Origin of the sequence: Nocardioides sp. CPCC 206347 (assembly GCF_048654605.1) — a bacterium.
In the GTDB taxonomy this organism is placed as follows: domain Bacteria; phylum Actinomycetota; class Actinomycetes; order Propionibacteriales; family Nocardioidaceae; genus Nocardioides.
The window spans coordinates 1-113,590 of sequence record NZ_JBMCYZ010000004.1; the positions used below are offsets into that span (position 1 = coordinate 1).

Annotated in this window: 107 protein-coding genes, 2 tRNA genes and 1 other RNA gene (1 of these 110 cut by a window edge); 43 read left to right on the plus strand and 67 right to left on the minus strand. The window is 71.1% G+C overall.

From position 1 onward, the window contains the following. Positions 1-347: 347 nt before the first annotated feature. On the plus strand, positions 348-1,244 hold the full coding sequence (locus ACOACQ_RS14270; RefSeq protein ID WP_420288578.1) for a hypothetical protein: 897 nt from the start codon (positions 348-350) through the stop codon (positions 1,242-1,244). 66 nt (positions 1,245-1,310) lie between these two features. Here the strand turns inward: ACOACQ_RS14270 and ACOACQ_RS14275 are convergent, their stop codons facing one another. The 9 genes from ACOACQ_RS14275 to ACOACQ_RS14315 form a co-directional block, all read right to left on the minus strand. Continuing rightward, the gene (locus ACOACQ_RS14275; RefSeq protein ID WP_378606844.1) at positions 1,311-2,354 is read right to left on the minus strand and encodes an aspartate-semialdehyde dehydrogenase; all 1,044 of its coding nucleotides are present in this window, start codon (positions 2,352-2,354) and stop codon (positions 1,311-1,313) included. 2 nt (positions 2,355-2,356) lie between these two features. Beyond that, entirely contained in the window at positions 2,357-3,634 is a 1,278-nt protein-coding gene (locus ACOACQ_RS14280) for an aspartate kinase (RefSeq protein ID WP_200954656.1), read from the minus strand. A 159-nt stretch (positions 3,635-3,793) separates the two neighbouring features. Continuing rightward, entirely contained in the window at positions 3,794-4,438 is a 645-nt protein-coding gene (locus tag ACOACQ_RS14285; protein WP_378606840.1) for a DUF5063 domain-containing protein, read from the minus strand. Further along, positions 4,435-5,031 carry a recombination mediator RecR gene (gene recR / locus ACOACQ_RS14290; RefSeq protein WP_378606837.1) on the minus strand — a complete coding sequence of 199 codons (597 nt, stop codon included), beginning with the start codon at positions 5,029-5,031 and terminating at the stop codon, positions 4,435-4,437. The genes ACOACQ_RS14285 and recR overlap by 4 nt, the downstream gene beginning before the upstream one ends. Positions 5,032-5,044: 13 nt before the next feature. Further along, on the minus strand, positions 5,045-5,449 hold the full coding sequence (locus ACOACQ_RS14295) for a YbaB/EbfC family nucleoid-associated protein (protein ID WP_378606834.1): 405 nt from the start codon (positions 5,447-5,449) through the stop codon (positions 5,045-5,047). A gap of 57 nt (positions 5,450-5,506) precedes the next feature. After that, complete coding sequence (locus ACOACQ_RS14300; RefSeq protein WP_420288580.1) at positions 5,507-7,606, minus strand: DNA polymerase III subunit gamma and tau; 2,100 nt, start codon at positions 7,604-7,606, stop codon at positions 5,507-5,509. Positions 7,607-7,671: 65 nt separating this feature from the next. After that, positions 7,672-8,211 (minus strand): YaeQ family protein, encoded by a 540-nt coding sequence (locus ACOACQ_RS14305; RefSeq protein ID WP_378606828.1) that lies wholly within the window; start codon positions 8,209-8,211, stop codon positions 7,672-7,674. A gap of 37 nt (positions 8,212-8,248) precedes the next feature. Next, positions 8,249-8,339, minus strand: an RNA gene (gene ffs / locus ACOACQ_RS14310) — signal recognition particle sRNA small type. 37 nt (positions 8,340-8,376) lie between these two features. Further along, the gene (locus tag ACOACQ_RS14315) at positions 8,377-10,629 is read right to left on the minus strand and encodes an RICIN domain-containing protein (protein ID WP_420288581.1); all 2,253 of its coding nucleotides are present in this window, start codon (positions 10,627-10,629) and stop codon (positions 8,377-8,379) included. 121 nt (positions 10,630-10,750) lie between these two features. Between ACOACQ_RS14315 and ACOACQ_RS14320 the strand changes: the two genes are divergently transcribed. Both ACOACQ_RS14320 and ACOACQ_RS14325 read left to right on the plus strand, forming a co-directional pair. Further along, a tRNA-Ser gene (locus ACOACQ_RS14320) sits at positions 10,751-10,838 on the plus strand. Between the two features lie 86 nt (positions 10,839-10,924). Next, positions 10,925-11,656, plus strand: coding sequence for a hypothetical protein (locus ACOACQ_RS14325; RefSeq protein ID WP_420288582.1), 732 nt, complete (start codon positions 10,925-10,927; stop codon positions 11,654-11,656). Here the strand turns inward: ACOACQ_RS14325 and ACOACQ_RS14330 are convergent. The 6 genes from ACOACQ_RS14330 to ACOACQ_RS14355 form a co-directional block, all read right to left on the minus strand. After that, complete coding sequence (locus tag ACOACQ_RS14330) at positions 11,639-12,898, minus strand: S8 family serine peptidase (protein WP_420288583.1); 1,260 nt, start codon at positions 12,896-12,898, stop codon at positions 11,639-11,641. The two genes, ACOACQ_RS14325 and ACOACQ_RS14330, sit on opposite strands and share 18 nt — an antisense overlap. Then, positions 12,895-14,337 carry a type VII secretion protein EccB gene (locus ACOACQ_RS14335; RefSeq protein WP_378606808.1) on the minus strand — a complete coding sequence of 481 codons (1,443 nt, stop codon included), beginning with the start codon at positions 14,335-14,337 and terminating at the stop codon, positions 12,895-12,897. The genes ACOACQ_RS14330 and ACOACQ_RS14335 overlap by 4 nt, the downstream gene beginning before the upstream one ends. Beyond that, entirely contained in the window at positions 14,337-15,719 is a 1,383-nt protein-coding gene (gene eccD, locus ACOACQ_RS14340) for a type VII secretion integral membrane protein EccD (RefSeq protein WP_378606802.1), read from the minus strand. The genes ACOACQ_RS14335 and eccD overlap by 1 nt, the downstream gene beginning before the upstream one ends. Before the next feature lie 92 nt (positions 15,720-15,811). Further along, positions 15,812-16,108 (minus strand): WXG100 family type VII secretion target, encoded by a 297-nt coding sequence (locus ACOACQ_RS14345; protein ID WP_378606799.1) that lies wholly within the window; start codon positions 16,106-16,108, stop codon positions 15,812-15,814. A gap of 28 nt (positions 16,109-16,136) precedes the next feature. Further along, positions 16,137-16,454, minus strand: a complete 318-nt coding sequence (locus ACOACQ_RS14350; RefSeq protein WP_378606796.1) for a WXG100 family type VII secretion target — start codon at positions 16,452-16,454, stop codon at positions 16,137-16,139. A gap of 141 nt (positions 16,455-16,595) precedes the next feature. After that, complete coding sequence (locus ACOACQ_RS14355; protein WP_420288584.1) at positions 16,596-18,020, minus strand: hypothetical protein; 1,425 nt, start codon at positions 18,018-18,020, stop codon at positions 16,596-16,598. Positions 18,021-18,160: 140 nt separating this feature from the next. On the opposite strand from ACOACQ_RS14355, the gene eccCa reads away from it, so the two are divergent. Beyond that, entirely contained in the window at positions 18,161-22,267 is a 4,107-nt protein-coding gene (eccCa, locus tag ACOACQ_RS14360) for a type VII secretion protein EccCa (RefSeq protein ID WP_420288585.1), read from the plus strand. Here the strand turns inward: eccCa and ACOACQ_RS14365 are convergent, their stop codons facing one another. The 4 genes from ACOACQ_RS14365 to rpmB form a co-directional block, all read right to left on the minus strand. Further along, positions 22,268-23,479: a YibE/F family protein gene (locus tag ACOACQ_RS14365; RefSeq protein ID WP_420288586.1), complete on the minus strand. Its 1,212-nt coding sequence runs from the start codon at positions 23,477-23,479 to the stop codon at positions 22,268-22,270. It lies immediately after the preceding gene. Positions 23,480-23,556: 77 nt separating this feature from the next. Beyond that, complete coding sequence (rpsN, locus tag ACOACQ_RS14370) at positions 23,557-23,862, minus strand: 30S ribosomal protein S14 (RefSeq protein ID WP_420288587.1); 306 nt, start codon at positions 23,860-23,862, stop codon at positions 23,557-23,559. Continuing rightward, positions 23,862-24,032 carry a 50S ribosomal protein L33 gene (rpmG, locus tag ACOACQ_RS14375; RefSeq protein WP_056715493.1) on the minus strand — a complete coding sequence of 57 codons (171 nt, stop codon included), beginning with the start codon at positions 24,030-24,032 and terminating at the stop codon, positions 23,862-23,864. Before rpmG ends, rpsN begins: the two co-directional genes overlap by 1 nt. Before the next feature lies 1 nt (position 24,033). Next, positions 24,034-24,267: a 50S ribosomal protein L28 gene (gene rpmB / locus ACOACQ_RS14380; protein ID WP_378606778.1), complete on the minus strand. Its 234-nt coding sequence runs from the start codon at positions 24,265-24,267 to the stop codon at positions 24,034-24,036. 68 nt (positions 24,268-24,335) lie between these two features. On the opposite strand from rpmB, the gene ACOACQ_RS14385 reads away from it, so the two are divergent. From ACOACQ_RS14385 to ACOACQ_RS14405, 5 genes are all read left to right on the plus strand, one after another. Then, positions 24,336-24,617 (plus strand): type B 50S ribosomal protein L31, encoded by a 282-nt coding sequence (locus ACOACQ_RS14385; RefSeq protein WP_420288588.1) that lies wholly within the window; start codon positions 24,336-24,338, stop codon positions 24,615-24,617. Next, positions 24,614-25,687 carry a GTP-binding protein gene (locus tag ACOACQ_RS14390; protein WP_378606772.1) on the plus strand — a complete coding sequence of 358 codons (1,074 nt, stop codon included), beginning with the start codon at positions 24,614-24,616 and terminating at the stop codon, positions 25,685-25,687. Before ACOACQ_RS14385 ends, ACOACQ_RS14390 begins: the two co-directional genes overlap by 4 nt. Beyond that, positions 25,687-25,884 (plus strand): 50S ribosomal protein L32, encoded by a 198-nt coding sequence (gene rpmF, locus ACOACQ_RS14395; protein ID WP_378606769.1) that lies wholly within the window; start codon positions 25,687-25,689, stop codon positions 25,882-25,884. Before ACOACQ_RS14390 ends, rpmF begins: the two co-directional genes overlap by 1 nt. Continuing rightward, positions 25,881-26,003 carry a type B 50S ribosomal protein L36 gene (gene ykgO, locus ACOACQ_RS14400; protein WP_182378950.1) on the plus strand — a complete coding sequence of 41 codons (123 nt, stop codon included), beginning with the start codon at positions 25,881-25,883 and terminating at the stop codon, positions 26,001-26,003. The genes rpmF and ykgO overlap by 4 nt, the downstream gene beginning before the upstream one ends. A gap of 63 nt (positions 26,004-26,066) precedes the next feature. Continuing rightward, the gene (locus tag ACOACQ_RS14405) at positions 26,067-27,584 is read left to right on the plus strand and encodes an FAD-dependent oxidoreductase (protein WP_378606766.1); all 1,518 of its coding nucleotides are present in this window, start codon (positions 26,067-26,069) and stop codon (positions 27,582-27,584) included. A 4-nt stretch (positions 27,585-27,588) separates the two neighbouring features. Here ACOACQ_RS14405 and ACOACQ_RS14410 read toward each other — a convergent pair whose 3' ends face one another. Continuing rightward, positions 27,589-28,068, minus strand: coding sequence for a MarR family winged helix-turn-helix transcriptional regulator (locus tag ACOACQ_RS14410; protein WP_378606763.1), 480 nt, complete (start codon positions 28,066-28,068; stop codon positions 27,589-27,591). A 165-nt stretch (positions 28,069-28,233) separates the two neighbouring features. Here ACOACQ_RS14410 and ACOACQ_RS14415 point away from each other — a divergent pair, with 165 nt between their 5' ends. The 5 genes from ACOACQ_RS14415 (at position 28,234) to ACOACQ_RS14435 (ending at position 32,594) form a co-directional block, all read left to right on the plus strand. Then, positions 28,234-29,673, plus strand: coding sequence for a glyceraldehyde-3-phosphate dehydrogenase (locus ACOACQ_RS14415; RefSeq protein WP_420288589.1), 1,440 nt, complete (start codon positions 28,234-28,236; stop codon positions 29,671-29,673). Positions 29,674-29,784: 111 nt separating this feature from the next. Continuing rightward, positions 29,785-30,483 (plus strand): hypothetical protein, encoded by a 699-nt coding sequence (locus ACOACQ_RS14420; RefSeq protein ID WP_378606757.1) that lies wholly within the window; start codon positions 29,785-29,787, stop codon positions 30,481-30,483. Between the two features lie 343 nt (positions 30,484-30,826). Beyond that, positions 30,827-31,369 carry a C40 family peptidase gene (locus ACOACQ_RS14425; protein ID WP_420288590.1) on the plus strand — a complete coding sequence of 181 codons (543 nt, stop codon included), beginning with the start codon at positions 30,827-30,829 and terminating at the stop codon, positions 31,367-31,369. A 95-nt stretch (positions 31,370-31,464) separates the two neighbouring features. Then, positions 31,465-32,307, plus strand: coding sequence for a hypothetical protein (locus ACOACQ_RS14430; protein WP_420288591.1), 843 nt, complete (start codon positions 31,465-31,467; stop codon positions 32,305-32,307). Next, positions 32,304-32,594, plus strand: coding sequence for a DUF4031 domain-containing protein (locus ACOACQ_RS14435; RefSeq protein ID WP_378606748.1), 291 nt, complete (start codon positions 32,304-32,306; stop codon positions 32,592-32,594). The genes ACOACQ_RS14430 and ACOACQ_RS14435 overlap by 4 nt, the downstream gene beginning before the upstream one ends. On the opposite strand, the gene ACOACQ_RS14440 is transcribed toward ACOACQ_RS14435, so the two are convergent. Continuing rightward, the gene (locus ACOACQ_RS14440; protein WP_420288592.1) at positions 32,591-33,406 is read right to left on the minus strand and encodes a crotonase/enoyl-CoA hydratase family protein; all 816 of its coding nucleotides are present in this window, start codon (positions 33,404-33,406) and stop codon (positions 32,591-32,593) included. The two genes, ACOACQ_RS14435 and ACOACQ_RS14440, sit on opposite strands and share 4 nt — an antisense overlap. After that, entirely contained in the window at positions 33,406-34,461 is a 1,056-nt protein-coding gene (locus ACOACQ_RS14445; RefSeq protein WP_420288593.1) for an LLM class F420-dependent oxidoreductase, read from the minus strand. The genes ACOACQ_RS14440 and ACOACQ_RS14445 overlap by 1 nt, the downstream gene beginning before the upstream one ends. Positions 34,462-34,547: 86 nt before the next feature. Here ACOACQ_RS14445 and ACOACQ_RS14450 point away from each other — a divergent pair, with 86 nt between their 5' ends. Next, positions 34,548-37,388: an FAD-binding and (Fe-S)-binding domain-containing protein gene (locus ACOACQ_RS14450; protein WP_420288594.1), complete on the plus strand. Its 2,841-nt coding sequence runs from the start codon at positions 34,548-34,550 to the stop codon at positions 37,386-37,388. A gap of 14 nt (positions 37,389-37,402) precedes the next feature. Here the strand turns inward: ACOACQ_RS14450 and ACOACQ_RS14455 are convergent, their stop codons facing one another. Beyond that, positions 37,403-38,548 carry an FG-GAP repeat domain-containing protein gene (locus ACOACQ_RS14455; protein ID WP_420288595.1) on the minus strand — a complete coding sequence of 382 codons (1,146 nt, stop codon included), beginning with the start codon at positions 38,546-38,548 and terminating at the stop codon, positions 37,403-37,405. Between the two features lie 153 nt (positions 38,549-38,701). On the opposite strand from ACOACQ_RS14455, the gene ACOACQ_RS14460 reads away from it, so the two are divergent. Then, positions 38,702-39,385 (plus strand): GTP cyclohydrolase II, encoded by a 684-nt coding sequence (locus tag ACOACQ_RS14460; RefSeq protein WP_378606727.1) that lies wholly within the window; start codon positions 38,702-38,704, stop codon positions 39,383-39,385. A gap of 4 nt (positions 39,386-39,389) precedes the next feature. Beyond that, complete coding sequence (locus ACOACQ_RS14465; protein WP_378606724.1) at positions 39,390-39,860, plus strand: MarR family winged helix-turn-helix transcriptional regulator; 471 nt, start codon at positions 39,390-39,392, stop codon at positions 39,858-39,860. A gap of 29 nt (positions 39,861-39,889) precedes the next feature. On the opposite strand, the gene ACOACQ_RS14470 is transcribed toward ACOACQ_RS14465, so the two are convergent. Both ACOACQ_RS14470 and ACOACQ_RS14475 read right to left on the minus strand, forming a co-directional pair. After that, positions 39,890-40,534, minus strand: a complete 645-nt coding sequence (locus tag ACOACQ_RS14470; RefSeq protein WP_420288596.1) for a response regulator transcription factor — start codon at positions 40,532-40,534, stop codon at positions 39,890-39,892. Continuing rightward, positions 40,522-42,522, minus strand: a complete 2,001-nt coding sequence (locus ACOACQ_RS14475) for a sensor histidine kinase (RefSeq protein WP_420288597.1) — start codon at positions 42,520-42,522, stop codon at positions 40,522-40,524. Before ACOACQ_RS14475 ends, ACOACQ_RS14470 begins: the two co-directional genes overlap by 13 nt. A gap of 132 nt (positions 42,523-42,654) precedes the next feature. Here ACOACQ_RS14475 and ACOACQ_RS14480 point away from each other — a divergent pair, with 132 nt between their 5' ends. The 3 genes from ACOACQ_RS14480 to ACOACQ_RS14490 are packed head-to-tail and all read left to right on the plus strand — an operon-like array spanning position 42,655 to position 44,596. Continuing rightward, entirely contained in the window at positions 42,655-43,308 is a 654-nt protein-coding gene (locus ACOACQ_RS14480; protein ID WP_378606716.1) for a hypothetical protein, read from the plus strand. Then, entirely contained in the window at positions 43,305-43,793 is a 489-nt protein-coding gene (locus tag ACOACQ_RS14485; RefSeq protein WP_420288598.1) for a hypothetical protein, read from the plus strand. Before ACOACQ_RS14480 ends, ACOACQ_RS14485 begins: the two co-directional genes overlap by 4 nt. Next, positions 43,790-44,596, plus strand: coding sequence for a hypothetical protein (locus ACOACQ_RS14490; protein WP_420288599.1), 807 nt, complete (start codon positions 43,790-43,792; stop codon positions 44,594-44,596). The genes ACOACQ_RS14485 and ACOACQ_RS14490 overlap by 4 nt, the downstream gene beginning before the upstream one ends. Positions 44,597-44,626: 30 nt before the next feature. Here ACOACQ_RS14490 and ACOACQ_RS14495 read toward each other — a convergent pair whose 3' ends face one another. The 3 genes from ACOACQ_RS14495 to ACOACQ_RS14505 all read right to left on the minus strand — a co-directional run bounded on the left by ACOACQ_RS14495 (position 44,627) and on the right by ACOACQ_RS14505 (position 46,786). Next, on the minus strand, positions 44,627-45,286 hold the full coding sequence (locus ACOACQ_RS14495; RefSeq protein WP_420288600.1) for a hypothetical protein: 660 nt from the start codon (positions 45,284-45,286) through the stop codon (positions 44,627-44,629). Between the two features lie 109 nt (positions 45,287-45,395). Continuing rightward, a complete protein-coding gene (locus ACOACQ_RS14500) occupies positions 45,396-46,025 on the minus strand; it encodes a CoA transferase subunit B (protein WP_420288601.1) in 630 nt (209 codons plus the stop codon). Beyond that, positions 46,022-46,786, minus strand: coding sequence for a CoA transferase subunit A (locus tag ACOACQ_RS14505; protein WP_378606698.1), 765 nt, complete (start codon positions 46,784-46,786; stop codon positions 46,022-46,024). The genes ACOACQ_RS14500 and ACOACQ_RS14505 overlap by 4 nt, the downstream gene beginning before the upstream one ends. A gap of 102 nt (positions 46,787-46,888) precedes the next feature. Between ACOACQ_RS14505 and ACOACQ_RS14510 the strand changes: the two genes are divergently transcribed. The 5 genes from ACOACQ_RS14510 to ACOACQ_RS14530 all read left to right on the plus strand — a co-directional run bounded on the left by ACOACQ_RS14510 (position 46,889) and on the right by ACOACQ_RS14530 (position 50,832). Beyond that, positions 46,889-47,698: an IclR family transcriptional regulator gene (locus ACOACQ_RS14510; protein ID WP_378606695.1), complete on the plus strand. Its 810-nt coding sequence runs from the start codon at positions 46,889-46,891 to the stop codon at positions 47,696-47,698. A gap of 52 nt (positions 47,699-47,750) precedes the next feature. Next, positions 47,751-48,164, plus strand: a complete 414-nt coding sequence (locus ACOACQ_RS14515; RefSeq protein WP_420288602.1) for a hypothetical protein — start codon at positions 47,751-47,753, stop codon at positions 48,162-48,164. Beyond that, positions 48,109-49,554: a hypothetical protein gene (locus ACOACQ_RS14520; protein ID WP_420288603.1), complete on the plus strand. Its 1,446-nt coding sequence runs from the start codon at positions 48,109-48,111 to the stop codon at positions 49,552-49,554. Before ACOACQ_RS14515 ends, ACOACQ_RS14520 begins: the two co-directional genes overlap by 56 nt. Further along, entirely contained in the window at positions 49,554-50,549 is a 996-nt protein-coding gene (locus tag ACOACQ_RS14525; protein WP_378606689.1) for a hypothetical protein, read from the plus strand. Before ACOACQ_RS14520 ends, ACOACQ_RS14525 begins: the two co-directional genes overlap by 1 nt. A gap of 148 nt (positions 50,550-50,697) precedes the next feature. Beyond that, on the plus strand, positions 50,698-50,832 hold the full coding sequence (locus tag ACOACQ_RS14530) for a hypothetical protein (RefSeq protein WP_378606686.1): 135 nt from the start codon (positions 50,698-50,700) through the stop codon (positions 50,830-50,832). Between the two features lie 24 nt (positions 50,833-50,856). Here the strand turns inward: ACOACQ_RS14530 and ACOACQ_RS14535 are convergent, their stop codons facing one another. The 4 genes from ACOACQ_RS14535 to ACOACQ_RS14550 are packed head-to-tail and all read right to left on the minus strand — an operon-like array spanning position 50,857 to position 55,235. Continuing rightward, positions 50,857-51,306, minus strand: a complete 450-nt coding sequence (locus ACOACQ_RS14535) for a YbjN domain-containing protein (protein ID WP_378606683.1) — start codon at positions 51,304-51,306, stop codon at positions 50,857-50,859. Then, complete coding sequence (locus ACOACQ_RS14540) at positions 51,306-52,889, minus strand: tetratricopeptide repeat protein (protein ID WP_378606680.1); 1,584 nt, start codon at positions 52,887-52,889, stop codon at positions 51,306-51,308. The genes ACOACQ_RS14535 and ACOACQ_RS14540 overlap by 1 nt, the downstream gene beginning before the upstream one ends. Further along, positions 52,882-53,574, minus strand: a complete 693-nt coding sequence (locus ACOACQ_RS14545) for a hypothetical protein (protein WP_378606677.1) — start codon at positions 53,572-53,574, stop codon at positions 52,882-52,884. The genes ACOACQ_RS14540 and ACOACQ_RS14545 overlap by 8 nt, the downstream gene beginning before the upstream one ends. Further along, on the minus strand, positions 53,571-55,235 hold the full coding sequence (locus ACOACQ_RS14550; RefSeq protein WP_378606674.1) for a peptidoglycan-binding domain-containing protein: 1,665 nt from the start codon (positions 55,233-55,235) through the stop codon (positions 53,571-53,573). The genes ACOACQ_RS14545 and ACOACQ_RS14550 overlap by 4 nt, the downstream gene beginning before the upstream one ends. An 86-nt stretch (positions 55,236-55,321) precedes the next feature. Between ACOACQ_RS14550 and ACOACQ_RS14555 the strand changes: the two genes are divergently transcribed. The 7 genes from ACOACQ_RS14555 to ACOACQ_RS14585 all read left to right on the plus strand — a co-directional run bounded on the left by ACOACQ_RS14555 (position 55,322) and on the right by ACOACQ_RS14585 (position 61,090). Beyond that, positions 55,322-56,185: an SDR family NAD(P)-dependent oxidoreductase gene (locus ACOACQ_RS14555; RefSeq protein WP_378606671.1), complete on the plus strand. Its 864-nt coding sequence runs from the start codon at positions 55,322-55,324 to the stop codon at positions 56,183-56,185. Between the two features lie 10 nt (positions 56,186-56,195). Further along, positions 56,196-56,732: a gamma carbonic anhydrase family protein gene (locus ACOACQ_RS14560; protein WP_378606668.1), complete on the plus strand. Its 537-nt coding sequence runs from the start codon at positions 56,196-56,198 to the stop codon at positions 56,730-56,732. Positions 56,733-56,746: 14 nt separating this feature from the next. Next, positions 56,747-57,571 (plus strand): arylamine N-acetyltransferase family protein, encoded by an 825-nt coding sequence (locus ACOACQ_RS14565; RefSeq protein WP_378606665.1) that lies wholly within the window; start codon positions 56,747-56,749, stop codon positions 57,569-57,571. Between the two features lie 145 nt (positions 57,572-57,716). Next, the gene (locus tag ACOACQ_RS14570; RefSeq protein WP_378606662.1) at positions 57,717-57,851 is read left to right on the plus strand and encodes a hypothetical protein; all 135 of its coding nucleotides are present in this window, start codon (positions 57,717-57,719) and stop codon (positions 57,849-57,851) included. A gap of 57 nt (positions 57,852-57,908) precedes the next feature. After that, entirely contained in the window at positions 57,909-58,979 is a 1,071-nt protein-coding gene (locus ACOACQ_RS14575) for an enoyl-CoA hydratase/isomerase family protein (protein WP_378606659.1), read from the plus strand. A 22-nt stretch (positions 58,980-59,001) separates the two neighbouring features. Beyond that, positions 59,002-59,856, plus strand: a complete 855-nt coding sequence (locus tag ACOACQ_RS14580) for an alpha/beta hydrolase (RefSeq protein ID WP_420288604.1) — start codon at positions 59,002-59,004, stop codon at positions 59,854-59,856. Positions 59,857-59,890: 34 nt separating this feature from the next. Further along, complete coding sequence (locus ACOACQ_RS14585; protein ID WP_378606653.1) at positions 59,891-61,090, plus strand: MFS transporter; 1,200 nt, start codon at positions 59,891-59,893, stop codon at positions 61,088-61,090. A gap of 25 nt (positions 61,091-61,115) precedes the next feature. On the opposite strand, the gene ACOACQ_RS14590 is transcribed toward ACOACQ_RS14585, so the two are convergent. The 9 genes from ACOACQ_RS14590 to ACOACQ_RS14630 form a co-directional block, all read right to left on the minus strand. Then, positions 61,116-61,188 (minus strand) — tRNA-Thr (locus tag ACOACQ_RS14590). A gap of 78 nt (positions 61,189-61,266) precedes the next feature. Next, on the minus strand, positions 61,267-61,761 hold the full coding sequence (locus ACOACQ_RS14595; protein ID WP_378606650.1) for a hypothetical protein: 495 nt from the start codon (positions 61,759-61,761) through the stop codon (positions 61,267-61,269). Positions 61,762-61,770: 9 nt separating this feature from the next. After that, a complete protein-coding gene (locus ACOACQ_RS14600; protein ID WP_378606647.1) occupies positions 61,771-63,327 on the minus strand; it encodes an alpha/beta hydrolase in 1,557 nt (518 codons plus the stop codon). Positions 63,328-63,352: 25 nt separating this feature from the next. Continuing rightward, positions 63,353-64,504, minus strand: a complete 1,152-nt coding sequence (locus tag ACOACQ_RS14605; RefSeq protein ID WP_378606644.1) for a DNA polymerase III subunit delta' — start codon at positions 64,502-64,504, stop codon at positions 63,353-63,355. Beyond that, entirely contained in the window at positions 64,501-65,160 is a 660-nt protein-coding gene (gene tmk, locus ACOACQ_RS14610) for a dTMP kinase (protein ID WP_378606641.1), read from the minus strand. Before tmk ends, ACOACQ_RS14605 begins: the two co-directional genes overlap by 4 nt. A gap of 34 nt (positions 65,161-65,194) precedes the next feature. Continuing rightward, positions 65,195-65,539, minus strand: coding sequence for a hypothetical protein (locus ACOACQ_RS14615; RefSeq protein WP_378606638.1), 345 nt, complete (start codon positions 65,537-65,539; stop codon positions 65,195-65,197). Between the two features lie 10 nt (positions 65,540-65,549). Beyond that, entirely contained in the window at positions 65,550-68,279 is a 2,730-nt protein-coding gene (gene topA / locus ACOACQ_RS14620; RefSeq protein WP_378606635.1) for a type I DNA topoisomerase, read from the minus strand. 109 nt (positions 68,280-68,388) lie between these two features. Next, positions 68,389-69,531, minus strand: coding sequence for a DUF2510 domain-containing protein (locus ACOACQ_RS14625; RefSeq protein ID WP_420288605.1), 1,143 nt, complete (start codon positions 69,529-69,531; stop codon positions 68,389-68,391). Positions 69,532-69,563: 32 nt separating this feature from the next. Further along, entirely contained in the window at positions 69,564-71,069 is a 1,506-nt protein-coding gene (locus ACOACQ_RS14630) for a DUF7059 domain-containing protein (RefSeq protein WP_420288606.1), read from the minus strand. Between the two features lie 130 nt (positions 71,070-71,199). Between ACOACQ_RS14630 and ACOACQ_RS14635 the strand changes: the two genes are divergently transcribed. Further along, positions 71,200-71,889 carry a CatB-related O-acetyltransferase gene (locus ACOACQ_RS14635; protein ID WP_420288607.1) on the plus strand — a complete coding sequence of 230 codons (690 nt, stop codon included), beginning with the start codon at positions 71,200-71,202 and terminating at the stop codon, positions 71,887-71,889. 73 nt (positions 71,890-71,962) lie between these two features. On the opposite strand, the gene ACOACQ_RS14640 is transcribed toward ACOACQ_RS14635, so the two are convergent. Both ACOACQ_RS14640 and ACOACQ_RS14645 read right to left on the minus strand, forming a co-directional pair. Then, positions 71,963-74,317, minus strand: a complete 2,355-nt coding sequence (locus ACOACQ_RS14640) for a sodium-translocating pyrophosphatase (RefSeq protein ID WP_378606623.1) — start codon at positions 74,315-74,317, stop codon at positions 71,963-71,965. Positions 74,318-74,533: 216 nt separating this feature from the next. Continuing rightward, positions 74,534-74,866 carry an STAS domain-containing protein gene (locus ACOACQ_RS14645; RefSeq protein WP_056715253.1) on the minus strand — a complete coding sequence of 111 codons (333 nt, stop codon included), beginning with the start codon at positions 74,864-74,866 and terminating at the stop codon, positions 74,534-74,536. A 137-nt stretch (positions 74,867-75,003) separates the two neighbouring features. Between ACOACQ_RS14645 and ACOACQ_RS14650 the strand changes: the two genes are divergently transcribed. Continuing rightward, complete coding sequence (locus tag ACOACQ_RS14650) at positions 75,004-77,376, plus strand: DEAD/DEAH box helicase (protein WP_420281373.1); 2,373 nt, start codon at positions 75,004-75,006, stop codon at positions 77,374-77,376. A gap of 10 nt (positions 77,377-77,386) precedes the next feature. Then, on the plus strand, positions 77,387-77,716 hold the full coding sequence (locus tag ACOACQ_RS14655) for a hypothetical protein (protein WP_420288608.1): 330 nt from the start codon (positions 77,387-77,389) through the stop codon (positions 77,714-77,716). A gap of 12 nt (positions 77,717-77,728) precedes the next feature. Here the strand turns inward: ACOACQ_RS14655 and ACOACQ_RS14660 are convergent, their stop codons facing one another. From ACOACQ_RS14660 to ssd, 7 genes are all read right to left on the minus strand, one after another. After that, positions 77,729-78,094 (minus strand): Rv3654c family TadE-like protein, encoded by a 366-nt coding sequence (locus tag ACOACQ_RS14660; RefSeq protein ID WP_420288609.1) that lies wholly within the window; start codon positions 78,092-78,094, stop codon positions 77,729-77,731. Further along, complete coding sequence (locus tag ACOACQ_RS14665; RefSeq protein ID WP_378606613.1) at positions 78,091-78,471, minus strand: TadE family type IV pilus minor pilin; 381 nt, start codon at positions 78,469-78,471, stop codon at positions 78,091-78,093. The genes ACOACQ_RS14660 and ACOACQ_RS14665 overlap by 4 nt, the downstream gene beginning before the upstream one ends. Continuing rightward, entirely contained in the window at positions 78,468-78,638 is a 171-nt protein-coding gene (locus ACOACQ_RS14670) for a DUF4244 domain-containing protein (protein WP_378606610.1), read from the minus strand. The genes ACOACQ_RS14665 and ACOACQ_RS14670 overlap by 4 nt, the downstream gene beginning before the upstream one ends. Positions 78,639-78,798: 160 nt before the next feature. Continuing rightward, positions 78,799-79,431: a type II secretion system F family protein gene (locus ACOACQ_RS14675; RefSeq protein WP_378606607.1), complete on the minus strand. Its 633-nt coding sequence runs from the start codon at positions 79,429-79,431 to the stop codon at positions 78,799-78,801. A gap of 101 nt (positions 79,432-79,532) precedes the next feature. After that, positions 79,533-80,315: a type II secretion system F family protein gene (locus ACOACQ_RS14680; RefSeq protein WP_420288610.1), complete on the minus strand. Its 783-nt coding sequence runs from the start codon at positions 80,313-80,315 to the stop codon at positions 79,533-79,535. Continuing rightward, complete coding sequence (locus ACOACQ_RS14685) at positions 80,312-81,484, minus strand: TadA family conjugal transfer-associated ATPase (RefSeq protein WP_420288611.1); 1,173 nt, start codon at positions 81,482-81,484, stop codon at positions 80,312-80,314. The genes ACOACQ_RS14680 and ACOACQ_RS14685 overlap by 4 nt, the downstream gene beginning before the upstream one ends. Further along, positions 81,481-82,590: a septum site-determining protein Ssd gene (gene ssd / locus ACOACQ_RS14690; RefSeq protein ID WP_420288612.1), complete on the minus strand. Its 1,110-nt coding sequence runs from the start codon at positions 82,588-82,590 to the stop codon at positions 81,481-81,483. The genes ACOACQ_RS14685 and ssd overlap by 4 nt, the downstream gene beginning before the upstream one ends. Before the next feature lie 130 nt (positions 82,591-82,720). Here ssd and ACOACQ_RS14695 point away from each other — a divergent pair, with 130 nt between their 5' ends. Next, a complete protein-coding gene (locus tag ACOACQ_RS14695) occupies positions 82,721-83,530 on the plus strand; it encodes an HAD family hydrolase (protein WP_378606592.1) in 810 nt (269 codons plus the stop codon). 350 nt (positions 83,531-83,880) lie between these two features. Here the strand turns inward: ACOACQ_RS14695 and ACOACQ_RS14700 are convergent, their stop codons facing one another. Further along, the gene (locus ACOACQ_RS14700; RefSeq protein ID WP_420288613.1) at positions 83,881-84,609 is read right to left on the minus strand and encodes an oxidoreductase; all 729 of its coding nucleotides are present in this window, start codon (positions 84,607-84,609) and stop codon (positions 83,881-83,883) included. A gap of 118 nt (positions 84,610-84,727) precedes the next feature. Here ACOACQ_RS14700 and ACOACQ_RS14705 point away from each other — a divergent pair, with 118 nt between their 5' ends. The 6 genes from ACOACQ_RS14705 to ACOACQ_RS14730 all read left to right on the plus strand — a co-directional run bounded on the left by ACOACQ_RS14705 (position 84,728) and on the right by ACOACQ_RS14730 (position 90,666). Further along, a complete protein-coding gene (locus ACOACQ_RS14705; RefSeq protein WP_378606586.1) occupies positions 84,728-85,627 on the plus strand; it encodes a class I SAM-dependent methyltransferase in 900 nt (299 codons plus the stop codon). A gap of 13 nt (positions 85,628-85,640) precedes the next feature. Further along, positions 85,641-86,819 (plus strand): hypothetical protein, encoded by a 1,179-nt coding sequence (locus tag ACOACQ_RS14710; protein WP_420288614.1) that lies wholly within the window; start codon positions 85,641-85,643, stop codon positions 86,817-86,819. 85 nt (positions 86,820-86,904) lie between these two features. Further along, on the plus strand, positions 86,905-88,035 hold the full coding sequence (locus ACOACQ_RS14715) for a sensor histidine kinase (protein ID WP_378606580.1): 1,131 nt from the start codon (positions 86,905-86,907) through the stop codon (positions 88,033-88,035). Continuing rightward, positions 88,032-88,760 (plus strand): LytR/AlgR family response regulator transcription factor, encoded by a 729-nt coding sequence (locus ACOACQ_RS14720; protein WP_420288615.1) that lies wholly within the window; start codon positions 88,032-88,034, stop codon positions 88,758-88,760. The genes ACOACQ_RS14715 and ACOACQ_RS14720 overlap by 4 nt, the downstream gene beginning before the upstream one ends. 2 nt (positions 88,761-88,762) lie before the next feature. Beyond that, on the plus strand, positions 88,763-89,161 hold the full coding sequence (locus ACOACQ_RS14725; protein ID WP_420288616.1) for a hypothetical protein: 399 nt from the start codon (positions 88,763-88,765) through the stop codon (positions 89,159-89,161). Positions 89,162-89,163: 2 nt separating this feature from the next. Continuing rightward, positions 89,164-90,666: a cation acetate symporter gene (locus tag ACOACQ_RS14730; RefSeq protein WP_420288617.1), complete on the plus strand. Its 1,503-nt coding sequence runs from the start codon at positions 89,164-89,166 to the stop codon at positions 90,664-90,666. A gap of 2 nt (positions 90,667-90,668) precedes the next feature. Here the strand turns inward: ACOACQ_RS14730 and ACOACQ_RS14735 are convergent, their stop codons facing one another. Together ACOACQ_RS14735 and ACOACQ_RS14740 are read right to left on the minus strand one after the other, a co-directional pair. Next, positions 90,669-91,490: an aldo/keto reductase gene (locus ACOACQ_RS14735; protein WP_378606571.1), complete on the minus strand. Its 822-nt coding sequence runs from the start codon at positions 91,488-91,490 to the stop codon at positions 90,669-90,671. Between the two features lie 47 nt (positions 91,491-91,537). Further along, positions 91,538-92,731, minus strand: a complete 1,194-nt coding sequence (locus ACOACQ_RS14740) for an MFS transporter (RefSeq protein ID WP_378606568.1) — start codon at positions 92,729-92,731, stop codon at positions 91,538-91,540. A gap of 140 nt (positions 92,732-92,871) precedes the next feature. On the opposite strand from ACOACQ_RS14740, the gene ACOACQ_RS14745 reads away from it, so the two are divergent. Further along, complete coding sequence (locus ACOACQ_RS14745; protein WP_378606565.1) at positions 92,872-93,318, plus strand: MarR family winged helix-turn-helix transcriptional regulator; 447 nt, start codon at positions 92,872-92,874, stop codon at positions 93,316-93,318. 26 nt (positions 93,319-93,344) lie between these two features. On the opposite strand, the gene ACOACQ_RS14750 is transcribed toward ACOACQ_RS14745, so the two are convergent. From ACOACQ_RS14750 to ACOACQ_RS14815, 14 genes are all read right to left on the minus strand, one after another. After that, positions 93,345-94,016 carry a sirohydrochlorin chelatase gene (locus tag ACOACQ_RS14750; protein ID WP_420288618.1) on the minus strand — a complete coding sequence of 224 codons (672 nt, stop codon included), beginning with the start codon at positions 94,014-94,016 and terminating at the stop codon, positions 93,345-93,347. 86 nt (positions 94,017-94,102) lie between these two features. Further along, entirely contained in the window at positions 94,103-95,215 is a 1,113-nt protein-coding gene (locus tag ACOACQ_RS14755; protein ID WP_420288619.1) for a uroporphyrinogen-III synthase, read from the minus strand. Continuing rightward, positions 95,212-95,610 carry a nitrite reductase small subunit NirD gene (nirD, locus tag ACOACQ_RS14760; protein WP_378606554.1) on the minus strand — a complete coding sequence of 133 codons (399 nt, stop codon included), beginning with the start codon at positions 95,608-95,610 and terminating at the stop codon, positions 95,212-95,214. The genes ACOACQ_RS14755 and nirD overlap by 4 nt, the downstream gene beginning before the upstream one ends. Further along, positions 95,610-98,186 (minus strand): nitrite reductase large subunit NirB, encoded by a 2,577-nt coding sequence (gene nirB, locus ACOACQ_RS14765; protein ID WP_420288620.1) that lies wholly within the window; start codon positions 98,184-98,186, stop codon positions 95,610-95,612. Before nirB ends, nirD begins: the two co-directional genes overlap by 1 nt. Position 98,187: 1 nt before the next feature. Next, positions 98,188-99,732, minus strand: coding sequence for an FAD-dependent oxidoreductase (locus ACOACQ_RS14770; RefSeq protein WP_378606548.1), 1,545 nt, complete (start codon positions 99,730-99,732; stop codon positions 98,188-98,190). Positions 99,733-99,865: 133 nt separating this feature from the next. Then, positions 99,866-101,944 (minus strand): molybdopterin oxidoreductase family protein, encoded by a 2,079-nt coding sequence (locus ACOACQ_RS14775; protein ID WP_378606545.1) that lies wholly within the window; start codon positions 101,942-101,944, stop codon positions 99,866-99,868. A gap of 100 nt (positions 101,945-102,044) precedes the next feature. Further along, positions 102,045-103,628 (minus strand): MFS transporter, encoded by a 1,584-nt coding sequence (locus ACOACQ_RS14780; RefSeq protein WP_378606542.1) that lies wholly within the window; start codon positions 103,626-103,628, stop codon positions 102,045-102,047. A 144-nt stretch (positions 103,629-103,772) separates the two neighbouring features. Continuing rightward, entirely contained in the window at positions 103,773-104,321 is a 549-nt protein-coding gene (locus tag ACOACQ_RS14785) for a GNAT family N-acetyltransferase (protein WP_378606539.1), read from the minus strand. Continuing rightward, on the minus strand, positions 104,318-106,450 hold the full coding sequence (locus tag ACOACQ_RS14790) for a penicillin acylase family protein (RefSeq protein ID WP_420288621.1): 2,133 nt from the start codon (positions 106,448-106,450) through the stop codon (positions 104,318-104,320). The genes ACOACQ_RS14785 and ACOACQ_RS14790 overlap by 4 nt, the downstream gene beginning before the upstream one ends. Then, entirely contained in the window at positions 106,447-108,798 is a 2,352-nt protein-coding gene (locus tag ACOACQ_RS14795; protein WP_420288622.1) for a GNAT family N-acetyltransferase, read from the minus strand. The genes ACOACQ_RS14790 and ACOACQ_RS14795 overlap by 4 nt, the downstream gene beginning before the upstream one ends. Then, positions 108,795-110,096, minus strand: a complete 1,302-nt coding sequence (locus ACOACQ_RS14800; protein WP_420288623.1) for a lysine N(6)-hydroxylase/L-ornithine N(5)-oxygenase family protein — start codon at positions 110,094-110,096, stop codon at positions 108,795-108,797. Before ACOACQ_RS14800 ends, ACOACQ_RS14795 begins: the two co-directional genes overlap by 4 nt. Continuing rightward, the gene (locus tag ACOACQ_RS14805) at positions 110,096-111,565 is read right to left on the minus strand and encodes a pyridoxal phosphate-dependent decarboxylase family protein (RefSeq protein WP_420288624.1); all 1,470 of its coding nucleotides are present in this window, start codon (positions 111,563-111,565) and stop codon (positions 110,096-110,098) included. The genes ACOACQ_RS14800 and ACOACQ_RS14805 overlap by 1 nt, the downstream gene beginning before the upstream one ends. 90 nt (positions 111,566-111,655) lie before the next feature. Beyond that, the gene (locus tag ACOACQ_RS14810; protein ID WP_420288625.1) at positions 111,656-113,116 is read right to left on the minus strand and encodes an alkaline phosphatase PhoX; all 1,461 of its coding nucleotides are present in this window, start codon (positions 113,114-113,116) and stop codon (positions 111,656-111,658) included. Between the two features lie 96 nt (positions 113,117-113,212). Next, positions 113,213-113,590: the 3' portion of a hypothetical protein gene (locus ACOACQ_RS14815; protein ID WP_420288626.1), read on the minus strand. It continues 1,326 nt past the right edge of the window; 378 of the gene's 1,704 nt are visible here — the last part of the coding sequence; its start codon lies beyond the right edge, outside the window; it ends in the stop codon at positions 113,213-113,215.

The window sequence follows — 113,590 nt, forward strand, 5'->3', positions numbered from 1 at the left end:
CGGGCTTTCGACACCGGTGCAGCGTGGTGCGCGGATCTTTCCTATGTCTTGAGAGATCCCTTTCCTATGTCCTGAGCCAGAACACTGTCAGCCCGACCATGTGATGTCTCAGGACATCGGCAGAGCCCGGACCCACGGAAGTGGGTTCGGGCTCCTTGCTTTTCGTGGGTCCGGGCCGCCGTCGCTCCGGGCCGCCGCGCGCCGTGGCCGGGTCCGAAGTCCCACTTCCCTGCGCTGGCCACGCATCAGGTGCGTGCCCAGCGCAGGTAAAAGGGGCTTCTCGGCACGTGGGACCGCCTGCGGGGGGTTGTCCCCTCCCGCCGGACCTTCGTGACAGACTGCACGCCATGTCAGACGAGCAGGACAAGCTGAAGCTCAGCTTGGAGCCGCCCAAGCTGTTCGGGCGCAAGAAGAAGCCGGCCGAGAAGTCCGGCGCGCCCGCAGAGCCCAGCACGGCGTCTGCAGCTCGTCCGACGTCCCCGACGACCGAGGTCTCCGTGGCCGAGGAAGCCGTCGTCGAGGAACCCGTGCTCGAGGAGCCCACCGCGGTCCTGGAGGCAGTGGAGCCGGAGCCCGAACCGGAACCCGAACCCGAACCGGAACCCGAACCCGAACCCGAACCCGAGCCCGAGCCCGAACCCGAGCCCGAACCCGAGCCCGAACCCGAGCCGGCCCCGAAGCCGGCCCCGAAGCCGGTCGCCGTGAAGCCGGCCCCGAAGCCGGCCGTCAAGCCCGTCGAACCCAAGCCCGTCGAACCCAAGCCCGTCGAGCCCAAGCCGGTCGAGGTCGAGCCGGAACCGGTGGCGGCGACCAAGGCAGCCACCGAGGACGCCGAGATCGCCGACCTCGCCCAGGGGCCGCTCCTGACGCTCTACCGCGCTGCGGCCCTCACCGGGTTCGCCGTGGGCGCGGCCATGGTCGCGCTGACCTGGTTGTCGCTGCGTGGCTGTGAAGCCGTCCGGGGCACGTCCTCGTGCGGTGGCGGCCCGGGCTTCCTGCTGCTGATCGCCACGTTCGCGCTCTGTGTGCTGCTGGGCAGCGCCCTGCTGAAGGTCTTCCTCATCCCCGACCCCGGCAGCAGCAGCTTCCTCGCGGTCGGGCTGGTGGCCGTGGTGGCCCTGCTGTTCCTGATCGACCTGCTCGACAGCTGGTCGATGCTGATCATCATTCCGGTGCTGAGCATCGGCGGCTATCTCGCCTCGGTCTGGGTCACCAAGACGTTCGTCGAACCAACGGACGCCTGAGTCCCGACCACCGACAACAACGACCCGGCTCGATGAGCCGGGTCGCTGTGGTTGTCGAGCAGGTGACTACCGCGAGGCGGCGATCAGCTCCGCGATCTGCACGGTGTTCAGGGCAGCGCCCTTGCGGAGGTTGTCGTTGGAGACGAACAGCGCCAGGCCACGGTTGTCGTCGACGCCCGGGTCCTGACGGATCCGGCCGACGTACGACGGGTCCTTGCCGGCTGCGGCGAGCGGGTTCGGGATGTCGGTGAGCTCCACGCCGGCGGCACCGGTGAGCAGCTCGGTCGCCCGGGCAGCCGTCAGCGGCCGCTCGAACTCGGCGTTGATCGCGAGCGAGTGGCCCGTGAAGACGGGGACCCGCACGCACAGGCCCGAGACCCGCAGGTCGGGGAGCCCGAGGATCTTGCGGGACTCGTTGCGGAGCTTCTGCTCCTCGTCGGTCTCGTTGAGGCCGTCGTCGACGATGCTGCCGGCCAGCGGGACCACGTTGTACGCGATCGTGCGCTGGTAGACGCCCGGCTCGGGGAACGCGACTGCCTCGCCGTCGTACGCGAGCTCACGGGCCTTGTCGCCCGCCGCCTCGACGCGGGTGGCGAGCTCCTCGACGCCGGCGATGCCGGAGCCGGAGACGGCCTGGTACGTCGACGCGATCAGCCGGACGAGACCGGCCTCGTCGTGCAGCGGCTTGAGGACGGGCATCGCGGCCATGGTGGTGCAGTTCGGGTTCGCGATGATGCCGCGACCGGCGGCGATCACCCCGGCAGCGGCCTCGGGGTTCACCTCCGAGACCACGAGCGGGATCGACGGGTCCTTGCGGAAGGCCGAGGAGTTGTCGACCACGATCACGCCGGCGTCGACGAACCGCGGCACCAGCGCGCGGGACGCGGTGGCGCCAGCGGAGAAGAGCGCGATGTCCAGACCGGTCGGGTCGGCCGTCTCGGCGTCCTCGACCACGATCTCGCGGTCGCCGTGGGCCAGCACCTTGCCCGCGGAGCGAGCCGAGGAGAAGAACCGGATCGTGTCGGCGGGGAAGTTCCGCTCGAGGAGGATCTGGCGCATGGCGACGCCCACCTGGCCGGTGGCGCCGACGACTCCGATGTTCACGCCCATGATCAGCGTCCTGTTCCGCCGTACACGACGGCCTCGATCTCGTCCGAGCCCAGCTCGAAGGTGGCGTGTGCTGCGTTGACCGCGTCCTCGACCTGCGTCTCGGCGACGACGACGGAGACGCGGATCTCGGAGGTGGAGATCATCTCGATGTTGACTCCGGCCTCGGAGAGGGCCTCGAAGAAGCGTGCGGAGATGCCCGGGGACGAGCTCATGCCGGCGCCCACGATGGAGACCTTGCCGACGCTGTCGTCGTACTGCAGGCTCTCGAAGCCGACGGCCTCCTGGATGCGGGACAGCGCGGTCATCGCGGTCTGGCCCTCGCCGCTGGGCAGCGTGAAGGAGATGTCCGTGCGGCCCGTCGCGGCGGCCGAGACGTTCTGGACGATCATGTCGATGTTGATCTGCGCGTCGGCGACGGCGCGGAACAGGGCCGCGGCCTCGCCCGGCTTGTCCGGCACGCCGACCACGGTGATCTTGGCCTGGCTGCGGTCGTGGGCGACACCGGTGATGATGGCGGCTTCCATGGATTCCTCCTGGACTACATCCTCGGCCTTGACGACCCAGGTGCCCTCCTTCTCGGAGAAGGACGAGCGGACGTGAATGGGCATGTCGTAGCGGCGGGCGTACTCGACGCAGCGCAGGTGCAGGATCTTGGCGCCCTGCGCGGCCATCTCGAGCGTCTCCTCGTAGGAGATGCGCGGCACCTTGCGGGCGCGCGGCTCGATCCGGGGGTCGGCGGTGAAGATGCCGTCGACATCGGAGTAGATCTCGCACACGTCGGCCTTGAGGGCCACGGCGAGGGCGACGGCGGTCGTGTCCGAGCCGCCACGGCCGAGCGTGGTGATGTCCTTGGTGGTCTGCGAGACGCCCTGGAAGCCGGCGACGATGGCGATCGCGCCCTCGTCGATGGCGGCCTGGATCCGACCCGGCGTGACGTCGATGATCTTCGCGCGGCCGTGCTCGGCGTCGGTGATCACGCCCGCCTGCGAGCCGGTGAAGGACCGCGCCTCGTGGCCGACGCTCTGGATCGCCATCGCCAGCACGGCCATCGAGATCCGCTCACCAGCGGTGAGCAGCATGTCGAGCTCACGGGCCGGCGGCAGCGGGGAGACCTCGTTGGCGAGGTCGATCAGCTCGTCCGTCGTGTCCCCCATCGCCGAGACCACGACGACGACCTGGTGGCCGGCCTTCTTGGTGTTGACGATGCGCTGCGCGACGCGCTTGATGCCGGCGGCATCGGCGACCGACGAGCCGCCGTACTTCTGCACGACAATGCCCACGGGGGCTCACTCCTGGCTGTACGGGGAAGGGGACCTGGCCCCGGCCGCGATTCGGCCAGCGGGGCCGAGCCCGATTCTACCGAGGTGCGCGACAGGTTTTGACCGGCGTCCAGCGCGGTCGCCGTACGCCTGTCGTGGCGACGGGGCGAGGACCGAGGTTCAGTCGCCCAGCACCGCGGCCGCCACCTGGACCAGCTCGAGCTCCTGGGTGCGGTCGAGGTCGACGTCGAGACGGTCATGGGCGACCACGGACAGCAGCGCCTTCATGGACGCGCCGGCGAGGGCTCCCCACGCCGAGACGTAGGAGAACTGCCACCACCAGAGGGCTTCCTCGACGTCGCCGGCGTCGTAGTGGCGCACGCCCACCTCGAGGTCCGCCGCGATGCTCGTCAGGTCGTCGGAGAGCAGGCCCTCGATCATCTCGGGCTGGTAGGGGTCGAAGACGTAGCTGTAGGTGTCGAGGTCTCCGAGCAGCTCCGCCAGCTGGAGCCGGAGCTCGTCAAGGTCGGGATCGGGGCCGTCATCGGGCTGGAACTCGTCGCGCGGGGCGAAGTCCCGGTGCACGCCCAGCCGGGCGCCGGTGAGCGCGATCTGGCTGATCTGGAGCAGCAGCAGGGACACGGCCTGCCCGCCCGTGGCCTCGGCCGCGACCACGCGCAGCCCGTCGAGGAAGGACCGGACCGAGGCCGCGATGTCGTCGGCGAGACGCACCGTCTCCGTCTCGACGGCGATCAGCGCCTCGAGCGCCGCCAGTCCGGGAAGCTTCTCGGTCGTCACCTCGGTGACGTTGGTGTTGTCGCTCATGTTGCTGTCTGCCTTCCCACGAATGCCCGACCCAGGGTGACCTCATCGGCGTACTCCAGGTCTCCTCCCACCGGAAGTCCACTCGCCAAACGTGTCACGCGCAACCCCAACGGGCCGAGCATTCTCGTGAGGTACGTCGCGGTGGCCTCGCCCTCCAGGTTCGGATCGGTCGCCAGGATCACCTCGGTGACCGATTCGTCGGCCAGCCGGGTGAGCAGCTCCCTGATGTGCAGCTGCTCCGGACCGATGCCGTCGATCGGCGAGATCGCGCCCCCCAGGACGTGGTAGCGGCCGCGGAACTCGCGCGTGCGCTCGATCGCGACGACGTCCTTGTACTCCTCGACGACGCACAGGATCGTGGGGTCACGGCGTACGTCGCGGCAGATCCGGCACTGGTCGTCCTCGGCCACGTTGAAGCAGATGCTGCAGAACTTCACCTTCGCCTTGACCTCGATCAGCACCTCCGCGAGGCGGCGTACGTCGGCCGGGTCGGCCTGCAGCAGGTGGAACGCGATCCGCTGGGCGCTCTTCGGACCGACCCCGGGCAACCGCCCGAGCTCGTCGATCAGGTCCTGGACAACGCCTTCGTACAACGTCCGGGTCCGCTCAGAATCCGAGCTGGCCCGGCGTACCGGGCTGGCCCGCGCCGGGCAGTCCGCCCGCGAGCGGGCCGAGGGTGTCGCTGGCCAGCTCGTCGACCTTGGTCCGGGCATCGCGGAACGCGGCGACGATCAGGTCGCCGAGGTCGGCCAGCGCTGCGGCGTCGGTGCCGTCGAGGGCTTCGGGGGTGATGTTCACGGCGGTCAGCTCGCCGACGCCCGACACGGTGACCGTGACGACGCCACCGGCGACCGAACCCTCGACGCTGGTGTCCGCCAGGCGCTCCTGGGCGGACTGGAGGTCTTCCTGCATCTGCTGGGCCTGCTGGAGCAGCGCACCGAGGTCCAGGCCTCCGAGGGCGCCGGCGAGGTCGCCACCACCGGGGAGGGCGTCGAACGGGTTCTGGCTCATGGTCATCTCATCTCTGACGGGACCGGAGGGTCCAGGGGTGGGCGGTGCAGCGCGGGGTCAACCGCGCGGGATCTCTTCGATGACGCGGGCGCCGAGCTCGCGGGCGAGCAGCTCGGCACTGGACTCCTCGTCGACCTCGGCGTCGTCGAACGCGACCGCAGCGTCGGGATCCTGCTTCGGCGCCTCCGCCTCGGCCTGGATGTCGGCCATCCGGGGACGCCGGGAGACCGGCTCCTCGGCGGGGGCCGGGTCACCCTCGACGGCCCACGGCGGGGCGTCCCTGACGGGCTCGTCGTTGGCCGGTGCGGCCGTCGACGGCGGGGCCGGGGCTGCCGCCGGGGCAGCGGCCGGGGCGGGTGCCTGGGGCGCGGCGGGGGCGGGCGGGGTGTGCGCGGTCGGGTCGGCGGCCGGGTCGATGATCGCCTCGATCCGCACGTTGGCGCCGATCTCGTCGATCACCGCCTGCTGCACGATCTCGGCGTGCCCGCCGGACTCGAACGACTTGCGCGGTCCGTCGGACTGGAAGCCGAGGCTGAGCACGGCGTTGTTGAAGCCGACCACCTGGGAGTTCTGGGTCAGGTGGATCCAGGTGACCCGCTTGACGCCCTTGACCCGGTCGATCACCGACGGCCACAGCCGCCGGATGTCGACGAGCGTGAGCGCACCACCCGCAGGCGCGGCGGCCGGCTCGGCCGGGGCGGCCGGCTCGGGGACGAACGCGACCGGCTCCGGAGCAGCGGGCGCAACCGGCTCCCGCACGGGCTCCGGCTCCCGCTCGGGCTCGGGTACGACGACGGCGACCGGCGTGGGCTCGGGAGCCGCTTCGACGGGGGTCTCGACGGGCGCCGGCGCGACGGGACGCTGGGGCGCGGCGGGCTCCTCCGCCCGCTCGGGCGCGGCGCGCTCGGCACGGGACGGAGCCGGGCGATCCTGCGCAGGCGCAGCCGCGGGGGCCGCGGCCGGAGCAGACTCGGCGGACGTCGTACCGCTGATGGCGGCGCGGCGCTCGAGCCGGTCCAGGCGGGCCAGGACGCCCTCGGTGCTGTGGTCCGCCGCGGGCAGCAGGATCCGTGCGCAGATCAGCTCGAGCAGCAGGCGGGGAGCGGTCGCCCCCCGCATGTCGGTGAGGCCGGTCGCGACCAGGTCCGCGGCCCGGGTGAGCTCGCCCCGACCGAACGAGGTGGCCTGGGCGACCAGGCGGTCGGCCTGGTCACCGGACACGTCGATCAGTCCTGAGGCCGCGGCGTCGGGCACGGCGGAGATGATCACGAGGTCGCGCAGCCGGCGCAACAGGTCCTCGGTGAAGCGGCGCGGGTCCTGCCCGGTCTCGATGACCTTGTCGACCACGCCGAAGACGGCGGCTCCGTCGCCGGCTGCGAACGACGACACCACGTCGTCGAGCAGCGTGTCGGGCGTGTAGCCGAGCAGGCCGGCGGCGAGCTCGTAGGTCACGCCCGCGGGGCCGGCACCGCCGAGGAGCTGGTCGAGCACCGAGAGCGTGTCGCGCGCCGAGCCGGCGCCAGCGCGGACCACCAGCGGCAGGGCGGCCGGCTGGATCGTGACGCCCTCCCGCTCACAGAGCTCGGAGAGGTACGACGACAGCAACCGCGGCGGGATCAGCCGGAACGGGTAGTGGTGGGTCCGCGAGCGGATGGTCGGGATGACCTTCTCCGGCTCGGTCGTGGCGAAGATGAAGCGCAGGTGGGGCGGGGGCTCCTCGACCAGCTTGAGCAGGGCGTTGAAGCCCTGCGTGGTCACCATGTGGGCCTCGTCGATGATGTAGACCTTGTAGCGGCTGCGCACGGGTGCGAAGAACGCCTTCTCGCGCAGGTCGCGGGCGTCGTCCACACCGCCGTGGGACGCGGCGTCGATCTCGATCACGTCGATGGAGCCCGGGCCGTTGCGCGCCAGGTCGCGACAGCTGTCGCACTCACCGCACGGGTCGGCGATCGGGGCCCGCTCACAGTTGAGCGCGCGCGCCAGGATCCGGGCGCTCGTGGTCTTGCCACAACCTCGCGGACCGGAGAACAGGTAGGCGTGGTTGACCCGGTTCGCCGCAAGGGCCGCACGCAGCGGTTCGGTCACGTGCTCCTGCCCGATCACCTCGGCGAAGGTCTCGGGCCGGTAGCGGCGGTAGAGCGCGAGCGGGGAGTCCACGTGTGAACACTAACCAGCCGGGCCGACAGCACCACAGGGCCCGGCCCAAGGCGACCGGGGAGCGGTCACTCGATCCGGTTCTCGTGGACCGTCGACTGCAGCGTCGTCTGGTTCAGGTCGAGGTACAGCTGGCTCTCCGTGAGGGACAGCGTGAGCACGTTGCGGCGTTCGATCGCAGCGACCGCGGAGTCGATGAAGCCGGGGTCGAAGCTGCGCACGACGAGGTCCTGGGCGCGGTGGATGCGCTTGCCCGACCACGTGGCCATGAGCCGGGCGGGGTCCCGATGCGTGTAGACCGCCACCCGGTCCGCCAGCTTGCTGCCGTGGTGCAGGCGCTCGGCGTCGGGTGCGCCCACCTCGATCCACACGGTGACCTGGCCGGTGGGGTCGCGGACGAGGACGGCCGGCTCCTGGGTCGAGGAGATGCCCTCGCTGAACGCGATGCCTTCCTCGTACTCCATGCAGTAGGCCAGCAGCCGCGTGAGCATGTACGCGTCGGTCTCGGAGGGGTGCCGCGCCACCCGCAGGGTGAAGTCCTCGTAGACGCCACGGTCCATGTCGGCCCACTGCACCGTGAAGGTGTGCATCATCGAGCCGGTCGCCATGTCGATCGACACTAGTGGCGCAGGCCCCGGAGGACGCAAAGGCCCCCCGTGCACCTGACAGAGCTCACTTACCCTTGCTGCCTTCCGGCCCTGGGGGAGTTGGGTGAGGTGCCACCGCACGGGGGGTTGGCAGCACTTTAGTCGACCACCGGGTGCCGGCCGCAATCAGGTGGCGATACGCCAGCGCACTCCGGAACCGAGGGTGCAGCTCTGCATCGTCAGTCCCGTGCCGACCTCACGGTGGGCGACGCCGAGGCACAGGCCGCCGCGGACCAGCCGTAGCGAGACCCCTCCGGCGGGGTTGGCCAGCACGCGCCACCGCTGGTTGTCCTGCGCCCCGCAGCCCCAGGTGCCGACCTGGCCACCCAGGTCGGAGCCGTAGGCGTCGAAGCAGCGACCGGTGAGGACGTTGCGCAGCTGGTAGGTCCCGTCGGCGTTGCGGGCCAGCCGCACGCGGGTGGCCGCCCCACCGGGCTCCCGCACCTGGAGGGCCGAGTCCCCGACCGTGCCCGCGGGGACACCGGCAGGCCGTCCCGACACGAGCTGGACCAGGGTGCGTTCCCCCGCGCTCGGCGCGAGCGTCGTCCAGGCGGACACCGCGGGCGCCCGGAACGACCAGCTCATCGCGAGCGTGAGCCCGCACGCGCGATGGGACAGCACGGCGCCGGAGAGGATGCTCCCGCTCGCGGGCAGCACGCAGGTGCCGTAGGTCTTGCTGACGATCGCCTTGCCGGTGACCGGGTGCTCGACGATCCGGAACCGCTGGGCCGACACGGCCCGGCACTTCTCGAAGACGACCTGGCCCCGCGAACGAGCCGCCAGACAACCACCGCCCGCTCGCTGGATCGCGTAGGTCGTGGACTTCCGCACCGTGAACGCGGTGAGGGACCCGGACGAACCGCGCTGCACCACCCGGTTCCGGGTGTCCGCGCCGATGACCAGCCGGGACTGCGTGTTGAGGATCGTGTAGCGCGAGGCCGGCGTGACCGCGACATTGCGCCAACCGCTCACCGGGCCCGCAGCCGGGGCGGGATCGACACGGAACAGCACCACGCCCGTCGCCGTACGGCCGGTGGAGTCCCGCACGATGTAGCGGACGAAGTCCGTCGTACGGCTCGCCACCCGCGGCGGGAGGTAGGTCACGACGTCGCCCGACCTGGACAGCCGTCCACCCAGGTGGCTGCGGGAGGCGACACCGGACAGGGCGAGAGCGTTGCCGTTCGCGTCGTGGTCGTTGGCGGTGGGCCGGAACCGGTACGCCGTCCCGCTGGTCTGGTGGACCACCAGGTCCAGGGCGGCGTACGGCGGCAGGGGCACCGTCTGGGCCGGGACGACCTCGAACGGTGACACGGCGCGGGCCAGTCGGTCGTTGCGAAGGCGCAGGATCGCACTGAGCTCGGTCCCGTCGAAGCGGTGGAACTGGTTGCCCGAGTTGATGGTCGCGCCCTCGGGGCCGTTCGTGTGGTTGTCGTGGGCTCCCCAGACGTGGCCGAGCTCGTGCCGCGTCACCACCCAGGGCGTGCCGGTGCCGCCGTTCGCGCTGACGCCGTTGGCGCTGGCGATGGTCCACACGTAGGCGACACCGCCGCCCCCGGATCCGCCGTGCCACAGGGCAACGGCGTCGACACCGGAGTCGGCCTGCGCCGTACGCCACTCCTCACGGACGTCGCCGAGCGGCGATTCGTAGCCGGCGTAGGGCTCGACGGCCGCCGCCGCGCGGATGATCACGCGCCCCGTCGCCGGACGGAGCCGTGCGTCTGTCTCGTAGGCGGCCTGCAGGACCACGGTGTTGAGCTCGACGGCGTCGAGGGCACGGGCCACCGACCCGTTGATCGTGGCCGCGTCGCTGAACCAGCGGTTCGCCAGGTCGTACCCGACGCTCCAGCGGTAGGTCTTCGCCCCGACCTGACCCGGGACGACCGAGACGTTGCGGGACGTGTCGGTGGCCGACGGCCAGGCGTACGTCGTCGGCTGGGACAGCCCGCGGGTGCCGACGACCGTGGAGCCGACGAAGTGCCAGGTGCCACCTCGGTCGAAGATGACCAGGCCCTCGACCTTCCCGTCGGAGCGGAGCACCGCCGCAGCGCTCGCCCCGGGCACGCCGTCCACGGTGCCGAGGTAGGAACGTTCGGCCGGAGCGGCCTCGGCGACCAGCGCACCGCTCGGCTGCTGGACCAGGACCTCGAACCCGGGTGCGCGGGTGCTGACCCGGGTCAGCCGGACCTTCAGGCTGCGCCCGTCCCGGGTGACCGTGCGCTCCAGCACCGACGGTGGTGCCGACGCCGCCACGGCCGATCCGGCCGATCCAGTGGAGCCGGCGGACGCCGACGCACCTGCCGGTGCTCCCGCGGGCAGGGCCAGCAGGCCTGCCAGCACGACCACGAACACTCCCAGCGCACAGCGCTGCCGATTCCCCATTGCGAGACCCTCCCCAGGACGACGCTCCGCGCATCAGTGTGCTGCACCCCCGCATCGATGTCGAGGCGCTGAGGCGTGGACGATTTCATGCCGCCGCCGGGCGGCGGGTAGCCTCCTCCGCGGAGGTATCGCCTAGTGGCCTATGGCGCTCGCTTGGAAAGCGAGTTGGGTTAACGCCCTCCGGGGTTCGAATCCCCGTACCTCCGCCACAGGACGGCGCCGACGCCCAGTCGGCGCCGTTCGTCATTGCTTGCGCGGAATCCGGGACGCGAAGCCCTAACGTTGGTGAGTGAACATGTTGCGTCCCGCACGAATCCTGGCCTGGTGCGCTGTCGTGCTCATCCTCGGACACGTCGCCGGGCTGATCGCCCGCGAGGGGTTCGACGTCTACGAGACCAAGTACGGACTGATCCGGCAGTTCGACCTGAACGCCGAGGGCAACCTCGCCGCGTGGTTCTCCTCGTTCCTGCTGATCTGCTCGGCCGCACTGTGCCTGCTGGTGGCCCAGGTGCGCCGTCTCCGGCAGGAGGCCATCGCGGGCCGCTGGGCGATCCTGTCGGCGTTCCTGCTCGTGATGGCGATCGACGAGACCGCCCAGCTCCACGACATGGCCAGCCGCCCGCTCCGCAACGGCCTCGGCCTGGACTTCGGGGTCCTCTACTTCGCCTGGCTGATCCCCGCCCTGCTCATCGTCGGCGGCGCGGCGTTCTACTTCGCACCGGTGGTGCGCAACCTGTCCGACGCGATCCGGCCGCAGCTCATCGTCGCGGTGGTCGTCTACCTCGCGGGAGCCGTCGGCTTCGAGATGGTCGGTGGCAGCGTCGTCGACGAGGGTCGCCAGTCGCTGACGTACCTCGCCGTGATGACGCTCGAGGAGAGCCTCGAGATCCTGGGCGGGTTCCTGTTCCTCACCGCCCTGCTGAACCAGGTGCGCGAGCTGCGCCCGGCCCTGGTCCTGCGCTGGACGGGCGAGCTGCCCGAACTCACCCTCGCCGAGGACCGCGCGGCCTCACCGACGGAGTTCTGAGCCGCCACCCGTACGACGGCGGGCGAGCACCGGGCGCAGCACCAGCAGGATCACCAGCGCACCACCGCCACCGAGCCCCCACCAGACCGCGTTGTCACGGGCGTCGGCCAGCAGGTCGGCGCGCTCCCGGGGCACCTTGGCCCGCGGTACGACGTCCGCCTCGTGGCCTTCGGCGCCCATCCCGTTGACGTCGCGGAGGATCGCCTCCACCGGTTGTACGACGCCGTACCCGGTCAACGGGCTCGCGCCGTCGCTGTTGCCGCTGGCCGTGCCCTCGAGGCGTGCCTCGAGCTGCCGCGCCGTGTCGCCACGGTGGACCGACCAGACGACGGCCGCGACGCCCGCGACCTGGGCAGCCGCCCAGTGGGTGGACACCGTGGTGACCACGCACCACGCGCCGTTGAGCCCCTTGGAGACGGAGCCGGTACCGGGTGCGGCGAGGTCGATGCCCGAGTTGCGGAGCACACCATCAGTCGGCGTCGACACACCCACGGAGACGACACCGTCGCCGCCGGCCGGCCAGACGTCCGCGATCGCGTCCTCACCCGGCGAGGCCTTGTCGTTGGCGTAGGAGTCGAGGAAGGAGTCGTCGTTGGCCGGCCGGTCGCCCGCGGCGGCGATCACGAGGACGCCGGACGCGACCAGCGCGGCCACGGCCTTCTCCAGGGAGTCGGTGTGCAGCACCTCCATCGGGATCACCACGATGGTCGGGCCCTTGAGGGCCCCGCTGCGCCGCCGGGCGGTGACATCCCTGAGGTGCCGTTCGAGGGCGTCCGACATCGGGACCAGGAGCCCGTCCTGGTCCTCACCGCGCGGCACGTTGTAGAACGGCTCGTCGACCAGGCGGGCGCCGGGGGCGATGCCGACGGGCACCGCCGGCTTCGGCTGGTTCGGCCCGGCGATGATCCCGCCCACGACCAGCCCGTGGGGGCTCTTCACCGGCGACGGGCCGCGCTCGTCCAGGCCCGAGATGCCGCTGTCCACGACGACGACGGTCACCCCCTCACCGGGGCGCTTCCCTGCCCGGCGCGCCTGGGACCAGGCCTGCGGGACCTGGAGGGCCTCCATCGCGGTGTTCTCGCCGGTGACGGGACGCTCCACGTCGTCGTCGGGCGACACGGAGCCACACTCCGGACCCTCCGCGGCGGCGGCCCGTTGCGCCACCGAGGCCCCGGGAACCAGCAGGATCGGCACGCACGAGATCGCCGCCAGCGAAGCGATCAGCGGTCGTCGTACGGTCACGAACACGTGTTCTTGTCCTCGTCGGCCTTCGACGGCGAGTTCGTCGTCGGCGGGCACAGGGCGGCGAGGACCGACAGGTCGGCGCCGGGCTGGAACAGCTTGTTCCACGAGTCCGGGACGACGACCGCGGGCACGTTCTTGTAGCCGAGGCGCTCCACCTCGAGGCCGCCGGCGACCGAGTTGGTCCGCCCGCGGTCGTCGATGAGGAAGATGGTCCCGCCGCGGGAGGTCGTCCACTCCGCCGAGCGGACCAGGGCGCCGCGGCCGGACATCACGTTGACCTCGCGCTCCCCCTTGGCCACGCCCTCGAGCATGGCCGAGCCCGACGGCACGGTCGCGAGCAGTGCGCGGGGCGGCTCGCCCTCCTCGGTGACGAGCTGGGCGCAGATCTGGTCGTCGGCACCGGCCGAGCCACCCAGCATGGCTTCGGGCCAGGCAGCGGCGCCGTACGGATCGGCACTCTCGTCGATGTCGAAGTCGGCACCTGCCGAGCGCTTGAGCTCGATCGGCTTCCGGCCGGCACCCGGGAGGGTCGTGTTGCGCAGCACGGCCGCGGCGAAGTCGGACAGGATGACGAAGCCGGTCCTGGTCGCCGCGAGGGTCCGGCCGGAGTCGAAGTAGTAGTCACCGACGCGTGCACCCTTGGTGTAGCCCGGGAGGTCCACGGGGTTCCCCAGGCCGGCGATGCCGAGGCCCGTCGCGTCCAGGGGCCCGCCGACCGGGAACAGGGAGAGCCACTCGTCGGGCACGGTGATCACGTCGGTGGGCGAGACGCCGACCGCGATGTAGAGGCCGTCGTTGTCGGCCGGCAGCGCATAGCTGTAGGCGCGACGCAACGGACCCGAACCGGCCTCCGCGATGAGGTAGGGCCTGCCGCTGCCGGCGCCCTTCACCACGAATCCGTCGCCCGGCGTCAACGAGACGCCGGGGCGGTCCGTCACCTCGGTCTTGATGCCGCGATCACTGGCCGTGCAGGAGGTCCAGCCGCTGTTGATCAGCTGACCTGCGGCAGGCACCGTGGCGGGCGCATCGAGGATCCCGATCGGCGAACCCTTGTCCTGCTTGTCGAGCTCGTCCTCCGGCACACTCTTGGTCTTCACCTCGGCACCCAGGATGAGCTGGGCGGAGGTGACGTTGATGATCTGCCGCAGCCGCGGCTGACCGGGCACGGCGTCCTCCTCGAGGATGACGTAGAGCGCACCGTGGTCGTCGGTCACCAGTCCGGGGGTGTCCCAGTTGGCCGGCGGACGGTCGGTGAGCGCGCCCGCCACGGCCGCGCCCGCGATGAGCAGTACGGCGAGCGCGACGCCGCCGACGATCATCCGGCCCGGTCGCGCCGGCTCGACCTCACGCCCGCCGGGCGCCCCCGACACGAACGCGGTGACGAGCCGCCGACGGCTGAAGGAGTACGCCTCGACAAGGTCCTTCTTGGTGGCCATCAGATCGCCTGGCGGACCTGGGTGAAGAGCCCGACGGCCACGACCAGCAGGGGCAGCAGGGTCAGCAGGGCGACCGACTCGAGGACGTCGCCGAGCCGGCCCCGTCGTACGGACGGAACCGAGGGCGACAGGGTCGCCGTCAGCAGGACCGCACCCAGCACCGCCAGCAGGACCGACAGCGTGGGTCGCCAGTCGTCATGCATCGAGAGCACTGCGAGGGCGGTCACGGCGAGACCGGCGATGCCGGTCCCGAGCCCGAGCAGCACCTCGCTGCCGGTGCGGTACTGCCGCGTCCGCAGCATCACGATGAGGCAGGCGTCGACGGCGAGCAGCGTGCCGCTCACGCCGAGGCTGACCGCCAACGGGGCGACCAGGACGAGCAGCACGCCGACCGTGCCGGAGATGGCGAGCAGGATCTCGTGGGCGATCCGGGCGTCCGCCGCGACCCGGGCGTGCTCGATGTCCTCGGGGTCGGCGGTGATGTCGGAGGGGGCGAAGAGCTGGTCGACCCGGGTGGAGGTCGCGCCGAGGGCGAGCCACGGGAAGACGCTGCCGGCCAGCACCACGAGGGCCAGCACCGTCGTGAGCAGGGGTGCGGGCTCGAAGCCGTCACCGTCGGCCGAGCGGAGGTACAGGCCGACGACCAGCGCGAGCACCCCGATGACGATCGGCGGGAACACCAGGGTCCGCCCGGCGCCCAGTCCGATGACGCAGACCAGTCCGGCCACCAGCGCACCCGCCCCGGCGAAGGCCAGCGGTTCGGCGAACAGGTCGGCGCCCATCGGCGCGAACATCACGCCCGCGGCAGCCGCATAGGCAGCACCGAGCCACGAGACACCGACCGCGGCCTCCGGCTCGTGCTGGGCGCGGGACAGCACGATCCCGCCGGCACACAGGGCGAGGGCGACCAGGGCGGTCGCGGCACCCGCGAGGTCCGAGCCGCGCTGGATGAGCAGCGCCACCAGGCCGAGGAAGAGGAAGAGGCCCGCCGCCGCCAGCGCCGTACGACGCCCGGAGGCGGGCCGCCAGGGCTGGAGATCGTGCTCGACGACATCGGTCATCGCCTCGACCACGTCGTCGTAGACCCGCGGGGGCGGGTCGTCGACACCGGCGGAGACGGTGAGCAGGCCGCCGTCCTCGATGCCCTGCAGGATCAGTCCGGTGTCGGGGGCGAGGCGACGACCGTCGGCCGTGCCGACGCGGTAGCCACCGTGGACCGTCGCGGGATCGAGCAGCCCGACACTGCGGGCCAGCTCCGGGAGCAGCTCCGCGACCGGAATCGCTCCGGGGAGCACGAGATCCACACGCCGTGTGCCCGAAGTGACCGTCACCCGGACCAGCCCGGAGGCCACTGCCCCCGAAACCCGACCTGCCTGTGTCATCTGCTCAACCCTTCCCGAGACCGTGGTCCCATCCTGACATCAGCGAAAGGGACCGACGCGTGTGCGTCGGCCCCTCGCTGAGGTGTGGCTGGTCAGAACTCGAAACGACCGGCGCCGCGCTTGTCGGCAGCCATGTACTCGGCGTTCGACTGGTAGACCGTCTTGTGGCTCTCGTCGAGCAGGTCACGCATCTCCTGCATCGCCCAGTCCCAGGCAGCCTTCGCGGTGCGGTAGGCCTCCTGCTGGTTGCCGGACCACGTGGCGACATCGTTGGCGATGTCCTTCTCGAGGTTGTTGAGGGACTCGTCCATGCGCTGAACGGTCGTGTACATGTTCTGGGCGGCGGTGTCGAGCTCGCCGTGGTTGACGCGAAGGCCGTCGAGGCTCATATCAAATCTCCTTGGGTTCTCGTCCGGCTCAGAGGTTGCCGAGCTTGTTGATGAGGTTGTTCATGCCACTGCCGGCCTGCTGGTCGACGGCGACGTTGTCCTTCTCGGTCTCGGTCAGCGACGCGTGGAACTTGTCCAGCGCGGTCGTGACGACCTTGTGCTTCTCGGTCCATGCCTGGTGAAGGACCATGAACGCACGACCGCCGTCGCCCTCCCACTTGCCCTTCAACGCGCTGATCTGGCCGTCCAGGGTGTTGGAGTGCTTGCCGAACTCATCCTTGGCCTGGATGACTCGATCGGCGATCCGCTTGAGTGCGCCTTCTGCCTGTCCGAACTCGACAGTCATGTCTGTTCTCCCTTGGTCTCTGGTTGCGGCCGGATCATGTGACTGGCCACTGGTTGCGGTTTACCTCTTTGAACTGGCTCCCGAGTGCTTTCAAAGAGCCGACGCGATGGGTGGTACCCCTGCCACGGACAGGGCTAAACATCAACCGGTGACTTCCCACAGATGACGGAAGAAGCCGACGGCCACCACGAGGGCTCCGAAAGCGAACGAACCGCACACGGCTTCGGCGACCTCGGCACGTCGTGACCACCAGGCCGAACGCCAGCCCCGACCGACCAGAACCCCCACCAGGACAAGGATTGCGGCCAGGGCGATGGCCGCCATCGCGAGGAATCCGGGCAGGCTGGAACCGTCCGACGGCTTGCCCGGACCCATCACTCCGAGCACGACGAGCGCGACCAGACTGACCGAGATGACACCGGAAAGTCGCAGCAACCTGCGCGCCAGGACATGGCGATAGCTGCGTGCCGCGAGCAGCAGGGTGCCCCCACCGAAGCCGACCAGGCACCGCGCACCGATCCGGTCCAGCGGCAGGTCGGCCGTCCAGAGCACCATCGGGGCCGACACCACGACGACGACGAGGATCGCGACAGCAGCGGCACTGACCGTCCGTGCGCCGCGGGCAGCGACCACACTGACGGCCTGCTCGGGCACCACGATCCGGCCGCGGCGTCCCGTCGGCCGCTCGCGTGCGGACCACGCGGTCACGGCGAGGCGCTCGAGGTCGAGCAGGTACTGGTCGGGTACGTCGATGGCCACCTCGGGGACGAAACGGGCGCCGAGCACGGCCAGCAGGAACAGCACCGCCCAGACGACCTGCGGGGCCACGTTGGTCAACGCTCCGACACCGGCCAGCGCGAACCACGCGGCGCCCACCACCATCTGGATCCGCAACCCGACCTCGGCGCTGCTGTCCGGATCCGCGAGCGCTCGACCGACCCCGGCCGTCACGGCGGCGGCCAGGGCGGCGGCGCCGAAGACCGTCGGGAGCCGTTCGTCGAGGGGATCCCACGCGGCGGCGAAGGCAGCCGCGGCGGCGAAGGCCGGCGCGGCCAGCACCCTCTGCGTGGCCAGTGCACCCAACGGGAGGCAACCGACGAACGCAGCCAGCAGGAGTACGGCGATCGCCGGCCACCGGTCGTCGGGGTCGAGCCGGGTGGCGGACCACGCGGCAGCGACCGCCACCGCGACGGCGACCGTCAGCCAGGTGCTCGACGCCGGCCCCGGGACCAGGCCGTTCGACCGGGACTCACCCGATCCGGCACGTCGCGGCGGCGCCGGGCGGGACGACGGATCGACCGCGACCAGCACCGATCCGGCGACCAGCCCCGCGGCACCGACCTCGGTCGCCATCTGGAGCGGTTCGCCGGTGCGGCTCACCAACGGCAACGGCACCGGCAGTCCGGTCTCGGCGGCGTACGCCACGGCCACGTCGGCGAGCGTCGCGTCCGTCGGCACCGTGAGGTCGAGGACACCGAGGGGTCCGTGGACCGTCACGGCGGTCACTGTTCCGGCCGCAGGTGGCCGGGACGGCGTACCCGACATCGCGCCTCCCGAGAATTCCATCGTCGTCACCGCGGTTCACGGCCCCGTCCGCAGGGTAGTCGTACGTTTCGTGCTTCCACAGACCTCTCTCTACCCACTGACGCCGCCACCTATCATCAGGGCCGTCGCATGATCGGGCGTCGACGACAGGGGAGCACCGAATGACCGTGACACCGGGTACGGCCCAGGGCCGGAGGGTGCGCACGGCTGCGCCTGGCAGCCTGACGCAGCGAGCGGGACGCAGCGAGCGCCCCGAGCTGCCCAGCGGACAGCTGCAGATCCAGCCGCCGCCGCAGATCCAGCCGAGTGAGGGCGCCGCCGGAGTCGCGATGAACGCGATCCCGATGCTGGGCAGCCTCGGGTCGATCGTCCTGGTCGCCGGCCTCGGCACGGGAAGCGGACAGAACCCCGCGCTGCGCTACATCGCCGGCGGCATGTTCCTGTTCGCGACCCTCGGCTTCATCATCGTGCAGATCGACCGGCAGCGTAAGCAGCGCCAGCAGCAGGTGACGGGCTCGCGCACCGAGTACCTCCGCTACCTCGCCACCGTGCGTGGCGTCGCCCGCGACGCGGCGGACCAGCAGCGCCGGGCGCTGACCTGGATCCACCCCGACCCCTCCGCCCTGCCGGCGCTCGCCGAGGACCGGTCCCGGGTGTGGGAGCGGTCCTCGGCCGACCCCGCGTTCCTGCAGGTGCGCTACGGCATCTGCGCGCAACCCCTGGCGCTCGAGCTCGTGCCCCCGGAGGGCGCACCGATCGACGACGTCGACCCGGCGTCGGCATCCGCGCTGCACCGCCTGCTCGTGGTCCACCGGCTGCAGCCCGACCTGCCCGCGTCGATCGACCTGCGCGCGTTCGACCGGATCGAGATCTGCGGCGCCGAGGAGGAGGCACGTTCGCTCGCGCGGACGCTGCTCTGCTCGGCGACCACCTTCCAGTCACCGGAGAACCTGCAGGTCGCCGTCCTCGCGACCGAGGCGACGCTGGCCAACTGGGACTGGGTCAAGTGGCTCCCCCACGCCCACAGCCAGCACCAGACCGACGCCGTCGGTCCGGCGCGGATGGTCACCACGTCGCTGACCGACCTGACCGCGATGCTCCCGCCGGACCTCACCGAGCGACCCCGGTTCGGTGCGGACGAGCGGCCCGCGACGCCGCACATCCTGCTGATCACCGATGGCGCCGAGCTGCCGCCCGGCAACCACGTCATCCCCGCCGACGGCCTGCACGGCGTCACCGTCCTCGACCTGCCGGCCCGGTGGGGCGAGCTCGACAGCGCGACCGCGTTGCGCCTGGAGATCGAGGAGACGCCGGCCCGCCCGCGCACCGCCGGTGGCCGGCTCACGCCGGATGCGGGTACGACGACGGTGCCCCTGGTCGCCGTACGCCTCCGGACGGAACCGGTGCGCGCCAAGGGCGACCAGTGCAGCCTGGCGACCGCCGAGGCGCTGGCCCGACGCCTGACGCCGCTGTTCACCCCGAGCGCCGGCTCCTCGGTCGGCGACGACGCGGTCGACATCTCGGCGCCGACCGACTTCATGGACCTGCTCGGCCTGGGCGACGTCCGCAACTTCGACCCGGACGCCGCCTGGCGCTCGCGACCGGCGCGCGACCGGTTGCGAGTGCCGATCGGTGTCGGCGACGGCGCGGCCCCCGTGCACCTCGACATCAAGGAGTCCGCCCAGCAGGGAATGGGCCCGCACGGCCTGGTGATCGGTGCGACCGGTTCGGGCAAGTCGGAGTTCCTGCGCACGCTCGTGCTCGGCCTGGCGATGACCCACTCCCCCGAGCAGCTCAACATGGTGCTGGTCGACTTCAAGGGTGGTGCCACGTTCGCGGGCATGTCCGAGATGCCGCACGTCTCGGCCGTGATCACGAACCTCTCGCAGGAACTGACCCTCGTCGACCGCATGCAGGACGCGCTGTCCGGCGAGATGGTGCGGCGCCAGGAACTGCTGCGCGAGGCCGGCAACTTCGCCTCGATCCGCGACTACGAGAAGGCCCGGCTGTCCGGCGATCCCTCCGGTGCCGGACTGCCGCCGCTGCCGTCTCTGTTCGTCGTGGTCGACGAGTTCTCCGAGATGCTGTCGGCCAAGCCGGAGTTCATCGACCTCTTCGTCGCCATCGGCCGCCTCGGCCGCTCGCTCGGCCTGCACCTGCTGCTCGCGTCGCAGCGCCTCGAGGAAGGCCGGCTGCGCGGCCTGGAGTCGCACCTGTCCTACCGGATCGGCCTGCGCACCTTCAGCGCCCAGGAGTCGCGCGCGGTCCTCGGCGTGCCGGACGCCTACGAGCTCCCGGCGGTGCCCGGCCTCGGTTACCTGAAGCCCGACCCGACCGCGCTGACGCGCTTCAAGTCGGCGTACGTCTCCGGTCCGCCGGAAGCAGGACGGCGCCGGGTCACCCGCGACAGCGGTGGCAAGGTGCGCGGCATCCTGCCGTTCACGATCTCCGAGGTGCAGGCGTTCGACCTGCCCGAGACCGACAACGAGGCGGACGTCGTACCGACCGCCGACCGGACCGACAGCAGCATCACGCTGCTCGACGTCGCCGTGCAGCGGATGGAGGGACGCGGACCGGCGGCCCATCAGGTCTGGCTCCCCCCGCTCGACGAGCCGGACACCCTCGACCAGCTGATGGCCGACCTCGCTCCGCACCCGGAGCTCGGCCTGGTGTCGATGCGCTGGCGCAACGCCGGCAACCTGACCATCCCGCTCGGCACCGTCGACCGGCCGCGCGAACAGCGTCGCGACACCCTGACCGTCAGCCTCAGCGGAGCGGCCGGACACGTGGCCGTCGTCGGTGGGCCGCGCAGCGGCAAGAGCACGCTGCTGCGGACGATCGTGACCAGCCTCGCGCTGACCACGACGCCGCTCGAGTCGCAGTTCTACGTCCTGGACTTCGGCGGCGGCACGTTCTCGCCCCTCGCCGCACTGCCCCACGTGGCCGGCGTCGGCAGCCGCTCGGAACCCGAGGTGGTGCGCCGGATCCTCGCCGAGGTCAAGGGCATCGTGGACCGCCGTGAGAAGTACTTCCGCAGCCAGGGCATCGACTCGATCGAGACCTACCGCAGCCGGCGGGCGACGGGTCGTGCCGACGACGGGTACGGCGACGTCTTCCTGGTCATCGACGGGTGGGGCACGTTGCGCTCGGAGTTCGACGACCTCGAGCTGGAGATCCAGCAGCTGGCCGGGCGCGGCCTCACCTTCGGCCTGCACGTCGTGACGTCCTCGACCCGCTGGCCGGACTTCCGCGCAGCCATGCGCGACGTCCTCGGCACCCGCCTCGAGCTGCGCCTCGGTGATCCCATCGACTCCGAGATCGACCGCAAGGTGGCCGCCCTCGTGCCGCTCAGCCGACCAGGTCGCGGCCTGGTGCCCGGCAAGCTGCACTTCCTGTCCGCGCTGCCGCGGATCGACGGCGACCCGTCGGCCAGCACCTTGGGCGACGGGGTCGACGCGTTGATCTCCGCGGTCGCCAAGAACTGGCGCGGACCGACGGGACCCAAGCTCCGGCTGCTGCCCGACCGGATCAGCCTCGACGAGGTCAGGGCGCTCACCACGACGCCGCCCGCCCGGCAGCTGTTGCTCGCCATCAACGAGAAGGAGCTGGCCCCGGTCGGACTCGACGTCGACGCCGAGCCGCACCTGTTGCTCTTCGGCGACGGCAAGTCCGGCAAGTCCAACCTGCTCCGGACGTACTGCCAGGAGATCATGCGCACGCGCACGCCTGCCGAGGCGCAGATCGTCGTCGTGGACTACCGGCGATCGCTGCTCGGCGAGGTCCCCGAGGACTACCTGCTGAACTACCTGACCTCGGCGACCCAGGCGCAACCGGCACTGAACGACCTGGCGACGTACCTCCAGAACCGGATCCCCGGGCCGGACGTCACTCCCGAGCAGCTGCGCAACCGCTCGTGGTGGTCGGGCGCCGAGGTGTTCGTGGTGGTCGACGACTACGACCTGGTCGCGACCCAGCAGAGCTCACCGGTCGCCCTGCTCCAGCCGCTGCTGGCCCAGGCGCGCGACGTCGGCCTGCACGTGGCCATCGCCCGCCGCTCCGGTGGCGCGTCCCGAGCGCTCTACGAACCGGTGATCCAGTCCCTGCGCGACCTCGCGATGCCCGGCATCCTGCTCGCGGGCAACCGCGACGAGGGCGTGCTCCTCGGCAACGTGCGACCCGGTCCGGCCCAGCCCGGTCGTGGCCGCCTGATCACCCGCGACCGCGGCACCGAGACGGTCCAGCTCGCCTGGACCGATCCCAGCGTCTGATCAGTCGGCCGCAGGTGCGGCAACGAGCGCGGCCAGGCCGGTCGTGATCGGTACGGCGAGCACGAGGCCGACCGAGGTGACCAGGGTCCGGATGACCTCCTCGGCGAGCTGTTCGGTCGAGAGCAGGTCGATCAGCGGTCGGTCGTAGACCCGCAGCAGCATCAGCAGGATCAGCGCCGTGCCGACGTACGCGAACACGATCGTGTAGATCGTGGAGGCGATGTGGTCCCGGCCGATCCGCATGGCACTGGCGAAGACCTCGGCCCGCGACGCGTGGGGCGAGACGGAACGCAGCTCCCACACGGCCGAGGCCTGCGTGATCGTCACGTCGTTGAGGACACCGAGGCCGGCAATCACCAGGGCACAGCCCAGCAGGGCCTGGAAGTCGAGGGCGCCGAAGGTGGCGAGGATGGCACCGCTCTCGTCACTGATGCCGGTCAGGTGGGCGTCGCCGATGGCGATCACGCCGATACCAGCGGTCAGCACGATGCCGACGAGGGTCCCGGCGAGCGCCGTGCTCGTGCGCAGCGAGAAGCCGTGGGTCGTGTAGAGGACGACGAACATGATCGCCGCGGCACTGGTCAGGGCGACACCGACGCCGGGTGAGCCGTCGAGCAGCGCGGGCAGCATCCACCACCACACGACGAGCCCGCCGAACGCGAGCCCGAGGATCGCGAAGACCCCGCGCCAGCGGGCGATCGTGACGACCACGACCACGAAGAACAGCGTGAGCCAGATCAGGGTGCCGTTGCGTTCGGTGGCGAAGTAGGAGTACGACGCCTCCTCGCCGTTCTCGGCCTCCGGGGTCGGCGTGCGCATCAGCTCGACGTGGTCGCCCACGCTGATGCCCGACTCGAGGACGCTCGGCTGCACGTCGATCCGGACCGGCTGGTCCTCACCGTCGACCTCCACCTCGAGCGTGCTGCACCCGGAGCCATCGGGGAACCCCTGCCCGGGGCAGCGCTCCGCGATCGAAACCACCTCTGCGGAGGGGAAGGTCACCCCCGGCGCGGCGAACTCGGCCGCTTCCCCGCCGTTCTCCGCGGCCCGCTCGGACGTGTCACCCGGCGGCCACCACGCGACCAGGGCGATGATCGTGGCGAGCAGGGCGATCCCGAGCCCGGCCAGCAGCACGGTGCGTGCCGTCGTACCGACGCGGACGTGGTCGGCGTCGCTGTCGCTGGTCGCGCGATGGCTGTGTCCGGCACCCACGGGCGCTCCTCCTGCTCGAGACGTCATGCGAACTGGTCGCCGGAGCGACCAGTTCGCACGACGTTAGCCGGAACGGTTCACCAGCTCGACTTCGTGACGCCGGGCAGCTCGCCGCGGTGCGCCATCTCACGGAACCGGATCCTGGACAGGCCGGCCTTGCGCAGGTGTCCACGCGGACGACCGTCCACCTGGTCGCGGTTGCGCAGGCGCACCGGCGAGGCGTCGCGCGGCAGCCGGGCCAGGGCGCGCACCGCCTCCTCGAGCTCGCGCGACCCGGGCGCGGCCCGCCGTACCTGCTCCTTGAGCCCGGCCCGGCGGGCGGCGTACTTCTCGACGACGGCCCGTCGCCGCTGGTCGGCGACGATCTTGCTCTGCTTGGCCATCAGCGCTCCTCACGGAAGTCGACGTGGCGTCGTACGACGGGGTCGTACTTGCGGATCGTCATCCGATCCGGGTCGTTGCGGCGGTTCTTGCGGGTCACGTAGGTGTAGCCCGTGCCCGCGGTGGAGCGGAGCTTCACGATCGGTCGCACGTCAGATCCCTTCTTGGCCATCTCAGAGCTCCCCTCGGGCCCGCAGGCCTGCGACGACCGTCTCGATCCCGCGCTGGTCGATCGTCTTGATGCCGCGGGCGCTGACCCGCAGCGTCAGGTGGTGCCCGAGCGAGGGCACCCAGTAGCGCTTGCGCTGGATGTTGACGTCGAAGCGCCGGCGGGTACGGCGGTGCGAGTGGGAGACGTTGTTGCCGAACGCCGGTCGGGCGCCGGTCACCTGGCACACCTGGGACATCGCTGTTCCTCCTTCGTGGGATGTGGCATGATTGAGAACGATTCTCATTCTAACCATGGAGGCAAGACATGAAGCAGGGCATCCACCCGGACTACGGACCGGTGGCCTTCCGCGACCGCGCGACCGGTGACGTCGTCCTGACCCGGTCCACGCTGGCCGGCCGGACCGACGGCGAGGTCATCGAGCTGGACGGACGCAGCCACCCGCTGGTCGACGTCGACGTGAGCGTCCACAGCCACCCGTTCTGGACCGGCCAGGGGCGGGTGCTCGACACCGAGGGCAGGGTCGAGGCCTTCGAGCGCCGCTACGGCCGCACCGACCGCACCAACCGCGGAGCGCAGCGGTCATGAGGGTGCCCGTCGTCCTGATCGCCGGCGTCGACCCCGACGCCATGGCGTCGACCATGGTGGGACTGCAGTTCGACCTGCCCGGTGCGGTCGCCGTACGCCACGCCATCGACGTCGAGCGCGGCCTGCTGACCCGCACCGTCAGCGACCTGTCCGGCGTCGTCGAGACCCACGAGACGCTGCTCGAGCACGCCTGCGTCAGCTGCGCGATCCGCGAGGACATCGTGCCGACGCTCGAGCGGCTGGCGCGCGACGGCCGCTGGCAGAGCATCGTGGCCCATCTCCCCGTCGGCGCCGAGGCGGCGCACCTGTGCTCGGTGCTGACCTGGGACACCCGGCTGGCGCGCTTCCTGCGGATCTCCGCGGTCGTCACGGCCGTGGGATCACAGGACCCGGTGCGGGACCTGCTGGGCGACGACCTGCTCGCCGATCGCGGTCAGCACTGCTCGCACGACGACCGTCGAGGCGTCGGAGAGGTGCTCGCCGCCATGGTGGAGTACGCCGACGTGGTCACCTTCGACGACGCCGGGGAGCCCCTGGACCCGGTGGCCCGGGGGCTGGTCACCGCACTCGCGCGACCCGACGCCGCCGTCATCGAAGGGGGTCACGGACTCGACGGCGCCACCCTCACCGGGCGGCTCCACCAGCACACGCGCACCGATGCATGGACATCTCCCACCCGCACCGACGCCCTGCCCGACCTCCGCGCCGAGGGCGTCTGGCGGCTCGACCTCCAGTCGCTGCAGGCCTTCCACCCCGAACGGCTCCTGGAGTCGCTCGAGCTGCTCGGCGCCGGTGCGCACCGCTCCCGCGGTTGCTTCTGGCTGCCGACCCGGCCCGGCAGGGCCCTCACGTGGGACGGCGCCGGCGGCCAGGTCAGCATCGGCGACCACGCCGGCTGGGCGCTGCGGCACCCCTTCACGCGGCTCGTGATCACCGGCGTGGGCGCGGCTCCCGCATCCTTGCGCGCGTCCTTCGACGACCTGTTGGTGCGGCCGGGCGAGAGCGGCACGTGGTCCGTGAGCGAGGACGGCTTCGAGCCGTGGCTCGGCCCGATCCGCGAGGTGGCGTGATGGCAGTCCCGAAGCGTCGTACCTCGCGGAGCAACACCCGGCACCGGCGTTCGCAATGGAAGGCGACCGCTCCCGACCTCGTGCCGGTCACGATCGAGGGCGTCCTGCACCGCGTCCCGCGCCGCCTCGTGGGCGCCGTCATGGACGGCCTCGTCGACCCGCGCACCGGCCGACCCACCAGAAGGGGGACCCGATGAAGGTCCGCAACTCGCTCCGCTCGCTCAAGGCCAAGCCCGGCGCGCAGGTGGTACGCCGCCGCGGCCGGACCTACGTGATCAACAAGCAGAACCCGCGGTTCAAGGGCCGACAGGGCTGAGCCCGGCTCGTCACGCCCGGCCGAGGGGCCCCGTGGCGACCTAGAACACGTTATCGTTTCGCCATGAGCCTGCAGCAGGAGTACGACGTCGTGGTGGTCGGTTCGGGCGGCGGTGCCCTGACGGGTGCCGCGCTCGCAGCCAAGGCCGGACTGAGCACCCTGGTGCTGGAGCGGACACCGCTCATCGGCGGGACGTCGGCGTACTCGGGCGGCGCCTGCTGGCTGCCCGGAACCGACGTGCAGCAGCGGGCCGGCCTCCCCGACTCGACCGAGGGCGCGCGCACCTACCTCGCCGCGGTCCTCAAGGAGGCGGACCAGGAGCGGGTCGAGGCGCTGCTCACCCAGGCGCCGAAGCTGGTCGCCGAGCTCGAGGCCGACGACCTGATGGACTTCGAGTGGATCCCGTTCTCGGAGTACTACGACGCTCCCGGCCGGGTCCCGATGGGCCGCTCCATCCAGCCCACCACCATCAAGCGGGCCGACCTCGATCCCGCCGTCGGCGAGCTGCTGCGCCCGCCGGTCGAACGCGACCGGGTCGGCGGCAGCGGCCGCTCCACGCTCTCCGGCGGCCAGGCGCTGATCGGCCGCCTCGCGGCGATCGTGCTGCGCGACGGAGGCACCATCGCGACCGGCCACCACGTCATCGGCTTCCGGCGCGACGACACCGGTCGCGCGACCACGGTCGTCACCGAGGGCCCGGACGGCCCGGTGGAGTTCACCGCACGGCGCGGCGTCCTGATCGCCGCGGGCGGCTTCGAGGGCAGCGCCGAACGACGCGCCGCGCACGGCACACCCGGTCGCGCGGAGTGGACGATGGCGCCGCAGGGCACCAACACGGGCGAGGTCATCGACGCCGCCGCAGCCATCGGCGGCGCCACCGACTGGTCGGGCGAGGGCTGGTTCTGCCCCGGCCTGTTGCAGCCCGACGGCAGCGGCGCATTCACGCTCGGCTTCCGCGGCGGCCTGATGGTCGACCAGTCCGCGCAGCGGTACGGCAACGAGTGCCTGCCCTACGACCAGTTCGGCAGGGTCATGGCCGGCTCCGACGACCGCACCCCGTCGTGGTTCGTCTTCGACTCCCGCGAGGGTGGCGCCCTGCCCGCGATCGCGATCCCGGAGGGCGACCGTGCCGAGCACCTCGCCGCCGGCACCTGGGTGCAGGCCGACTCGATCGAGGAGCTCGCCATCGCCGCAGGCCTCGACCCCACCGTCCTCACACAGACCGTCGAGCGCTTCAACGGCTTCACCACGACCGGCGTCGACGAGGACTTCGGTCGTGGCCAGGACGAGTACGACACCTTCTTCGCGAGCGCCGGCAGCCCCAACAAGGCGCTCGTCCCGCTCGACCAGGCGCCGTACTTCGCCGCGAAGTTCGTGCTCTCCGACCTCGGCACCAAGGGCGGCCTCGTCACCGACGCCTCGGCACGCGTGCTCGACACCGAGGGCGCACCGATTCCCGGCCTGTACGCCGCCAGCAACTCGACGGCCTCGGTCTTCGGCTCGGCCTACCCCGGCCCGGGCGCGCCGCTCGGCGCGGCGATGGCCTTCGCCTCGCTCGCCGTCGAGGACATGCTGCGCTGATCGTTCAGGGGGTGGCGAGGCGGTCGAGCACCGTGGTGGCGTACCTGGTGAGCGCTGCCACCTGCTCGCGGTCCATGCCGTCGAAGAACAGCTCCCGCACCAGTTCCACGTGACCGGGGGCGGCCCCGGCGATCGCCGCCATGCCCTCCTCGGTCAGGTCCACGAAGGCTCCTCGACGGTCGTCGGCGCAGTGTCGTCGTACGACGAGGCCGCGGGCCTCCATCCGGGTGATCTGCTTGGAGACCCGGCTCTTCTCCCACTGGAGGCGTTCGCCGAGCTCGAACATCCGGAGCGAGCAGTCGTCGACGCCGTCGTCGCTGCGCTGGTCGGTCAGCGCCACGAGGATCTCGTAGTCGGCGATGGAGAGGCCGCTGGCGGCCTGCAGCTCACGGTTGAGCCGCGCACTGAGCTGGGAGTTGAGGTCCACCCAGGCCCGCCACGCCTGCTGCTCCTCGGCGTCGAGCCAGCGCGTCGTCGTACTCATCCTTCGATGGTAGCCACGAATGTTGACACATCCACGACTTTCGGCGCGCGGAAATGCGGGTGGGATTGGTCACCTTCGCCGTCCCAGCGGGCGGCTCGATTACCCCCGGCCCCCGTTGCGCGGCCTACGATCGAGCGATTTTGTTGATGGACCGAAGGGGAAGCCGTGAGCGTCACCGAGGACAAGTTCGACCGCTGGAAGCACCACGAGGAGCTCGCCGAGGCGGCGATCCCGATCATCGGCAAGCTGCAGCGCGAGAAGGACGTCACGATCCTTCTGCACAGCCGCTCGCTGGTGAACAAGTCGGCGGTCAGCATTCTCAAGACCCACCGCTTCGCCCGGATGATCGAGGGCGAGGAGCTGTCGATCTCCGAGACGTTCCCGTTCCTCGAGGCCATCGCCGCGCTCGACCTCGGTGCCGCGAAGATCGACCTCGCGCTCCTGCTCGGCAGCTACAAGGCGTCCGACACCAACCTGAGCCCGGCCGAGTTCACTGCCCTGGCCCTGTCCGACGCGACCGGCGACAACAAGACCACTGCTCCTGGCCCGCAGGACATCGTGCTCTACGGCTTCGGCCGGATCGGCCGCCTGGTCGCCCGCCTGCTCGTCGAGAAGTCCGGCTCCGGCAACGGCCTGCGCCTGCGCGCCATCGTCGTCCGCAAGGGTGGCGAGGGTGACCTCGCCAAGCGCGCCTCGCTGCTGCGCCGCGACTCGGTGCACGGCCAGTTCAACGGCACGATCACCGTCGATGAGGAGAACGACCTCATCATCGCCAACGGCAACGTCATCAAGGTCATCTACAGCAACGACCCCACGACGATCGACTACACCGACCACGGCATCAACGACGCGATCCTGATCGACAACACGGGCAAGTGGCGCGACCGCGCCGGCCTGTCGAACCACCTGCGCCCCGGGATCGCGAAGGTGCTGCTGACCGCGCCCGGCAAGGGCGACGTCCCGAACATCGTGCACGGCGTCAACCACCTCGAGACCGACCTCGACGAGAAGATCCTCTCCTGCGCGTCGTGCACGACGAACGCGATCGTTCCCCCGCTCAAGGCGATGGAGGACGAGTTCGGCATCAGCCGCGGCCACGTGGAGACGGTGCACTCGTTCACCAACGACCAGAACCTGCTGGACAACTACCACCCGGCCGACCGCCGCGGTCGCTCCGCGCCGCTCAACCTGGTGATCACCGAGACCGGCGCCGCGTCGGCCGTCGCGAAGGTGCTGCCGGACCTGGACGCCAAGATCACCGGCAACTCGATCCGGGTCCCCACGCCCGACGTGTCGATCGCGATCCTCTCGCTGCAGCTGAAGCGCGAGACCACCCGCGAAGAGGTGCTCGAGCACCTGCGCAAGACGTCCCTCACCGGGCCGCTGAGCCGCCAGCTCGACTACACGACCGCCAGCGACGCGGTGTCCACCGACTTCATCGGCTCGCGCGCCTCCTCGGTGATCGACGGCAACGCCGCCATCGTCGACGGCGACTCGGCGATCCTCTACGTCTGGTACGACAACGAGTTCGGCTACTCCTGCCAGGTGCTGCGCACCGTGCAGTACGTGTCGGGCGTCGAGTACCCGACGCTTCCCCGCGCCTGATCTTCCCGAGCGCCCGTGTGCGCCGGTACTGGGCAGCCCTTGCGGCGCGCCCGGGACCGGCGCACACTGCAATTGAGGGGACCAATCGGGGGTTCCCGAAGGGGCGCAACCATGACCGACACCAGCGTCGACATCCTCGCCGACACCATCACCCAGACCCACGACGTGCTCGCCGAGCGACTCGCCCGGGCGGTCGCCTGCAGGCCCACCCGCGAGCGGCCACGCGACCGGCTCGCCGCCACCGATCCCTTCCTCGCGAGCGCCAGCCGCCACGTCTCCGCAGCCAACGCCGTGCTGGCACCGTGCGCGCGGCGCCACCTCGCCGAGGGGCGCCACCGCGCCCAGGAGTTCGCCCACGAGAGCCGGCGCCTGGAGGTCGCGCTGGCCCAGGTCAAGGCCAAGCTCTACGGCTCCACCTTCGTCGTACGACGTCCGTGGTCGTCGATCTGGGAGGAGGTCGAGGACGCGCTCGGTCAGTTCCGGGCGCTCGAGGAGCAGCTGGCCGACGACCTGATCGCGACCGAGGCCGGGCCCGACACCGACGACCTCGCCGAACGCCTCTACCGGGCCGAGCAGCGGGTGCCGACCCGGCCCCACCCCTACCTGCCCCACCTGGGCCTGCGCGGCCGGATGGCGCGGCGGGTCGCGGTCCGGGTGGACCGCTTCTGGGACACGGCCGAGGGGCGGATGGTCCCGGAACCGGTGCGGCCGCACCGCTCGCGCGATGGCCGGATGACGCAGTTCCTGCTAGCCGATCCGCACGCGACGACAGCCCCCGCTAACAGCGGCAAGCGGCACCGCGCCGACTGATCCTGGCCGCGATCGAGCGCCGGGTTACGCTCAATTACGGGTGACGGTCACCACGTGGCAATCGTGACCGGCGCCACTGCGCTAACTATTGCAAGCATGCGAAATTTGGTGGGTCAGACCTCCCCGACCTGGGGAGGCCGCCCACGCCGCGCTGAGGCCCGCGACGACGTGGAGCGACATCGCACAACGATGAAGTAGTCGCGGGCACGGGAGAACCAATCAACACCGCCGGACCGCCCCACGGGGCGAACCGGCTCGGGGCGAAGGAACACCAGTTCCTGGACATCAGCAGTCCAAGCCCGACAGGTCACCTTTCGCAAGCGTCGCTGTTGGAGACACTCCGATGTCCACCACCCTTTCGCGCGCTGGCGCACGCCTGCTCGTCGTTCCGCTCGCCACCTCGCTCCTCGTCTTCGCGCCCGGCGATTCCGCGCGCGCCGAGGATGCCGTCGCTCCGGCCCCCGTGGTCAGCACGGCCACCGCGACCGAGCCCAGGACGGCTCCGGTCGTCGTGGTCAAGAAGGTCAAGAAGAAGAAGCTCTCCGTCGGCCGACGCGCCCTGAAGGTCGCCAAGACCCGCGCCGGCAGGCCCTACGTGTACGGCGCCAACGGCCCGAACGCGTTCGACTGCTCCGGCCTGGTGCAGTGGTCCTTCCGCAAGGTCGGCAAGAAGCTCCCCCGTACGTCGGGCGCCCAGGCCGGTGCGACGCGCCGCGTCAAGCACCCCCGTCGCGGCGACCTCGTGTTCTTCTCCAGCGGCGGCCACGTCTACCACGTCGGCATCTACGCCGGGAACCACACGGTGTGGCACGCCTCGCGTCCCGGCGCCCCGGTGAAGAGGGAACGCATCTGGACGAGCTCGGTCTTCTACGGCCGCGTGCGCTGATCCAGCACCACCCGCAGCAACCACGGAACCGTCGGTGCCCCGTATGGGGAGGCACCGGCGGTTCCGTGGGTTCCACGGTCGATTACGGTCCTCCCATGGAGCAGCGCGACCGGCGGCGACTTCTCGCCGGCACCGTTCTCGTGGCGCTGCTCGCCACCGGATGCGGTGCCACGGATCGCGGCGGCGCGGCACCGACCGGGCCCCAGACCACGGCGCCCACCCTGCCGACGGTGACGCCCACGGTGCCGCCCACGGAGCCGACCGTCACGGAGCCGACCGCACCGACCCCGCCGGTCGATGACCCGCTGACGCAGAAGGCCTCGAACCGCAAGCGCTACCACCGGCTCGACGGCCAGTCCTACCGCTTCGAGAACTCCCGGCGCGGGCTGGACTACGCCGCAGCGCACGGCTACCTGTGGATCGACATCGACACGAACTACTGCCTGGACGACACCCGCACCCGCCAGGTCCCGATCGCGACGCACTGGCGCAAGCTCGACACCGAGGGCTTCGACCCGGGCGGTCGCTATCCGCCCGACACCCGGTGGTCCGACCTCACCCTGAGCCAGGTGCGCGAGCTCCGCTCGGCCGACGACCCGCCGTACCGGCTCGTCACGATGGTGGACATGGTCAGGTACGCCGCCCGGGTCGGGCTCGAGGGCATCGAGTGGGAGGTCAAGGCCGGCCGCGGCTTCGAGAAGGTCGAGACCTACCGCGAGGTGTTGCGGGTGGCCCGCGAGCTGGGGATCACGATCGAGGTCAAGACGCTCTACGCACTCGGCGGCGCGAAGGCGTCACTGCGCCGGCTGCGTGCCGCCAAGCAGGCAGGCGCCACCACGATGCTGATCGTCACCCGCAAGCAACCGCGGATCCTTCTGAACCCCGCACACGAGACCTTCATCGACTACGTCCGTGGCAAGTGGGGACGGGCCGGATGATCTACATCGACGACATGCAGCGGCCGGCCCGCGTCGGCCCGGTCGAGGGCGTCTGGTCCCACCTGTTCTCGGACCTGCCCGGCGAGGCCGGCACCGCCGAGCTGCTCGCCTTCGCCGAACGGCTCGGGATCGATGCCCGCTGGATCCAGAAGGCGGGTACGGCGACCGAGCACTTCGACGTCCGCGAACCGACCCGGCAGAGGGCGCTCGCGCTCGGTGCGACGCCGATCCGGTACGGCCGGGCCGTCGCCGCGATCACCATCGCCAAGCGGGACGCCGGCGCCTAGCGTCCGGTGTACTCCGGCGGTCGCTTCTCGATGAACGAGGTGACGGCCTCGTCGAGGTCGTGGCTCAGCAGGAACGCAGCGTTCCAGGCGGCGGTGTAGCGCAGGCCCGCCTCGACCCGCGGGCCACGTTCCACGTCGAGGACGTCCTTGATGCCCCGGACGACGAGCGGCGAGTTCGCGGCGATCCGACGGGCAAGATCGGCCGCCGCGGCGAGGGCGCTGTCGGCATCGGGATGCACGTGGTTGACCAGGCCGATCGCCGCAGCGCGCTCGGCATCGATGTCGTCCCCGGTCAGGGCCAGTTCCCGCAGGTGGCCGTCACCGATCATGCCGACCAGGCGCTGCAGGCTGCCGAGGTCGGCCACGATGCCGACCTTCGCCTCGCGCACGCTGAACTTCGCGTCGGCCGAGGCGATCCTGACGTCGCAGGCGACCGCGAGGTCGACGCCGCCGCCGATGCACCACCCGGTGACGGCAGCGACCGTGGCCTTGCGGGTCTTCGCCACCACGTCGAGCGCGGCCTGCCAGCGCCGGATCATCGCGTGCAGGTCCTGGCGCCCACCCGAGTCAGTGGCCGCCTTGTTCTGCGCGAAGGCCTGCACGGCCTCCATCAGGTCCAGGCCGAAGGAGAAGTGGCCGCCGGAGCCGGCGAACACGATCACCCGGACGTCGTCGTTGCCGTCCAGCGCGGTCACGGTCTCGGCCAGCTCGACGAAGAACTGGGCATCCATGACGGCCTTGCCCCTCGGGCCGGCCAGCGTCACGGTCGCGACCGGGCCGTCGTACGCGACCGTGAAGCGGGGCTCGCTCATCAAGCACGCACCCCGGCCGCGAGCTCGGACAACCGGCTCAGCTGGCTGACCCGCTCCTCGGCGGTGTCGGCGAGCGAGTTGAGCAGCAGCGTGCGGATGCCGGCGGCGTCGAACTCGGCGAGCTGGCGGCGAATCGAGTCCTCGTCACCCATCAGCGTCACGGCCTCGACCAGCTCCTCCGGTACGACGGCCGCGGCCTCGGCCTTCTTGCCCGACAGGTAGAGGTCCTGGATGTCCTTCGCCTCCGCCTCGTAGCCGTAGCGGCAGGCGAGCTGGTTGTAGAAGTTCTTGTCCCGCGCACCCATGCCGCCGATGTAGAGCGCCAGCTGGTTGCGGACCGTCTGGACGGCCTCGGGCGAGGGCTCGCCGATGAAGTAGTGGACCTGCAGCTGGATGTCGAGCTCGCCGAGCGCGGGGTCGCGCTTGCTGAAGCCCTCCTCGAGCGACTCGCCCCAGGCCTGCTGCGCCTTGGCCGGGTGGAAGAACAGCGGCTGCCAGCCGTTGGCCAGCTCGGCGACGAGTGCGACGTTCTTCGGGCCGAGGGCGGCGACGGAGATCGGGATGTTCGACCGCACCGGGTGGTTGATGATCTTGAGCGGCTTGCCGAGGCCGGAGCCACCGTGCTCCTTGGTGAGCGGCACCGTGTAGTGCTTGCCCTCGAACTGCACGGGCTGGCGCTGCCACACCTGGCGGCAGATCTCGATCACCTCGCGCGTACGACCCAGCGGGGCGTCGTACTTCACGCCGTGGAAGCCCTCGATGACCTGCGGGCCACTGGCGCCGAGGCCGAGCGTGAACCGGCCGTTCGACACGAAGTCCAGGCCGGCGGCGGTCATCGCGGTCAGTGACGGGGTGCGCGTGTAGATCTGGAAGATGCCCGACATCAGCTCGAGCCGCTCGGTCTTGGCGGCGATGTAGCCGAGCTGGCTGACCGAGTCGAAGGAGTACGCCTCCGCGACGGCGACCAGGTCGAGTCCATTGCGCTCGTACTCCTGGAGCAGCTCCACGGTCTCGGCGAACCCGCCTGAGTAGTCGATGATCATGCCGAGGCGCATGGGTGTTCCTCCGTAAGTCGGGTTCTGCAAGTCCGGTAGGGAGCGTAGCGGTCGGGTGTCGGGACCCGACCCGATAGATTCAGGTCGTGTCCGGAGTCGCCCAGCAGATCATCCAGCACGGGGCCCCCGACGTCACCGACGATGCGGCCGTCCTCGCGGCCTACTCCTCCGATGCCTCGCTCTACCGCGTGCTGCCCGCCGCCGTGGTGTTCCCGCACACCGCCGAGGACGTGCGCGCCACGCTGGCCGCCGCGCGCGAGCTGGGCCTGCCGGTCACCTGCCGGGGCGCCGGGACGTCGGTCGCGGGCAACGCGATCGGCCGCGGCGTCGTCATCGACTTCAGCCGCCACATGAACCAGGTCATCTCGATCGACCCCGTCGCGGAGACCGCCGTCGTGCAGCCCGGCGTGATCCAGGCCGACCTGCAGAAGGCAGCGGCCCCGCACGGGCTGCGGTTCGGGCCCGACCCGTCGACGAGCTCGCGCTGCACCATCGGCGGGATGATCGGCAACGACGCGTGTGGTGCGCGGTCGCTGGCCTACGGCCGTACGTCGCACAACGTGGTCGGCGTGACGGCCCTGCTGGCGGACGGCTCGGACCTGGTCACGGGCTATGCGGCATCCGGTGCTCCCGAATCCACGGGATCGGTGCTCGAGGACCTGCGGGCCGTCATCGCCGGCGACCTCGCCACCGCCCGCACCGAGTTCGGCACGTTCGGCCGCCACGTCTCCGGCATCGCGCTCCAGCACCTGGTCCCGGAGCGCGGCTTCGACGTGACCCGGGCGCTTGTCGGGTCCGAGGGCACCCTGGCCGTGATCACCGAGGCCACCGTGCGCCTCGTGCGCACCCCCGCCGCGCGCTCCCTCGTGGTGCTCGGCTTCGCCGACTTCCCGACCGCCGGCTTCGCGACCCCGGCGGTGCTGGAGTTCAAGCCCTCCGCCTGCGAAGGCCTCGACCGGCGGATCGTCGACGTCATCGTCGAGCGCCGCGGCCCGGACGCCGTGCCCCCGCTGCCCGCCGGTGATGCGTGGATGTTCGTCGAGATCTCCGGTTCCGACCCTGCCGAGGTACGACGCCAGGCGGGCCTGCTGGCCGCGGCCGGACTCGGGCTCTCCGCACTCGTGGTGGAGGACTCCGCCGAGATCGAGCGCCTGTGGCAGATCCGGGCAGATGGCGCGGGCCTCGCCGGCCGCGCGCCCTCCGGGCTCCCGGCGTGGGCCGGCTGGGAGGACACCGCCGTCCCGCCGGAGCACCTCGGCACCTACCTGACCGGTTTCGAGACGCTCCTCGAGCGCCACGGACTGACGGCGATGCCGTTCGGCCACTTCGGCGAGGGCTGCATCCACGTCCGGATGGACTTCCCGTTCGGCGACCCCGACGGCCCGGAGCGCTATCGCGCCTTCATCAGCGAAGCCGCCGACCTGGTCACGTCGCTGGGTGGCTCGCTGTCCGGCGAGCACGGTGACGGGCGGGCCCGCAGCGAGTGGCTCGACAGGATGTACTCACCGGCCGCGCTGGGCCTGATGTCCGCCGTGAAGCACGTCTTCGACCCCACGTCGCTGCTCAACCCCGGCATCCTCGTCGACCCGGTCTCCAGCACCGCGGACCTCCGCTACTCGGCCTCCTCGCGCCTGACGAAGGGCCTCGCACTGGCCTATGCCAGCGACGGCGGCGACTTCGGCCAGGCCGTGCACCGCTGCACGGGCGTCGGCAAGTGTCGCGCCGACAACTCCGGCTCGGGCGGCGTGATGTGCCCGTCGTACCAGGCGACGAAGGAGGAGATCCACTCCACCCGTGGCCGCGCCCGCCTGCTGCAGGAGATCGTCAACGGCGAGAGCGGGATCTCCTGGTCCTCGCCGGCCGTGCACGAAGCACTGGACCTGTGCCTGTCGTGCAAGGGCTGCGCGTCGGACTGCCCCACCGGCACGGACATGGCCAGCTACAAGGCCGAGGTGCTGCACCAGACCTACAAGCGCAAGCTGCGCCCGCGCACGCACTACTCCGTCGGCTGGCTCCCGCGCTGGGCGAAGGCCGGCTCGGCCACGCCGCGCCTGGCCAACACGATGATGAGCTGGAAGGCGGTGCGCATCCCGGCGTTGAAGGCCGCCGGGGTGGACACGCGGCGGCAGATGCCGGCGTTCGCCCGGCACACGTTCCGGAAGACCTTCCGCCGTACCTTCGGGGATTCCGCGGTGTCGACGTCCGGAGGCAAGCCGGTCGTCGTGTTCGTCGACTCCTTCACCAACCACTTCGCCCCGCAGGTCGCCGACGCGACCGTGGCCGTGCTGCGCGCGGCTGGTTTCGATCCGCGCATCACCCGGCACCAGGAGTGCTGCGGCCTGCCGTGGATCAGCACCGGCCAGCTCGACGGCGCCGCGAAGCGACTGCGCTCGATGGTCGACGCGCTGGCTTCGGATGCGCTCTCCGGTGTCCCGATCGTCGGCATCGAGCCGTCCTGCACCGCGGTGCTGCGGCACGAGCTCACCGAGCTTGTCCCGGGCGACGACGCCGCCGCGGTGTCCCGGGCAACCGTGACCCTGGCCGAGATCCTCGCCACCGAGCCGACCTGGACGCCGCCCGACCTGAGCGGGGTGTCCGTGGTCGCGCAGCCGCACTGCCACCACCACGCGATCATGGGTTGGTCGACCGACAAGTCCCTGCTGGAGCGGGCCGGTGCCACCGTCGAGGCGGTCGCCGGTTGCTGCGGCATGGCCGGCAATTTCGGTGTCGAGAAGGGCCACTACGAGGTGTCGGTCGCCATCGCGGAGGCCAACCTGCTGCCCGCCGTACGACGCTCTGTCGATGCCGCGCGCGAGCGGGTCGTGCTCGCGGACGGCTTCTCGTGCCGCACCCAGCTGGACGAGCTGGCACCCGAGGCGGCCCCGATCCACCTGGCCGAGCTGCTGGCCGGGCGAATCAGGGCCTGACCCCGCAGGACCGCTCAGGGAGTGGTGTTCGGCAGGACGGTGATCGACCCGGGGCTGACGACCGCGATGTCGGTGTCGCCGTCCTCGTCGTAGTCGGCCAGCACCGGGTTCTGCGGGAACGCAGCCGTGCTGAAGGTGCCGATCTTCCTCATGCCAGGGGTGCCGTTCCCGGCGAGCACGGTGAGGGTGCCGGACGCAGGGTTGGCCAGCGAGGAGACCACGAGGTCCTGGCGGCCGTCGCCGTCGAAGTCCGCGACGGCAGCGCTGGTCGGTCCGGGACCGCCGAACTGGAACGACGCCGGGACGAAGGACCGGAACTTCCCGGAGCCGTCGGTGAGCCCGGTGGAGAGCGAGAAGCTGAAGGAGCCGACGACGGCACCGTCGTCGTACCCGTCGCCGTCGAGGTCGATGGCCGCGACGTCCTCGGGGATGAAGGAGGTGCCGTACAGCGCGCCGGTCTGCCGGAAGGAACCGTTGCCGTTGCCGGTGAGCGCGAACAGGGTGCTCGAGCCGCCGTCGATCGCGAACAGGTCCGGCGTGCTGCCGGGGTCGAGGTGCGCGACGGCGATCGCGGACAGGACGAACGCGCCGGACACCGTGGTCCTCGGTCCGACCGTGAAGGTGCCTGACCCGTTGTTGACCAGGGTCTGGATCGCCGTGAACGTCGGCGCCACGACGTCGAGGTCACTGTCGCCGTCGAGGTCGACGACCAGGGGCTGGACCTGGCCGCCCAGGGCGAGCGGGGCGCGGCCGATCTCGGTGAAGCCACCCGAGCCGTTGCCCTTCAGGATGCGGGCCTCGGACACCGTCATCGCCACCAGGTCGACGACGCCATCGCCCGTGACGTCCCCGAGGTCGAGACCCTGCGTCTGGGTCGTGCCCGCCACCTTCGTCGCGGCGTCGAACGTGCCGTCGCCGTTGCCGAGGGAGACCCGGATGTCGCCGAAGGTGAAGTCGCCGATGCTCACGAGGTCCGCGTGACCGTCGCCGTCGACGTCAGCCGTGGCGACCGGCCGGGGCGCCGGGCCCGGGCCGAGCGAGTTGTCGAGCGCGCTGGTGACCGGCGCGCCGAACCATCCGGCAGCCAGGGCCGGACTGGCCGCAGTGATCATGACGCCGGCGGTGAGGGACGCACCAAGTGAAAGGGAAACTTTTCTCATGTGGGCGACGGTAGTGACGGGTCACGAAGCCCGACTAGGTGCCTTTTCGGATCAAGTTCGAGATCTCTTCGCCGCAGCAGGAATATTTGAAGTCTCAAGTGTCTTGGGTCCCATACCGCAACGCTTGAGACTTCAAATACCTAGGAGCGCCGAATGGCTGCCGAACTCCTGCACCTCAGCACCACCCCCACGCTGCCCGCCGCCACGGTCCGGACCCAGGTGACGGTGCCCCTGCGCTTCCCCGACGGCTACGCGACGACCGCTGCCGTCAGCACCTTCGCCGGCCTGGTCGACGGGAAGGAGCACCTGCTGCTGGGCCTCGGCGACTGGCAGGGCGCCCTGCGCCGCGCGGCGCTCGGCGGGCCCGCTCCCCTGGTCCGCCCGCACAGCGAGTGCCTGACGGGCGACGTGTTCGGCTCCGAGCGGTGCGACTGCGGCCCGCAGCTGCGGGAGTCGGTCGAGCGGATCACCGACGCGGGCGGGTTCCTGCTGTACCTGCGCCAGGAGGGTCGCGGCATCGGCCTCTACGCCAAGCTGGACGCCTACGCGCTGCAGGACTCCGGCCTCGACACCTACGAGGCGAACACCGCGCTGGGCCGCGACGAGGACGAGCGCGACTACACCGCCGCCGCCCAGATGCTCGTCGCGGTCGGGGCCGACCGGATCCGGCTGCTGAGCAACAACCCCGACAAGGCCGCCCAGCTCGAGGACCTGGGGATCTCCGTCGCCGAGCGGGTCGCGACCGGCGTTCACCTGACCGACGCCAACGCGCGCTACCTCACGGCGAAGCGGGACCACACCGCACACACCCTGGCGCTGCCAGAACTCCTAGGCTGAGGGCGTGCCCGCCGACGACGTACCCGAGCAGCCCTGGCTCACGGACGCGCAGATGGCGGCGTGGCTGCCCCTGCTCCGCACGCTGCTCCAGCTGCCCCACGAGCTGGACAAGCAGCTGAGGGAGACCGCCGGGATCAACCACGCCCACTACGGCATCCTCGCGTTCCTGTCGGCCCAGGACGACGGCACGCTCTCGATGAGCGACCTCGCCGGAGTGTCGGGCACCAGCCCCTCGCGGCTGTCCCATGCCGTGGCGAGCCTCGAGCAGCGCGGCTGGGTCGTCCGCAGCCAGTGCACCGACGACAAGCGCAAGCAGTTCGCCGCGCTGACCCCGGCCGGCCGCACCCTGCTGGAGCAGGTCGCTCCCGACCATGTCGCCACCGTGCGCCGCCTGGTGTTCGACCACCTCAGCGATGCTGACGTGGAGTCGTTGCGCAGGATCACCACGAAGATCGTGGGCGCGATCAACGACTGACGAGGGCAGGTGCGCCCTGGCTCCGGTGCTCAGCTCCGCAGCCACGCCAGGACCGCCAGCACCCGACGGTGCTCCTCGGTCGACGGATGGAGGTCGAGCTTCGTCATGATCCGCGCAATGTGGCTCTCGACGGTACGCAGGTCGATCACGAGCGCAGAAGCGATCGCCCCGTTCGACTTCCCCTGTGCCATCAGCTCGAGCACCGCGCGCTCGCGATCGCTGAGCTGGGCGAGCTGGTCGTACACCTTCTGCCCGCCCATGAGGTGGGAGACGACGGCCGGGTCGAGCACGGTGCCGCCCGCGACAAGGGTCCCGATCGCGTCGCGGAGCACGCCGACATCGACGACGCGATCCTTGAGGAGGTACCCGAACCGCTCGGGATGCGCTCGCGCAAGGTCGACGACGTACCGGCTCTCCAGCGACTGGGAGAGCAGCAGGATGGACAGGTCAGGATGCCGTCGTCGCAGCTCCACCGCCGCTCGTGCTCCCTCGTGGGTGAAGGTCGGAGGCATCCTGATGTCGACGATCGCCACCTCCGGGCGGTGTTCGTCGACCGCGGCGTGCAGCGCGTCGGCGTCGGCAACGGCTGCACAGACCTCGATCCCGGTCTCCACGAGGAGCCGGGTGAGTCCGTCGCGAAGGAGTCCGGAGTCATCCGCGATCACGACCCGCACGGGATCACCCCCGACACGACCGTCCCGCGAGCAGGAACGGAGTCGATCCTCAGCACTCCCCCGGCTGCCCCGACCCGGTCGCGCAGCCCGCGGAGGCCGGGTCCGTCCGGATTGGCGCCCCCGCGGCCGTCGTCGCGCACCTCGAAGGTCAGGGAGTCGCTGACGTGGCGCACGCAGACCCGGACCTCGGTCGCCTGGGCGTGCTTCTGGGCGTTGACCAACGCCTCTCCCAGGGCGAGCCAGGCGGTGAACTCGACCGAGGGATCCAGTCGCGCGACGTCCACGTCCAGGCGCACCGGAACGGTCGCGTGCGCACGAAGGTCGTCGAGCGCTGCCGGGAGCCCGCCATCGGCGAGCGCTGCGGGGTGGAGGCCGTTGGCCAGGGCCCGCAGGTCCCGGACCGCGGACTGTGCCTCGTGGGCGCCTGCCGCCAACGCACTGCTCATGCGTTCGGGGTCACCGCTGAGGTGCGCGGACTGCAGCTCGAAGGCGAGTGCGATCAGTTGCTGCTGCGCTCCGTCATGGAGGTCCCGCTCGATCCGGCGTCGCTCCTCCCGCTGCGCCTCGGCGAGGCGTCGTTGCGACCCCGCAAGCTCCACGAGACGCTCGGCGAGCTCGGCACGCAGCCGGGCGTTGTCGAGCTCGGTCGACGCGGCGGCAGCGCCCGCGGCGACGACGGCCCGGTCCACCGCGCCCGCTTCGAAGCCGACCCTCGCGATGACCCGACCGGCGCGCTCGACCTCGACCGCGTTCCGGGGCTCGGCTGCCGCCTCACCGGTGGAACGGACCCACGACCCGGCGTCGATCCCGGGGTAGCTGATCGACACGCTGGGGTCCGCGAACGCGCGACGCATGAGGTCGTCGAGGTCGAGGTCGGCGGACCCGATCTCGCCTGTGATCAGCCGGACCGCATCGTGGCGGCGCCGGTTGAACCGCCGGTCGATCGCGTCCTGCAGGCCACGGCGCAGGGGGGCTGCGAGCACGGCGACGGTCAGCGCTCCGATCGTGGCAGCGACCTCGGGCGTGGTCGACCAGCGTCCGGTTCCCCGGGCGCCGAGCCAGATGATCCCGGCGTAGGTGCCGACCAGGATCGCCGTGAGCAACGAGTAGCTGGTGGTCCGGGAGAGGACGCGCTCGACGTCGTACAGGTGGTAGCGGGTGATCGACAGGCCGGCTGCCACCGGGATCAGGATGATGAAGCCACCCGTGGACAGGACCATCAGCTCAGTCGCTTCGGCGCTCGCCGCGATGAAGGCACCCAGCACGCACACGGGGAGGACCGCGACCACCAGCGCCAGCCACATCAAGCGCTGCCGTTCGTCCCCCTCCGCCCGACGCCAGCGCAGGACCAGCGAGAACCCCGAGGCCACCAGCCCCACGGCCACCAGCAGGACGAGGACGTAGGCCACCCCGCTGGTCAACCAACCGAGGCCCGGGGCGCCGAGCGGGTTGTCGACCGACTGGTACGGGGCGTCGAGCTCGGTCCGGAACAGGGCGAGCGCGAACGCGGCCCCGCCGGCGCCGATGACGGCTCGCCCGACCACGCGCCAGCGCCGGTTCAGGTAGGTGCCAGTCGGCGTCAGCAGGAGGACGAGGGCGATGATGACGAACCACGCGATCCATGCAGAGTTGTCGATTGCCGCGATCACACCCGTGCCCGGCAGCGAGCCGGGGTGGACGATCGCGCCCCAGCCCACCCAGCTCGCCGCGAAAGCGGAGAACATGATGACGCTCGACAGGGCGAGGAAGAGCCAGCCGACGGGATGGCGGGGCTGTGCGCTGACGATCGCTGCGCCGACGAGGGAGGCGACGACCACACCGAGGATGAGCCCCACGCCCACGGCAGTCGTCTGCACGAGCTCGGGGTGGCCCTCGTCAGCGATGGCGTGGTCGGAGACCAGCGCCCCGACTCCGACGGCGAGCTGGGTGCCGAGCACAGCGGCGAGCGCGACACGTACGCGCTTGGTCTGGGCCCCGGCCGTCTCCACAGGACCAATGCTGTCACCGTACGGCGCCGTCCGGGGTCCGTGCTGGCACGGAATCCGGGCCCGTGACGCCACCACCGAGGACCCGGGAAGCCTCGGATGCGCCGAGATGGTCCCCGATCGCAGTCTGGATCCATGAACAGTCTCCACACCCTCCCTGAGGTCGGCCCCGGAGTTGCACCCGTCGCGGAACGGCGCATCTCCATCGGGCTGGCCGTCGTGTTCCTGGCCGGATTCGTCGCCATGATGGCGACCTCGACCGACCGTGAGCCGGATGCTGATCCGGCCAAGATCATCGCCTCCTACGAGACCACCCTCGGAGCCGTACGGATCGAGTCCTATGTCCTGATGGCGCTCTGCGCCGTGCTGGTGTTCCTGGGAACGTCGATCCGCTCGCGACTCTCGGCGGTGGGACATCGCTGGGCAGCCGACGCCGCACTCGTCGGGTTCGGCCTGATGGCCTTCACCTACGCGAGCTTCGGGGTCACGACGCTGGCCCTGCGCCACGCGGTCGACCTCGGCGACACCAGTGTCGTCTCTGCGGCCAACCTTGCTGACACGTCGAACTTCCTGCCGGCGATGGCGGCGATGGCGTGCATCTACATCGGCGTGGGCGTGAGCGCGCTCGGTTCAGGTGCGCTGCCGCGTTGGCTCAGCTGGGCCTCGATCGTGCTCGGCGTGCTCGCACCCCTGGGTCCCGGCGGATTCGCGCCGTTCGTGCTGCTGCCGGGCTGGCTGCTCCTGGTGGCCGTGCTGCTGCCTGGTGACGCCGACGCGAAGGGCCGGTGAGCACGATGACGAGGAAGCCGATGGCCGCAGCCGCGCTGCTGCTGGTCCTCACCGGATGCGGGGACGGCGGCGACGAGAAGGGCGATGACGCCCCGGAGCCGACCGGACCGACGTACGTCGAAACGGCGAACCGGCTGTGCGAGGAGCTGATCGACGACGTCGTACCGATCACCGGCGACTCCGCTCCCGTGCCCGACCGAGCGCGGTACGTGGCGAATCGAACCGCACTCGCCCCGGTCTACGAGGAGTTCGACGGCGAGCTCGACCAGATCGAGGTGCAGACCGACGCCGACAGGAAGGCGGACGAGGCGTTCGACGCCTATCGGGCGGCGATCGCGGCGTTGGACGAGGAGTGGGACACCAAGGTCGAGCAGCTGACCGAGGAGGAGTGGTCCCGTGCCTACGGCAAGGCCCTGGACGAGTTCTTCGGCTCGCCCGCGAGGCAGGGCCTGCTCGCGACGGGCATCGAGTGTCCGGCGCGATGAACCTCATCGACACCTCGGTCGAGGAGCTCAAGGAGCGCGAGCAGGTCGCCTTCCGCCGGTTCCTGACCGTCGTCACCGAGGCGCCGTCCGCGACCCCGGTCGCGGACGGCGCCTGGAACGCTGGTCAGGTCGCGGCCCACATCCTCACCGTCTTCCGGCGCTACAACCACCGGGACCTGACCTCTCCCGCAGGCCTGAGCGAGAACATGGCCGACCTGGATGCGCAGAACCAGGCGGAGCTCGACGCCGTCTCCGGCCTGACCCACGCAGAGGTCGTTGACGAGCTGACATCCGAACAGAAGCTGCTCGAGGACCTCGAGCTGGATCCGGCAACGACCTATCCGTTCCACTTCGGACAGACGATCGACGTCTTCGGCGGCTGGGGCAACGCCATCGGCGAGCTGCTCGTGCACGGGCACGACGTCGCGCGTGCGACAGGACGGCGGTGGCCGATCGCGCCGCGCGATGCGCTCCTGGTCATGAACGCCAACTTCCAGGTCGCCGCCGGCGCGGTGAGCCCGGAGGCCGCGCAGGACATGAGCGCGACCTTCGAGTTCCGGGTCCGGGGCGGGCGACCGCAGACCCTGGCGATTGAACGAGGCGATGTCGCCATGCTGCCCAGTTCCCTGGTGCCGGGGCGGCCCGACGTGGTGCTCGCCGGGCCGCCGGTGCCGTTCCTGCTGAACCTCTACGGTCGGCTCAGCACGCCGGGGGCCGCCCTGCGTGGCGTCGGCATCCGAGGTGGCCGTCGACCCTGGCTCGGCCTGCGGCTCGCCAGGGTCTTCGAGACGCCGATCGGTTAGTGCACCGACGCCGGACCGGAGGAACCAGGATCAGGAGGTGGGAATCAGGTAGCCGGAGACGTAGACGAATCCGCCCCCGTCGCCGGTCACTGCACCACCGGCCGGAAGCTGACGCTCCAAGGTGATGGAGTAGTACGAACCGGGGGCGGCGAAGTCCAGGACCCGTGTCGCACCGGCGTAGAACGCATTCCCGTTCCCGACGCCCTGGAGCTCAACCGGGACAGGGAATCCGAGTGCACCAGTGCTGGCGTTCGCGCTCAGCAGCGGAGTCTGGCCCGAGGGCACGTTGACTCTCGCCGAGATGAACTCGACCACCAGCCGCTTTCCAGCGGGCACCTGGAAGCTCCCGCTGTCGGTGGTCGCGCCAGCATCGGTGAGGTCAACCCTGATCTCGAACGGCTCCCGATCGTCAGCGACGGAAACGCTCCCGCTCACACCGACATCGCCCGTCACGGGCACCGGCTTCGCGCTGGTGTTGCTGACGGCCACCGACCCTGCGACCGGGACCGGGTGCGCCGCGTCGTTGGAGACGAACACATTGAGGAGGGCGCCCGCGGCATGGGCGCCGGGGCCGCCGAACAACACACCGCCCAGGAGGAGGGCGAGTGCCAGTGCCAGGATCGCCCGACCTCGACGGCGCACCAGTGCGACGGTCGATCCGATCCCCCGAATTTCAGTGAAGGGTTTCATGCGGTTCTCCAGGTGAGCTGTGACGGCCTCGAAGGCCGTTCCCTCCCCGCACCGATCACGCTAACTCCGGTTCGCCGTACCCGGCATGGCCCGTTCGGACCAGATGTGCTCAGACGCTGATCGAAGGCTCCGTCTTCTCGCGGACCTCTTCCTCGGTGACGCCGGGGGCGAGCTCGACGAGCTTCAGCCCCTCGGGGGTCACGTCGAGGACACAGAGGTCCGTGATGATCCGCTCGACGACGCCGCGACCGGTGTACGGCAGCGAGCACTCGTCGACGATCTTGTAGGAGCCGTCGCGGGCGACGTGCTCCATCAGCACGATCACGCGCTTGGCGCCGTGGACCAGGTCCATCGCGCCGCCCATGCCCTTGACCATCTTGCCGGGGATCATCCAGTTGGCGATGTCGCCCGCGGCCGAGACCTGCATGGCGCCGAGGATGGCGGCGTCGACCTTGCCGCCGCGGATCATGCCGAAGCTGGCGGCGGAGTCGAAGAACGACGCACCGCGGCGGACCGTGACCGTCTCCTTGCCTGCGTTGATCAGGTCCGCGTCCTCTTCGCCTGCGAGCGGGTACGCCCCGACACCGAGGATGCCGTTCTCGCTCTGCAGGACCAGCTCGACGTCGTCGGCGACATAGTTGGGGACCAGCGTCGGCAGGCCGATGCCGAGGTTCACGTAGGACCCGTCGGTCAGCTCCGAGGCCGCCCGGGCGGCCATCTCCTCGCGCGTCCAGCTCATCGAACGGTCCTCTTCTCGATCCGCTTGTCGGCTGCCTCGTCGGCGGTCAGCTCGACCACCCGGTGCACGAAGACGCCCGGTGTGTGGACGTGGTTGGGATCGAGCTCGCCCGGCTCGACGAGCTCCTCGACCTCCGCGACGGTGATCCGGCCGCACATCGCGGCGAGCGGGTTGAAGTTGCGCGCCGAGTCGCGGAAGACGAGGTTGCCGTGGCGATCGCCCTTCCACGCACGGACCAGTCCGAAGTCGGCGATGATCGCGTGCTCGAGGAGGTACTCGCGCGGACCGTCGGCCGTCTCGAAGACCTGCGTCTGCTTGGCCGGCGAGGAGACGACGACATTGCCCGCGTCGTCGTACCGCCAGGGCAGGCCGCCGTCAGCGACCTGGGTGCCGACGCCGGTCGGGGTGAAGAACGCCGGGATGCCGGAGCCGCCCGCGCGCATCCGCTCGGCCAGCGTGCCCTGCGGGGTCAGCTCGACCTCGAGCTCCCCGGAGAGGTACTGCCGTGCGAACTCCTTGTTCTCGCCGACGTACGACGACACCATCCGCCGGATCCGCCGCTTCTCCAGCAGCAGGCCCAGGCCCCAGTCGTCGACGCCGCAGTTGTTGGAGACCACTTCGAGGTCGGCCGTGCCGGCCTCGAGCAGGGCGCGAATCAGCACCGAAGGGATCCCGCAGAGCCCGAATCCACCGACCGCCAGCGTGGCGCCGTCGGGGATGTCCGCGATCGCCTCGGCCGCGGTTGCCACCACCTTGTCCATGCTCCGATCCAAGAGTGCTGGCCGTTCCCCGTCAACGGCTGACCGGTGGACCGACGGGAATCACCCGCTCAGTGAGACCAGAGATGGGCTAGCGTTCATTGAGTGGACACCCCGTCGGATGTGGTCGGACGCACCGGAGCGGTGCTGCGCGCGGTGTCCGTCGCGGAGCCGGCCGGCGCGACCACCTCGGCGGTCGCCCGCCGCACCGGCCTGGCCCGACCCACGGTGCACCGGCTGCTCGCCTCCCTGCTCAGCGAGGGGCTCGTCGATCGCGACCCTGCCGGCCGCTGGCTGCTCGGCCCCGAGCTCTACCTGCTGGGCACCACCGCCGCGCCGCGGTACGACGTCACCGCACTGGCCCAGCCCGTCGTACGACAACTGGCCCTGGCCACCGGCGAGAGCGCGTTCTTCTCGGCCCGGCGCGGCAACGAGACCGTGTGCCTGCTGCGCGAGGACGGCAGCTTCCCGATCCGCTCGCACGTCCTCCACGAAGGCATCCGGTTCCCGCTCGGTGTGGGCACCGCCGGGCTGGCGATCCTCGCCTACCTCGGCGACAACGAGATCGAGGAGTACCTCGCGCGCGCCGACCTCACGACGTCGTACGGCGAACAGCACGGCCGCGACGCGGTGCGCGAGCGGGTGGCCACGACCCGCACGCAGGGGTACGCGATCAACCCGGGCCTGATCGTGGAAGGCAGCTGGGGCATGGGCGCAGCCGTCTTCGACGCCGAGGAGCAGCCCCGCTGGGCGCTGAGCCTGACCGGGATCGAGCAGCGGTTCGGCACGGACCGGCGTGGCGAGCTCGGCGAGCTCCTCCTGCGCGCGGCCCATCAGCTCACCCGGACGCTGAGGCCTCGTTCACCCGGGCCCGTCGCCCCTCCTCAGCGTTTCAACGACCCACCCTCCGGGTAACCATCCACGGCCCGCCGCACACTGACGACTCCCTACCCGGACAAGGACCGCCATGGCCGGACCCAAGGTCTTCTACGACAAGCTGATGGCGGGATCCCCCGCCACGGTGACTGCCCTGGAGACGAACGTCAGCACGGCGATGACCCACGTCCACGGTGCAGTGGAAGACATCCACCTGGCCGAGGGACGACCCGTCTGGGACAGCCCCGATGCGCGGACGCTCTACAACATGCGAGCCTGGGCAACGCGGGCCGTCGCCCAGGTCTCCTCGATGCGACTCAACCGCACCGAACTGTGCCTGCGGATGGCCGCAGACAACTACCGCGAGATCCGCCTTGATGCCGAGGACCTGTGGGCACAGTGGCGGACGCTCCGCCAGCCGCCCGTCACCCACCCGAACTTTCCCCCAGATGCAGGCAGCCTGGACCCAGGCCTTCATCTACCTGGTCAGCCGCCACGACAATGAACTCGACCAGGCGCTGCAGTTCCTCTCCGCCAAGGCCCCGGACGAGGAGTGGTTCATCACCGGTCTCGTACGGGCGATGCGGTTCGACCTGGGGACGGGCAACGATCTCGGGCCGCTGATCCCGGGGACCGCACTGACGGGCGACGACACCGGCCTGACCCCGCAGGGCCTCGGCTACGACCCAGCGACCGGAAACCTCGTCCAGACCAGCTACGCCGACGGCCGATCGGTGCTGACGATCATCGATCCCGACACCGGGACGGTGATCAACACCGTGGACCTCGGTCCGGCCGGCAGTGACGCCCCCGGACATGCCGGCGGAGTCCAGGTGGACGGGGACTCGGTGTGGGTCAGTGGCGGCGGCCAGATGTTCCGCTACTCCCTGGCCGACATCACCGCGACGACGCCGGGAGGCACCGTTCCGGTACAGGGCACAGCGGCCCACCCCGATGGCGTCGTCGACGTCGAGGCGTCGTCGTTCAGCACGATCCACGACGGGGTGATGTACGTCGGCCGGTGGGAGGCCAATCACTACCGCCCGGGCGAGCTCTACAGCTACGCACTGGACGAGAGCAGCGGCAGGTGGGAGAGGTCCGGTGGCCCCTGGAGCATCCCCGGCGAGACGCAGGGCATCAGCATCCGCGACGACCGGATCTACTTCTCCATCTCCGAAGGGCGCCACTTCGACAGCACGCTGCGTTCCTACGACTTCAACCACCTGCAGGAGACGGGAAAACTGGGCAGCCCGCTCGGCGAGGAACGACTGCCTCCGATGTCCGAGGGCATCGTGGCCCTGCCGGACGGTGTCCACACCACCTACGAGTCCGGCTCGTCGTCGTACTCCTCACCAACCGAGGTGAAGGGCGCCCATCCGTATGGCGGCGTCGGTTCCCTGTGGCCCGGCTTGAACATGACGGTCACGCCGTACGGCGAGCTCGGCGGTGACGAGATCGCGCTCGAACCACCCACCCTCGACGAGGCCGGCCGGCTCTTCGGCCAGGCCGAGACTGCCCTCGACACGTGCGACCGGGAGATCGCAAGGCTGCACCTCCCGGCGACCTCGCTGGGCGACGTGGAGAATGCCGGAGTGTTCGCTCGCGCGGTCAACGACCACCTCTCCACCACCTCTCGCTGGCTCGACGAGGGCCGGGTGTCCGCAGCAACCACGCGGGCCGGGTTGATCGAGACCGCGCGCGACTACGAGGAGACCGACAACGGAGCCGCCATCGCCGCCACGCGATTGGCCGAGCGTCTCCAGGCCGGCTACGCGAACACCACCGAGAAGGTCAACGAGCACTACCAGCGCGGCAGGGACGCGGTCGAAGGAGCCGTCGACGAAGGCGTGGAGCGCGGCCGGGACTTGATCGAGAAGCTGCCGGGGCTCGGCTGATGACGCGTCCCGTGCAGGGTTCGCGCGTCCCCGTCGGCGCGACCACCCTTCTGCTCTCGATCCTGGTGACCGGGCTGCTCGCCGCCTGCGAGGAGGACACACCCGAACGACCGGCAGGCGACTGGCCCGCCGCTGAGACGCTGGTCGCACGGGACGGGCTGGTGTGGTCAGCCGCGAACGTCGTCCATCTCGGCGATGGCAGCACCGTCGACGTCGGTGAGCCGATCCGTGCGTTCGTGGTCGCCGGCGACGGGATCTTCTACCTCGGCGTCGGTCCAGGAGGTCACGGATGGACCGACCTTCGCTACGCCCCCGCCGACGGCGGAGACGTGGTGAAGACCGGCGCCCGTCCCGAGCCGGAGTCGATCACCGTGTCGCCCGATGGTCGGCATCTCGGATTCGTCGATCGCGCCGACGTCCCCGCGGCCACCGTCGTCGTCGACCTGACGACCGGCACGGAGGTCGTCTCGTCCAACGACGGGCTGACCGACTCCGAGGACCTCGAGGCCGCGTACGACGAGGTCGAACCGGCGGTGCTGGCGATCGACGACGACTCCGCGTGGGTGAAGACCCTCGACGGCGTCCTCGAGTTCGATCTCGGCTCGGGCGAGAGCACGGCGTCGAACCGGAGCGCCGACGACGTACGACCGGCCCGACCCGACGTCCGGACGGTGCCCAACCCTGCGGGCACCTGGACCATCGACAACCAGTCGCCGGGCGGCCCGCACCTGGTGGCCGGGAACGGCCGGGAGGTTCGGGCGGTCCTCACCGAGGACGACCTCAGCGGCCCGTTGACCGCCGATCCGTCGACTCCTTGGGACGACAGCACGTTCTGGGCCCTCACCCGGTGGCTCGATGACGACACCGCGGTCGCGATCGTGGCCTACGGCGAGTCGCTCATCCTCGTTGCGTGCCCGGTCAGTACCGGCGACTGCGCGCCCCTGCCGGGCGGTGGCCCGGACGCCCACTGGCCGCTCGATCTCCCCGCCCCCTGATCCCGCGGTGACCCTCCACGGCGTTCTACGTACGTGGTGGAAATACGTATCCAACTGAGTGGGATTACGGGTGTGCGGCGGTGTCGAGAGGCGCACCATCGAAGTGTGCTCATCACGGAGCACCCTCCACGCGGAAAGGAGGCCTGTCATGACCTGGCACACCTCAACGACGACGAAGTCCGAGCTGCACGCGCTGCTCGCCCAGATCCGGCACCAGGGCGGAACCGTGGCGAGCTGCCACCGGTGCACGGCCGGCCTCGAGATCACCTGGTTCACCCTCTGACCGCTGTCCCGGCCGGACCGTGCGTCAGAGCGCAAGCCGCCCGAACGCGTCGGCCGGCTCGGCGCCGGAGGACACCTCCGCGAGCTCGGTCAGGCAGCGGTCGACCGTGAGCACGTTGCCGTAGACCAGGCCCCGCAACAGCGCCTGTGTCGGCTCCGCCCCGTGCGAGAGGAAGAGCATCGTGCGGAACAGGACGACGCCGCTCTCCAGGTCCACCTGGAACGCGCCGGTCAGCAGCTGCCAGTTGGTGCGTACGACGATCTCCGTCATGGCACCACGGCGGTCGGCGGGCACGGTGAACGGCAGCACCGACTCGAAGGCCAGCTGGCCGAACGGGTCATAGGGCCGGGCCCGGCAGTCCCACTCGCCGTCGGTGCCGACGAAGTGGGTGTCGATGCAGGGCAGCGCGTCGTACGTCCCGGGCTCGACCGGCCAACCGTCCTCGATCAGGAACCGCAGGGTCTGCTCGAACATCAGGCGGGCTCCATCTCGTCGACCAGGACGGCCCGCAGGGCCCGAGCCTGGGAGAAGCCGGGCTCGATCTCGAGGGCCCGGTCGGCCCACCGTCGCGCCACCTCGAGGTCGCGCAGGCCCCGACGAGCCACGCCCATGGCGAAGGCGGCGGGAGCGCTGTCCGGGTGCTCCTTGACCGACAGCTCCAGGAAGTCGGCCGCACGGGCGAAGCGATCCATCGCCGAGAACGCCAGCCCCAGGCACAGGGCCAGGTCGGTCGGCTCCCCGGTGGGGAACCAGTTGTCCCACACCCGCAGCAGGACCCGCTCGACCTCGTCACGGCCCTGGTCGGGCACCCCCGGCAGCGTCTCCAGCAACCGGGGCAGCAGCTCGACCAGGAGGACGGGGTCGAAGTGGGTCAGCCGCAGGCACGCCAGCATCGACTCGACGGACTCGCTCCCGCCCAGCAGCGGACGGACCAGGAAGAAGTTGTCGGGGCCGGTGTCGACCAGGTGGTCCTGCATCGCAGCGGTGAGGCCGGCGGGATCAGCGACTTCTCCGCGCACGAACGCGGCGACGACCAGGCTGCGGGCGGGGTCGCGCGGCAGCACGGCCACGCCTCCGAGCCGCCGGGTGTGCCGGGCGATCAGGTCGAAGTTGACCATCAGCGAGAAGCCGGAGCCGTGCGGGACGACGGACGGCTCGACCTGCGAACACAGGTCGAGCGGGCTCACGTGGCCCTTGTCAGCGACGAGCGCACAGGTGGGTGCGTCCGTGAGGCCCTCGAACAGGTCGAGACAGGCCAGCGCGCCGGTCGGCACCAGGACGGCGGTGTCGTCGAGGGTGTCGCGGTAGGTCTCCAGGATCGGGGCGACGTCCTCGGGAAGCTCGCCGCAAGGAACCACGTCCCACACGATGTCGGCGGACCGGAGATCGGCAGGCACCTCGGCGGTGGCCTCGTACAGCTCGCCTCCGCGGACGACGTAGGCATCCGCGCGCAGCGTGTCGAAGACGTAGTTGGCGATCCCGATGACCGGGCCCTGCAGGCTGCCCGGCCCGAGGGACCGGCCGGAGACGACCATCTCCGTGGGGTGCAGGTCGTCGGCGTCGAGGACGGCGAAGTCGAGGAGTCCCTCCTCGACCAGGGGCCGGTACGACGGGTGCGCGGCCCACGCTGCAACGCGCTGCGCCGCGAAGTCGGTCAGCACGTAGGTGAACGGGCGGTCGGGGGCCAGCGCGCGGAGGTGGCGCACGAACAGGTAGCCGAAGCGTCCCGACCCACCACCGATCTCGACGATGTGGGGCCGCTTCGCCGGATCGTCGTCTCCCTCGGAACGCGGCACCGAGCGCAGGAACTCCAGCGCGAGCCGCGCGTAGGTGTGGGCGATCGTCGGGTTGCCGGTGATGTGGTGCGGGACCATGCCCGAGCCCCACAGCCCCTCCGCGCCCTGGTCGTAGAACTCGCGCTGCCGCTGCCACAGGGGGGCGCGCGAGAGGCGGTCGGCGGGTGCCCGGAGGTCGTCGTCCGTGGCGGGGTCGGTACTGGCGCCGAGCACCGACGCGATCGTCTTCCCGGGGCGGCGGGCGGCGCGCTGCTCACTCATCGTCGCCGTCCATCCACGCCAGTTCCGCCGGACGCGCAGCGCCGTCACCCTCGAAGTCGACCGAGGCGCCGTCGACCTTGACCGTGCGGAACCCACCAGCGATCGGCTCACCGATCTCCAGGCCGTCGATCGATTGCGTCCAGCCCGGCTCGACCGGCCCCTCGATCGAGACGCCGAGGCCGACCGTCGACTGATCGGCGATCGCGCTGTCGGCGTCGAAGTTCGAGGTGCGGACGCTCACGTCGACCAGTCGTACGACGATGGCCTGGTCGCCGACGTGGCGCAGGGACGCCGTCGCGGGGCTGCCGGTGGAGACGTCGAGCTCGAGCGCCGCCACCGGGTGGTCGAGGAGATCGGTGTGGAGGTCGCGGAGCAGCCTGACCAGCGTGGCCGCCGGCTCGGGCGGCTCGACGCCGGCGCCGAGGCTCAGCCCGAATCCTTCGGCGTTGACCTGCTCGGTGGCGCCGCCACCCGACGCCCCCTCGGGCGCAGCGCCCGGCGGTGCCCCTGCGGCCGCGGCCAGCGCCGCGACGAGGGCATCGCGCTCACCGTCGTCGAGGGTCCGCCCGAAGCGCCCGACCCGCTGGCCCGAGCTCTGCCAGCCGACCACGGCTCCCTGCTCATCGACCTTCAGCCCGGCGGAACGGGGCGGTCGCCCGGGCGCCGTACGGGTGAACAGGATCACCGTCGCTCTGCCTTCCACTTGTCGGCCTTGCCGGACTGCAGGGTCCATTCCCGGGCGAGGATGTTGATGAAGGGCTGGACGTGGCGCGGCTCGATCGGGTGCTCGTGTGCCGGAGCGCCCTTGCCGCCGCCACCTCGTGCGGGGGTGGTGGTCATGCTGCCCATCAAGCTGTTGTTGGAGTAGAGGAACGGCGTGACCGACGCCGACAGGTTGCCCTGGAATCCCGGGACGCCCTTCGCGAGGAAGGCAGCCTGGATGTCGGCGTACACCGATGCGCCACCGTTGGCCTGGGCGTACTTCTGCGCGACGAACCGGGAGAAGCCACCCTGCTGCCCGTTGAGGGACGCCACCACGGCAGCCAGCCGGGCGCCCCACCGCTTGTCGTTCCGGGCCTCGATCGGCGCGGTGAGCGTGTCGTCGAGAGGCAGCTTGGCCTTGATGTCGGCGGCCATCTTGGTGGCATCCGCCTCGAGCCCGGCGGGAGTACCGACCCCGGGCTCCTCACCGGTCACCTGCCGGTAGTGCTCCTCGGTGCGGTTGTACTCGTCGGCGAGGCCGATCAGGTGCCCGAACTCGTGCGGGGCCATCGACCGGCGATCGTCGATCGTGTACCAGGTGCCCGAGTCGGAACGGCTCTCCAGCCGCTCGGCACGGGTCTTGGCCTTCGGGTCGAAGCGGTAGACGTCGACGTCGTGGCCGGCACCCCGCTTGGCCTCGAAGTTGATGTTCATCTTCTTCTTCTTCGGGTCGTCCTGGTTGACGGCAGCGAAGGTGCTCCAGATCTCCTTGATGTCGCTCAACCACTGGCTGATCCGGCCGTCGACGCCCGACTGCTTCTTGTGGAACGCGATGCCGAGCGAGATGTTGAGCGCGGTCTTCGTCAGCTTCCAGTCGTACGACGCCGTGGTGCCGACGTTCTTGACCCCCTCCACCTCCTCATGCCAGTCGAACTCGACATGCCCCTGGGTCGCGGCGCCGGCGGTCTCGAGCTTGGCCCAGGTGGTCGGGTCGGCGATCCCGGTGGCGGGCAGGGGCACCGACGACTGGAACAGCTTGAGCCCGGCGTCCGTGCGCGGCCCGAACTTGCCGTCGACCGTGAGCGCCTTGCCGGCCTTGCCGCTGTTGTTGAGCCGCTCCTGCAGCTCCTTGACGGCGACGCCCTTCGACTTGAGCTGCAGCTGGGCGTGCGTCCCGCCGGCCGGGTTGTCGAGGTCGGCCTGGCTCTGGCCCGGCCCGATCACGACCGTGTCGTTGGCGCTGACGTTGACCGACGGGGCGCGGGCCTTGAGCTGGGCGTGGGTGACGCCCTCGACCACGCCGTCCTCGGTGACGCCCTTGACCCCCTCGGCGATCAGCCGCTTCTGGAACGCCTTGGCCGCGGTGGTGGTCTGGGGGTCGAAGCGCCCGGTGATCGCCAGTCGGGGAGAAGCCCCGACGCCGTTGAGCTGCTGCTGGATGATGCCGACCTCGGTGCTCGGCCCGTCGCCCTCCCGGGCACGCTGCACGGTCACGGCCTGGACGAACTGGGCCACCACGCGGTTGCCGACCTGGCGCTGCAGCTGCGCCATGGGGTTCAACGGCGCGGGCTGGCGCTGCCCGAGGCCCTCGTCCTGATCGGGCACGCGGGCAGGAGGCTTTCGACGGCGCACCCGCTCGGCCATGCGGCCACGATAGGTCGGGACGGTCGGCTCGCGCACCGGCACACGGCCAACCGTGCCCGAACGGGCACGAGCACTAGCATCGCGGCGTGACGTCCCCCCGAACATCGCCCGCCGCCGCCCGACGGGCTGTGGTGACCGGCGCCGGACCCGGCTCGATCGGAGCGGCCGTCGCCGACCGGCTGGCTGCTTCCGGTTTCGACGTCACGGTCACGACCCGCACCCAGCCCGTGGCCGATCACCGTTGGCACGCGCTCGATCTCGCCGACCGCGGGTCGGTCGCCACCTTCGCCCGGTGGTACGACGACCAGGCCGCCGACCTCGACCTGCTGGTCAACTGCGCGGGCATCCACCTCGACCTCGGGTCGCGCTGGAACGAGCCGCAGCTGCTCGACGACCACGAGATCCACTGGCGGACCAACTACCTCGGCACCGTCGATCTCACCCGCGCCTTGCTCCCCCGGCTCCTGGCCGCGACCGATGCGCGCGGCACGGCCGTCGTACTCCATGTCGTGTCGAAGCTGCACGAACGCGGGGTGGCGGCCGCCCTGGTCGGCGAAGAGTGGGACTACGACTCGTGGGTCGCCTACGGGAGCTCGAAGCTGGCGCTGGTCCACGACGCGGCGGCGCTGGCCGACGAGCACGGCAGCCGGGGCCTGCGCGCGATCGCGGTCCACCCGGGCGCGGTGTCGACCAACATCGCCGACCGCGGCCTCGAGACGCGGCCCGTGCTGCGGCGCCTGCGCAACCTCGCCCGTCCCCTCGAACGCCGCACCCTGATGCGACCCGCCGAGTCCGCCGAGCACCTCGTCCGGCTGGCCACCGACCCGGCCATCACGTCCGGGTACTTCCACAAGTCCCGCCCCGCCGACCCGGCGCCGCTGGCCGGCGACCTCGACCTGCGCGCGCAGCTGCAGGCAGCGACCGACGATTGGCTCACCTCCGCGCGCTAGCGTTCGGCCCGTGTTCGCATACGAGTTCGAGGGCAAGTCCCCCACGGTCCACCCGGAGGCGTTCGTCGCCCCGACCGCCACCCTGATCGGCGACGTGACGATCGAGAAGGGTGCGAGCGTCTGGTACGGCGCCGTGCTGCGCGCCGACATCTGCACGATCATCGTCCGCGAGGGCGCCAACGTGCAGGACAACTCCGTCGTACACGGCGCACCCGGCGTCGTGGTCGAGCTCGGCGAGAACTCGACCGTGGCGCACTCCTGCGTCTTCCACGGTGACCGGCTCGGCACCCGCGCCCTGCTCGGCAACGACAGCACCGTGCTGGACGGCGCCAGCGTCGGCGACGGCTCCCTGGTGGCCGCCGGGTCGCTGGTCACCCCCGGGACCGAGATCCCCGCGGGCGTCCTGGCCGCCGGCAGCCCGGCCCAGGTGAAGAAGCCGATCGAGGGCACCGGCGCGGCCTTCTGGATCGAGACGAACGCGCCGTACTACAGCGACCTGGCGAAGCGGCACCGCGCCGGAATCCGCGCGATCGACGAACAGGCCTGACCTACGCTCGGCCCATGAGCCCGGACTGGCAACCCGATCAACTCGACCTCGACGGCTACCTCGCCCGCCTCGGGCTGGCCCGGCGCGAGCCGGGACGCGAAGCACTCGATGAGCTGCACGGTGCGCACGTGCGCACCTTCAGCTTCGACAACATCGACATCCTGCTCGACCAGCACCCCGGCGTCGCGCTGGAGGCGTTGAACGAGAAGTTCGTCGGCCGCGGCCGCGGCGGCTACTGCTTCGAGCACGCGACGGTGTTCGCCGCTGCCCTCGAACAGCTCGGGTACGACGTGCGCCGGCACCTCGGTCGCGTCGGTGATCCCGCCAGTGGCAGCGTCCAGGGGCGCACCCACATGACGATCGAAGTGGGGCTGGACGGCGAGCGCCTGCTCTGCGACCCGGGCTTCGGGATGAGCCTGGTCCGCCCGGTGACGCTGGCCGACGGCGCCGAGAGCGACCAGCACGGCTGGCCGTACCGGGTCACCCGCAACGACGACGGCAGCTGGGGACTCCACCGGTTGCGGGAGTCCGGCTGGGAGCTGACCCACACCGTCGACGAGCTGCCCGTGCTGCCCGTCGACGTGGTGATCGGGCACCACTACACGAGCACGTTCCCCACGTCGCATTTCCGTTCCGGCCTGATGGTCACCCTGCACCAGGCCGGTCGCCACGTCGCACTGACGGATGCGACCGTGACCGTACGCCGACCGGGCGACCCCACCGAGCACCACGACCTCGGCGAGGGCGAGCTCGCAGGGTGGCTGCGGGAGCTGGCCGTACCGCTGAGCGAGCAGGAGCAGCAGCGGTTGCTCGCACGGCTCGCGGGCGCCCGGACCTAGTCGGCGCCTGGCCCGGTCGAGCGGAAGCCACCACCCGAACGGACTAGACAAGTCCCGCCCAACGGGGTTCGTGCTGCCCGCCGGGGTGAGCGCACGATGGAGAAGCACTCATCGTCGATTGCTCACTCCAGGAAGGAGGACCGCCATGACCTGGCACACCTCGACAACGACCAAGGCGGACCTGCCGCAGCTGTTGGCCCACATCCGACATCAGGGCGGGACCGTGGCCAGTTGCCACCAGTGCAGCAGCGGCCTGGAAGTCACCTGGTTCACCCTCTGAAAACCATCGCCGGGGCCGGACGCTATCCGTCCCGACGCCCCCGGCACAATGACGCGCATGGCGAACCCTGGCGGACCTGGCCGAGCTGACCACGAGTCCCCGGTTCTTCTGCACCGTGACGGCCACGCGGCCCACGTCGTGCTCAACCGGCCCCGCGCGATCAACGCCCTCACCCACGAGATGGTCGGCATCATCACCGCCGCGCTCGAGGAGTGGGCCACGGACGACACCGTGCGGACCGTCGTACTCACGGGCGCCGGCGAACGCGGCCTCTGCGCCGGCGGCGACATCGTCGCCCTCTGGCAGGACGCGAAGGTCGGCGGTACGGAGGCCGCGGCCTTCTGGGCCGACGAGTACCGCCTGAACGCGATGATCGCGGCGTACCCGAAGCCGTACGTCGCGATCATGGACGGCATCGTCCTCGGCGGCGGGATCGGCCTCTCCGCCCACGCGGGCGACCGCGTCGTGACCGAACGCTCGGCGATCGGCATGCCCGAGACCGGCATCGGCTTCCTGCCCGACGTCGGCGGCACCTTCCTGCTCTCGCGGGCGCCCGGCGAGACCGGCACCCACCTCGGCCTCACCGCCGGCTCCGTTGGCGCCGGTGACGCGATCGCGATCGGGTTCGCCGACCACTTCGTTCCAACCGAGCGGATCCCCGCCCTGCTCGCGGACCTGGCCGTCCGCGAGGCCTCGGTCGCGCTCGCGGCTGCGGAGGCACCTGCGCCGGAATCACCCCTCGCCGCGGCCCGATCCTGGCTGGACGTGGCGTACGCCGGGGACGACGTCCTCGTCATCCTCGAACGGTTGCGGGCCCTCGGCACGGAGGAGGCGACCACGACGGCCGACACCATCGAGGCCAAGTCACCGACCTCCGTCAAGCTCACCCTCCGCGCCCTGCGGGAAGCCGCGCAGCTGCCGACGCTGCCGCCCGCGCTCGACATGGAGTACCGGCTCGCGCTCGGCCTGCACGGTCACCACGACTTCGTGGAGGGCGTGCGCGCCCAGGTGGTCGACAAGGACCGCAACCCGCAGTGGGAGCCGGCTCGCCTCGACCTGGTCAGCGACGACGAGATCGCCGGGTTCTTCGGTTCGCTCGGCGACCGGGAGCTCGGGCTCGCGCCGTAGGACAGGTGCGAGACTCGGCACCGTGGATCGCAGGATGCTGCTTCGCCTCACCGCGATCGGCAGCGCGTCCGCCGTCCTGTCCGCGACCGGCTGCAGCGAGGAGAACCGACCCGTGAGCACCCCTGAACCCACCGGCGGCGTCACCCGCACCGTCCACCCATACGGCGAGGACCCCAGCCAGTACGGCGCCCTGTACCTGCCCAGCGCCGAGCCACGGGGGCTCGTGGTGGTCATCCACGGTGGCTTCTGGCGCCCCGAGTACTCCGCCGAGGCACTCGGCGCACCGCTGGCCGCCGCCCTCGCCGGGCAGGGCTGGGCGGCGTGGAACCTCGAGTACCGACGCGTCGGGGACCGGTCGGGCGGAGGCGGTGGCGCACCTGCAACCTTCGACGACGTGGCCGCCGGCATCGACCTGCTGGCCGAGCTCGACGTCGACACCACGACAGTCGTCACCCTGGGCCACAGCGCCGGCGGCCACCTCGCCGCGTGGGCCGCGGCGCGCGGCCGGCACGGCTGGTCCGAACGGGTGCCGGTGACGCACGTGATCAGCCAGGCCGGCGTGCTCGACCTCCGGGCAGCGGACGCCGCGGGCCTGGGCAACGGTGCGGTCCGGGCCTTCCTCGGCCACCCGCCGACCACGGCCGACGCGCGCTTCGACCCGGCGCAGCAGCTCCCGCTCGACGTACCGATCTGGTGCGTGCACGGGGAAGCGGACGCGAACGTGCCGCTGAGCCAGTCGACCGACTATGTCGAGCGCGCCAGGGCAGCGGGCGCCACGGCTGAGCTGGTCGAGATGTCCGGGGACCACTTCGTCGTCATCGACCCCGCGTCGGACGCCTGGGCGCGCCAGCTGGAGATCCTCGACACGATCGCCTGAGCGGCCCTTCCGGAGTCCCGCGTAGTCTCCGGAGGTGTCTTCGCCCCCTCGCCGTGGCCACCTGCCGGTGGTCGTGACGCTCCTCTTCGTCGCCGGGTGGGCCACCAACCACTTCGCCGCGATGATCCCGGTGCTCCGCGACCAGGAGGGCCTCTCGGCCACGGTGCTGGCTGGGGCCTTCGGTGTCTACGCACTCGGCCTCCTCCCCGGACTCCTGGGCGGCGGCGGGGTCTCGGACCGCGTCGGACGCCGACCGGTCGTGCTGATCGGGAGCACGATCGCTGCTGCGGGCAACCTGCTGATGCTCTGCTGGCACACCGGAGCCGGTATCTACTGCGGGCGTCTGGTGGTCGGTGTCGGCGTCGGGCTCGCCATGAGCGCCGGCACGGCGTGGGCCGCGGACCTCGGCGGCCGCCGGGGTACGACGATCGCAGGGACCGCGCTGACATCCGGCTTCGCCGGCGGGCCGCTCGTGTCCGGCCTGGTCGCGCAGTTCGTCACGGAGTCAGCTGCACTCGCAGCGCCGTTCGTCCTGACCATCGCGCTGTCGCTCGCCGCGGTCGCACTGGGGTTCCGGGCGACGGCCGCGCCACCGGATCCCCACCGGGCCGAGCCCCCGGCACTGCCGACGACGTCGGTCGATCGGAGCGTGGGGCGCGCCCTGGTGCGCGCCGTGCCGATGGCGCTGTGGGTGTTCTCCGCGGTCACCGTCCCGGTGGTCGTCCTCGCCGGCCGGGTCGGCGGCGACCACAGCGGGCCGTGGGTGCCGGGGGTCGCGTCGGCACTCGCCCTGGGGACGGGTGTCGCGGCGCAGGTGGCCGCCCGCCGCGCCGACTGGGGACCTCGGGCCGGCATCGTCGGCGCCGTCCTCGCAGCCGCCGGCTTCGCGCTGGCGGTCGTGGTCGACGAACAGCAGGGCGTCGGACTGTTCATCGTCACGGCCGTGCTGCTCGGGTCGGCGTACGGGCTGTGCCTGCGGGCGGGCCTCGTGGACGTCGAGACGCTCACTCCCCCCGAGCACCGCGGCATCACGATCGGCGTCTACTACGTGTGCACCTACCTGGGCTTCGGCGTGCCCGTGCTGCTCGAGTCCCTGCGCGGGCCTGTCGGCACCGCCACGCCTCTGCTCGTCCTCACCGGACTCGCCCTGGCGGCGGCAGCCCTGCGGTGGACGCAGCTGCGCGCGGGAGAGCTCGACAACGACGAACGGCGCGGTTTGCATCAACCTGGTTGATGCGAACCGCGCCGTTTCTCGTCCGAGCCGCCTGTCAGAATCGAACTGACGACCTAGTCATTACGAGTGACTCGCTCTACCGACTGAGCTAAGGCGGCGTGCTCCACGCCGAGACGCAGAACAACGTGCGGAAGCATACCGAGGTCGGGCGCCGGTTGAGGAATCCGGGTGACAGGTCAGCCCGACTCGGCCAGGCGCTTGAAGTTGAGCAGCTGGCGACGGGCCATCACCAGGTCGCCCAGGCTCAGCGCCGGAGCCAGCGGCCGGGGCAGCTCCGCCACGATCTTGAGGACCAGCCGGGTGCGTGCCGGACCGACGGGCACGAGCAGGTAGGTCATCGTGGCGCCCATGATGCGGGCGGTGAGGTGGACCTGGTGCTCGACGGCGAGCACCCGTCCCAACGGCCGCCCCGCACTTGCGGTGAACGGGTCCCCGGGCTGCGGGTCCGGGAGGTCCCGGAGCTCCCGCGGAGAGCGCCGCCCGAGGTTGTCGATCCAGTCGTAGGAGTACGGCGCCAGCCGCACCTGGACCAGCCAGGGCCAGATCCGCTCCGGGTCGGCCTCGACGGTCACCGCTCGCCAGGCCTGCAACGTCGGGTTCGCGACGAAGGCGTCGCACGGGTAGCTCCGGACGAGGTCGTCGTCCGTCGTACCCCAGCGGTCAGCGAGCACGGCGCGCGGTCAGCACTCCAGCCCGTCCTTGGGCACCTTGCCCTCGATCAGGTAGGCGTGCACGGCGTCGTCGATGCACTTGTTCTGCTTGTTGTACGCCGTGTGGCCGTCACCGTCGCGGCTGACCAGGACACCGGTCTCCAGCTGCTCGGCCATCGCGACCGCTTCCTCGTACGGCGTCGCGGGGTCGCGCGTCGTACCGAGGACCACGATCGGGGCGGCTCCGGAGCCGTCGATCTTCAGGTCGGGCTCGTCGGTGGCGGTGAACGGGATGCCGTTGCAGGCGGTCAGGCCCCAGGCGAACACCCTGCCGAACGTGGGGGACGCCTTCTCGAAGTCGGCGAACTGGGCGGGGACCTCGTCGGGGGTGATGGAGTACGGGTCGTCCAGGCAGTTGATCACCGAGATCGCCTCGAGGCTGTTGTCGGTGTACGTGCCGTTCTCGCGGGAGCCGTAGAAGTCGGCCAGCAGGAGCAGCGTGGAGCCGTCGCCCTTGAGGGCCTTCTGCAGGCCGTCGTCGAGGTAGGACCAGTTGTCCTGGTTGTAGAGCGGGGTGATCAGGCCGTAGAACGCCAGCCCGACGGTCAGCTCGCGCCCCTCGGTGTCGCCGGTGTCGAGCGGCTCCTTGTCGATCTTGTCGAGCAGGTCCTTGATCGTCTTGAGCCCGGCGTCGACGGTGCTGCCGAGGAAGCAGTCGCCGCCGTCCACGCAGTCCTGGATGTAGGAACGCAACGCGGTCTCGAAGCCCTTGGCCTGGCTCAGCGAGCCGTCACGCGACGAGATCGACGGGTCGATCGCGCCGTCGAGGACCAGCCGGCCGGTCTTCTCGGGGTAGAGCTCGGCGTACGTCGCCCCGAGGCGGGTGCCGTAGGAGAAACCGAGGTAGTCGAGCTTGTCCTCGCCGAGCGCGGCGCGCAGCACGTCCATGTCGCGCGCGGCCTCGACCGTGCTGACATGGGCCGCGACGGTGCCGGACTTGGCCTTGCAGCCGGCCCAGAACTCTTCCGCCTTCTCGGTGCCGTCCTCGACCTCCGCGGGGGTGTCGGGGTCGGGGTCGCCGGCGATCTGGGCGTCGAGCTCGTCGTCGGTGATGCAGTCCACCGGGTCGGACTCACCGGTGCCGCGCGGGTCGAAGCCGACGATGTCGTAGGCCGCGAGGAGCGGCGCCGCGAAGTAGAGGTTGGCGTCCTCGACCGTCGAGGTCCCGGGCGCGCCGGGGCCGCCGGGGTTGACGACGAGGGAGCCGATCCGGTCGCCCGTGGCCTTCGCCTTCTCCAGCGCGAGCAGGATCGAGCCGTCCTCGGGCGACTCGTAGCTGATGGGGACCTCGAGGGTGCCGCACTCGTTGCTGCCGCAGGACTTCCAGGAGATCTTCTGGTCGTAGAAGTCCTCGATGGTCTTCCCCGTGGACGGCTGCTCACTGCTCGGGTCGTCGCCCTTGTTGGCGGCGTCGTTGTCGTCACCGTCATCGCCGGTGAGCAGCACCACGCCGACGCCGACGGCAGCGGCGAGCACCAGGGCCCAGATCGCAATCACTGCGATGACCAGGTTCTTCTTCACAGCCATGTCCACTCCCTCGTCGTGGTGCTCTTCATCGTTGCGGCGTCTTCAACGCCACCATCATCGACTCCAGTGCCAAGGCAACCGGGACATTGAACTCCAGCATCTGTTCCCGCGCGGCGAAGATCCAGCCGATCCGCCGGAGGTTGAGCTCCGGGGACGACGTCGCGACGATCTGTTCGACCTGGTCGCGGATGTCCTCGTTGACCAGTCCTCCGGGCGCTCCGGTGGCCAGCGCGATCGCGTCGCGGTAGACCGACACGAGATCGGTGAGGCCGCGGTCGACCATGTCGAGGTGACGGCGCTTCGCCCGGGTCTTCTGAGCCTTCTCGAGCGCTGCCAGTGCCGGTCCGTACTCCCGCGGCCGTCGACCGCGCTCGACCACGCCGTACGACGCGTCGATGTCGACCTTCTCCCGGGCGTCGAGGTCGGCGGTGATCGCATCCGCCTCCTCCTTGGCCGTGGTGGCCAGCCGGGCAGCCGCATCCATGCAGCGACCGAGGTTCGACAGCCGGGCCGGGATCGTCACGACCTCCTGGCGCCGGGTGCGCACCGCCTCGTCGAAGGCCAGCGCCTTCGCCCGGCCGATGTGGCCCTGGCTCGCGCGGGCGGCGTACGACGCCAGGGGCTCCGCGACGCCCCGGGCGACCAGGAAGCCGGCGACCTCGGTGACGGTCGGGGTGGAGAGCGTGACGAGACGGCAGCGCGAGCGGATCGTCGGCAGGACGTCCTCGACGGTCGGGGCGCAGAGCATCCACAGGGTCCGGCCGTTGGGCTCCTCGATCGCCTTGAGCAGTGCATTGCAGGCCTGGTCGGTGAGCCGGTCGGCGTCCTCCACGATCAGGATCTGCCAGCGGTCACCCATCGGGCTCAGCGCTGCCCGGCGCACGAGGTCGCGGACCTCGTCGACGCCGATGGAGAGCTTCTGGGTGCGGATGACCGACACGTCGGCATGCGACCCGTTCAGCACGGTCCGGCAGGCGTGGCAGGTCTCCGGGCAGTCGGGGCCGAGCCCGGCCTGCGGGCACTCGAGCGCTGCTGCGAAGGCGATGGCGGCGTTGGAGCGGCCCGAACCCGGCGGTCCGGTGAACAGCCAGGCATGGGTCATCCCCTGGCCTGCGGCGGCCTGCCGCAGCGCCGTGATCGTGGGGCCCTGGCCGACCAGGGTGTCCCAGATGGTCATGGGGCTTCCCGACGCGCCTGCGCCAGCAGCGGCTCGACCCGCTCCGCGATGGTCGCAGCGATCTCCTCGATCGGGGACCGCGCGTCGAGCACGGCGTAGTGCTCGGGGTCGCGGGCAGCGAGGTCCAGGAACGACTGGCGCACCCGCTGGTGGAACTCCAGCGACTCGCCCTCGATCCGGTCACGTCCCTCGAAGCGACCGAGCCCGGTCTCCGGGTCGACGTCGAGCACGACGGTCAGGTGGGGTCGCAGGTCGCCGGTCGCCCAGCGCGCGACCTCCTCGACCTCGTCGACGTCCAGCGCCCGGCCTGCCCCCTGGTAGGCCAGGGTCGAGTCGACGTACCGGTCGGTGATCACGATCTCGCCCCGGTCGAGTGCGGGCTGCACGAGCGTCTCGATGTGCTCGGCCTTGTCGGCGGCGTACAGCAGGACCTCGGTCTTGTGGGCGAGCGCGCCGGTCTCGGGGCTCAGCACGATCCGCCGCATCTCCTTGCCGACGGGGGTGTCGCCGGGCTCGAAGGTGAGGCGCACGCGGTAGCCCGCGGCCTCGAGCCGGTCGCGCAGCAGCCGCGACTGGGTCGACTTCCCACCACCTTCGCCGCCCTCGAAGCAGACGAAGACGCCCGTCGGGGCGAAACGGCCGGGGTACGAGGTCACGCCCAGAACCTACGGGAACGATCCGACGCAGGCATCAGGGGACCGGCGTGTGACCGACCGTCCCGAAGGTGATCCACGAGTAGAAGAACCCGATGCCGGTCACGACCGGGAGCCCGAGCAACCAGCCGAGGGCGAACAACCGCGTCCAGGCCGGGAACCGCGGTGCCCAGACCACGCCCAGTGCCGCCACCCAGGAGACGAGGAGCACCCAGGTCACCGCTGACCATGCGCCCGGTGCGACGAACAGGTCGGTCCCGTTCTCCCCCTCGGGACCGCCGAGCGAGCCCAGGGTGCCCGCGAAGAATCCCGCGACGAGGCCGGCGAGAAGGGCGAGAGCCGACCGGGGTTTCGAGGCTCGCTGCGCTCGCACCTCAACCACCGGGCGGGCCTCAGGCCTTCTTGGCCGTCTTCTTCGCCGGAGCCTTCTTCGCGGCCGTCTTCTTGGCAGCGGTCTTCTTCGCCGCAGCCTTCTTGGCCGGGGCCTTCTTGGTCGTCTTCTTCGCAGCCTTCTTGGCCGGACCCTTGGCACGACGCTCGGCGAGCAGCTCGGCCGCCCGCTCCAGGGTCACCGCCTCGACGGAGTCGTCCTTGCGCAACGTCGCGTTGTACTCACCGTCGGTGACGTACTCGCCGAAGCGGCCGGCCTTCACGACGATCGGCTGGCCCGACACGGGGTCGTTGCCGAGCTCCTTGAGCGGCGGGGCCGCGGCGGCGCGGCCGCGCTGCTTGGGCTGGGCGTAGATCGCGAGCGCCTCGTCGAGGGTGATCCCGAAGATCTGGTCCTCGCTGGTGAGCGAGCGGGAGTCGGTGCCCTTCTTCAGGTACGGCCCGTAGCGGCCGTTCTGGGCGGTGATCTCCTCGCCGTCCTCGCCGGATCCGACGACGCGGGGAAGGGCGAGCAGCTTGACGGCGTCGTCGAGGGTGACGGTGTCGAGCGACATCGACTTGAAGAGCGAGCCGGTGCGCGGCTTCTCCCCCTTCTTGGGCTTCTTCTCGCCCTCGGCGGGCTCGGGGATCAGCTCGGTGACGTAGGGGCCGTAGCGGCCGTTCTTCGCGACCACCTGCAGACCGGTCTCCGGGTGCACGCCGAGCTCGATCTCCTCTCCGGCCGGGTTGGCGAGCAGCTCGATCGCCTTGGCGACGGTGAGCTCGTCGGGCGGCAGGTCGTCGGGGACGTTCGCGCGGCGGGCCAGCGGCGCACCGTCGTCGTCGGGACCCTCGAGGTACGGGCCGTACTTGCCGACGCGCAGGTTGATGCCGTCCTCGGCCGTGCCGACCGGGAAGGTCGCGAGCTCCCGGGCGTCGATGTCGCCCAGGCCCTGCACGAGGGGCAGCAGCCCGGTCAGCGCCGACGAGCCGTAGTAGAACTCCGTCAGCTCGGTGGTCCGGTCCTTCTCGCCACGGGCGATCTGGTCGAGGACCTCTTCCATGCCGGCGGTGAATTCGTAGTCGATCAGCCGGGAGAAGTGCTCGGTCAGCAGCCGCACCACGGAGAACGCGATCCAGGCCGGCACCAGCGCGGTGCCCTTCTTGTAGACGTATCCGCGGTTGAGGATCGTCCCGATGATCGAGGCGTACGTCGACGGGCGACCGATCTCGCGCTCCTCGAGCTCCTTGATCAGGGTGGCCTCGGTGAAGCGCGACGGCGGCTTCGTCTCGTGGCCGTTCGCGGAGATCGACGCGGCCGAGACGGAGTCGCCCTGCTGCAGGTTCGGGAGCCGGGTCTCCTGGTCGTCCTTGGTCGCGGCGGTGTCGTCGGTGCCCTCGACGTACGCCTTGAGGAAGCCGTGGAAGGTGATGACGCGACCGGTGGCCGAGAACACGACGTCCTCGCCGCTGGCCGCTGCGCCGCCGAGGCGGATGCTGACCGACTGGCCGACGGCGTCCTTCATCTGCGACGCGACGGTGCGCATCCAGATCAGCTCGTAGAGCCGGAACTGGTCGCCGGTCAGGCCGGTCTCGCCGGGGCGCTTGAACGAGTCGCCCGCCGGGCGGATCGCCTCGTGCGCCTCCTGGGCGTTCTTGACCTTGCTCGTGTAGGTCCGCGGCTCGTCGGGGACGTACTCGCTGCCGTAGAGCTCGGCGACCTGGCTGCGGGCCGCGGAGATCGCGGTGTCCGACAGGGTCGTCGAGTCGGTACGCATGTAGGTGATGTGGCCGTTCTCGTACAGCCGCTGGGCGACGCTCATCGTCACCGACGCGCTCATCCCGAGCTTGCGGCTGGCTTCCTGCTGCAGCGTGGTGGTGCGGAAGGGCGCGTACGGCGAACGGCGGTACGGCTTGGCCTCGACCGTACGGACGTCGTACGCGGTGTCGGCGAGGGCGGCGACCAAGGCTTCAGCACGGGGGCGATCGAGGTGGACGACGTCCGCCTTGCCCTTCAGCAGGCCATCCTGGCCGAAGTTGCTGCCGCTGGCGACGCGGGTGCCGTCGATGGTGTGCAGCTTGGCCGGGAACATCCGCTGGTCGTGCTTCGAGCCGGCGTCGAAGGTGCCCTCGAGGTCCCAGTACGACGCGAGCTTGAAGGCCATCCGCTCCTTCTCGCGGTCCACGACGAGGCGGGTGGCCACGGACTGCACGCGGCCCGCGGAGAGGCCGGACATGATCTTGCGCCACAGGACCGGCGAGACCTCGTAGCCGTAGAGCCGGTCGAGGAGGCGACGGGTCTCCTGTGCCTCGACCAGGTCCATGTCGAGCTCGCGCGGGTTGGCGGCGGCCTCCTGGATCGCAGCCTTGGTGATCTCGTGGAAGACCATCCGGCGCACCGGGATGTTCTTCGGCTTCAGCTCGTCGAGGAGGTGCCAGGCGATGGCCTCTCCCTCGCGGTCCTCATCGGTGGCGAGGTAGAGCTCGTCGGCGTCCTTCAGCAGGGCCTTCAGCTTCGAGATGTGGCTCTTCTTGTCCCGGGGGACGACGTAGTAGGGCACGAAGCCGTTGTCGACGTCGATGGCCAGCCGGCCCCAGGGCTTGTCCTTGATCTTGGCCGGGGTGTCCGCGGCGTTGTTCGGAAGGTCCCGGATGTGGCCGATGGAGGACTCGACGACATAGCCGTCGCCGAGGTACCCGCCGATGGTGCGGGCCTTGGCCGGCGACTCGACGATCACCAACTTGTGTGCCACTGCTGAAACCTTCTCTACTGCTTCGGTTGCCACTGGAGGGGCGAACTCGTCACCCGTGATGGGCTCTACGGCCGATCACGGTAGCGGGTCGTGTCCAGTGAGGGGCGCCTCAGTCGGCCTTGATGCTCTTCGCGACCCGTTCGGCCTGGGCGATCTTCGCGGTGTCGCCGATGGGCGCGACCCCGATGAAGACGCCGTACGAGTCGGCGTCGCCGGTGTCGAGGACGATCACCGTGGTGACGTCACCTTCGACCGTGACCTCGCTGTCCTTGACCCGGATCTCCGAGGTGATCGAGTAGCCCGACATGCCGTCGAGGGTGACCGCTTCGCGCTTCTGGTCCTTGCGGCTGTCGAACCCCTTGTAGACCAGGTCGTTCATGGTCAGGCACTGCATGATGATCTCGGCGGCCTGGTCGGTGCTGGTGAAGCCGTTGGCCTTCGAGAGCCCGCCGACGGCGTACTCCGTCACCCAGTTGTCGGTGACGTTGGCGTACTGGACGATGATGCCGTCCGCGAACGGCAAGGCGTCCGAGAACCTGATGTCGACGGTGAAGCCGCCCAGCCGCGGGATCGTGAGACCGCCACCGGTGAGTGCCGGCGGGTTCTTGCCCGGATCCGTCGCGGGCTTGGGCGTGCCGCCGGTGCACTGGATTCCGGTCGGCGCGATGGTGCTGCTCGAGCTGGCGTCGGTGGAGGACTCGGTCGGGTCACTCCCGTCAGTCGGGTCGCTCGACTCCGTCGCGTCCGAGGACTCGCTTCGGGTCGGGTCGTTGGCCGACTTGTCGCCGTCGTCGTCCCCGGTGAGGGCGCGGACGCCGAAGAACCCGCCGACGCCGAGCAGGACGAGGGTGAGGACGGCGGCGATGACGATGCCGATCGTCTTGCCGCTACCGCCGCCGGAGCTGCCGGAGGGGGTGGGGCTCCACTGCTGCTGGGGGTAGCCACCGGGGCCGGGGCCACCGGGGCCGCCGGAGAACCCGCCCGCGCCGTAGCCGGGGGTCGGCTGGGGTTGCTGCGGCTGGGGTACGGCGCCGTACCCGCCCTGGTTCGGTTGCTGCGGCTGCTGCGGCGGGAACTGCGTGGGCGCCGCTGCCGGCGGAGTGGGCTGCTGGGGCTGCTGAGGGGGCTGCGGCGTGGGCTGGGCCGCGGCCGGCGGGTGGCTCGTGGTCATCTGGCTCCACGACTGACCGTCCCAGTAGCGGTAGGTGTCGGGCGCGCCAGCGGGGTCGGGGTACCAGCCTGCGTTCGTCACGGGGTCAAGTGTGCATCACGAGCGGGACGGGTTCAGCCAGCAGCGGGGTCGGCGGGCGTGAGGAAGCCCTCGGCCACCAGCTCGGCCAGTTCCGGGAGGTAGACCTCCTGCAGGCTGGCGGCATCGCGCTCGAGCAGCTGGCCTACGGCGTCGACGAGCGGCCCGACCGCCAGGTCCCCGTCGCAGGCACCGGCGACCGCGGCCACCACGGTGTCGACCTGACGGGCCCGACGGAAGCCGCGCTGCTGGCGCAGCACGATGGTCGAGGGGTCCTCGACGCCCACCGGGCCGCTCGTCTCCTGGAGCACGTCCTCGCGCAGCACGAGGTGGGTGTCCGGACCGACGGACTGGGCGGCCAGGGCGGAGTCGGCCCAGTCGGCGATCGCGGGCGCGATGGGCTGCTCGACGTCGTACGGCCACTCGAGGAGGTCACGCACGAGGGCACCCGGGGTGACGTCGGCACGGCGGCGCAGGTTGATCCAGCCGAAGCCGATCCCGCCGACGCCCTGCTGCTCCAGCCACGAGAGCCAGGTGTCGTAGCGCTCGGCGTACGCCGCCGGGTCGCCGCCGGTCGAGGGGTGGTGGCCGGCGTCCTTCAGCCACAGCTCGACGTACGACGACGGGTCGAGCACCTCGCGCTGGACGACCAGGGCGTCGCACTCCTCGGTGAGCCAGGTGCCGAGGCGCTCGTCCCACGGGCGGTCGGTCTCGATCACCCAGTTCGCGAGGACCTGGCACCAGCCACCGTCGTTGAGGTGGTCGGGCGCGCGACGGACGATGTGCTCGACGACCTGGTCACCGGGCAGGCCGGAGTCGCGGTAGACGAGCCGCTCGCCGCTGGCGGGCGAGATGACGAACGGCGGGTTGGTGGCGATCAGGTCGAACCGCTCACCGGCGACCGGGGCGAAGAAGGAGCCGTCGCGGACCTCGACGATGTCGTCGACGTCGTTGAGCGCCGCGTTGAACCGGGCGATGGCGAGCGCGCGCTGGTTGACGTCGGTGGCGACGACCCGGTCGCTGTGCGTGGCGAGGTGCAGCGCCTGCACGCCACAACCGGTGCCGAGGTCGAGCGAGCTGCCGACATCGTGCCGGACGGTGAGCTGGGCCAGGCTGGACGAGGCGGGACTGATGCCGAGCACGTAGTCGCCGGTGACGGAGGTCGCGATGCCGTTCAGGCCGGGGGTCAGGTCGCTCACGACCCACAGGTCGCCCTGTTCGGAGCCGTAGGGCCGGACGTCGAGCCGCGCCGCGACCTCGCCGACGCTCTGGGCCAGGACACCCGCGTTGACCAGCCGGTCGACCAGCCCGGGCAGGGCCCGCTCGGCGCCCGAGGTGGGGACGACGGCCTGGAGCAGGAAGAGCCGGATCAGCGTGGCGAGCGGCTCGTCGTTCGTCGTACGACGAAGGCCGGGTGTCGTCTCGTTGCGGGACAACGCCTGGTGGGCCTCCGCCCCGAGCAGCTCGCTGATGGCGTCATAGGTGAAGTCGGCAGCGAGCAGGGCTTCACGGAGCGGGGCGGCGAGGGCGACGGGCAGCACGGCCCCAACGTTAGGGCGTCCCCCGGCAACGCACCCACCTGCTCGGTTCCCGACGACTGACACGCAGGCAGCACCGACCGATCTCCCTGTCAGGCTGCGGTCGACCGAGCGGACTGCTAGCGTCCGCGCCATGGGGCTCGGGACGACATCGACCAACCCCTCGGGCGCCTCTGCTCCCGTGGTGGAACGAACTGCCCAGCAGCTGCTGAGGGCGGTCCGCCGACGGGCACTGCGCCGCGTCGACAACATGCGGCACCGCGTCGCCTTCTACCGCGACGACGTCCTCGTCGCGCCCGGGTCCTACATCGCGCCCGGCGTCGTGATCGGACGAGGGACGAGGATCAACGAGTCCTCCTACCTCGAGCCCTGCACGATCGGGTGCTACTGCGCGATCGCCGGTCGCCTCGTCGTGCGCAGCGCCAACCACCACATGCAGTTCCTCAACATCGAGGAGGACCTGCAGCGCCGCACGATGGGCGCCGCATCCGTCCTCGGACCGCGGGAACCCGTGACGATCGGCAACGCGGTGTGGATCGGCGACTCCGTCGTCATCACTCCGGGCGTGACGATCGGCGACGGCGCCGTGATCGGCGCGGGAAGCGTGGTCACCCGCGACGTTCCCGCCTATGCCGTCGCAGCGGGCAACCCGGCACGCTTCATCCGGTGGCGGTACCCCGAGCCGGTCATCGAGGTCCTCACGGGCTTCGAGTGGTGGCGGTGGGACGACGACCGGTTCCGGCGCAACCGCGACCTCTTCGAGCTCGACCTGACGACGGTCGACCCGGACGTCCTGGCGAAGCGGCTCGACGAAGCGACGTAGGCCCGGGTCGTCGTACCAAAAAGCAACCACCCCGGCACCGTGACTGGTCACGACACCGGGGTGGCTGGTGGGTTCAGACGGACTCGACCGCGGCCGGTGCTTCCTCACCGATCGTCGAGACCCGCTGCTTGGAGACATAGACGGCGGCGAAGATGCCCGACGCGGCGGCCGCCGCGATGAGGATCCGGACCACGTCGTTCTCACTGTTGCCGTAGGACAGGCTGATGATCGCGCCGACGATGAGCAGCGACACGAGGTTCATCACCTTGAGCAGCGGGTTGATCGACGGGCCGGCCGTGTCCTTGAACGGGTCACCGACGGTGTCACCGATGATCGTCGCCTCGTGGGCCGGCGATCCCTTGCCACCGTGGTTGCCGTCCTCGACCAGCTTCTTCGCGTTGTCCCACGCACCGCCCGAGTTGGCGAGGAAGACCGCCATCAGGGTGCCGGTCGCGATGGCACCGACCAGGAAGCCCGCGAGCGGTCCGACGCCGAGGCCGAAGCCGACCGCGACCGGAGCCAGGATCGCGAGGATGCCGGGGGTGGCCAGCTCGCGCAGCGAGTCGCGGGTCACGATGTCGACGACCTTGCCGTACTCCGGCCGGGCCGTCCCCTCCATGATCCCGGGGATGTCGCGGAACTGGCGGCGTACCTCCATCACGACGGCGCCGGCCGCGCGGCCGACCGCGTTGATGGCCAGGCCCGAGAAGAGGAACACGACCGCAGCACCGAGCAGGGTGCCGACGATGAGCTTGGCGTCGAACACCAGGAAGCTCTGGGCAACCGCGTCCGCAGTGCCGTCCTCGACGCCCGTGGCCTCGGCCAGGGAGTCGAAGGCCGACTGGACGTACGACGCGAACAGGGCGCTCGCGGCGAGAACGGCGGTCGCGATCGCGATGCCCTTGGTGATCGCCTTGGTCGTGTTGCCCACGGCGTCCAGTTCGGTGAGGATCTTCGCGCCGTCCTCGCTGACGTCGCCCGACATCTCGGCGATGCCCTGGGCGTTGTCGGAGACCGGGCCGAAGGTGTCCATCGCGACGATGACGCCGACCGTGGTGAGCAGACCGCAACCAGCCAGGGCCACCGCGAACAGCGCGAGGACTCCCGAACCACCGGCGAGCAGTGCGGCGCCGAACACGGCAGAACCGATCACGATCGCGGTGTAGACGGCGGACTCAAAGCCGACCGACAGGCCGGAGAGGATCACGGTGGCCGCGCCGGTGAGCGAGGTCTTGCCGACGTCCTTGACCGGGCGGTGCTCGGTGCCGGTGAAGTAGCCGGTCAGGGCGAGGATCGCAGCGGCGAGGACGACACCGATGGCCACGGCGCCCGCCGCGAACACCTGCGGGCTGACATCGGGCAGGTCGCCCGCGCTGAGCGCGCCGAGACCCGCGCTGCTGCCGTTGAGCTCGCTCCACTTGCTCGGCAGGTAGACGAACGCAGCGACCGCGCTGGCCACGGCGCCGACGGCGGCGGAGAGGTAGAACGCCCGGTTGATCGTCTTCAGGCCGCTCTCGCCGGCGCGGGGCCGGGTGAGGTAGACGCCCACTATCGCGGACAGTGCGCCGATGGCGGGCACGATCAGCGGGAACACGAGGCCCTTGTCGCCGAAGGCCTGCGAACCGAGGATCAGCGCGGCGACCAGCGTGACGGCGTACGACTCGAAGAGGTCGGCGGCCATGCCAGCGCAGTCGCCGACGTTGTCACCCACGTTGTCCGCGATGGTGGCGGCGTTGCGCGGGTCGTCCTCGGGGATGTTCTTCTCGACCTTGCCGACGAGGTCGGCGCCGACGTCAGCGGCCTTGGTGAAGATGCCACCGCCGACACGCATGAACATCGCGAGCAGCGCGGCACCGAAGCCGAAGCCCTCCAGCACGTTGGGTGCGGTGGACTTGAAGACGAGAACCACGACGCTGGCACCGAGCAGTCCCAGGCCGACGGTGAGCATGCCGACGAAGGCACCCGTGCGGAAGCCGATGTTCATCGCGACGTCCCGGCCCTGCTCGTTGGCCGCCGCCGCCACGCGCAGGTTCGCACGCACGGCGAGCGACATGCCGAGGTAGCCGACCGCTCCGGAGAACCCGGCACCGACGAGGAAGAAGACCGAGCGGAAGATCCGCACCGTCCACTCCGACTGCAGTCCGGTCGCACCGTCGGCCGTGTGGGCCGGCAGGGCGAGGAGCACGAAGAAGGCGATGGCCGCGAAAACCGCGAGGGTGCGGAACTGGCGGGTCAGGTAGGCGTTCGCGCCCTCCTGCACGGCCTGGGCGATCCGCTGCATGTTCGGAGTGCCCTCACCTGCCTTGAGCACTTCGGATCTGAAGAGGACGGCCATGGCCAGGGAGCCGAGGGAGATCACGGCGACGCCGATCACCAGGGCGAGATCGCCTCCGGTCACATCGACATCTACGACGAACGGACGGGGCATTCGAGTGCCTCCTGGTGAAGTTCAGGTACGGGTCGTGTGACCCAGGTCATAGAACGTGCCGGAGTCTACGCAGACTCCGGCAGGGAAAAGGGGAGGGGTGTGACCCGTGTCACAAAGGTTTCGCCAAAACAGGTGATCCGCCGCCGGGACGGGATCGTCGCGGAGTCGTCGCGCGTAGTCCAGCGCGGGGGCAGCGCGGCGTCAGGCCGCGCGGCGTCAGGCCAGCGCGGCGTCGGCGGAGCTGTGGATGACGAAGACCTTCGCCAGTCCGGTGATCTTGAAGATCTTGAGGAGACGATCTGCGTTGCAGACGAGCTCGAGCGAGCCGTCGTGTGCACGCACCTTCTTCAACCCGCCGACGAGCACGCCGAGACCGGTGGAGTCGAGGAACTCGACGGCCTCCATGTCGACGACCAGGTGGTAGGTACCACCCGCCACGAGCTCGGTGATCGTGTCGCGGAGCTTGGGCGCGGTGTAGACGTCGATCTCGCCACCCACGGCAATGACGGTGCGCGCACCGACCTCGCGCGTCGACAGTGTCAGATTCACGACCCTCACCCCGGGATATTTCCTACGTCTGGCAGTTGCGCCCAATCAAACCATGCCTGCCATGACCGCGCACGAAGTCCACAGAACCTCCGGCAGGCGAGGGCGACGATGTCGGCCCCGCTTGCGACACTGGTCAGATGACCGCGCAGCCCGACACCCCGATCCGCTCCGGGTCGGCGCGACGCGATCCCGTGGCCCTGATGGACAGCCTGACCGCCGGTCCCGGGCGCGCCGAGCGGCTGACACATCTCGAGCAGGTCCCGGCCCGCCCGGCCATCTGCGGCGACTGGCCGACCTGGGCGGACCCGACCGTCGTGGCGTCGTACACGGCGAAGGGGGTGGCGCGACCCTGGGCGCACCAGGTGGCGGTCGCCGAGGCGGCGCACCGGGGCGAGCACGTCGTGGTGGCGACCGGTACGGCGTCCGGGAAGTCGCTGGCGTACCTCCTTCCGGCGCTCTCCCGGATCCGCGCAGCCCGGGGCCCGCGCGGGCAGCGCGGCGCATCGGTGCTCTACCTCGCGCCCACCAAGGCACTGGCCCACGACCAGTGGTCCGCGATCCGCGGGCTCGGGCTCGACGTCCGCGTGGCGACGCACGACGGCGACAGCACCACCGAGGAGCGCGAGTGGACGCGCGACCACGCCGAGTACGTCCTGACCAACCCCGACATGCTGCATCGCTCGCTGCTGCCCGGGCATGCGCGATGGGCGCCGTTCTTCCGGTCGCTGGAGTACGTCGTCATCGACGAGTGCCATCACTACCGCGGCGTGTTCGGGGCGCACGTCGCGCAGATCGTCCGGCGCCTGCGGCGGATCTGTGCGTCGTACGGCGCCTCGCCGGTCTTCATCCTGGCCTCGGCCACGGTCGCCGACCCCGAGGTCACCGCGCGCCGGATGCTCGGCCTCGACGTCACGGCGGTGACCGATGACGGATCACCCCGCGGCGAGCTGGCCGTGGGCCTGTGGGAACCGCCGCTGACGTCGTACACGGGTGAACACGGCGCGCCGGTGCGCCGCCCGGCCACTGCCGAGACGGCCGACCTGCTGGCGGACCTGGTCGTCCAGGACGTGCGGACGTTGGCGTTCGTGCGATCCCGGCGCGGGGTGGAGACGGTTGCCCGGCGCGCCGGCGAGCTCGTGGCCGAGGTCGACCCGTCCCTCGTCGGTCGCATCGACTCGTACCGCGGCGGCTATCTCCCCGAGGAACGGCGTGCCCTCGAGGAAGCGCTGCGCAGCGGGCGGCTGCTCGGCATGGCCGCGACGAATGCCCTCGAGCTCGGCATCGACGTGAGCGGTCTGGATGCCGTCCTGATCACCGGCTATCCGGGCACGCGGGCCGCCTTCTGGCAACAGGTGGGTCGCGCGGGCCGTGATGGCGGCGGCGCCCTGGGGATGCTGATCGCGCGCGACGACCCGCTGGACACCTACCTCGTCCACCACCCGGAGGCCTTGCTCGGGCGTCCGGTCGAGGGCACGGTCTTCGACACCGACAACCCGTACGTCCTGGGGCCGCACCTGTGCGCGGCGGCGCAGGAGCTGCCGGTGACCATCGAGGACTTCGACCTGTTCGGGCCGCGGACGCGGGAGGTGCTGGGGTCGCTGGTCGCGGAGGGGCTGTTGCGGCGCCGCGCGCCCGGCTGGTTCTGGACCGACAGCTCGCGCGCCGCGGACCTCGCCGACATCCGCTCCACCGGCGGACAGCAGGTGCAGCTGATGGAGGCCGGGACCGGGCGGGTCGTCGGCACCGTCGACGGCGGACGCGCCCACGGCACCGCCCACACCGGCGCGATCTACCTGCACCGCGGCGAGACCTGGCTGGTCGAGGAGCTCGACCTCGAGGACCACGTCGCCACGATGCGGCGGGTCGAGGTCGACCACACGACGTCGGCCCGGGACATCACCGACATCACGATCGCGGCCGAGCACGAGCACACCGACTGGGGGCCGTGCCGGATCTCGCTCGGCACCGTCGAGGTGACCAACCAGGTGACGTCGTACCTCCGCCGGCGGGCGCGCACCGGCGAGGTCATCGATGAGACCCTGCTGGACCTGCCGGCCCGGACGCTCTCGACCACGGCCGTGTGGTGGACGGTTCCGGACGCCGTGCTGGCGGAGATGGCGGCAGCGACCGGCGTGGCGGCGGCGGACCTGCCGGGCGCCGCGCACGCCGCCGAGCACTGCTCCATCGGACTGCTCCCCCTGTTCGCGACCTGCGACCGGTGGGACATCGGTGGCGTGTCGACCGCACGGCACCCCGACACCGGTGTGCTGACGGTGTTCGTGCACGACGGACACCCCGGCGGCGCGGGCTTCGCCGAGCGCGGCTACCGCACCGCTGCTGCCTGGCTGCGGGCGACCCGGGCCACCATCGCTGCGTGTGAATGCGCATCCGGCTGCCCCTCCTGCGTGCAGTCACCGAAGTGCGGCAACGGCAACGACCCGCTCGACAAGGCGGGCGCGGTCGCGCTGCTGGACGCGTTGCTCCGGCACGCCCCGGCATCCTCGGAGTAGCGTGCCGCTCATGGTGATCTTCGGTCTGCTCCTGCTCCTGCTCGGTGTGGCAGCGGTGCTCTCTGGTCTTTTCGGCATCGGCTACGACCGGGACGAGAAGAACCCCGCCCGCGACACGACCGAGATCCTCGGCATCAACGTCCAGCCCGAGGCGATCTTCTTCATCGGCCTCATCGCCGGCCTGCTGATCCTCGGCGGGCTGTGGTTCATGAAGACCGGCACCAAGCAGGGCTGGAAGCGCCGCAAGGAGCAGAAGCGACTCTCCGAGCTGTCCTCGAAGCTCGATGAGGTCGAGCTGGAGCGGCGCAAGGACGACCTGTCGGGCCGCGAAGACAAGTAGGTCCTCCTCTCCCTAGACGCCCCCTGGGCCGGCGCGGGCCGTACCGACCAGGTCGCGGTCCTGCCCCAGCCAGCGCGGGCCGGCGACGGTGACCTCGACGAGGACGTCCTGTCCCTCGACCACACAGGACTGCAGGGTGGCGTCGTTCGCCTCCGCCACCTCACCTGCTGCTCCGCACGGGTCGCGGGCGCGGACCGGATCGGCCAGGGCGGTCGCACCGGCCAGTACGGCGAGGTCGGCCGCTGCCTGCGCCTTCCGGTGAGCCACCACGAGGGCGGCGACCACACCGGTCGCGGCTCCGACCAGCAGGAGGACGCCCGCCATCGCGACGACCAGGACCGTGGCGGCGCCGCGCTGATCCCGGTTCCGCGTCGTCATGGCGCCCCTCCTCCCGACTCCTCGGTGACCGCCACCGCCTCGGCCTCGAGCACCGCGCCCGGCAGCGCCCGGAACAGCCCGCCGGGCCCGTCCACCCGCCCCGACGCTCGTACGACGACCCGGTCGCCCTCGCGCGCCACGGTGATGCGGACACCGGCGGGTGCGATCCGCTCCCCCAGCGCTCGGGCCTCTCCCGGATCGTCACCGCGCGCCAGGGCCCGGGCCGTCTCGCGCGCAGCATCGACGGTGCGGACCTGTCCGACGCCGACCGCCAGCAGCCAGACCAGCCCGGCCGTCACCGCCAGCAACAACGGCAGCCCGACCGCGAGCTCGGCGGTCACCGCGCCCCGCTGGCCGCGGCCGGAACGTCCGGTCACTGCAGACCGAGCAGACCGAGGACATGGTCGAACAAGGTCTTGATCAGCTTGTTCCCGAAGCCGCCGCTGAGCATCTTGTAGAGCAAGCCGGCGAATCCCGCGCCCGCAGCCGTGGCGACGGCGTACTCCGCTGTCGTCACGCCCCGCTCGTCGTGGACCTGCACCATCTCGTCTCCCCTCGTCGCGGCCGCCCGATGCGGCCGGTCGATGCAGGATGCGCGAAGAGGGCGACCTCGTGGCGTGGCCCGGAGCCCGCCTGTGGACAGGGATTCGTCGTCCACAGGACCGCGGGGCTGAACCGTCCCGCGGTGGGGCCGATGGGGCTGGTCAGACGATCACCGACGCCAGTGACACGGCCAGCGGGACGATGCCGAGCAGCAGGAACGACGGCAACAGGCACAACCCCAGCGGCACGGCGGCGCGGACCCCGACAGCCCGTGCACGGTCCTCGACCTCCGCCCGCCCGCGGCGGGCCAGGTCGTCACCCAACCGCTCGACGGCTGCCACCACCGGCGCTCCGGTGCGGTGTGCGCGGGCCATCGTCCGCCCGAGCGCGCCCAGGTCAGGATCGGCGGCCAGGGCTGCCCAGATCGGCACGACGTCGCCACCCAGTTGGAGACGCGTCGACACCGGCACAAGGCGATCGGCAGCGGCACCGGGGAGTGCCCGGGAGACGAGCCCGATCGCGTCGACGGGCGCGAGGCCCGAGCGGAGGGCGGCGGCGAGCAGCGTCACGACATGCGGCAGGTCTCGTCGTACCTCCTCCCGACGGCGACGGACCTCGGCTGGTTCGAGACGCCCGGCCACGACCCAGACACCTGCGGCGACGGCTGTTCCGGCCGGTACCGCCAGCGGACCGCCAAGGACGAGTCCGGCGCCCAGGCCCGCCATCGACGCCCAGGCCCAGCGGCCGCGGCGCAGCAGGCCGTCGCGATCGGGCGCGGGGAGGAACTCCCGCACCTCGGACCCCCATTTCCCACACTTCGCACCCCCAACTGCCGCACTTCGTGGGATCAACAGGGCTGCCGCCAGGGCGGTCGTCGCTGCGATCAGGAGGTACATCAGGCGGCGCGTTCGATGTCGCGGGCGAGGGCATCGATCCAGGCGAGGCCGGCGTAGGCGAGGGCCAGGCCGCCGACCAGGCAGGCGAGGCCGACGGGATGGCCGACCAGGAAGCGCCACGGCGATGCCCCGGCGCCCGAGCCCATGGCGAGGGCCAGCAGCGGGAGCGCGGCGAGGAGGCGTGCCGTCGCCCGGGCCGACGACAGCTCGCCGTCGACGACGCGGCGGGTCTGCTCCGTCGCGCGCAGGTCGTCGGCGACGCGGCCCAGGGTGTCGGCGAGACCGTGGCCGGTGCGGTGGGCGACCTGCCACGCCGCCGCGACCACCCGCAGGGCACCCGCTCCGGGCCGTTCGGCGAGCGAGCGCAGCGCGACGGGTACGTCGCCCCCGGCCGCGGCAGCGCGGGCGACGGGCGCGATCTCCGGCCACTCCTCGGCCGCTCGTTCCAGTGCGAGACCGGCGGTCTGGCCGGCGGCGAGCTCGGCCTGGACGGCGTCGCAGAGCTCGATCACCCGCGACCGGGTGGCCGCGGCGAGGCGTTCGCCGCGGCGGCCGACCACGAGCCGGGCCAGTCCCCCGGTGACCCCGGCCGCCACGGCCGCGATCACCAGCAGGCGTGCCGATCCGGCCAGCAGCGCGACCGCCCCCAGCGCCACAACGCCACCGGCCACCCAGCGCGGTGCACCTCGCGACGCGCCACGCTCGACGGTCGTGGACGGCAGGCCCGCCAGCAGGAGGGCGACCGCGAGCGTCGTACTCACGACGGCGACCAGGGCGCTCATCGCGGGGACCGCCGATCGAGCAGGTCCAGCAGCCGACGTGAGCCCGGACCGGACGTGAGGGTGCCGTCGTCGGCGAAGGTCACGGCGGGCTCCGTCCGGACCCAACCGTCCGGATCCCGCACCAGGACCGCGATCTGGCCCAGTCGGCGCCGGCCACTGGGGCGATCGCGAACCACGTGGAGGACGAGGTCGACGGCCGAGGCGAACTGGCTGTGCGCCGCCGCCCGGCCGAGACCGGCCGTGAGGGCGAGAGCCTCGACGCGCGCCGGCACGTCCGCCGCGGAGTTCGCGTGCAGGGTGCCGCTGCCGCCCTCGTGACCGGTGTTCATCGCAGCCAGCAGGTCGACCACGGCTGCATCGCGCACCTCACCGACCACGAGCCGGTCGGGCCGCATCCGGAGCGCCTGCCGCACCAGGTCCCGGAGTACGACGGCGCCGGCTCCCTCGAGGTTGGCCGGCCGTGCTTCCAGCCCGACGACCTGGGGGTGCGCGGGCCGCAGCTCGGCGGCGTCCTCGACGATGACGATCCGCTCGCCCGGATCGACGGCGCCGAGCAGGGCCGCGAGCAGCGTGGTCTTGCCCGTACCGGTGCCGCCACTGACCAGGAAGGCGAGCCGGGCCGCGATGACCTGGCGAACGAGATCGTGGGCCTCGCCGCTCAGCGCCCCGGCCGCCCGCAGCTCGTCGAGGGTGAAACCGCCGCGGCGCGGGATCCGCAACGAGATCGCGGTGCCGGGTTGGGCAAGCGGCGCGAGCACCGCGTGGCAGCGGGTGCCGTCGGGCAGGCGGACGTCGGCGTACGGCGCGGCGTCATCGATGCGGCGACCGCCGGTCGCCACCAGCCGCTGGGCCAGTCGCCGACACGCCTCCTCGGACGCCAGCACGACCTCGGTCTCCTCGAGCCCGCTGCCACGGTCGATCCGGACGGGACCGGGTCCGTTGACCAGCACGTCGGTCACGCCGGGCAGGCGCAGCAACGGATCCAGCGGACCTGCACCGACGACGTCGCGGCGCAGCACCTCGTAGACGGCGAGCACCGTCGCATCACCGACCGGTCGGCCGGCGGCCCGCAGGGCATCGGCCACGCGGTGCGGCGTGAGGGAGCCCTCCACCGCGGCCAGCCGGCGGCGCACCTCCTCGACGAGCACGGTGACGTCATCGGCGATCACGACGCAGCCGCTTCGGCCGAAGCGACGGGTGCGTCGTCGCCGAGGATCCGCGCCACCGCGCGCGCCAGCGGACCGCGCGCCGACCGCATCGGTCCCAGCCCGAGGTCGACCGCTTCGCCCAGGCCACGCTGGTCCCGCATCTGCGCCACGACCGGCAACCCCACCGCCCGTTGCACGTCGGCGGCCGCGAACCCCTCACCCCGGAGCACGACGCCGGGCGACGCGTGGTCGGAGAAGCGGGCCCGCATCCGGGCAGCCCCCGCCACCCCCACCACGCTGGCGGAGGTCGCGACCAGGAGCTCGTCGCACCGTGACGCGACCTCGTCGATCAGCGGATCGGTCGACCGCGGCAGGTCGACGACGACGATCCGGTGCCCGCGGCGGGCGGCGGACAGCGCCTCCCGCACGGCGAACGCCTGCAGCGTCTGGACCCGCCCGTCGACGTACCAGGACAGGACGCCGAGGTCACCGCGCCGGGGCAGTGCCTCGCGCAGGGCGCGCGCGGACAGGCGCCCCGTGGTCTGGCACAGGGCATCCCACCGGAAGCCGTCCTGTCGCTCGACGCCCAGGATCCGGTCGAGGCCGGGACCCTGGGGGTCGCAGTCGATGACCACCGAGGGGCCGGACCGGGCGGCCCACTGGCCCAGGGCGCAGGCCAGGGTGGTCGCGCCCGCGCCACCACTGCCGCCGATGACGCCGATGACCCGGCCGCGATCGGTGCGGTGCTCGGTGAGGTCGGCCAGCAGCTCCACCAGCCAGCCCGCCGAGCCGTGCACGTCGATGACCTGCTCGGCACCGAGCGTCAGCGCGGTGCGATACAGCTCGTGCGGCGCGTGGCGCAGGGTGACGACGTAGGTGCGAGGTCGCTTCTCGGGGCCGAGCCCGGCGAGGACCTCGGCCAGGTCCGGACCGACGAGGACCACCGGCGCCCTCCCCCAGGTCGTCAGTGCGGCCAGCGGATCGCGCGCGATCGTCGGGGTCACATCGGCCGCGGCGGTGAGCGGCAGGAGCTCGGCGAGCAGGGCTTCATCGGCGGTCACCAGGAGGGGCGGGACGTCCACGGTGGGCGCGGGCGTCGTACGGGAAAGGGGTGGGGTTCGGGACATGCAGAGGTTCTCGCCCCACGCCGACACCGCCACACGACGCCGTCACAGGCCTGTGGACCGGGCTGGTCCGAGGGCGTGTTGTGGAGGGGAAGTGGACATTTCGAACACCCCTGCGACCTACGATGGAGCCATGGCCCTTCCGGGTACGGCGCCCACTGCGGCTTTCTTCGACCTCGACAAGACGATCATCGCCAAGTCGAGCGTGCTGGCCTTCAGCAAGCCCTTCCAGGCCGGCGGCCTCATCTCGCGCCGCGCCGTGCTCCGCTCGGCCTACGCACAGTTCGTCTTCATGATCGGCGGGGCCGACCACGACCAGGTCGAGAAGATGCGCCAGTTCATGTCGCAGCTGACCGCCGGCTGGGACGTCGCCACCGTTCGCGAGATCGTCGCCGACACGCTCCACAACATCGTCGATCCGATCGTGTACGACGAAGCCGTCCGCCTCATCGAGGAGCACCACGCCGCGGGCCGGGACGTCGTCATCGTCTCCACGTCCGGCAGCGAGGTGGTCGAACCGATCGGTGCGCTGCTCCGCGCCGACCGCGTCATCGCCACGCGGCTCAAGGTCGAGGACGGCCGCTACACCGGCGAGATCGACTACTACGCCTACGCCGAGGAGAAGGCGAACGCGATCCGCGAGCTCGCCGCGGAGGTCGGCTACGACCTCGAGAACTCCTGGGGCTACTCCGACTCGATCACCGACGTACCCATGCTCGAGATCGTCGGCCACCCGCATGCGGTGAACCCGGACAAGGAGCTGCGGAAGGTCGCCGCGTCACGCGGCTGGCCGGTGCTGGCGTTCACCCGACCGGTCGCGTTGCAGTCCCGGTTGCACCTACCGCCGCCCAAGCCGACCCTCGCCGCACTCGCTGTCGGTGGGGTGGTCGCGGTCGGTGCCGCGGTGTGGGTGGGCGCGCGTCGACGTGCGCTGAGCGCCTGACCTCGCGCTCACGAGAAACCCGTCCCAACCCCCCAGAGTTGTCTGAGTTGCCCCAAAACACAACCCCTTGAACGTGCCCCCCAAGGGGCGTACAAAGGACATCAACAACTCCAAAGACAACACGTGATCCCGGTACCCACGCGGCGATCTACCCTTCCTAATTGGGCGCTTGCATTCCGGAACACTTCCGGAGCAGCTGAAATGGTGCACGCCTGGTAGCCAATGGACCACGTGTCCGCGGTGACACCCGAGACATTCGTTGACTCGGGTGTCACCTGCATGTTCAGGGGTCTCGAGACGGTCGCTGCGCGACCTCCTCGACCAACGCCGCTTCGCTTCTCGAGACGGTCCTACTCCGCGTCGCGCACCAGTGGGCTCGCCTCGGCCGCCGCGGCATACGCCTCGGTCGCGTAGATCAGCCACGCGTGACGGCCGGCCTGACCACCGCTCGCCCAGCCGCGCAGGTTCGACTCGTACTCCGCGCGCAGCGCCAGGTGCGCGGCCTCAGGCACCATCAACGACTTCTCGTCGACCCCCTTGACCGCGAGCAGGAGCCGTTCGGTCGCCCGCGCGACGATCCCGTTGTGCGACCCGAAGGGCGCCGCGGACACGAGGTACGCGTGCACCACGGCAGCCACGGCCAGCGCGGGTGCCTCGGTGGGCGCGGTGATCAGCTCGGCCACCGCCCGCAGCTTCAACGCCGCCTCGTCGTCGCGCGGACGTCCCAGCATCTCGTCGGGCAGGATGCCGCGCGCCGCGACCGTGTGCATCCGGGCCAGCGCCTGCAGCGGCTGGCGGCGCAGGACCGGCATCAGCGACAGCAGCTCGGTGGCCAGTCGTACGGCGACCGTCGCGATCTCGTCACCGGCGCCGTCGCGCACCTCGGCGAGCGTCGACGTCGACCCCTCGAGCACGGCACTGGCGTGGGCTCCCCGCAGGAGCGACTCGGCCGTCAGCTCGGGGCTGGTGCGGCGCAGGCCACGGTCGCGCAGGACGACGTCGACGCCGTCGCGGGCGGCTGTGAAGCCCGAGGGGACGCCTTCGAGGGAAACCAGCCAGGCGTGGGGATCGGTGGTCACGAGGTGCAGCCTAGGAGGGTGGAGAGGGAGAGGCCGTCGGAGGTGGAAGGTGGATGGGATCCAGGAGCCTGTGCGTGCCTCCGCGACGAGGCGGGCCTGCCGCCGTACCCTCGCCTTGATGGCTACCGACTCCACTCCCCGCACCACGGCCGCACTCTCCTTCGGGAACGTGGTCGAGGCCTACGACCGCGGCCAGCCCGGCTACCCGCGCGAGGCCGTGGCGTGGTTGACCGGTGAGCAGCCGCGATCGATCCTCGAGCTCGGTGCCGGCACGGGCAAGCTGACCGAGCACCTCGTCGCGCTGGGCCACGACGTCCACGCCACCGACCCCGACCCGCGGATGCTGGAGCGCCTGGCCGACCGGATCCCCGAGCTGCGGGTGTCGCAGACCAGCGCCGAGGAGATCCCGGCCGCCGACGCCACCTTCGACCTCGTCATCGCCGGCAACTCCTACGAGTGGTTCGACCATGAGCGGGCGCTGCCGGAGATCGCCCGCGTCCTGCGTCGTGGCGGCTCGCTCGCAGTCGTGCGCAACCTGCGCGACGAGCGGATTCCGTGGGTCAAGCGGCTGGGCAACCTGATCGGCCACCACGTGGCCGGCCTCGGCATCGGCGACGAGCTGGACGGGTCGCCGTACTTCGGCCCGGTCGACGAGAAGTCCTTCAAGCAGTGGCAGGTCATCCAGCGCGCGTCCGTGCAGGACCTGGTCCGCTCGCTCGCCGACGTCGCGCCCCTCGAACGCACCGGCCAGGAGTCGCGGATCCGCGAGGTCCTCGCGTTCTACGACGACTTCGGCCGCGGCATGGACGGCATGCAGCTGCCCTACGTCACCGAGTGCTTCCGCGCCGTGGTCGGCATCCAGCCGAAGACGATCCGTCCCGAGAGCGGTACGACGGACGCCCTGGCCCTGGCCGGCGAGCAGTCCGACGACGAGTCGGTGTCCGTCGGGGCGATGGCCGCCGCGGTCGAGCCGCCGGCCGACGACGACTCCGGAATGCTCCTCATCGACTTCCGCTGAGCCTGGAGCCACCATGCGCGGCCGGTCTGCTCTGGCCACGCTGGCTCTCCTCCTCGCCGCGTGTACGACGTCCGGTGAGCCAACGCCCGAGCCCGCACCCGCGGTCGTGGTGCCGAGCACGGTCCAGGCCGGCGAGGTCTACGGGCGGCTGCTCGATGGTTCGGGGAAGTCGGTGCCGGGTGGCTCGGTCACCCTGACCCAGCCGTTCGACGACAACATCGTGCTGCTCTCGGTCCGGCTGATCTCGCTCGGTGTGTTCTGCCTGATCCCCGACGCGGGCCTCTGCCCGACGTCCCATCGAGCCAACCTCGCGGACAACGGGTTGTGGACCCTGCCGGCGGGCGAGGTCGAGGCCGACAAGGCGTTGACGGTGAGCGGGCAGCGGCCGCAAGGACCGGACGGTGCAGCCCAGGTGGCGGTCTCGGTGCCCAACCGCAAGGACCCCCAACGGGTGCCCGACCTCGTGCTGTGGGAGCCGACGGTGGCCCTGACGCCGGTGGCCGGTGGCACCCGGGTCGCCTGGCCCCGACTGACCGGACCGCAGGGCAAGGCCGTGCGCTACGCCGTCTACGCCACCACCGGGGAGTCGGCGTTCGCGAAGCCCGTCGAAGTGGCGAGCGGCCTTCGTCGTACCAACGCCGTGGTGGCGGGGTGGGTGACCGAGGACCAGCCGATGCGGGTGACGGTGGTCGCGTCGACCAGGCGCGGGCGGGCGGCGTTCGTCTACACGGCGCCCGCGGTCGCCGCCGAGGGCACGGCGGTCCCGGTGTCGCGGGGCCGGCCGTGCACGACAGATCGCGGAGGACGGCAGGTCAGGGGCGAAGGCGTCTGCGGGCTGACCGACGGCGACCTGGACAGCCACGCCCAGGTGCGGTTGTCCGGCGAGTGCGACGTCAGCGACAGCGCCTGCCGACCGCCGTCCCACCGCCGGATCTGCGTCGACCTCGGTCGGGCGCGACCGGTGTCGCGGGTGGTGGTCCGGACTCCCTTCCTGGCGGTGGACCAGGTGGTGGAGCTGTCGCGGGACGGTCGCGCCTTCGTGCGCGCGGGAGCGTTGCGCGACGTCGGCAGCGACGACGGGCGGGTCTTCCCGGTGCCGGTGCGACCGGCCACCACGGCTCGCTTCGCCTGCATCCGCAGCGACGCCTACGGGTACTCCGGCGCGACCACCGCCGAGATCTCGGTGTGGTGACCCGCGGCCACCTGCGACACCTCGCATCCCCAAACCCCACACTTCGTGTCCCCAAACCCCACACTTCGTGCGGCACGATGGGCGGATGCGGAACGCGGGGTGGTGGCGACGGGGCCATCTGGGCAGTGACGCGGACCGCGCGGCGTTCCGGGCGCTGCACCAGGCGTCCCTTGCTGCGCCGCCCCTCCAGGAGGGGTTGACGACGGCGAGCGCCGAACGGGCCGTGAAGCACCTGCGCAACCTGCTCGGCACCCCGGCGATGGCGATCACCGACACCGAGGCGGTGCTGGCCTGGGACGGCGTCGGCAACCACCACCTCGACCAGGCGGCCGTCGTCGGGCTGCTGACGATCGAGCGGGGAAGCACCCGCACCGTCGACCGCGGCCAGCTCGGGTGCACCACCAACGGGTGCCCGGTCCGGTCCGGGGTGGCGAGCCCGCTGATCGTCGAAGGGCGCGTGCTCGGGACGGTCCAGGCGTTCGCTCCGAGCATGACCGCCGGGCTGGTGCGGGCCACCGAGGAGGTCGCGCAGTGGGTGTCGGGGCAGCTCGAGCTCGCCGAGCTCGACGCCCACCGCAACCGGATGATCGAGGCCGAGATCCGCGCCCTGCGCGCCCAGATCAGCCCGCACTTCGTCTACAACTCGCTCAACGCGATCGCCAGCTTCGTCCGCACCGACCCGGACCGGGCGCGCGACCTGCTGGTGGAGTTCGCCGACTTCACCCGGTACTCCTTCCGGCGGCACGGCGAGTTCACGACGCTCGCCGAGGAGCTGCGCTCCATCGAGCGCTACCTCCTGCTCGAACAGGCCCGCTTCGGCGACCGGCTCCAGGTCACGCTCAACGTGGCACCCGAGGTGCTGCCGGTCGTCGTACCGTTCCTCTGCATCCAGCCGCTCGTCGAGAACGCCGTACGCCATGGGCTCGAAGGCGTCGAGCAGGCAGGGCACCTCACCATCAATGCCCACGACCGCGGGCACGAGGCGGTCATCGAGGTCGAGGACAACGGGGTCGGCGAGGACCCGGAGAAGGTACGACGCGCGCTCGCCGGTGACGAGGCGCTCGACTCGGTCGGGCTCGGCAACGTCGACGCACGGCTGCGCGCGACCTTCGGTGACGACTACGGTCTGGTCGTGGAGACCGCACCCGGCGCCGGCACCAAGGTGATCGTGCGCGTCCCGAAGTTCGCACCGGGCGTCACGGTGGATCGGGCATGAGCGGTCTGCGCGTGCTCGTGGTCGACGACGAGCGACCCGCCCTCGACGAGCTCACCTTCCTGCTCGAGGCCGACCCGCGCATCGGCGAGGTGGTCGCGTGCCAGTCCGCCACCGACGGCCTGCGCACGCTGCGCGAGCGGGAGGTCGACTGCGTCTTCCTGGACATCCAGATGCCGGGCCTGACCGGGCTGGAGCTGGCCGAGGTGCTGAGCCGGTTCAAGCAGCCGCCGCCGATCGTGTTCGTGACGGCCCACGAACAGCACGCCGTCGACGCGTTCGACCTGCGTGCGGTCGACTACGTCCTCAAGCCGGTCCGCCCCGAGCGCCTCGCCGAGGCCGTACGACGGGTGCTGGCCGACACGGCGGCCCCGGCTCCCGTCGCCGACACCCAGGTCGCCGTCGAGCGCGGCGGCGTCACGCGCTTCATCGATCGCCGCGACATCACCCACGTCGAGGCACAGGGCGACTACGCGCGACTCCACACCAAGGCCGGCGAGAACTACCTCGTGCGGGTGCCGCTGACGACGCTCGCCGAGGACTGGGCCGAGTCCGGCTTCCACCGGATCCACCGTTCCCTGCTGGTCGCGCTGGCGCACGTGACCGAGGTGCGTTCGGACAGCGGGCGGACGTCGGTGATGGTCGGCGAGATCGAGCTGCCGGTGAGCCGCCGGCACACCCGCGGCCTGCGCGACGTCCTGGTCCGCCGGGCCCGGGCAGGCGGCTGAACATGACCGAGCGGGTGCGGGTCACCGGTCCGCCACGCCACACCGCGGCCAGTCGTACGGCGACCCGGCTCGGTGACGTCACGGAGCAGACCGCACTGGGCGACCTCTACCTGCGCTCGCTCCTCGCCGAGCAGCTGCGGCTCGCGCTGCGGGTGATCGGCCTGCTCGTCCTGACGCTGGGCCTGGTGCCCCTGCTGTTCCACCTGGCGCCGTCGCTCGCCGACCGGCAGCTGCTCGGCATCCCGTTGGCCTGGCTGGCGCTCGGAGTCCTCGTCTACCCGTTCCTGCTGCTGCTCGGCTGGCGCTACGTGCGGCGGGCCGAGCGCAACGAGCGGGTGTTCGCGGACCTGGTCAGTGGCCACGAGGACAGCGCCGAGGACAGAGACGACGAGAGGGCCTGAGGGTGGACACCGCCGCCGTACCGGGCCTCGTCGCCGTCGTCCTCGTCTCGCTGGTGACCCTGGCGATCGGCACCTGGGGCCTGCGCTTCTCCCGCACGACCAGCGACTTCTTCGTGGCGTCACGCACCGTGCGGCCGCGACTGAACGCGTCGGCGATCGGAGGCGAGTACCTGTCCGCGGCGTCCTTCCTCGGCATCGCCGGACTGCTGCTGATCGGCGGAGCGGAGATGCTCTGGTACCCGGTCGGCTGGACCGCGGGCTACCTCGTCCTGCTCGTCCTGGTCGCCGCTCCCCTGCGCCGCTCCGGCGCCTACACGCTCCCCGACTTCGCCGAGGCCCGGCTGGGCTCGCGCACCGTGCGGGCCGCCTGCTCGCTGCTCGTCGGGGGCGTGGGCTGGCTCTACCTGCTGCCGCAGTTCGAGGGCGCCGGGATCACCCTGCACGCCGCGATCGGCGCGCCAGAATGGGTCGGGCCCGTGGTGGTCGGCGGTGTCGTCCTCGCCAACGTGACCTCGGGCGGGATGCGCTCGATCACCTTCGTCCAGGCCTTCCAGTACTGGCTCAAGCTCACCGCGCTGCTCATCCCGGCGGCCGTCCTGCTCGCGGTCTGGTGGGGCGACGGCCGCCCCGGCAGCTCGATGGCCGACGGTGACTGGTCGGTGCCGGTCGCCGGCGGCGGCGGGCTCGGGCTCTACACGACGTACTCACTGATCATCGCGCTGTTCCTCGGCACCATGGGCCTGCCGCACGTGGTGGTCCGCTTCTACACCAACCCCGACGGCCGCGCAGCGCGTCGTACGACGGTGGTGGTGCTCGCCTTCCTCGGCCTGTTCTACCTGCTGCCGCCGGTCTACGCCGCCCTCGGCCGCGTGTACGGCGACCAGCTGGTGTCGTCCGGACGATCGGACGTGCTCGTCCTCGAGCTCCCCCGGGTGATGCTCGAGGGCGTGGGCGGTGACGTGCTGACCGGCCTCGTGACGGCCGGCGCCTTCGCCGCGTTCCTGTCGACGTCGTCCGGGCTGGCCATCGCCGTGGCCGGCGTCCTGACGCAGGACGTGACGACGCGTCTCGTCGGGGATCGGGGCGGCGTCACGGCGTTCCGGGTCGCCGCGGTCGTCGCCGTGGTGATTCCGCTGGTCGTGGCGCTGCTGGTCCGCAACGTCGGCGTCGCCCAGTCGGTGGGACTGGCCTTCGCCGTCGCGGCATCGACGTTCTGCCCGCTGCTCGTGCTCGGCATCTGGTGGCGCGGCCTGACCGACATCGGCGCCCTCGCCGGCCTGGTCGCGGGCGGCCTCGGCGCCGGCGGGGCCGCTGTGGCCACCCTCGGTGGCTACGCACCCGGCGGCTGGGCCGGAGCCCTGCTCGGCCAGCCCGCCGCCTGGAGCGTGCCGCTCGCCGTCGTCGTGATGGTCACCGTCTCGCTCGCAACGTCCGCGCGAGCGCCTGCCCACGCGCGACGGTTCCTCGTCCGCCTGCACACGCCGGAGTCGCTCGAGGCGGCCTGACCTCAGGCGCCGTTGAACTCCGCGGGGTTCGGGCCGACCCGACCGTCGCGCTCGAGCCCGTCGATCGCCGCCAGGTCGTCGCCGCTGAGCTCGAACCCGAACAGGTCGAGGTTCTCGGCGATCCGCGACGGGGTGACCGACTTGGGGATCACCACGCGACCCTGCTGGAGGTGCCAGCGCAGGATCACCTGGGCAGGCGTGCGGTCGACGCGCGCGGCGATGGTCGTCACCACCGGGTCCGCGAGGACGGCGCCCTGGGCGAGCGGGCTCCACGCCTCGGTCGCGATGCCGAGGCGCGCGTCGGCCTCGAGGACGGCCCGCTGCTGCAGAGCCGGGTGCACCTCGACCTGGTTCACGGCCGGCACCGTTCCGCCGAGCGCAACGATCCGCTCGAGGTGGTCCGGCAGGAAGTTGGAGACGCCGATCGCACGGACCCGCCCGTCGGCGTACAACTGCTCGAGGCCCTGCCAGGCGCCGACGTACAGGTCGCGCGCCGGGGTCGGCCAGTGGATCAGGTACAGGTCGGCGTGGTCGAGGCCGAGTCGTTCGAGGCTCTTCTCACAGGCCGCAACCGGGGCCTCCTGGTCGGAGTTCCAGAGCTTCGTGGTGATGAAGAGCTCCTCGCGCGCGAGGCCCGACTTCGCGAGCGCGCGGCCGACGCCGACCTCGTTGCGGTAGACCGCCGCGGTGTCGATGCTGCGATAGCCGGCCTCGAGAGCAGCGGTGACCGCCGCCTCGGTCTCGTCGTTCGGGACCTGGAAGACGCCGAAGCCGAGCTGCGGCATGGCGACGCCGTTGTTGAGGGTCACGGTGGGGATCGTCATGGGTTTCTCCTTGTGGGGGCTGCGACCAATGGTGCTGGACGGGTGCATCAGGCGGGGACGGGGACAGGCACGGCCGGAGCGGTACGACGCTCGCCACCGGGTGCGCGGACGGCGACCAGCAGGACGACCAGCCCCAGGCCGGTCACGCCGGCGCCGGCCCAGAGCGGCGAGGTGTAGCCCAGGCCGGCGGCGAGGGTGAGCCCACCGATCCATGCACCGAGGGCGTTGCCGAGGTTGAACGCGGCGATGTTGGCTCCGGAAGCGAGCGTGGGTGCGCGGTCGGCGTACGCCATGACCCGCATCTGCAGCGCGGGGACGGTGCCGAAGCCGACGGCACCCATCAGGAGCAGGGCGGCCACGGTCATCGGCTTGTTGCCAGCGGTGAGGGCGAAGCCGGCGAGGACCACGGTGAGGGCTGCGAGGAGGACGACGAGCGTGCGGACCACGTTGCGATCGGCTGCCCGGCCGCCGACGAGGTTGCCGATGAACAGGCCGACACCGAAGAGCACCAGCAGCAGGGGCACCGCACCGGACGAGAAACCGCTGACCTCGGTCAGGGTGAACGCGATGTAGGTGAAGCCGCCGAACATGCCGCCGTACCCGAGCACGGTGACGGCGATCGAGAACCAGACCTGCGGGCTCGCGAAGGCGCTGAGCTCGGATCGAACACCTGCCGGGGCGGCCTCGCCACGACCGGTGTGGGCAGGCACGAGTGCGGCGATGCCGATGAAGGCGACGACGCCGATCGCGGTGATCGCCCAGAACGTCGAGCGCCAGCCGGCGGCCTGGCCGAGCAGAGTGCCGAGCGGGACGCCGAGGACGTTGGCGAGGGTCAGGCCCCCGAACATGAACGCGATGGCGCGGGCCTTCCGGTCCGGGGCGACCAGTTGGGCGGCGACGACGGACCCGATGCCGAAGAACGCGCCGTGGCACAGCGCCGCCACGATCCGGCCGATCATCATCGTCGTGTAGTCGGGCGCCACGGCCGAGACCAGGTTGCCGAGGATGAACAGGACCATCAGCCCGAGCAGGGCCTGTTTGCGGGGGACGCGCGTGAGCGCGAGGGTCAGTCCGACCGCGCCGATGGCGACGCTGAGGGCGTAGCCCGAGATGAGGTAGCCGGCGGTCGTCTCGGACACGGCGAAGTCCGACGAGACCTCGGGCAGCAGGCCCATGATCACGAACTCCGTCAGGCCGATTCCGAAACCGCCCATGGCGAGGGCGAACAGTGCGACGGGCATCGAGCATGCTCCCAGCAAGAGAAGGCGTGTGAAGGTAGTCCGCGTGTGCAGTAGTTGCACACGCCTTGTATTGATAGTTGCACGCGCGCACTATCCGCGCAACTCAGGTATGCTCGGAGAACGTTCACGAGGAGGACTCCATGGGAATCGCCGACGACGCCGTCGAGATCCGGTCGCACGGTTGGCGCACCCTCGCCGCCGTCCACGGCCTGATCGAGGCCGCCCTCGAGAAGGCGCTGCAGCGCGAGCACGACCTGTCGGTCGTGGAGTTCACCGTGCTCGACGCGCTGAGCCGCCAGGACGGCTGGCACATGCGGATGCAGCAGCTCGCCCGCGCCGCAGCCCTGTCGGCGTCCGCGACGACGCGGCTGGTCACCCGCCTCGAGAACCGCGGCCTGCTCACCCGGATCCTCTGCGCCGATGACCGGCGCGGCATCTACACCGAACTCACCCCCGCCGGGCGAGCGCTCCTGAAGAAGGCCCGGCCACTGCACGACGAAGTCCTGCGGACCACCCTCGACGAGGCCGAGGACATCCCCGAACTCGCGACGCTCGCCCGGTTCGTGGGTTCGGTCGCGGCCGAGTAGCGGAGTAGCCGATCGACCGTCAGGCGTCAGGCGGAGGCGCGTTCGGCGACCTGCATCGAGCGGGCCCGCTCACAGACCAGGTCCACGACGCGCGGGTGCGGACCGATGACGTCGGCGACCACGGATGCGCCCGCAGCGAGGGCGGCGTGCCTTGCCTTGCGGTGGAAGTGGCCGGTGGCCAGGAGGTACGGCGACACGGCATCGCCAGCGCGGACGACGTGCTCCGGCCGGGCACCGAGACCGGACAGGGTCGCAAGCCGGACGGGAGCGCCCCAGGCGTGGGCCAGCAGGTGCGCCGCAGCATCGAGGTCGGCAGTGGCGAGCGGGTCGGAGGACCCGGCGGCGACGAGCACGACCGGCTGGCCGGGCGTCGCGCCGGCCTCGCGGAGCCGGTCGACCTGCGCGGCCGCAAGGAGCGGGTCGGGCCCGAGGCTGCCACCGAGCTGGACGAGGTCCGGTTCGGCCGCGGCCGCGACGGCCGCCGGCAGGTCCGTCCGAAGGTGGTAGCCGGTGCTCAGCAGGAGGGGTACGACGACGGTGGGGCCGGCGGTCGTCGCGACGACATCGGCGAACAACGGCGAGCAGAGCTCGACGTACGACGTCGTGGCGGGCCAGCCGAGTCGCGCACCGGCCGCTGCGGTGAGCTCGGCGGCCACGAGGTTGCCGACCGCCGTACGCGTGCCGTGGGCGACCGTCACCAGCCGGGGCACCTCGAGCGTCCGATCGCCACACTTCGGGGCCCCAATTGCCACACTTCGTGCCCCCATTTCCCACACTTCGTGCCTCATGACGACACCGCCAGGCGGTAGCCGCGCTTCACGACGGTCTGGACGCAACGGGTGCCGATGGCGGCGCGGAGGCGGGCGACGGCCATCTCGACCGCGTGCTCGGAGCCGGCGGTGCCGGACGGGAGGGAGGTGAGGAGGTCGCGGCGGGAGACGACGGTGCCGGGGTTGACCAGGAGAGCGGCCAGGACGGCGTACGGGGCCGGGGAGAGCTTGACCTCGACACCGTCGAGGAGCACGTCGTCGCCGTGCAGGAGCAAGGTGTGGCCGCCGACCTCGAGCGAGGTGCCGGTGGCGCGGGAGGGGAGCTCGGTCTCGAGCTGCTTGACCATGGCGGCCAGGCGCGAGCGCTCCGGGTAGATCGACGGGACGCCCCACATCTCGAACGCCGCGGCCGTGACCGGCCCGACGCAGGAGGCGATCACGTCGGCCTGGAAGGCGGTGACCACCTCGTCGCGGTGGCCCGTCGTCCCGGCAGCCTCCATCAGGGCGGCGATCGCGGGGGCGGCGGTGAAGGTGACCGCGTGGACGCGGCGCTCGGCGATCTGCTCGATCAGGCCGAACATCGGCTCCGGGTCGTCGGCACCCTCGACGCGGTAGACCGCGACGGTGGTGACCTCGGCACCGAGACGACGCAGCGCGTGGGCCGCCATCGACAACGACTGGCCGTGCTCCTGCACCACGATCCGCAGGCCGTTCAGGTCCCGGCCGCGCAGGTGGCCGAGCACGTCCTCGAACTCCTCGGACTCCGGCGCCCACAGCTCGCGCAGGCCGAACCGGCGCAGGGCGCCCACACTCTTCGGGCCGCGGGCAAGGATCTCGGCGCCGTTCAGGTGCGTGACGAGGTCGTCGAGCAGCCCCCAGCGCTCGGACGCGGTGAACCACGACTTCAGGCCGATGCCGGTCGTGGCCACGAAGATGTCGACCGGCTGGGACAGGACGTCCTTCGTGGCGGCGAGCAGCCCGACCTCGTCGATCCGGTTGGGGTCGACGGACAGTGCCGGCGCATGGACGACCTCCGCCCCGCGCCGTTCGAGCAGCGCGATCTGCTCATCGGCCCGCCGGGCGGCGGTCACGCCGATCCGGAAGCCGTCGAGCGGGAGGTCGGTCATGGAGCGATTGTCCCCCGTCGGGCCCCTACCGCGACAACACCGTCGATGACCCGGACGTCGTACGTCGCGACGGAGACCTCTGCGTTGTCCAGGCAGATGCCCGTGCGGAGGTCGAACGGCTGCTTCAGCAGGGGGCTCGCCACGAAGGGCACCTGCTCCTCGACCCGACCATCGACGCCGTCGACGACGACCGTCTTCGTGCCGACGATGCCGCGCGACAGCACGGACGCCTTGCCGAACGGGTCGAAGTTCGACAGCGCGTAGACCTCGTCGTCGTACGTCCGGAAGACGGCGACGGCCTCCCCCGCGACGAGCGCGGTCACGCCGGACTCCTTGCGGATCTGGTCGAGACGACACACCACGGTGTCGATGCTGGTGCGCTCCAGGCTCGTCATCACGGGGCTCCCACAGGGATCGTGCTGCCCAGCGAGACCGGGCCGTCGGTGAGCTCGGCCTGGATCTGGCCGCGCTCCTCACGGAAGGTGATGTTCGGGTCGGGCGTGCCGGGCGCGTTGACGAAGGACACGAAGCGGGCGAGCTTCTCGGGGTCCTCGATGGTGGCCTTCCACTCGTCGAAGTACGAGTCGACGTGGGTGTCCATCGCGGCTTCCAGCTCGGCGCCGAGGCCGAGCGCGTCGTCGACGACGACCTCGCGGATCCGGTCCAGGCCACCGATGGCGTCCATCCAGTACGACGTCCGCTGGAGGCGGTCCGCGGTCCGGATGTAGTACATGAGGAACCGGTCGAGGTACTTGATCAACGTGGCGGTGTCCAGGTCACCCGCGAGCAGCTGCGCGTGGGACGGGATGGCGCCGCCGTTGCCGCAGACGTAGAGGTTCCAGCCCTTCTCCGTCGCGATGATGCCGAAGTCCTTGGACCGGGCCTCGGCGCACTCACGCGCACACCCGGAGACGCCGCCCTTGAGCTTGTGGGGCGAGCGCAGGCCGCGGTAGCGGAGCTCGAGCTCGATCGCCAGGCCGACCGAGTCCTGCACGCCGTACCGGCACCAGGTCGAGCCGACGCAGGACTTCACCGTGCGCAGGGACTTCCCGTAGGCGTGGCCGGACTCCATGCCGGCGTCGACCAGCTGCTTCCAGATCGCCGGGAGGTCCTCCATGCGGGCACCGAACAGGTCGATCCGCTGGCCGCCGGTGATCTTCGTGTAGAGGCCGAACTCCTTGGCGACCTGGCCGATCACGATCAGCTTGTCGGGAGTGATCTCGCCGCCGGGGATGCGCGGGACGACGGAGTAGGTGCCGTTCTTCTGCAGGTTGGCGAGGTACGCGTCGTTGGTGTCCTGCAGCGTGGCGTTCTCGCCGTCGAGCACGTGGTGGTTGAGCAGGCTCGCGAGGACGGAGGCGACGGCGGGCTTGCAGATGTCGCAACCGCGGCCCTTGCCGTGGCCCTCGATGATGTCGTCGAACCGGTTGTAGCCGTGGACGGCGACGACGTCGAAGAGCTCCTGGCGGGTCATCGCGAAGTGCTCGCACAGCGACTTGTCGACGACCTTGCCGGTCGCGGCGAAGTGGTCCTCGACGATCTTCTTGACGACCACCTTGCACGACCCACAGGTCGAGCCGGCCTTGGTGCACTTGGTGACGCACCCGGCGTCGCTGCACGGGCCGCCGTCGTTGAGCGTCGCGTCGTCGGAGACGGCCGCCTTGATGTCGGCCTTCGTGACGTTGTTGCACGAGCAGATCTGGGCCTCGTCGGGCAGGCCCAGCTCGACGCCGCCACCGCGACCGGCCGGGAGGATCAGCTCCTCCGGGTTGGCCGGGAGCTCCATGCCGGAGCCGACCATCGGGCGCAGCGAGCCGTAGGCCGACGCGTCACCGACCAGGATCCCGCCGAGCAGCTCGTAGCCGCCGGTGGCGTTCTCGGCCACGACGAGCTTCTTGTAGATACCGGCCACCGCGTCGGCGAAGACCAGCTCGAGGGCGTCCTCGGTCGTCGCGAACGCGTCACCGAACGAAGCGACGTCGACACCGAGGAGCTTGAGCTTGGTCGACATGTCGGCGCCGAGGAACTGGCCCTCGCCCCCGAGCAGCTGGTCGACGACGACCTCGGCCATCGAGTAGCCGGGCGCGACCAGGCCGTACATCCGGCCGCCGGGCGCCGCGCACTCACCGATCGCCCACACGTGGGCGTCGGAGGTGCGGCAGTCCTCGTCGACCAGGACGCCGCCGCGCTCGGCGATGTCGAGACCCGCCTCGCGGGCGATCAGGTCACGGGGACGGATGCCCGCGGAGAAGATGACGATGTCGAGCGGAAGGGTGTCCTCGTCCTTGAACTTGATGCCGGACACGAGACCGTCGTCGTCGCCGTCGATCAGCTCGGTCATCACGCCCGTGTGGACGGTCAGGCCGAGGTCCTCGACGTGGCGCTTGAGCGTGGCGCCGCCGGCCTCGTCGATCTGGACGGCCATCAGGCGCGGCGCCATCTCGACGACGTGCGTCTTCACACCGAGCTGGTGCAGCGCGTTCGCGGCCTCCAGGCCGAGCAGGCCACCGCCGATGACCGCACCGGCCTTGGCGGACTTGCTGGCCTCGCGGATCGCCTCGAGGTCCTCGATGGTCCGGTAGACGAACACGTTGCCGAGGTCCTTGCCGGGCACCGGCGGGACGAACGGCGCGGCACCCGTGGCGAGCACGAGCTCGTCGTAGGCGAAGGCAGTGCCGTTGGCCAGGGTCACGGTCTGCGCAGTGGCGTCCATCGCCACGACCTCGGACTCGAGGTGCAACGAGACCCGCGGGTCGTCGTACACGCCCTCGGGGAGGTAGGACAGCGCCTCGGCGCCGACCTCGAAGAAGGAGGTCAGGGCGACGCGGTCGTACGCCGGCCGCGGCTCCTCGCCCAGCACGATGATGTCGTAGGTCTCGGTGAGTCCGCGCTCGATCGCGGCCTGCACGAAGCGGTGGCCGACCATTCCGTGGCCGACGACGACAAGTTGCTTCCTGAGGTGCGGTGCCATCTCAAGATCCCTTCTGGGAGGTTGCCAGGGCCGGTCGGCTGCCGAGCAGCTGCCGGACCGTTGGGGCACAACCACCGCAGCCGGTGGTCGCACGGGTGGTGTCACGTGCCTGCTCGAAGGACGAGCAGGCCCGGATCCGACCGGCGGAGACGCCCGCACAGGCGCACACCTCCGCGTCGTCGGGGAGGCTGAGGGCGACGCTGCCCTCCGTCTCGGAACGTTCGGGCATCAGCAGGTTCCCCGGCTCGTGGGCGCCGAGGACCGTCTGGCGGTCGAAGTGCTGGGTGATCAGGCCGACCCGCGAGAGGTCGCCGACCAGGGTGGCCGCGACGATCCGGCCGTCGCGGACGACGAGGCGGCGGTGCGAGCCGGAGATCGGGTTGGAGACCTCGACGACCTCGCCACCGGCGGTGATCTCGCGCTCGGCGTCACCGAGGACGGCGACGTCCAGGTCGGTGGCGCGCAGGCGGGCGACGATCCGGCTGCCGTCGTACTTCACGGCCTCGTCGCAGAGGATCCCGGCGAGGATGCCGGCCTGCTCCCAGGCGGGCGGCACGAAGCCGGTGGTGCGGCCGTCGTGCTCGACGCAGTCGCCGAGGGCGTGGATGGCGGGGTCCGTGACGCTCGCGAGCTGGTCGTCGACGACGATCCCGCGACGGACCTCGAGGCCGGCGCCGCGGGCCAGCGCGGTCGACGGACGACCGCCGGCCGTGAGCACGAGCAGGTCGGTGTCGAGGTTGAAGCCGTTGTCGAGGCGCAGCGCGACCTTGCCGGGGTTGCGCGGCAGCGGGTCGAGGACGCGGACGGCGCCCATGCCGAGCGGGCCGTCGCCCGAGTTGAGCCGGATCGCCCGGGAGCCGGTGTAGACGGCGACGCCGAGCTTCTTCAGGTCGCGGGCGAGGACCTTGCCGGCCCCGCTGTTGATCTGCTGGTGGAGCAGGTGCTCGCCACCCTCGACGATCTCGGTGTCGAGGCCGCGGGCGCCGAGCGCGCGGGCGACCTGGAGACCGAGCAGGCCACCGCCGACGACGACGGCACGACGGTTGACGAGACGACCCTGGTCGTCGGTCGCCTCGATCGCCTCGACCAGGCGCTCGCAGTCGGCGAGCGAGCGGAAGGCGTGCACGGCGTCGTGGAGCGAACCGTCCATCCGGACCAGCCCGCGGATCGGCGGGAGCGTGGGGATGGAGCCGGTCGCCAGCACCAGGACGTCGTACTCGATCAGGGTGCCGTCGACGAGCATGACGTCCTTGAGCTCGCGCTCGACGGTGAGGACGCGCGCGCCGAGGCGGAGGTCGACACCGTTGTCGGCGTACCACTCCGGCGAGCGCAGCGTGAGGGCCTCCGGCCGGTGCGTCCCCTCGAGGACGGCCGACAGCAGGATCCGGTTGTACGGCGCCACCGGCTCGTCGCCCAGGACGGTGATGTCCATGGTGGCGGTCGCGTTGCGCGCGACCAGCTCCTCGATCAGCCGGGTGGTGGCCATGCCGGAGCCGACGACGACGAGCCGCTTGCGCGGCTGGTCGGGGCGGTGGCTCTCGGTCATGTGTCCATGGTCGACGGACGACGTTTCACGGCGCGGTCGTCGTGCTGCACCCCGAGGTCAACTACTTCTCACAACCTCACCACACTCACGACATCACGGCGTGAGCCGCATCACGAGGGTGTTACGTGACCGGTCAGACGACGACCTCGGCGGCACACACCTTGAACTCGGGCATCCGGCTGGACGGGTCGAGGGCGTCGTTGGTGAGCCGATTGGCGCCGACCCAGTGGAACGGGATGAACACGGTGTCGGGACGGATCGTGGTCACGACCCGCGCCGGCGCCTTCATCTCGCCTCGCCGCGTGCGCACGATGACCGGTTCGCCGTCGTGCGCGCCGATCCGGTCGGCGAGCATCGGGTGCATCTCGACGAACGCTCCCTCGTCGGTCAGGGAGCGGATCCGGCGGGTCTGGGCGCCGGACTGGTACTGCGCGAGCACCCGGCCCGTCGTCAGGTGGATGGGGTACGACGCATCGGGCTGCTCTGCCGCGCCGGCGAACTCCTGCGCGAGGAACCGGGCGCGGCCGTTCGGGGTGGCGAAGGAGTCCGCGAACATCCGCGGCGTGCCGGGGTGCTGGTCCTCGCCCTCGCCGACTGCCGGACAGGGCCAGAAGACGCCCTTCTCGTCGGCGATCCGCTGGTAGGTGATGCCGGAGTAGTCCGCCTTGCCGCCGGCCGAGGCCCGGCCGAGCTCGGCGAAGATCTCCTCCGGATCGAGGGAGAACTCGACGGGCGCGTCGAGGCGTTCGGCGAGGCCCGCAATCACGTCGAGGTCGCTCTTCACGCCCGTCGGCGGCGCGATCGCCTTGTTGCGCAGGATCACCCGGCCCTCGAGGTTCGTCATGGTGCCCGATTCCTCGGCCCACTGCGTGATGGGGAGTACGACGTCCGCGAGGGCCGCCGTCTCGGACATCACGATGTCGCACACGACGAGCAGGTCGAGGGACTCCAGGCGCTGGGTGATGTGGGTGGCCTTCGGCGCCGAGACGACGATGTTGGACCCGAACACGAGCATCGCCTTCGGGCCGCCCCCGTCGCCGAGCGAGTCCAGCAGCTCGTAGGCCGACTTTCCCTTGCCAGGGAGGGTCTCGGGCTCGACGCCCCACACCGCGGCGACATGTGCGCGGGCGGCCGGGTCGTCGATCATCCGGTACCCGGGGAGCTGGTCGGCCTTCTGGCCGTGCTCGCGCCCGCCCTGTCCGTTGCCCTGGCCGGTGAGGCAGCCGTAGCCGGCGTACTCCTTGCCCGGCATGCCGAGGGCGAGGGCGATGTTGATCCAGCCGAGCACCGTGGCGGTGCCCTGGGCGTGCTGTTCGGCGCCGCGCGCGGTCAGGACCATCACGCGGCCGGCGCCGGCGAGCAGGTCGACGAGCTCACGCAGCTCGGAGGTCGCGACGCCGGTGGTCCGTTCGACCCGCTCGGGCCACCACGCGGAGACGGAGCGCCGGACGTCGTCGAAGCCGGTGGTGCGGGCGGCGACGTACTCCTCGTCGATCGCGCCCTGTGCGTCGAGCAGGTGCAGCGCGCCGAGGGCGAGCGCGAGGTCGGTGCCGGGGACCGGCTGGAGGAAGAGGTCGGCCCGCTCGGCGGTGGCGGTGAAGCGCGGGTCGATGACGACGACCGTGCCCCCGCGCTCGCGCAGGCGGTCGAGGTGACGGGCCGCGGGCGGCATGGTCTCGGCCAGGTTGGAGCCGACCAGGACGACCACGTCGGTCTGCTCGATGTCGGCGAGCGGGAACGGCAGGCCGCGGTCGACGCCGAAGGCCTGGTTGCCGGCGCTGGCTGCCGAGCTCATGCACCAGCGGCCGTTGTAGTCGATCTGGCTGGTGCCGAGGGCGACCCGGGCGAACTTGCCGAGCTGGTAGGCCTTCTCGTTGGTGAGGCCACCGCCGCCGAAGATCGCGACCGCATCCTTGCCGTGCTCGGCCTGGAGGGTGCGAATCCGGTCGGCGATGACGTCGAGCGCCTCGTCCCAGCTCGAGGCCCGCAGCTCGCCGGTGGCGCGGTCCCGGATGGCCGGGGTCGTGAGCCGCTCGCGGCTGCCGCGCAGCTCGCCGGAGGTCCAGCCCTTGCGGCACATCGCGCCCTCGTTGACCGGGAACTCCTCCCAGGCGCTGATCTCGATGCCGACGCGACCCTTGCGGGCAACCTTCATCCCGCACTGCAGGCTGCAGTACGGGCAGTGCGTGCGAACGGCGGCGGTCTCGGTCATGTCATCCATTTTCCGCCACCGGTCGTTTCAGGCACAGGAAGCCGCGAGGCCGTGAGGTCAACATCTCCTCACGGCCTCACGGCTCTGCTGCGCGAAGGGGTCAGACGCCGACGTACCCGGTGTCTGCCTTGGCGCCCTTGCGCTTGCGCAGGTAGACGGCCCAGGTGACGAGGGCACACACCACGTAGAACGCCGCGAAGATCGTGAACGCGTTCTTCGTCGCCGCCAGCGGCTCGCTCACCCAGGGGCTGTTGAACGTGATCGGGATGAGGAAGCCACCGATGGCTCCGACCGCACCGATGATGCCGATCGCGGCCGAGGCCTTCTTCGCCTGGGTCATCAGCGACAGCTCACGCTCGGGGGTGCCTTCCGTGGTGCCGCGGAGCGCGTCCTTGCGGAAGATGGCCGGGATCATCTTGTACGTCGACCCGTTGCCGATGCCGCTGAACACGAAGACCAGCAGGAAGGCGCCCAGGAAGAACGGGAAGATGTCCTGGTTGGACTCGATCGCGGCACGGACCGGCTCAGGGAACTGGAACGCAGACGGGTCCTTGGCGATCTCGGCGAGCTTCGCCTTGTCCGGCGGCGGGGGCAGCACGGTCAGCTTGCTGAGCGTGAACAGCACCAGCAGCGTCGACGCGATCATGCCGGTGAAGGCAACGAGGGTGATCCGCGCGCCGCCGTACTTGTCGGCGAGCCAGCCACCGAACGGGCGGGCCATCGACCCGACGAGCGCACCGAGGAACGCGTAGAAGGCGAAGTTGATGCCGATGCCCTGGATGGACGGCAGCGGCTGGCGCCAGAAGTTGACCTTGATCAGCAGCGGCATCGCGGCGGAGTAGCCGATGAACGAGCCGAAGGTGCCGATGTAGAGGAACGACATGATCCAGGTCTGCTTCTCCTTCAGGACGGAGAGCTGTTCACGGGGGTTGGACTTCGCACCCTCGAGGTTGTCCATGAAGAAGTACGCCGCGATGGTGGCCGCGATGGCGAGACCGGCGTAGACGAACGCCGCACGCTCGAGGTGGATGCCACCCTCGCTGGCCTTCACGATGCCGAAGATGCCGGCGCCGCCGACGATCACGGGCAGGAAGAACTGGATCAGCGAGACGCCCAGGTTGCCGCCCGCGGCGTTGAGGCCGAGCGCAGCACCCTTCTTGTCAGCGGGGTAGAAGAAGTTGATGTTGGCCATCGAGCTGGCGAAGTTGCCACCACCGAAGCCGGCCGTCGCCGCGATCACGCAGAACACCCAGTACGGCGTGTCCGGGTTCGTGACGGCGAAGGCGAAGCCCAGCGTCGGGATCAGCAGGAGTGCGGCGCTGGCCATCGTCCAGTTGCGACCGCCGAACTTCGGCACCGCCAGGGTGTAGGGCACCCGCAGCAGCGAACCGACGAGGTTCGGGATGGCGACCAGGAAGAACAGCTGCTCCACGGTGAACGTGAAGCCCTGGGCCAGCAGGAAGGCGGAGCTGACGCTCCAGATCAGCCAGACCGAGAAGCCGAGGTGCTCGGCGAAGATCGACCAGATCAGGTTGCGCTTGGCGATCGGGGCGCCGGTGGAGTCCCAGAACTCGGGGTCCTCGGGGCGCCAGTCCTCGATCCACCGCCCGGAACGGTGGCTCTTCTTGGCGGTCGGCGTGCCGACGCCGGAGGCGTCGGGGCCGGTATTGGTGGTCAGTGTCATCGTCGGGCTCCTGGCGGACAGGGGTCGGATACTGATGCAGATCCTGTGCCCCGCTCGTTTCCGCCCGACGTTTCTCCGGGTTTCGTTTCGTCAACTCGTTCTCACGGCCTCACCGACCTCACGGCCTCCCGGGCGTGGGCTGGATCACTCTCTCGCGGGACCGCCGAGGGCGAAGGCCAGGGCACAGGCCCGGTCGATGAAGAAGAACTGGGCGGGCTTCTCGCTGATGCTCGTCTTCAGGTCGACCAGCGGCCCGCGCTCGGCGCCGAGGCGCTCCATGAGCGCGATCGAGGCGGTGTTGCGCGCGTCGGGCTCCAGCACGAGGCGCTGGCAGCCCGGCAGGTGCGCTACGAAGTCCATGCCCGCGGCGATGACCTCGTGGGTGTGGCCGGCGCGGGCCGGGTCCGCGGCCAGCAGGAGGTGGACGCCCACGTCACCGGGCCGGCGGTCGTACCACTCGCCGATCTCGTCGATCGCCGGGTCGTAGGTCTGGAACAGGCCGACCGGTTGGCCGTCGAGGTCCAGGACGTACGCCGCCAGGTGCTCCTGCTCCTGGATGTAGGCGTAGATCGCCCGGACGTCCTCCTCCGCGAGGTCACCCATCCCCCAGAAGGCTGCGCGCGGCTCGGTCACCCAGGCGTGGAGCAGGGGCGCGTCGGCAGCGGGGTCGACGGGACGAACGGTCACGGTCATCGGGTGTCTCCTTGCGGGTCCTGGCGGAGCGGCAGGGTGCCGCCCGACGCCCAGGCGGTGGTCTGGTCGTGGTGGTGCGGTGAGGCCGGGTCGTCGGAGGCACCCATCGGCACCACCCAGCGGCTGTCGCCGGCGAGGTCCCACACGAACCGGGCCACGGGTCCGTGGACGGAGGCGCCGGTGCCACCGAGCGCGCGGGTGGCCAGCACGCAGTCCTCGTCGCCGGCCACGGCCACGATCGGGGCGGCCGAGCCGTCGGGAGCAGCGAGGCCGAACTGTTCGTGCGGCGTCAGGGGTACGGCGACGTGCCGGTCTCCCCACGGTTCGGGCTCGGGCCCGCGGGCGACCTCGTCGAGGGCGGCGGCGACGACCTGGAGGGGATCCACGCCCAGCGGCTTGTCGGCGACGAGCAGGCTCGGCAACGCCAGCCGCACCCGGCCCCGCAGGTCGAACCAGGGCGCGAACAGGTCGCCGTACGGGCTGGTGTCGACGCCGGCCAGGGCCGGTGCGGCTGCGAATCCGTCGACGGTGGCAGCGCGCACGGCGGCGAAGAGCGCGGCGTCCACGCTGTCAGCGGACATCTCGCGGTCCCAGGCGAGCAACCGGTCGCGCAGGTCGGCGGCTGGGCCGTCGAGGTCGATGAGCCGGGCGATCGTGGCGAGCAGTGCGGCACCGGCAGTCTGCCGGACGTCGGCCAGCACCTCGCCCGCCTGCTCCGACGTGATCGGGCCAGCGGCCGCGAGCTCGGCGAGCCGCTCCCGGATCCGGTCCGCCCGGAACGGTCGCGCGAAGTCGTCCCCGATCCGTTCGAACCCGGGCATCGCGCGATCGTTGGCGCTGACCAGGACCGGTCCGGTGGTTCGTGGCAGGTCGTCCACCCAGCCCTGCGGCACGAAGTGTGGCAATTGGGGGCACGAAGTGTGGGAGATGGGGGTGCGAGATGTCGATGTTGGGCGTTCCGGGACCCGCCCGACGACCCGGTGCTCGACGTGACCGGTGGTGTCGCCGACCAACAGGTTGTTGACCGGCGCGACCCAGTGATCGAAGGCGCCCGTCACGTCGGCCGCGGTGCGTGCGCGAAGCAACGGCAGGATCGCGTCGAAGCCGAGGTCGCCGAGCACGAACGACGGCGTACGAAGGCTGACGGCATGTACGTCGTCCGGGCCACCGAGGATCACCGGCCCACGGTCGGTCACGAGGATCTCGATCTCCTCGGCGGCGTACTCCTCTCCTTCATGGCCAGACCTCGGACCCCCATCTCCCACACTTCGTGCCCCCAATTGCGACACTTCGCGCACCCGCACGAGTTCGAGCCGCCGGGCGACGGGTTCCCAGCCGGCAGGACCGCGGGCGAGGACCACGCCTGCGTGGCGGACCAGCTCCTCGTCGTACACGTCATCGGTGTCGGCGACGGCGTTGGTGATGCCCCACGCGACGGATCCGGCGTGACCGAAGTGCTGGATGCCGGGGACGCCGACGAAGGTCAGGCCGGTGACGTCGAACGGGTCGTCCGGGGCGGTGCAGGTCAGCCGGACCTGGGCGTAGCAGCCGGGTGCCTCGATCACCCGGTGCGGGTCGCCCGCGACGATCGGCAGCCCGCTGGCCGTGAGCGAGCCGGCGACGGCGAACGCGTTGCTGCCGCCGGGCAGGCCCTCGGTGCGGAACAGGTCGATCCACTCGGCGGCGTCGGGGCCTGCGGTGTCGAGGACGTGCTGGCGCCAGAGCTTGCTCGGGAACGTGGAGAAGAGCAGGTGCTGGACGGAGAAGACGGCCAGTGGCATCCACGGCTGCCAGGGTCTCGAGACGGTTGCTGCGCAACCTCCTCGACCAACAGAAAGCACCTCGTTGAGGCCGTCGACGTACGCGCTGACGAACGCCGCACTCTCCTCCGACAACGCGGCGTACGCACGTCGCGCAACGTCGACGATCAGCGCGCGCCGCGCCAGCACGTCCCATTCGAGTGCCGCGGGGCCGAACACCTCGGCGCACGTTCCCTCCGCCCGGCGTCGTTCGACCTCGAGCTGCCACGGTCGGTCCTGGGCCGTCGCACGACCCTGCTCGCGCGCGACCTCGAGGACGGACCCACCCTGCACATGCGGGATTCCCCAGGAGTCACGGGTGATCGTCACCGGGCCACCGGGTTGCGCAGCGTTCCGGCGAAGATCAGCGACTCGGACTGGTCGGTGATGTCGACCATCTGCAGCGTGTTGCGCAGCTGCAGCCGGTTGAGGCAGCTGTGCCGGAACCGCGGTGCCAGCAGGTCGTAGCGCCCGGCGGCCTCGGCGAGCTCCGGGTGGTCGGCGAGGTGCTCGGTGATCGTGTCGCGCGCGATCGCCCAGAACTCCTCCTCGGCCAGCATCCCGTCCTCATCGAGGATCGCCGCGACGAACCGCAGGACGCCGTCGAACACGTCGGTGTGCACCGCGAGCGGCTTCACGTCCTCCGGTACGGCGGCGCGGATCCGCTCGATCTCCGCCGGCAGCGGAAGGTCGCCCATCACGGCGACCTCCTCGCCGATGTCCTTCATGAACGCACCGACGGGGACGTGGTCCCGCAGGCGCAGCAGCAGGTTCTCGCCGTGGGGCATGAAGGCCAGGTCATAGGCGTAGAGGCAGTGCACCAGCGGCCGCAGGTAGGCCCGCAGGTACGAGCGGACCCAGGTCGCCGCATCCACCGGCGACGCCTTGATCCAGGCCGTGACGAGCGCGTCGCCGTCGGCGTCGCGGTGCAGCAGGGCCGCCATCGTCGACAGCTGCTCGCCCTCGGCGGCCCTGGGCAGCGGGCTCTCCCGCCACAGCGCCGCGATCATCTTGCGGTACGGCGACGGCGTGGCCGTGCGGTGGAAGGCATCGCCCGTGTAGCCGATCGCCGCCAGCTCGCGAAGCACCTCGAAACCGGATGCCTGCAGCTCCGGGTCCGCATGCACGACGGATGCGACCCAGTCGTTGATCGCCGGCGTCACCGCCATGTAGGCAGGCGAAAGTCCCCGCACGAAGCCCATGTTCTGGATCGCCAGCGCGGTCTTCACGTAGTGGCGTTCGGGCCGGCTGGTGTTGAAGAACGTGCGGATCGACTGCTGCGCGCGGTAGTCGTCGTCGCCCGTGCCGAGGTGCACCAGGTCGCGGCGCGCCAGGTCGGGCGCGAACGTGATCGCCAGCTTGTTCGTCCACTGCCACGGGTGCACGGGGAGGAACAGGTACGCAGTCGGGTCCAGTCCGAGCCCGCGCAGCCGGGCGTCGAAGGCTTCGCGGACGTCGGGCGCCAGCTCACCGTCGTACAAGGCCTGCTCGGTCTCGCCCGCGCCGAGCGAGAGGTGGCTGAGCTCGCGGCGGGCGGCCACCCAGTGCAGCCGGATCGCCGTACCGGTCTCGGGAGCGAACGCGCGGTAGTCGTCGAGGCCGAAGCCGATCCGGCCGTTGTTGGCCACGAAGGCCGGATGGCCCTCGGTCATCGCAGACTCCAGGTCCTGGTAGCCGGCATCGACGAGGTCGTTCACGGGCACGTGGCGGTGCGCCAGCTTCCATGCCGTTGACGCGAGCGTCGAGGCGATCTCCTCGAGGTAGGTCGGCAACAGCTGGTCGGGAATCCCCAGTACCTGCGCCAGTTCCGCGATGAACTCCTGCGCATCGGGCGCGGCCGGCTCACCGCCGATGGTCCGCTCGATCGACGCGGCGTCGACCACCCAGTGCTCGAGCGCGTACACCCGTGCCGTGAAGCGGTACGACGACCGGTCGGTCTCGACGCGCCACGCACCGTCGTCCAGCGACTCGGGCGCGAGCAGCCGTTCGTGGCTGAACTCGCCCAGCGCCTTGGCCACCAGGTGGCGTTGCGCGCGGTCCATCAGCTCGGGGGTGAGGTGGTCGGCATCCGATGGTCCCGGGTCAAAGGCACCGGATTCCGGCGTGTCACGGTGCTTTTGGGCAGGGACTATCCCGCCGGCACGCACCAGGTCCGGGTGGTTCCAGTCCTCCCGCGGGCAGACGGACAGCATCGACGTCTTGCCGGGCATGGGGATCTCGCGGAGCTCGGTGAAACCGGCGGCGACGTTCTTGGCCCGGATGGCGGTGTTGCGGGCGTCGGGCTCGACGACGATCCGCCGTACCGACGGGTCGGCGAAGCAGAAGGCCAGCACGGCGTCGAAGATCCTCGTGGTCAGGCCGGGGACGGGTGCACCGGCAGGGGGCGCGACGAGCACGTGCATCCCGCTGTCGCCCTCCTCGAGCTCGGGAAGTCCCGCGAGGCCTTCGGCGTGCGCCGGGTCGTAGGTCTCCACCAGGAACGCAGGACGGCCTCCGACGCGGCCCAGGAAGGCGTCGTGGTGCGGGTTTGCGGCGATGGCTGCGTACTCCGCCCGGACGTCCTCGACGGACGCGTCCTGCATCATCCAGTAGACCGAGCGGGGGTGCGTGACCCAGGCGTGGAGCAGCTCGAGGTCACGGGACAGGTCGAGGGGTTCGATGGTGATGTCGTGCGTCATCGGGCTGCGCTCCTCAGGTGGTCGGGGACGCCGAACGTCTGGACGGCGATCCGCTTCTCGATCGGATAGGCCTCGCGGCCGAGCAGCGCGGCGATGATCACCGAGTTGCGATAGGGCCCCATGCCGAGGTCCGGGGCGAGCAGCGAGTGGGTGTGCTCCTCGGCGTTCTGCACGAAGATCTCGCCACCGGCGACGTCGACGGAGTAGTCCGCCGCCACGTCGTACCGACCGCGCTCGTCGAGGCGGATCCGGTCGCGGACTCCGTCGAGGAAGGACGGCGCGGTTGACGCATAGCCGGTCGCCAGCACCAGTCCCCCGGTCCGGAGCGAGAACTCCTCACCGGTCTCGACGTGCAGCAGGTCGAGCTCGCTGACGGCGCCGTCGCGGCGAGCGCCGCGCACCTCGGTGTTGGTGACCAGCGTCGTGTGCGGACCGGCGCCGGTCACCCGCTGCTGGTAGTGCAGGTCGAAGATCGCGTCGACCAGCTCGGCGCTGATCCCCTTGAACAGGTGGCGCTGCTCGCGGGCCAGCCGGTCGCGCGTCTCCATCGGCAACGACCGGTGGTAGGCGCCGTACTCCGGCGACGTCATCTCGAGGGTGAGCTTCGTGTACTCCATCGGGAAGAACCGCGGACTGCGCGTGAGCCAGGTCAGCGTGTAGCCGTGGTCGGGCGCCTCGGAGAGCAGGTCGTGGTAGATCTCCGCGGCGCTCTGGCCGCTGCCGACGATCGTGATCGTCTCCTGCTGCTGCAGGGCGGCCTTGTGGGCGAGGTAGTCGGCGGAGTGGATGACGCCGGGTTCACCGACCAGCGGGCGGAGGGCCTCGGGCACCCGCGGCGTCGTACCGATCCCGAGCACCAGCCTGCGCGCCCGGAACGTCTCGCCGCTCCCGCTGTGGACGACGTACGACGTCCCGTCGTGCTCGACGTTCGTGACCCGCTGGCCGAACCGGACGCTGTCGAGCCGTTCGGCGGCCCAGCGGCAGTAGTCGTCGTACTCGCGGCGGAGCGGGTAGAAGTTCTCGCGGATGTAGAACGAGTAGAGGTGGCCGCTCTGCTTCAGGTAGTTCAGGAACGTCCAGCGCGACGTGGGGTCGGCCATCGTGACCAGGTCGGCGAGGAACGGCACCTGCAGCGTGGCGTCGTCGAGGAGCATGCCGGGGTGCCAGTCGAACCCGTCGCGGGCTTCGAGGAACACCCCGTCCAGGCCGTCCGACTCCCGCAGCGGATCGGTCAGGCAGGCCAGGCCGAGGTTGAACGGGCCGAGACCGATCGCCACGAAGTCGTGCACGCGGTTCATCACGCGACCTCCACCGGAGTCAGCGGAGGCTCGACGACGTGCTCGGGCGCGAGCCGAGCGCCGGTGGCGCGGACCAGGTCGAGCACACCGACGATGTCGTCGGCGGTCGCCATCGGGTTGAGCAGGGTGACCTTGAGGTACTGGATGCCGTCGACGCGGGTGGCCGCGACCATGGCGGCGCCGGAGTCGTAGAGGGCCTCGCGGATCGCCCGGTTGAGGGCACCGAGGCCGTCCTCGCCCAGCGCCACGTCGCGCGGGACGTAGCGGAACACGAGGGTGCTGAGCTCGGGCGCGGCCGCGAACTGCAGGTCCGGCTCGTCGCGCAGCACGGCGTACACGGCAGCGGTCAGGTCGACGACCGCGTCGACGTACCCACCGAGCAGCTCGGGTCCCATCGTGCGCAGGGTCAGCCAGAGCTTGAGGGCGTCGAACCGGCGCGTGGTCTGCAGGCTCTTGTCGACCTGGTTGGGGTCGGTGGCCTCGCGCGGGTTGAGGTAGTCGGCGTGCCAGGTCGCCGGCGACAGGGTGGTCCGGTCGCGGACGATGATCGCGCTGGAGGAGACCGGCTGGAAGAACGTCTTGTGGTAGTCGACGGTCACCGAGTCGGCACGGTCGATGCCGTCGAGCATCGACCGACGACGCGGCGAGATCAGCAGGCCGCCGCCGTACGCCGCGTCGACGTGGAGCCAGGTGTCGTACGCCAGCGCCAGGTCCGCGATCGCCGGGAGCGGGTCGATCGCTCCGAAGTCGGTGGTGCCGGCCGTCGCGACGATCGCCATCGGGCGCAGCCCGAGCGCCGTGCACGCAGCGAGCGAACGCTCGAGGGCAGCCGGGTCCATCCGGTGCCGCGAGTCCGTGGGCACGCTGACGACGGCCTCGTCGCCGAGTCCGAGCAGGCGCGCGGACTTCTGCACCGAGAAGTGGCTGTCGGCGGACGCGAGGATCCGCAGCCGCTCGGCCGGGACCCGCTCGTGCCGGCCGCGGGCGAGCAGCAGGCCCTGCAGGTTGGACTGGCTGCCGCCGCTGGTGAAGACGCCGTCGGACGCGGCACCGAAGCCGATCCGCTCGGCGGTCCACTCGATCAGCCGGCGCTCGATGTAGGTGCCACCGACGCTCTGGTCGAAGGTGTCGAGCGAGCTGTTGACCGAGGCGACGAAGAGCTCGGCCAGCAACGCCGGTACGACGACCGGGCAGTTGAGGTGGGCGGCGTACGTCGGCTCGTGGAACCACACGGCGTCGTCGAGCCAGAGCTGCGACATCTCGGCGAGGACCTCGCCGACGTCGGCCAGCGGGCTGGCCAGGTCGACCGCCGCGACGCGGGCGGCCGCGTCACTGGGCTGGGTGCCCGTCGACGGTCCGGCCACCGTGCGGAGCTGGCCGAGCAGGTGCTCGAGGCCGGCGCCGAGGGTCGCGGCGTAGTGGTCGGCGTGGGCAGGGTGGAACAGGTGGTGCAGGGGGAGCTGGGACACGGAGATCTCCTGTGATCCGAGAAGGTAAGCCTTACCTAATCAGATCACAGGAGATCTTGTCACCGCGGCGACGGGTGCAGCACGTCACACTCAGCCGAGGTACTTCTCCCACGGCCCGGTGATCGCCAGCGTGAGGCCAGGCGTCTGGATGTTCACGAACAGGACCTTGCCGTCCTCGGAGAACGCGGGGCCGGTGAACTCGGAGTCGTTGAGCTGGTTGCGCGCGATCGCCTGGGCCGGGCCGTACGGCGTCGCCGACAGCACGTGCGATGCACCGACGCCGTCCTCGGCGAGCACCAGCGAGCCCCACGGCGTGACGGTGACGTTGTCCGGGCCGTCGAAGGTGAGGTCGTCGTACTTCGGGGTGCCCTCGGTCTCGGTGGTCTCCTGGTGCGGGAAGTAGGTGACCAGCTGGATGGTCTCCGCGCCGTAGTCGTAGAACCAGACCATGCCGTCGTGCGGCACCGCATCGGCGGGCAGGTCGCCGTCGGAGAAGGCGTAGGAGTTCACGACGTACACGCCCTCGTCGGTGCCCCAGACGCCCTCGAACTTCTTGCCGCGGGTGACCTCGCCGGGCGCGAACTGCTTGCGGGTGGAGACGGTCCTCGCGTGGCGGTCCGGCACCGGGATCCAGCGCACGGGGAACGGCCGGCCGAGCTGGGCCGAGGTCAGGTAGGCGACGTCGGAGAGCACGGAGCCGTCGGGCATCAGGATCTGCATCGCCTCAAGGACACCGGCGTCGTCGGCCAGGTCGTCGGCGATGCCGGACTTCAACCGGTGGCCACGCTCCGCCGTCCAGCGGTAGAACAGGCCGTTCGGGCCGGAGGCGTCCTCGGACAGGAACACGTGCCGGCGCGACCTGTCGATCGCGCACGCCTCGTGGGCATAGCGACCGAACGCCTTGATCGGCTTCGGGTTGGTGCGGCCGTCGTGGAAGACCTCGAAGACGTAGCCGTGGTCCTTGGCGTAGGTGCCGCTCTTGCCGTTGCCGCTCCACGCCTTTCCGGCGCGGTCCTCGGTCTCCTCGCAGGTCAGCCACGTGCCCCACGGCGTCGGGCCGCCGGCGCAGTTGGTCGACGTACCGGAGATGGCGACGAACTCACCGAGGTTGCGACCGTGCCGGTCGGTGCTGATGACGGTGCAGCCACCGGCGTCGATCGCTCCTTCGTCGTAGACGGTGCCCTCGACGTGCGGGACGCCGAGCGGGGAGCCCGCCTTGAGCTCGTGGTTCTGGATCAGCTGGTAGCGACCGCCGCCGGTCGAGAAGACGGCGGTGCCGTCGTGCCCGTTGGGCGTCAGGCCACCCTCGTCGAGCCGGGTGACGCCGGCGCGGGTGACGACCGAGTACGAGAAGCCGGCCGGCAGGGCGAGGAGTCCGGCCGGGTCGTCCTCGAGCGGCGGGAACGGGACGAGGCCACGGCCGGGGCGGCCCGGGCGCTGGGGAGCGGGGCGGCTCGGGGTGGCCTGGGCGAGCGAGGGCATCGCGCCGGCGACGGCGAGGCCGGCACCGGCGGCACCGCCGGCCAGCATGGTTCGACGGGAAGCGGTCATGACGGGGTCCTTCCGGGACGAGAGGGGAACCTCCCCAGCCAACCGTCGTCACACGACGAGCAGCCGACGTCGGAGTGAACGCCGCACGGACCCTTGTCAGCAGGCCGGGTAGCTGCCGCTGTGGTGCACGTAGGTGAACTTCGGCGCCGAGCCCCAGGCGACCGCCGCGCCAGCGGCGACCGACTGCCGGGCGATGGTGTCGACCTCACGGCCCGTGTCGATGCAGCCGTCGAAGTTCGGGGTGAAGAGGGTGCCGATGTCGGGGCTGTTGCCGTACTTGCCGATGTAGTTCGGCATCGTCAGATGGGTGTCGCGGACGGTCCAGGTGAAGCTTCCGGAGTCGCGGAGGCCGTGGCTGTCCTGGATCGTCACGGTGACCGTGAACGACCGGGACCGGATGTTCGACCGGCTGCTCGTCACGCTCGCGGCGTTGTGCGACACGGTGCCGCCGAGGGAGTGCGCGCCCGTCCTGCC

Bases quoted from the DNA above. Each gene is read 5' to 3' on its own strand.
- ACOACQ_RS14435 (WP_378606748.1), top strand. From the start codon at position 32,304: ATGATCTACATCGACGACATGCAGCGGCCGGCCCGCGTCGGCCCGGTC.
- ACOACQ_RS14670 (WP_378606610.1), bottom strand. From the start codon at position 78,638: ATGGTGCAGGTCCACGACGAGCGGGGCGTGACGACAGCGGAGTACGCC.
- ACOACQ_RS14655 (WP_420288608.1), top strand. From the start codon at position 77,387: ATGGTGATCTTCGGTCTGCTCCTGCTCCTGCTCGGTGTGGCAGCGGTG.
- ACOACQ_RS14420 (WP_378606757.1), top strand. From the start codon at position 29,785: ATGACCGACACCAGCGTCGACATCCTCGCCGACACCATCACCCAGACC.
- ACOACQ_RS14530 (WP_378606686.1), top strand. From the start codon at position 50,698: ATGACCTGGCACACCTCAACGACGACGAAGTCCGAGCTGCACGCGCTG.
- ACOACQ_RS14650 (WP_420281373.1), top strand. From the start codon at position 75,004: ATGACCGCGCAGCCCGACACCCCGATCCGCTCCGGGTCGGCGCGACGC.
- ACOACQ_RS14445 (WP_420288593.1), bottom strand. From the start codon at position 34,461: ATGCGCCTCGGCATGATCATCGACTACTCAGGCGGGTTCGCCGAGACC.
- ACOACQ_RS14480 (WP_378606716.1), top strand. From the start codon at position 42,655: ATGAACAGTCTCCACACCCTCCCTGAGGTCGGCCCCGGAGTTGCACCC.
- ACOACQ_RS14735 (WP_378606571.1), bottom strand. From the start codon at position 91,490: ATGACGATCCCCACCGTGACCCTCAACAACGGCGTCGCCATGCCGCAG.
- ACOACQ_RS14455 (WP_420288595.1), bottom strand. From the start codon at position 38,548: ATGAGAAAAGTTTCCCTTTCACTTGGTGCGTCCCTCACCGCCGGCGTC.
- ACOACQ_RS14660 (WP_420288609.1), bottom strand. From the start codon at position 78,094: ATGACGACGCGGAACCGGGATCAGCGCGGCGCCGCCACGGTCCTGGTC.
- ACOACQ_RS14775 (WP_378606545.1), bottom strand. From the start codon at position 101,944: ATGACCGAGACCGCCGCCGTTCGCACGCACTGCCCGTACTGCAGCCTG.
- eccCa (WP_420288585.1), top strand. From the start codon at position 18,161: ATGACCGTGACACCGGGTACGGCCCAGGGCCGGAGGGTGCGCACGGCT.
- ACOACQ_RS14695 (WP_378606592.1), top strand. From the start codon at position 82,721: ATGGCCCTTCCGGGTACGGCGCCCACTGCGGCTTTCTTCGACCTCGAC.
- ACOACQ_RS14525 (WP_378606689.1), top strand. From the start codon at position 49,554: ATGACGCGTCCCGTGCAGGGTTCGCGCGTCCCCGTCGGCGCGACCACC.
- ACOACQ_RS14405 (WP_378606766.1), top strand. From the start codon at position 26,067: ATGAGCCTGCAGCAGGAGTACGACGTCGTGGTGGTCGGTTCGGGCGGC.
- ACOACQ_RS14570 (WP_378606662.1), top strand. From the start codon at position 57,717: ATGACCTGGCACACCTCGACAACGACCAAGGCGGACCTGCCGCAGCTG.
- ACOACQ_RS14605 (WP_378606644.1), bottom strand. From the start codon at position 64,504: ATGACCATCTGGGACACCCTGGTCGGCCAGGGCCCCACGATCACGGCG.
- ACOACQ_RS14325 (WP_420288582.1), top strand. From the start codon at position 10,925: ATGTTGCGTCCCGCACGAATCCTGGCCTGGTGCGCTGTCGTGCTCATC.
- ACOACQ_RS14345 (WP_378606799.1), bottom strand. From the start codon at position 16,108: ATGAGCCTCGACGGCCTTCGCGTCAACCACGGCGAGCTCGACACCGCC.
- ACOACQ_RS14680 (WP_420288610.1), bottom strand. From the start codon at position 80,315: ATGAGCGCCCTGGTCGCCGTCGTGAGTACGACGCTCGCGGTCGCCCTC.
- ACOACQ_RS14725 (WP_420288616.1), top strand. From the start codon at position 88,763: ATGACCGAGCGGGTGCGGGTCACCGGTCCGCCACGCCACACCGCGGCC.
- ACOACQ_RS14515 (WP_420288602.1), top strand. From the start codon at position 47,751: ATGGCCGGACCCAAGGTCTTCTACGACAAGCTGATGGCGGGATCCCCC.
- ACOACQ_RS14600 (WP_378606647.1), bottom strand. From the start codon at position 63,327: ATGGCTGTGAAGAAGAACCTGGTCATCGCAGTGATTGCGATCTGGGCC.
- ACOACQ_RS14270 (WP_420288578.1), top strand. From the start codon at position 348: ATGTCAGACGAGCAGGACAAGCTGAAGCTCAGCTTGGAGCCGCCCAAG.
- rpmF (WP_378606769.1), top strand. From the start codon at position 25,687: ATGGCAGTCCCGAAGCGTCGTACCTCGCGGAGCAACACCCGGCACCGG.
- ACOACQ_RS14575 (WP_378606659.1), top strand. From the start codon at position 57,909: ATGGCGAACCCTGGCGGACCTGGCCGAGCTGACCACGAGTCCCCGGTT.
- ACOACQ_RS14755 (WP_420288619.1), bottom strand. From the start codon at position 95,215: ATGACCGACCTCCCGCTCGACGGCTTCCGGATCGGCGTGACCGCCGCC.
- rpsN (WP_420288587.1), bottom strand. From the start codon at position 23,862: ATGGCCAAGCAGAGCAAGATCGTCGCCGACCAGCGGCGACGGGCCGTC.
- ACOACQ_RS14715 (WP_378606580.1), top strand. From the start codon at position 86,905: ATGCGGAACGCGGGGTGGTGGCGACGGGGCCATCTGGGCAGTGACGCG.
- ssd (WP_420288612.1), bottom strand. From the start codon at position 82,590: ATGTCCCGAACCCCACCCCTTTCCCGTACGACGCCCGCGCCCACCGTG.
- ACOACQ_RS14795 (WP_420288622.1), bottom strand. From the start codon at position 108,798: ATGACGCACGACATCACCATCGAACCCCTCGACCTGTCCCGTGACCTC.
- ACOACQ_RS14350 (WP_378606796.1), bottom strand. From the start codon at position 16,454: ATGACTGTCGAGTTCGGACAGGCAGAAGGCGCACTCAAGCGGATCGCC.
- ACOACQ_RS14385 (WP_420288588.1), top strand. From the start codon at position 24,336: ATGAAGCAGGGCATCCACCCGGACTACGGACCGGTGGCCTTCCGCGAC.
- ACOACQ_RS14425 (WP_420288590.1), top strand. From the start codon at position 30,827: ATGTCCACCACCCTTTCGCGCGCTGGCGCACGCCTGCTCGTCGTTCCG.
- ACOACQ_RS14500 (WP_420288601.1), bottom strand. From the start codon at position 46,025: ATGAGCTGGACGCGCGAGGAGATGGCCGCCCGGGCGGCCTCGGAGCTG.
- ACOACQ_RS14440 (WP_420288592.1), bottom strand. From the start codon at position 33,406: ATGAGCGAGCCCCGCTTCACGGTCGCGTACGACGGCCCGGTCGCGACC.
- ACOACQ_RS14490 (WP_420288599.1), top strand. From the start codon at position 43,790: ATGAACCTCATCGACACCTCGGTCGAGGAGCTCAAGGAGCGCGAGCAG.
- ACOACQ_RS14505 (WP_378606698.1), bottom strand. From the start codon at position 46,786: ATGGACAAGGTGGTGGCAACCGCGGCCGAGGCGATCGCGGACATCCCC.
- rpmG (WP_056715493.1), bottom strand. From the start codon at position 24,032: ATGGCCAAGAAGGGATCTGACGTGCGACCGATCGTGAAGCTCCGCTCC.
- ACOACQ_RS14460 (WP_378606727.1), top strand. From the start codon at position 38,702: ATGGCTGCCGAACTCCTGCACCTCAGCACCACCCCCACGCTGCCCGCC.
- ACOACQ_RS14520 (WP_420288603.1), top strand. From the start codon at position 48,109: ATGCAGGCAGCCTGGACCCAGGCCTTCATCTACCTGGTCAGCCGCCAC.
- ACOACQ_RS14275 (WP_378606844.1), bottom strand. From the start codon at position 2,354: ATGGGCGTGAACATCGGAGTCGTCGGCGCCACCGGCCAGGTGGGCGTC.
- ACOACQ_RS14355 (WP_420288584.1), bottom strand. From the start codon at position 18,020: ATGGAATTCTCGGGAGGCGCGATGTCGGGTACGCCGTCCCGGCCACCT.
- ACOACQ_RS14745 (WP_378606565.1), top strand. From the start codon at position 92,872: ATGGGAATCGCCGACGACGCCGTCGAGATCCGGTCGCACGGTTGGCGC.
- ACOACQ_RS14495 (WP_420288600.1), bottom strand. From the start codon at position 45,286: ATGAAACCCTTCACTGAAATTCGGGGGATCGGATCGACCGTCGCACTG.
- ACOACQ_RS14740 (WP_378606568.1), bottom strand. From the start codon at position 92,731: ATGCCCGTCGCACTGTTCGCCCTCGCCATGGGCGGTTTCGGAATCGGC.
- ykgO (WP_182378950.1), top strand. From the start codon at position 25,881: ATGAAGGTCCGCAACTCGCTCCGCTCGCTCAAGGCCAAGCCCGGCGCG.
- ACOACQ_RS14335 (WP_378606808.1), bottom strand. From the start codon at position 14,337: ATGGCCACCAAGAAGGACCTTGTCGAGGCGTACTCCTTCAGCCGTCGG.
- ACOACQ_RS14390 (WP_378606772.1), top strand. From the start codon at position 24,614: ATGAGGGTGCCCGTCGTCCTGATCGCCGGCGTCGACCCCGACGCCATG.
- ACOACQ_RS14705 (WP_378606586.1), top strand. From the start codon at position 84,728: ATGGCTACCGACTCCACTCCCCGCACCACGGCCGCACTCTCCTTCGGG.
- ACOACQ_RS14295 (WP_378606834.1), bottom strand. From the start codon at position 5,449: ATGAGCCAGAACCCGTTCGACGCCCTCCCCGGTGGTGGCGACCTCGCC.
- nirD (WP_378606554.1), bottom strand. From the start codon at position 95,610: ATGACGAGCCTGGAGCGCACCAGCATCGACACCGTGGTGTGTCGTCTC.
- ACOACQ_RS14550 (WP_378606674.1), bottom strand. From the start codon at position 55,235: ATGGCCGAGCGGGTGCGCCGTCGAAAGCCTCCTGCCCGCGTGCCCGAT.
- ACOACQ_RS14710 (WP_420288614.1), top strand. From the start codon at position 85,641: ATGCGCGGCCGGTCTGCTCTGGCCACGCTGGCTCTCCTCCTCGCCGCG.
- nirB (WP_420288620.1), bottom strand. From the start codon at position 98,186: ATGGCACCGCACCTCAGGAAGCAACTTGTCGTCGTCGGCCACGGAATG.
- ACOACQ_RS14785 (WP_378606539.1), bottom strand. From the start codon at position 104,321: ATGACCGTGACCGTTCGTCCCGTCGACCCCGCTGCCGACGCGCCCCTG.
- ACOACQ_RS14535 (WP_378606683.1), bottom strand. From the start codon at position 51,306: ATGTTCGAGCAGACCCTGCGGTTCCTGATCGAGGACGGTTGGCCGGTC.
- ACOACQ_RS14410 (WP_378606763.1), bottom strand. From the start codon at position 28,068: ATGAGTACGACGACGCGCTGGCTCGACGCCGAGGAGCAGCAGGCGTGG.
- ACOACQ_RS14770 (WP_378606548.1), bottom strand. From the start codon at position 99,732: ATGACCGAGAGCCACCGCCCCGACCAGCCGCGCAAGCGGCTCGTCGTC.
- ACOACQ_RS14305 (WP_378606828.1), bottom strand. From the start codon at position 8,211: ATGGCGACCGGCTCGATGATGCACACCTTCACGGTGCAGTGGGCCGAC.
- ACOACQ_RS14800 (WP_420288623.1), bottom strand. From the start codon at position 110,096: ATGAACCGCGTGCACGACTTCGTGGCGATCGGTCTCGGCCCGTTCAAC.
- ACOACQ_RS14810 (WP_420288625.1), bottom strand. From the start codon at position 113,116: ATGACCGCTTCCCGTCGAACCATGCTGGCCGGCGGTGCCGCCGGTGCC.
- ACOACQ_RS14565 (WP_378606665.1), top strand. From the start codon at position 56,747: ATGAGCCCGGACTGGCAACCCGATCAACTCGACCTCGACGGCTACCTC.
- ACOACQ_RS14640 (WP_378606623.1), bottom strand. From the start codon at position 74,317: ATGCCCCGTCCGTTCGTCGTAGATGTCGATGTGACCGGAGGCGATCTC.
- ACOACQ_RS14315 (WP_420288581.1), bottom strand. From the start codon at position 10,629: ATGGGGAATCGGCAGCGCTGTGCGCTGGGAGTGTTCGTGGTCGTGCTG.
- ACOACQ_RS14430 (WP_420288591.1), top strand. From the start codon at position 31,465: ATGGAGCAGCGCGACCGGCGGCGACTTCTCGCCGGCACCGTTCTCGTG.
- rpmB (WP_378606778.1), bottom strand. From the start codon at position 24,267: ATGTCCCAGGTGTGCCAGGTGACCGGCGCCCGACCGGCGTTCGGCAAC.
- ACOACQ_RS14540 (WP_378606680.1), bottom strand. From the start codon at position 52,889: ATGAGTGAGCAGCGCGCCGCCCGCCGCCCCGGGAAGACGATCGCGTCG.
- ACOACQ_RS14780 (WP_378606542.1), bottom strand. From the start codon at position 103,628: ATGACACTGACCACCAATACCGGCCCCGACGCCTCCGGCGTCGGCACG.
- ACOACQ_RS14720 (WP_420288615.1), top strand. From the start codon at position 88,032: ATGAGCGGTCTGCGCGTGCTCGTGGTCGACGACGAGCGACCCGCCCTC.
- ACOACQ_RS14635 (WP_420288607.1), top strand. From the start codon at position 71,200: ATGGGGCTCGGGACGACATCGACCAACCCCTCGGGCGCCTCTGCTCCC.
- ACOACQ_RS14285 (WP_378606840.1), bottom strand. From the start codon at position 4,438: ATGAGCGACAACACCAACGTCACCGAGGTGACGACCGAGAAGCTTCCC.
- eccD (WP_378606802.1), bottom strand. From the start codon at position 15,719: ATGACACAGGCAGGTCGGGTTTCGGGGGCAGTGGCCTCCGGGCTGGTC.